We start from the raw sequence: 110,881 nt of genomic DNA, 5'->3' as shown, positions 1-110,881 counted from the left end.
GGCCACCCCGATAGACGGCAAACCGCCGCTGTTCGGCCTGTCCTTCCTGGAAAACCTCTCCGAGATGACCATGCTGCGTCAGGTGGGCCTGTTGGTCGGCCTGGCCGCGAGCGTGGCGATCGGCTTTGCCGTGGTGCTGTGGTCGCAGCAGCCGGACTACCGGCCGCTGTACGGCAGCCTCGCCGGCATGGACGCCAAGCAGGTCATGGACACCCTGGCCTCCGCCGACATTCCCTACACCGTCGAGCCGAACTCCGGCGCCTTGCTGGTCAAGGCCGATGACCTGTCCCGTGCGCGGCTCAAGCTCGCGGCCGCTGGTGTCACTCCCAGCGACGGCAACATCGGTTTCGAGATCCTGGACAAGGAACAGGGTCTGGGCACCAGCCAGTTCATGGAAGCGACCCGCTACCGTCGCGGCCTGGAAGGCGAGCTGGCACGCACCATCTCCAGCCTGAACAACGTCAAGGGCGCACGTGTTCACCTGGCGATCCCGAAAAGCTCCGTGTTCGTGCGCGACGACCGCAAGCCGAGCGCCTCGGTGCTGGTCGAGCTGTATTCCGGCCGCTCCCTGGAGCCGGGCCAGGTGGTGGCCATCGTCAATCTGGTGGCGACCTCCGTTCCTGAGCTGAGCAAGTCGCAGATCACCGTCGTCGACCAGAAGGGCAACCTGCTGTCGGACCAGGCGGAAAACTCCGAAATGACCATGGCCGGCAAGCAGTTCGACTACAGCCGCCGCATGGAAAGCATGCTCACCCAGCGCGTGCACAACATCCTGCAGCCGGTGCTGGGCAACGACCGCTACAAGGCCGAAGTGTCGGCCGACATCGACTTCAGCGCCGTCGAGTCCACCGCCGAACAGTTCAACCCGGATCAGCCGGCGCTGCGCAGCGAGCAGTCGGTCAACGAACAGCGCACCGCCAGCAACGGCCCGCAAGGCGTGCCGGGTGCCCTGAGCAACCAGCCGCCGTCGCCGGCCTCGGCACCGCAGACCACCGGCGGCGCCCAAGCGGCCGCCGGCATGGTGCAGCCGGGCCAGCCATTGGTCGACGCCAACGGCCAGCAGATCATGGATCCGGCCACCGGCCAGCCGATGCTCGCACCGTACCCGGCGGACAAGCGTCAGCAATCCACCAAGAACTTCGAGCTCGACCGTTCCATCAGCCACACCAAGCAGCAGCAGGGTCGCTTGAACCGCCTGTCGGTGTCGGTGGTGGTGGACGATCAGGTCAAGGTCAATCCGGCCAACGGCGAAACCACCCGTGCGCCGTGGAGCGCCGACGAATTGGCGCGCTTCACCCGCCTGGTGCAGGACGCCGTCGGCTTCGACGCCAGCCGCGGCGACAGCGTCAGCGTGATCAACATGCCGTTCTCCGCCGATCGCGGTGAAGTGGTCGCCGACATTCCGTTCTACTCGCAACCGTGGTTCTGGGACATCGTCAAGCAAGTGCTGGGCGTGCTGTTCATCCTGGTGCTGGTGTTCGGCGTGCTGCGTCCGGTGCTCAACAACATCACCGGCGGCGGCAAGAGCAAAGAACTGGCGGCCCTGGGCGACGTGGAGCTGGGCGGCATGGGCGGTCTGGACGGCGAGCTGGCCAACGACCGCGTGAGCCTCGGCGGTCCGCAGAGCATTCTGCTGCCGAGCCCGAGCGAAGGCTATGACGCCCAGTTGAACGCAATCAAGAGTCTGGTGGCAGAAGACCCGGGTCGTGTGGCCCAGGTCGTGAAAGAGTGGATTAACGCAGATGAGTGATAACCGAGCCGCCGTCGCCAAACTGTCCCGGGTCGATAAAGCCGCGATCCTGCTGCTGTCCCTGGGCTCCACCGATGCTGCACAAGTGCTGCGCCACATGGGCCCCAAAGAGGTTCAGCGGGTCGGTGTGGCCATGGCCCAGATGGGCAACGTCCACCGTGAGCAGGTCGAGCAGGTGATGAGCGAGTTCGTCGACATCGTCGGCGACCAGACCAGCCTGGGCGTGGGCTCCGACGACTACGTGCGCAAGATGCTCACCCAGGCCCTGGGCGAGGACAAGGCCAACGGCCTGATCGACCGCATCCTGCTGGGCGGCAACACCAGCGGCCTGGACAGCCTCAAGTGGATGGAGCCGCGCGCCGTCGCCGACGTGATCCGTTACGAACACCCGCAGATCCAGGCGATCGTGGTGGCGTACCTGGATCCGGACCAGGCCGGCGAGGTGCTGGGCAACTTCGACCATAAGGTGCGCCTGGACATCATCCTGCGCGTCTCGTCGCTGAATACCGTGCAACCGGCGGCGCTGAAGGAACTGAACCAGATCCTGGAGAAGCAGTTCTCCGGCAACTCCAACGCTTCGCGCACTACCCTGGGCGGTATCAAGCGTGCGGCGGACATCATGAACTTCCTCGACAGCTCGATCGAAGGCCAGCTCATGGACTCGATCCGCGAGGTCGACGAAGACCTGTCCACGCAGATCGAAGACCTCATGTTCGTGTTCAACAACCTGGCCGACGTCGACGACCGCGGCATCCAGGCGCTGCTGCGCGAAGTGTCTTCCGACGTGCTGGTGCTGGCCCTCAAGGGTTCGGACGAAAGCGTCAAGGAAAAGATCTTCAAGAACATGTCCAAGCGTGCCGCCGAACTGCTGCGCGACGACCTCGAGGCCAAGGGCCCGGTGCGCGTCAGCGACGTGGAGACCGCGCAGAAGGAAATCCTCACCATCGCCCGCCGTATGGCCGAAGCCGGAGAGATCGTGCTCGGCGGCAAGGGCGGCGAGGAAATGATCTAAGCCCATGGACAAGCATGACGACGACGTGACGGATCTGATCCGCGCCCGGGATGTCCGCGGTTTCGATACCTGGGCGCTGCCCAGCTTCGATCCGCCGCCGCCGGAACCTGAGCCGGAGCCGGAGCCTGAACCGCCGGAAATCGAGGAAGTGCCGCTGGAGGAAGTCCAGCCGCTGACCCTGGAAGAGCTCGAAAGCATCCGTCAGGAAGCCTACAACGAGGGCTTCGCCATCGGCGAGAAGGAAGGCTTCCACAGCACGACCCTCAAGGTGCGTCAGGAGGCCGAGGTGGCGTTGGCGGCGAAAGTCGCCAGCCTCGAGCAACTGATGGGCCATCTGTTCGAGCCGATTGCCGAGCAGGACACCCAGATCGAGAAATCGCTGGTCGACCTCGTGCGGCACATCGCCAAACAGGTGATCCAGCGCGAACTGGCCATCGACTCGACGCAGATCGAACGCGTCATGCGCGACGCCCTCAAGCTGCTGCCGCTGGGCGTCGGCAATGTGCGGCTGTACGTCAATCCGCAAGATTTCGCCCAGGTCAAAGCGTTGCGCGAGCGCCACGAAGAGACCTGGCGCATCGTCGAGGACGAGACCTTGCTGCCGGGCGGCTGCCGGGTCGAGACCGATCACAGTCGCATCGACGCCAGCATCGAGACCCGCATCGCCCAGGTCATGGACAAACTGTTCGACCAACTGCACGAGCAGGCCCTGCACCCGGCCGCACCGGACTTGAGCCTGGACCTGCCGGAAGACGCGAAGCCGGCGCCCGCCGCCGAGCCGTCCGCGGACGCCCCCGATGCGCCTTGAACGCACCAGTTTCGCCAAGCGCCTGAGCACCTACGCCGAGGCCACCGAGCTTGCCGGTGCGCCGATCCTCGAAGGGCGCCTGCTGCGCATGGTCGGCCTCACCCTCGAAGCCGAGGGGCTGCGGGCCGCCATGGGCACCCGCTGCATGGTGATCAACGACGACACCTACCATCCGTCCCAGGTCGAAGCCGAAGTCATGGGCTTTTCCGGCAACAAGGTCTTTCTGATGCCGGTCGGCAGCGTGGCCGGCATTGCGCCGGGCGCCCGGGTGGTGCCGCTGGCCGATGCCGGCCGCTTGCCGATGGGCATGAGCATGCTCGGCCGGGTGCTGGACGGCGCCGGTCGCGCGCTGGACGGCAAGGGCGGCATGAAGGCCGAAGACTGGGTGCCGATGGACGGCCCGACGATCAACCCGCTCAACCGCGACCCGATCAGCGTGCCGCTGGACGTGGGCATCCGTTGCATCAACGGAATGCTGACGGTGGGCCGCGGCCAGCGTCTGGGCCTGTTCGCCGGTACCGGCGTCGGTAAGTCGGTGCTGCTGGGCATGATGACCCGCTTCACCGAAGCGGACATCATCGTCGTCGGCCTGATCGGCGAGCGGGGCCGCGAGGTGAAGGAATTCATCGAGCACATCCTCGGCGAAGAAGGCCTCAAGCGTTCGGTGGTGGTGGCGTCCCCGGCGGACGATGCGCCGCTGATGCGCATGCGCGCCGCCATGTATTGCACGCGCATCGCCGAGTATTTCCGCGACAAGGGCAAGAACGTCCTGCTGCTGATGGACTCGCTGACCCGTTTCGCCCAGGCCCAGCGGGAAATCGCCCTGGCCATCGGCGAGCCGCCGGCGACCAAGGGCTATCCGCCGTCGGTGTTCGCCAAGCTGCCGAAGCTGGTGGAGCGCGCCGGCAACGCGGAGAAGGGCGGCGGTTCGATCACGGCGTTCTACACCGTGCTGTCCGAGGGTGACGACCAGCAGGATCCGATCGCCGACTCGGCGCGGGGCGTGCTGGACGGGCATATTGTGCTGTCCCGGCGCCTGGCCGAGGAAGGCCATTACCCGGCCATCGACATCGAAGCCTCGATCAGCCGGGTGATGCCTGCGGTGGTGTCGCCGGAGCACATGACCCGTGCGCAGTACTTCAAGCAACTGTGGTCGCGCTATCAGCAGAGCCGCGACCTGATCAGCGTCGGCGCCTACGTGGCCGGCGGCGACCGCGAGACCGACCTTGCGATTTCGCTGCAGCCGCAAATGGTCAGGTACTTGCGTCAGGGCCTGAACGACAGCATCAGCCTGGGCGAAAGCGAAGCCTACCTCGAAACCCTGTTCGCCCCGGCGGCCGGCGGGTAACCGGTCATGGCCCTGAGTCGAGCCGCGCGCCTGGCGCCGGTGGTGGACATGGCCGAGAAGGCCGAGAAGACCGCCGTGCAGCGCCTGGGCTACTTTCAGGGGCAGGTCAAGGTCGCCGAAAGCAAGCTTGCCGACCTTCAGGCGTTTCGCCTGGACTATTCCGAGCAATGGATCGTGCGGGGCAGCACTGGCGTGACCGGGCAGTGGCTGCTGGGCTTCCAGGGCTTCCTGGCCCAGCTCGACACCGCGGTCGACCAGCAGCGCCAGAGCTTGAACTGGCATCAGAACAACCTGAACAAGGCTCGCGAGACCTGGCAAGAGGCCTTTGCGCGGGTCGAAGGCCTGCGCAAGCTTGTACAGCGCTACCGCGACGAGGCGCAGCGGGCCGAAGACAAGCGCGAGCAGAAGCTCCTGGACGAACTGTCCCAGCGTTTGCCGCGGCACGAGGCCTTTTGACGGGGCGATCGCTGACAGCGGCCGGCGGCATCATGCCTTGCCGCCGCCCCCGGCAAGTGCTAAACCTTGTACAGGTTCGTCAATGACAAGGAAGCCAGCGCATGTCAGTCGTTACAGATCTCTCTCCGGATGGGCAAAAGCTGACGATCTCGATCAAGGGTCGGTTCGATTTCGGTCGCCATCAGGAGTTTCGCGAGTCCTATGAGCGACTCGATAAAAAACCCGATTCCATTGTGGTGGATCTCAAAGAAGCCACGTACCTCGACAGCTCGGCCCTGGGCATGCTGCTGTTGCTGCGCGACCACGCCGGCGGCGATCATTCCGACGTGCGGGTGATCAACAGCAATTCGGACGTGCGCAAGATCCTCGCCATTTCCAATTTCGACAAGTTGTTCGACATCGCTTGACGGCCATGCAGCCGCAGGAGCCGTTGACCATCCTGATCGCCGAGGACAGCGCCGCCGACCGCCTGCTGCTCTCGACCATCGTCCGCCGCCAGGGGCATGAGGTGCTGACCGCCGGCAACGGCGAGGAAGCGCTGGAGGTTTTCCGCCGCGATCATCCGCAACTGGTGCTGATGGACGCGATGATGCCGGTGATGGACGGCTTCGAGGCGGCGCGCCGGATCAAGGCGCTGGCGGGGGAAACCCTGGTGCCGATCATCTTCCTCACGTCGCTCACCGAAAGCGAGGCGCTGGCACGCTGTCTGGATGCCGGTGGCGACGATTTTCTGGCGAAACCCTACAACCCGGTGATCCTCTCCGCCAAAATCAAGGCGATGGATCGCCTGCGACGGCTGCAGGCCACGGTGCTGGAGCAGCGCGACCTGATCGCCCGGCATCACGATTACCTGATCAACGAGCAACGGGTCGCCAAGGCGGTGTTCGACAAGGTCGCCCATTCCGGCTGCCTGAATGCGCCGAACATCCGCTACCTGCAATCTCCCTACGCCCTGTTCAACGGCGACTTGCTGCTGGCGGCGTACACGCCGGCCGGCGACATGCATGTGCTGCTCGGGGATTTCACCGGTCACGGCTTGCCGGCGGCGGTCGGCGCCATGCCGCTGGCTGAGGTGTTCTACGGTATGACCGCCAAGGGCTACGGGCTGGCCGAGACCCTGCGGGAAATGAACGCCAAGCTCAAGCGCATCCTGCCGGTGGACATGTTCTGCTGCGCGACCCTGCTGTGCCTGAGCGCACAGCGCCGTTCGGTGGAGTACTGGAACGGCGGCCTGCCCGACGGCTACCTGCACCGCATCGCCACGGGGGAGCGTACGCCGCTGGCGGCACGGCATCTGCCGTTGGGCGTGCTCAGCCCGCAAGCGTTCGACGACTGCACCGAGGTGCTGCCGATGGCGGTGGGGGACCGGGTGTTCCTGCTCTCCGACGGGGTGATCGACACCTGCGACGCCAATGATCAGTTGTTCGGCGTCGAGCGGCTGCGGCAAGTGTTTGCGGCCAACCGTGAGCCGGACCGGCTCTTCGAGGACATCGAGCAAGCGCTCCAGGCATTCCGTGGCGAGGCCCGGGACGATGTCAGCATGGTCGAGATCAGCCTGCTGGAGGCGGCGCAGGTGCATGCGCCGGTGCCGGTGTACTCCGACAGCGGCCAGTCCTGTCCGCTCGACTGGTCGGCGAGCTTCGAGTTCCGGGGCGCGACACTCAAACGCTTCAACCCGTTGCCCTACCTGCTGCAACTGCTGCTGGAGGTGCACGGGCTGCGGGCGCAGAGCGGGGCGCTGTACAGTGTGCTGGCCGAGCTGTACTCCAATGCCCTGGAGCACGGCGTCCTGGGGCTCGACTCCAGCCTCAAGCGCGATGCCAGCGGGTTTGCGCGTTACTATGAGCTGCGCAACGCCCGGCTCGACGCCCTGCGGGACGGCCATGTGCGGGTGCATTTCGACGTGGTGCCGCAGGGCTCGGGCGGAACCCTGGTGATCCGGGTCGAGGACAGCGGCAACGGGTTCGACGTGGCGCGGGTGATGGACCGGCCCCCGGACGGGATCCGCCTGTCCGGGCGTGGGGTCAGCCTGGTCCGTCAGCTGACGCGCAGCGCCCATTGGTCGGACGACGGCCGCAGTGTCCGCGTGGAGTTTTCCTGGGAGGCTCTGGCATAATCCGCGCATTCTTGATCAAGGAGTGAACAAGTGGCTGACAAACATGTAGATCGCGACGTACTGAACTCGATGGCCGAAGTCATGGAGGCCAGCTATCCGGAATTGCTGGACATCTTCCTGGCGGATTCCGAGAACCGGCTGCGGGAGCTGCAAAAGACCGTCGACGCCGAAGTGCTGTCGGTTGTGGCCCACAGCTTCAAGGGCAGCAGCAGCAACATGGGCGCGACCCGCCTCGCGGAGCTCTGCAGTGAGCTCGAACAGCAGGCCAAGAACAAGAGCCCTGCCGAAATCAGCAAGCTGGTGGCGGACATCAACAGCGAGTTCGCCGATGTGCGCCCCGTCTACGAAGCCGAACGACAGCGTTCCCTGACCCATTGAGCCTGCCGTCCGGCGCTTTTTCGCCCCTGCGGCTAAAGCTGGCCCGGCACTTGCAGTCATCTCGCTCAACTGTACCTACGATCCCAGTGCAGCGGAGACCGTACCATGCCTGCAACCCCCAACATCCTTCTTCAGGCTGCCGCCCAGGCCAAGGCGCAAGCCGCCTCCGCCAAAGCGCCGGCCCTGGCCGCAGAGCCCGGGGACAAGGCCTCCAGCTTCGCCCAAGTGTTTGCCGACCAGGGGCCGGCAAAGGCTTCGGCCGCCAGCGCCGCGCCGGTGAAACCTGCGCGCGACAGCGGCGCGGACAGCGGCGGCAAAAAGGACGTCGGCAAGGATCAGTCTGCCGCTCCCGAACCTGCGGTTGCCGATAGCGGCAAACCCTTGCCCGCCGACAAGCCGGCTTCCGGCGCGACGGACGAGCGCAGCGCCAGCGACGACGATTCGACGCAAACCCCTCAAACGCCTGTGGCGGATGCGCCGCCGGTGGATCCGACGCTGGATCCGGCCCTGGTCGAGGCGGTGCAGCCGCCCGTGACCGTACCGGTCGAGCCTGCGCCCGTAGTGGAGACGCCCGCACCCGCCAAGGCCGAAACCCCGGCGGTGGCGGCGCTGCCGACGCCGGCCCCGGCGCCGATCGCCGACAGCGGTTTCGACCCGGAAGCCGATCCGCTCGACAACCTGCCGGCCGTGCGCCTGGCGATGGAGCAGAGCGGCCACATTTCCGCGTCCAGCCAGCCCAAGGCTGCGCCGACCCCGGCACAGGCTCAGGCCGACGGCGAATTGACTGCCGCGCAGAACTTCGCCGCCGGCATGGCCAACATGCTCGATGTGCAGGCGGACAAGGACAGCACCAGCCAGGGCGGCGAGAAGGCCTTCAGCGGCCTGCTCGACGAGGGTCTCAAGGATCTGAAATCCGCCAGCAGCGACACCCGCGTCGATGATTTCGCCAACCGTCTGGCGGCGCTGACGCAGGCCGCCACGCCGAAGACCGCCAACGCCTTGCCGGTGAACCAGCCGATCGCCATGCACCAGAGCGGCTGGACCGAGGAAGTGGTGAACCGCGTCATGTACCTGTCGAGCGCCAACCTCAAGGCGGCCGACATCCAGCTGCAGCCGGCCGAGCTCGGCCGCCTCGACATCCGGGTGAACATGGTGCCGGACCAGCAGACCCAGGTGACGTTCATGAGCGCTCACCCGAGCGTGCGCGAAGCGCTGGACGGTCAGATGCACCGCCTGCGCGAGATGTTCACCCAGCAGGGGATGGGCCAGGTCGACGTCAATGTGTCCGACCAGAACCGTGGCTGGCAGGGTCAGGAACAGGCGCAGCAGGGGCAGGGCGGTCGCACCAACGCCGCCGGCGGGCGTCTGGATTCGGCCGAAGAAGAGTTGACGCCGGCGACCGTCGCTGAAGCGGCGGCCACGGCCACTCACGTGATCGGCTCCAGCGCCGTCGACTACTACGCCTGACGCAACACCCTGAGACCTGTGGGAGCTGGCTTGCCAGCGATAGCGGCGGCACATTCAAAACCAATGTGTCAGATAAATCGCCATCGCTGGCAAGCCAGCTCCCACAGGGTTTTGCATCGGCTCGCGATTCCCTCTCGTTCTCCCCTCCGACACTTCTGGCATAACACTTGCTCTTGCCTTGCCGTGCGACTGTGAAAACCCGATTAATGACGGATTATTGGCATGGCGAAGAGCGAAGCAGCAGCTGTAAAAGACCCCGCAACCAAAGGCAAACTCAAGCTGATCATCCTGATCGTGGTGGCGCTGCTGCTGGCGATCGGTGCCTCCGTGGGCGCGACCTGGTACTTCATGCACAGCGCGCAGAGCAAGCCTGCCCCGGCGGCCGAAGCGGCTCCGGCGGGCAAGCAGCCGGCGATCTTCGAGCCGATGGCGCCGGCCTTCGTGGCCAACTACAACCAGAACGGCCGTCAGCGCTACATGCAGGTGAGCATCACCATGCTGGCGCGCAACCAGGCGGACCTGGACGCGCTCAAGGTGCACATGCCGGTGATCCGCAACAACCTGGTGATGCTCTTCTCCGGTCAGGACTTCGCCACCCTGGCGACGCCGGTCGGTCAGGAAATGCTGCGTCAGAAGGCCACCGCCAGCGTGCAGGAAGTGGCGCAGAAGGAACTGGGCAAAGTGGTGATCGAACAGTTGCTTTTCACTAATTTCGTATTGCAGTAGGAACACGACATGGCCGTGCAGGATCTGCTGTCCCAGGATGAGATCGACGCGCTGTTGCATGGCGTCGACGACGGTCTGGTACAGACCGATAACGCCGCCGAGCCTGGCAGCGTCAAAAGCTACGACCTGACCAGCCAGGATCGCATCGTCCGCGGACGCATGCCGACCCTGGAGATGATCAACGAGCGTTTTGCCCGCTACACCCGCATCAGCATGTTCAACATGCTGCGCCGTTCGGCGGACGTTGCCGTGGGCGGCGTGCAGGTGATGAAGTTCGGCGAGTACGTACACTCGCTGTACGTGCCGACCAGCCTCAATCTGGTCAAGATCAAACCGTTGCGCGGCACCGCGCTGTTCATCTTGGACGCCAAGCTGGTGTTCAAGCTGGTGGACAACTTCTTCGGCGGCGACGGCCGTCACGCCAAGATCGAGGGGCGTGAGTTCACCCCCACCGAGCTGCGCGTGGTGCGCATGGTGCTGGAGCAGGCCTTCGTCGACCTGAAGGAGGCCTGGCAGGCGATCATGGAAGTCAACTTCGAGTACATCAACTCGGAAGTGAACCCGGCCATGGCCAACATCGTAGGTCCGAGCGAAGCCATCGTGGTGTCCACGTTCCACATCGAACTGGACGGCGGCGGCGGCGACCTGCACGTGACCATGCCGTACTCGATGATCGAACCGGTGCGCGAGATGCTCGACGCCGGCTTCCAGTCGGACCTGGACGACCAGGACGAGCGCTGGGTCAACGCCCTGCGTCAGGACGTGCTCGACGTGGCGGTGCCGATCGGCGCCACCGTCGCCCGCCGCCAGCTGAAGCTGCGCGACATCCTGCACATGCAGCCGGGCGACGTGATCCCGGTCGAGATGCCGGAAGACATGATCATGCGCGCCAACGGCGTGCCGGCCTTCAAGGTCAAGATGGGCTCGCACAAGGGCAACCTCGCGTTGCAAGTGATCGAGCCGATCGAGCGGCGCTGAGCCGCGCCTCCACTCCCTTTTGGTTTTTACCGGTTTTTTTGCCCGCCGAGGACAAATGATGAACGACGATATGAACACCCAGGACGACCAGGCGCTGGCCGACGAGTGGGCTGCGGCCCTGGAAGAGACCGGCGAGGGCGGCCAGGCCGACATCGACGCGCTGCTGGCGGCCGACGCCGGTGTGTCCAGCTCCAACCGTGTGCCGATGGAAGAGTTCGGCAGCCACCCGAAGAACAATGAGCCGGTGTCGCTGGACGGCCCCAACCTGGACGTGATCCTCGACATCCCGGTGTCGATCTCGATGGAAGTGGGCAGCACCGACATCAACATCCGCAACCTGCTGCAGCTCAACCAAGGCTCGGTGATCGAACTGGACCGTCTGGCCGGCGAGCCGCTGGACGTGCTGGTCAACGGCACCCTGATCGCCCACGGCGAGGTGGTGGTGGTCAACGAAAAGTTCGGCATCCGCCTGACCGACGTGATCAGCCCAAGCGAACGCATCAAGAAGCTGCGCTGAGTGAACAAGGCGCTCGGTTTCTTGTTGGCAATGGCGTTGCCGGTCGCGGCGCTGGCGGTCGAGCCGGCGGCGACTGCCGCCACGGCGGCCGCGCCTGCGGTCAGCGGCGGCGTCGCCGGCCAGCTGACGCAACTGGTGCTCGGCCTGCTGCTGGTGCTCGGCCTGATCTTCTTTCTCGCCTGGCTGCTGCGCCGGGTGCAGCAGGCCGGTCCCGCCGGCAAGGGTCAGGTGATCGAGCTGATCGGCTCCCGCGCGCTCGGCCCCCGCGACCGTCTGGTGCTGGTGCAGGTCGGCAACGAGCAGATCCTGCTTGGCCTGAGCCCCGGCACCATCACCGCGCTGCATGTGCTCAAGGAGCCGGTCGACGTGCCGGCCGCCGCCGAAAAGGCCACTCCGGAGTTTGCCCAGCATCTGTTGAAGGTGCTCGGCAAGGATCAGAAGGATAAGAAGTAATGGGTGCGTTGCGCATCGTCTTGACCCTGGCCCTGATGCTGGCCGCGCCGCTGGCGTTTGCCGCCGATCCGCTGTCGATCCCGGCGATCACGCTGGGCACCAACGCCGAGGGCGCACAGGAGTATTCGGTCAGCCTGCAGATCCTGCTGATCATGACGGCGCTGAGCTTCATTCCGGCGTTCGTCATCCTGATGACCAGCTTCACCCGGATCATCATCGTCTTCTCGATCCTGCGTCAGGCCCTGGGCCTGCAGCAGACGCCGTCGAACCAGATCCTCACCGGCATGGCGCTGTTCCTGACCCTGTTCATCATGGCGCCGGTGTTCGACCGGGTGAACAACGACGCGCTGCAGCCTTACCTGGCGGAGAAGTTGACCGCCCAGCAGGCGGTGGAAAAGGCCCAGGTGCCGATCAAGGACTTCATGCTGGCCCAGACCCGCTCCACGGACCTTGAGCTGTTCATGCGCCTGTCCAAGCGCACCGACATCGCGACGCCGGAGCAGGCGCCGCTGACGATCCTGGTGCCGGCCTTCGTGACGTCCGAGCTCAAGACCGCGTTCCAGATCGGCTTCATGATCTTCATCCCGTTCCTGATCATCGACCTGGTGGTCGCGAGCGTGCTGATGGCGATGGGCATGATGATGCTGTCGCCGCTGATCATTTCCCTGCCGTTCAAAATCATGCTGTTCGTGCTGGTCGATGGCTGGGCGCTGATCATCGGCACCCTGGCCAGCAGTTTCGGAGGTGTATCGCCATGACGCCTGAAGTTGCGGTCGACATCTTTCGCGAGGCCCTGTGGCTGACCACCATGATGGTCGCGATCCTGGTGGTGCCGAGCCTGCTGGTGGGGCTTCTGGTGTCGATGTTCCAGGCGGCGACGCAGATCAACGAACAGACGCTCAGCTTCCTGCCGCGCCTGCTGGTGATGCTGGTCACCCTGATCGTCGCCGGGCCTTGGCTGGTGCAGACGTTCATGGAATACATCACTCAGCTGTACAAAAACATTCCGCTGGTCATCGGCTGAGCCATGTCGTCGCTGCTTCAGTTGACGGACACCCAGATCAGCACCTGGGTGGCGACGTTCATGCTGCCGCTGTTTCGCATCGGTTCGATGCTGATGGTGATGCCGGTGTTCGGCACCACCCTCGTGCCCAGGCGCATCCGTCTCTACCTGGCGTTGGCGATCACCGTGGTGATCTCGCCGAACCTGCCGCCGATGCCGGCGGTCAGCCCGCTGGACCTTGGCGGTCTGCTGATGATCGCCGAGCAGATCCTGGTCGGTGCGGTGCTGGGCTTCTCCCTGCAATTGTTCTTTCAGGCGTTCGTGGTGGCGGGGCAGATCGTCGCCATTCAGATGGGCATGGGCTTCGCCTCGATGATCGATCCCACCAACGGCGTGTCGGTGGCGGTGATCGGGCAGTTCTTCACCATGCTGGTGACGTTGCTGTTCCTGGCGATGAACGGCCACCTGGTGGTGTTCGAGGTCCTGACGGAAAGCTTCACCACGCTGCCGGTCGGCGGCGGCCTGATGACCGCCCACTACTGGGAGCTGGCCGGCAAGCTCGGCTGGGTGCTCGGGGCGGCGCTGCTGCTGGTGCTGCCGGCGGTCACGGCGCTGTTGGTGGTCAACATCGCGTTCGGCATCATGACCCGGGCGGCGCCGCAGCTGAACATCTTCTCCATCGGCTTTCCGCTGACCTTGGTGCTCGGCCTGTTCATCGTCTGGGTGGGTCTTGCGGACATTCTCAATCAGTATCAACCGCTGGCCGCCGAGTCCTTGCAGTTGCTGCGCGAACTGGCACGGGCACGCTGAGCCATGGCTGAGAGCGAGAGCGGTCAGGACAAGACAGAAGACCCCACGGAGAAACGCAAGAAGGATTCCCGTGAGAAGGGTGAGATCGCGCGCTCCAAGGAGCTCAACACCCTGGCGATCATGCTCGCCGGCTCCGCCGCGCTGCTGATCTTCGGCGGCATGCTGGCCGAGGACTTGATGGAACTGATGCGGGTGAACTTCACGCTCTCGCGGGAAGTGATCATGGATCAGGGTTCCATGGGTCGGTTCCTGATGAGTTCGGGGCTGATGGCCCTGCTGGCGATCCAGCCGATCATGATCACCTTGCTGCTCGCCGCGCTGCTGGGGCCGATCGCGCTCGGCGGCTGGCTGTTCGCCGCCGGCTCCATGGCGCCCAAGTTCAGCCGGATGAATCCGCTGTCCGGGATCAAGCGCATGTTCTCGGCCAAGTCGGTGGTCGAGCTGCTCAAGGCGCTGGCCAAGTTCCTGATCACCCTGGCGGTGGCGTTGGTGGTGCTGTCCGGCGACGTCGACGACCTGTTGCGCATCGCTCACGAGCCGCTCGAGAAGGCGATCATCCATAGCGTGCTGCTGGTGGGCTGGAGCACCTTGTGGATGGCCTGCGGGCTGATCGTCATTGCGGCGGTGGACGTGCCGGTGCAGATCTGGGAGAGCATCAAGAAGCTCAAGATGACCAAGCAGGAAGTGCGCGACGAGCACAAGGACCAGGAGGGTCGGCCGGAGGTCAAGCAGCGCATCCGCCAGGTGCAGCGCGAGATGTCCCAGCGGCGGATGATGGCGGCCATTCCCCAGGCCGACGTGGTCATCACCAACCCGACCCACTACGCCGTGGCGCTCAAGTACGACGCCGACAAGGGCGGCGCGCCGGTGCTGTTGGCCAAGGGGACTGACTTCCTGGCGTTGAAGATCCGCGAGATCGCCACGGCCAACGAGATCATGCTGCTCGAATCGCCGGCCCTGGCGCGTTCGATCTACCACTCCACCGAACTGGAAGAAGAAATCCCGGGTGGGTTGTACCTGGCGGTCGCCCAGGTGCTGGCCTACGTCTACCAGATTCGCCAGTACCGCGCCGGCAAGGGCAAGCCGCCGGAGCCGCTCAAGGACGACCTGCCGATTCCGCCGGACCTGCGGCGCGATTCCTGAGCCGGCTCTGCGGCGCCTTGACGGGCGCCATCGCCAGCGGGCTGGCGCCCGCGATGGGTGTTCCCCGCAGGACCTTGTGGGAGCGAGCCTGCTCGCGATGGCGGTGGCGTGTTCGGCCTCTGGGTGTCAGGCGGATCGCCATAGGCCGCGGGGCATGCGGAAAATCACCTGATAAACCCTTCTGTTTCAGTCTCGTGCAAAAGTTGGAAGGCTTCTTGCAGTAGCCGCCGTGCGCCCGCTTCGGGCGTCAAAAGTTTGCTTGAAAGGAACGGGGAAAACCGGTGGATCGCTCTCAGTTAATCAACAGTGCCCGCAGCAACCTGTCGGAGCTCAGCCGGGGCAATCTGGGTGTGCCGCTGTTGCTGCTGGTCATGTTGGCGATGATGATGTTGCCGGTGCCGCCGTTCCTGCTGGACGTGTTCTTCACCTTCAACATCGCCCTGTCCATCGTCGTGCTGCTGGTGTGCGTGTACGCCTTGCGGCCGCTGGATTTCGCCGTGTTCCCGACGATCCTGCTGGTGGCGACGCTGCTGCGCCTGGCGCTGAACGTGGCGTCGACGCGGGTGGTGATGCTCCACGGCCAGGACGGCCATGCCGCCGCCGGCAAGGTGATCCAGGCCTTCGGCGAGGTGGTGATCGGCGGCAACTACGTGGTCGGCATCGTGGTGTTCGCCATCTTGATGATCATCAACTTCGTCGTGGTGACCAAGGGTGCCGGGCGGATCTCCGAGGTGAGCGCGCGTTTCACCCTCGATGCGATGCCCGGCAAGCAGATGGCGATCGACGCCGACCTCAACGCCGGCCTGATCGACCAGACCCAGGCCAAGGCCCGCCGGGCGGAAGTGGCCCAGGAGGCGGAGTTCTACGGTTCGATGGACGGTGCCAGCAAGTTCGTGCGCGGCGACGCCATCGCCGGCCTGCTGATCCTGTTCATCAACCTGATCGGCGGCATGGCCGTCGGCATCTTCCAGCACAACATGACCTTCGCCGACGCCGGCAAGGTGTACGCCCTGCTGACCATCGGTGACGGTTTGGTGGCGCAATTGCCATCACTGCTGCTGTCCACCGCCGCTGCGATCATGGTGACCCGTGCCTCGGGCTCCGAAGACATGGGCAAGCAGATCAACCGCCAGATGTTCGCCTCGCCCAAGGCGCTGGCCGTCGCGGCCGGCCTGATGGCCATCATGGGCCTGGTGCCGGGCATGCCGCACTTCTCCTTCCTGACCATGGCGGCCCTGGCGGCCGGCGGCGCCTACCTGTTCTGGAAGAAGCAGAACGTGGCCAAGGTGCAGGCGCTGGAAGAGGTCAAGCGTCAGCAGGAGCTGCTGCCGTCGCCGGCCCGCGCCATGGAGACCAAGGAACTGGGCTGGGACGACGTGACGCCGATCGACATGATCGGCCTGGAAGTCGGCTACCGCCTGATCCCGCTGGTGGACCGCAACCAGGGCGGGCAACTGCTGGCGCGGATCAAGGGCGTGCGCAAGAAGCTTTCCCAGGACCTGGGCTTCCTGATGCCCACCGTGCACATCCGCGACAACCTCGACCTGGCGCCGAGCGCCTACCGCCTGACCCTGATGGGCGTGATCCTCGCCGAGGCGGAGATCTACCCGGAGCGCGAACTGGCGATCAATCCGGGCCAGGTCTACGGCTCGCTCAACGGCATCACCGCCAAAGATCCGGCTTTCGGCCTTGAGGCGGTGTGGATCGAAGTCAGCCAGCGCGCCCAGGCGCAATCGCTCGGCTACACCGTGGTCGACGCCAGCACCGTGGTGGCGACCCACCTGAACCAGATTCTGTACAAGCACTCCAGCGAGCTGATCGGCCACGAGGAAGTGCAGCAACTGATGACCCTGCTGGCCAAGAGCTCGCCGAAACTGGCCGAAGAGCTGGTGCCGGGGGTCGTCACCCTGTCGCAGCTGCTCAAGGTGCTGCAGGCGCTGCTGGCCGAACACGTGCCGGTGCGCGACATCCGCAGCATCGCCGAAGCGATCGCCAACAACGCCGCCAAGAGTCAAGATACCGCCGCGCTGGTGGCGGCCGTGCGGGTCGGCGTATCCCGCGCCATCGTCCAAAGCATTGTAGGCACTGAGTCCGAGCTGCCTGTGATCACCTTGGAACCAAGGTTGGAACAAATTTTGCTCAATAGTCTGCAAAAGGCAGGACAAGGCTCGGAAGAGGGCGTTCTGCTGGAGCCGAGCATGGCCGAGAAGCTGCAGCGCTCGCTGATCGAAGCGGCCCAGCGTCAGGAAATGCAAGGCCAACCGGTGATCCTGCTGGTGGCAGGCCCGGTTCGCGCGATGCTCTCGCGCTTCGGTCGCCTGGCAGTTCCCGGACTGCATGTGCTGGCCTACCAGGAAATTCCGGACAACAAGCAAGTGACCATCGTTGCGACAGTAGGGCCCAACGGCTGAGGTAGTGGTTTATGCAAGTTAAGCGTTTTTTCGCCGCCGATATGCGTCAGGCCATGAAGCTGGTTCGTGATGAGCTGGGCGCTGATGCCGCCATCATCGGCAACCGCCGCATCGCCGGCGGTGTCGAGCTGACTGCGGCGCTGGATTACAAACTGTCGGCGCTGGCCCCGCGCGTGCCGAACATGGAGCTCGAAGACGAGCTGCGCAAGACCCAGTCGCGCATCGTCACCGCCCAGGCCGAGCTGAGCCTGCGCGGCGAAGCCGACGGCAACACCAACCGCCAGCTGTTCGCCGGGCTGCCGTTGACCGCGGGCCTGCCGCTGACCGCCGCCGAACCGCTGTCGGAACCGACCTACGCCGCGCCGGCCCGTCCCGCACCGGCGCCTGCGCCGGCCCCGGCCGGTGTCGATCCGCGCGCCCTCGACTCGATGCGTTCGGAGCTCAACAGCCTGCGCGAGCTGATGGAAGTCCAGCTCGGCACCCTGGCGTGGAACCAGTTGCAGGGCAACCGTCCAGCCCAGGCCAACCTGTACCGCCGACTGCAGCGCATCGGCCTGTCGGGCCCGCTGTCGCGCGACCTGCTGGCGATGATCAGCGACGTCGAGGAGCCGCGTCAGGCATGGCGCATGCTGCTGGCGCACCTGGCCCGGATGATCGGCGTGCCGGAGGTCGAGCCGCTGGAAGAGGGCGGGGTGATCGCCATGGTCGGCCCGGCCGGCATGGGCAAGACCACCACCCTGGCCAAGCTCGCGGCGCGTTACGTGCTCAAGTACGGCGCGCAGAACATCGCGCTGGTGAGCATGGACAGTTTCCGCATCGGCGCCCAGGAACAGCTCAAGACCCTGGGCCGGATCCTCAATGTGTCGGTGACCCACGTCGATCCGGGCCAGTCCCTGGTGCAGGCGCTGGATCCGCTGCTGCGCAAGCGCGTGGTGCTGATCGACACCGCCGGCCTTCAGGCCAGCGATCCGGCGCTGCGCATGCAGCTGGAAAGCCTGGCCGGCCGCGGCATCCGCTCCAAGAACTATCTGGTTCTGGCCACCACCAGCCAGAAACAGGTGCTGACCGCCGCTTATCACAGTTACAAGCGTTGCGGGCTCGCCGGTTGCATCCTGACTAAACTGGATGAGACGGCCAGTCTTGGCGAAGTGCTGAGCCTGGCGATCAGCCACGAACTGCCGGTCGCCTACCTGACCGACGGCCCGCGGATCCCGGATGACCTGCATCTGCCGCGCCGTCACCAACTGGTCAGCCGCGCCGTCAGCGTGCAAATGCAGGAAGAACCCAGCGAAGAAGCCATGGCTGACATGTTCGCTGATATCTACCACAGCCCGACCAAGCAGGTCGGCTGAGGTAATGAACAGTTTTTGTACCTACATCGATGGCCTGCCACGCATTGTTCCGGTTGTGAACGCGCAGCCAGTAATGTGGCCTCCGTCTATGCAAGACAAGGTAAAGAAATAACATGGGCAGCATGCATCCCGTACAGGTGATCGCGGTGACCGGCGGCAAAGGTGGCGTCGGCAAGACTAACGTGTCAGTGAACTTGTCCCTGGCGCTGGCAGAGCTTGGCCGTCGGGTCATGCTGCTGGACGCCGACCTAGGTCTGGCGAACGTCGACGTTCTGCTGGGCCTCACACCCAAACGCACCCTGGCCGACGTGATCGAAGGCCGCTGCGAGCTGCGCGACGTGCTGCTGCAGGGCCCGGGCGGGATCCGCATCGTGCCGGCCGCCTCGGGCACCCAGAGCATGGTGCACCTGAGCCCGGCCCAGCATGCCGGACTGATCCAGGCGTTCAGCGACATCGGCGACAATCTCGACGTGCTGGTGATCGACACCGCTGCGGGTATCGGTGACTCGGTGGTCAGTTTCGTGCGCGCCGCCCAGGAAGTGCTGCTGGTGGTCTGCGACGAGCCGACCTCCATCACCGACGCCTACGCGCTGATCAAGCTGCTCAACCGCGATTACGGCATGAACCGCTTCCGCGTGCTGGCGAACATGGCCCAGAGCCCGCAGGAAGGGCGCAACCTGTTCGCCAAGTTGACCAAGGTCACGGATCGCTTCCTGGACGTCGCCCTACAATACGTCGGCGCGGTGCCTTACGACGAAAGCGTGCGCAAGGCGGTGCAGAAGCAGCGTGCGGTCTATGAAGCCTTTCCGCGTTCCAAGTGCGCCCTGGCCTTCAAGGCGATCGCTCAAAAGGTCGACACCTGGCCGCTGCCCGCCAACCCGCGCGGTCACCTCGAGTTTTTCGTCGAGCGCCTCGTGCAGCAAACGGCAGGGCCTGTGCTATGACCGCCAGCGGTATGAACCTGTACAAGAAGTCGGCGCGTGATGCGCAGTACGAACTGATCGAGCGTTATGCGCCGCTGGTCAAGCGCATCGCCTACCACTTGCTGGCGCGGCTGCCGGCCAGCGTGCAGGTCGAAGACCTGATCCAGGCCGGGATGATCGGCCTGCTCGAAGTCTCGAACAAATACGACGCCAGCAAGGGCGCCAGTTTCGAGACCTACGCGGGCATCCGGATCCGCGGCGCGATGCTTGATGAAGTGCGCAAAGGGGACTGGGCACCGCGCTCGGTTCACCGCAATACCCGCATGGTCAGCGACGCGATTCGCGCGATTGAAGCTAAAACCGGCCGTGACGCTAAAGATCACGAGGTTGCGGCCGAACTCCAATTGAGTCTCGACGATTACTACGGGATTTTGAACGACACCCTGGGCAGCCGGCTGTTCAGTTTCGACGACCTGCTGCAGGACGGCGAACACGAAGGGCTGCATGAGGATGGCGCCAGTGCTCATCTTGAGCCGTCGCGCGATCTGGAAGACGAACGCTTCCAGGCAGCGCTGGCGGACGCGATTGCCAATTTGCCGGAGCGCGAGCGACTGGTGTTGGCGCTGTACTACGACGAGGAACTGAACCTCAAGGAAATCGGTGAGGTCCTTGGCGTCAGCGAATCGCGGGTCAGCCAGTTGCACAGCCAGTGCGCGGCCCGTTTGCGGGGGCGTTTGGGGGAGTGGCGAGCGCGCTGAAGGCAGTGTGGGGACACTGCGAACGAGGCTGGTGCGGTGGTGAGCGGCACCGGTCTCGATCCGTTGTGCTCCAGACAGTCATCGAGAGTGCCTTGCCGGATTGAATGAAATGGCGCGTCCCGTTGCCGGGCGCGTTTAAGACTGCTTGGAGGTCGAATTGAACAAAGACATGAAAATCCTCATCGTTGACGATTTCTCAACGATGCGGCGGATCATCAAGAACCTGCTGCGTGACCTGGGGTTCACCAACACCGCCGAGGCCGACGACGGCAACACCGCGTTGCCGATGCTGGAAAGCGGGCACTTCGATTTTCTGGTCACCGACTGGAACATGCCCGGCATGACCGGCATCGACTTGCTGCGCAAGGTGCGCGCCGACGAGCGCCTCAAGCACCTGCCGGTCCTGATGGTGACGGCGGAAGCCAAGCGTGAGCAGATCATCGAAGCGGCCCAGGCCGGCGTCAACGGCTACGTGGTCAAACCATTCACGGCCCAGGCGCTGAAAGAAAAGATCGAGAAGATTTTCGAACGCATCGGCTGATGAACGCGCGGGGGAGCTATGGAGCATAAAGAGTCTTCACAGGGCGACTTCGAGTCGACGCTGAAAAAACACGCGGTCGAGTTGGTCGACAGCCTTGAAAAGGGCAAGTTCGGCGAGGCCGTGCAACTGATCCATGAGCTCAATCAGACCCGTGACCGCGGCCTGTACCAGGAAGTGGGCAAGCTCACACGCGAGCTGCACAGTGCGATCGTCAATTTCCATATCGATCCGCACATGCCCCAGGCCGAAGAGGTGTCGCAGATCACCGATGCGACCGAGCGTCTCGGTTATGTGGTCAAGCTGACCGAGAGCGCCGCCAACCGCACCATGGATCTGGTGGAGAGCGCAACGCCGGTGGTCAACGCGTTGGCCGACGAAGCCCAGGCGCTGAGCGCCGACTGGGGCCGGTTCATGCGTCGCGAGGTCGGGGCCGAAGAGTTCCGCGAACTGGCCCGCCGGGTCGACGGTTTTCTGGCGCGCAGCAGCGCGGACAGCCGGGCGGTGTCGGGCAACCTGAACGACATCTTGCTGGCCCAGGACTACCAGGATCTGACCGGTCAGGTGATCAAGCGCGTGACCCAACTGGTCACCGAAGTCGAAAGCAATCTGCTCAAGCTCGTGCTCATGGCCAGTCAGGTGGACCGCTTTGCGGGCATCGAACATGACCGTGCGGCGATGCTTGCCGAAAAAGATCCACAAAAACATCTCTCGCAGGGTGAAGGTCCGCAGATTCATGCCGATAAACGAGAAGACGTTGTGTCCGGTCAGGACGATGTGGACGATTTGTTATCCAGCCTTGGATTTTGAGTTTTTTTGGGTTTTTAGACCTAGGAGCACCCCTTAATGAGCTTCGGCGCCGATGAAGAGATCCTTCAGGATTTCCTGGTTGAGGCCGGCGAGATTCTTGAGCAACTGTCCGAACAACTGGTCGAGCTGGAAAGCCGGCCGGACGACGCAGATCTGCTCAACGCAATTTTTCGCGGTTTCCACACTGTAAAAGGGGGCGCCGGCTTCCTTCAGCTCAACGAGCTGGTGGAGTGCTGCCACATCGCCGAAAACGTGTTCGACATCCTGCGCAAGGGTGAGCGTCGCGTTGATGCGGAACTGATGGACGTGGTGCTTGAGGCGCTGGATTCGGTGAACAGCATGTTCGGCGAAGTCCGCGACCGCAGCCCGATCACCGCCGCCACCCCGGAACTGCTGGCGGCCCTGGCCCGCCTGGCCGAGCCGCAGTCGGCCGATGAGGCGCCGGCATCGCCGGTGGCCGAGATGATCGAAGAACTGGTCGTCGAAGACAGTTCGGGCGACATCACCGACAACGAATTCGAACAACTGCTGGACTCGCTGAGCGCCGTCAAGGCCGAAGCCGAGGCCCCGGCGGCTGCCGTTGCGCCTGCGCCTGCGGGTGACGAGGCGGCCAGCGACGAAATCACCGACGCCGAGTTCGAGTCGCTGCTCGACCAGCTGCACGGCAAAGGCCAGTTCGCGCCGGACGCGGTCACCCCGGCGGCCCCCGCTGCGGCGGCCCCGGCGGCGGGCGACAGCTCGGACATCACCGACGACGAATTCGAAGCCTTACTCGACCAGTTGCACGGCAAGGGCAACTTCGCCGTCGAAGCGCTGGAATCGGCGATCGCGTCGGCTCCGGCCCCGGCTGCTGCGGCCCCGGCCGCCGCTGCCGCCGGCAGCGACCTGATCAGCGACCACGAGTTCGAGTCGCTGCTCGACGAGCTGCACGGCAAAGGCAAGTTCACCGACGTCAACACCGGTGCGCCGGTGACGGCGGGCAGCGCGGCTGCGGTTGCCGCGCCGGCTGCCAAGGCCCCGGCCCCGGCAGCGGCACCGAAACCGGCCGCCAAGGCGCCTGAGGCCAAGGCCGAAACGCCGAAGCCGGCTGCTGCCGCCGCGCCTGCGCCGGCCCGTGCCCCGGCCGCTCCGCCGCCGGAAAAGCCGACGAGCGAAGCCGAGACCACCGTGCGGGTCGACACCGCGCGCCTCGACGAGATCATGAACATGGTCGGCGAGCTGGTGCTGGTGCGTAACCGTCTGGTGCGCCTGGGCCTCAACAGCGGCGACGAAGCCATGTCCAAGGCCGTGTCGAACCTCGACGTGGTCACCGCGGACCTGCAGACCGCCGTGATGAAGACCCGGATGCAGCCGATCAAGAAAGTGTTCGGCCGCTTCCCGCGCCTGGTCCGCGACCTGGCGCGCCAGCTCAAGAAAGAGATCAACCTGGAGCTGGTCGGCGAAGAGACCGACCTGGACAAGAACCTCGTCGAGGCGTTGGCCGACCCGTTGGTGCACTTGGTGCGCAACGCAGTCGACCACGGCATCGAGTCGCCGGAAGAGCGCGAAGAGTCGGGCAAGCCCCGCGGCGGCAAGGTGATCCTGGCGGCCGAGCAGGAAGGCGACCACATCCTGCTGTCGATCTCCGACGACGGTAAGGGCATGGACCCGAACGTCCTGCGTTCCATTGCCGTGAAACGCGGCGTGATGGACAAGGATGCGGCGGACCGCCTGAGCGACACCGAGTGCTACAACCTGATCTTCGCCCCGGGCTTCTCGACCAAGACCGAGATCTCCGACGTGTCCGGCCGCGGCGTGGGCATGGACGTGGTGAAGACCAAGATTTCCCAGCTCAACGGTTCGATCAACATCTACTCGACCAAGGGACAGGGCTCGAAGATCGTCATCAAGGTGCCGCTGACCCTGGCGATCATGCCGACCCTGATGGTGATGCTCGGCAACCAGGCGTTCGCGTTCCCGCTGGTGAACGTCAATGAAATCTTCCACCTCGACCTGTCGACCACCAACGTGGTGGACGGCCAGGAAGTGGTGATCGTGCGGGACAAGGCGCTGCCGCTGTTCTACCTCAAGCGCTGGCTGGTCAGCTCCGCGGCTCACGAAGAGCCGCGCGAAGGCCATGTGGTGATCCTTTCGGTGGGCACCCAGCGGATCGGCTTCGTCGTCGATCAACTGGTCGGCCAGGAAGAAGTGGTCATCAAGCCGTTGGGCAAGATGCTTCAAGGGACTCCGGGCATGTCCGGCGCCACCATCACCGGTGACGGCCGCATCGCGCTGATTCTCGATGTTCCGAGCATGCTCAAGCGTTACGCCGCACGGCGTATTTGAATCCGGGGCAGCGGGGCGCCAGCGCCTCGCTGCACCTAATGGAGTGTTTATGGCAGTCAAAGTCCTGGTGGTGGACGATTCGGGTTTTTTCCGCCGCCGCGTCTCGGAAATTCTTTCGGCGGATCCGACCATCCAGGTCGTCGGTACGGCGACCAACGGTAAAGAGGCGATCGAGCAAGCTCAGGCCCTCAAGCCCGATGTGATCACCATGGACTACGAGATGCCGATGATGGACGGCATCACGGCCGTGCGGCACATCATGCAGCGCTGCCCGACCCCGGTGCTGATGTTCTCCTCGCTGACCCATGAAGGCGCCCGGGTGACCCTGGACGCGCTGGATGCCGGCGCGGTGGATTTCCTGCCGAAGAATTTCGAAGACATCTCCCGCAACCCGGAGAAGGTCAAGCAACTGCTGTGCGAGAAGGTGCACAGCATCTCGCGCAGCAACCGGCGTTTCAGCGCCTACAGCGCGCCGGCGCCGGCCGCAGCGCCGACGCCTGCGCCTGCTCCGGCGGCGTCAAGCTTCAGCGGCCACAGCACCAGCGCACCGGCCCGTCCGGCGCCTGCTCCTGCGCCTGCACGCGCACCGGCGGCCAGCGCTTCGTCGCCGGCACCGAAACGCAAGGCCTACAAACTGGTCGCCATCGGCACCTCCACCGGCGGCCCGGTGGCCCTGCAGCGGGTGCTCACCCAGCTGCCGGCCAACTTCCCGGCACCGATCGTGCTGATCCAGCACATGCCGGCGGCGTTCACCAAGGCCTTCGCCGAGCGTCTGGACAAACTGTGCCGCATCAGCGTCAAGGAAGCCGAGGACGGCGACATCCTGCGTCCCGGCCTGGCGCTGCTGGCCCCGGGCGGCAAGCAGATGATGATCGACGGCCGCGGCGCGGTGAAGATCCTGCCGGGCGACGAGCGCCTGAACTACAAGCCGTGCGTGGACATCACGTTCGGTTCCGCCGCCAAGTCCTACAGCGACAAAGTTCTGGCGGTCGTGCTGACCGGCATGGGCGCCGACGGCCGTGAAGGTGCGCGCCTGCTCAAGCAGGGCGGCAGCACCGTCTGGGCCCAGGACGAAGCCAGCTGCGTGATCTACGGCATGCCGATGGCCATCGTCAAGGCTGACCTGGCCGACGCGGTGTACGGTCTGGACGACATCGGCAAGCACATCGTCGAGGCGTGTATCTGATGGATGTTCTAAGCCTTATCGGGATCATCATGGCGTTTGTCGCCATCATCGGCGGCAACTTCCTTGAGGGCGGCCACCTCGGCGCGCTGGCCAACGGGCCGGCGGCGCTGATCGTGCTGGGCGGCACCATCGGCGCCGCGCTGCTGCAGTCGCCGATGAGCGCCTTCAAGCGCGCCATGCAGATCCTGGCGTGGATCTTCTTCCCGCCGCGGGTCGACCTGGCCGGCGGCATCGACCGCGTCGTCAACTGGAGCCTCACCGCACGCAAGGAAGGCCTGCTGGGGCTGGAAGGCGTGGCCGACGCCGAACCCGACGCCTATTCGCGCAAGGGCCTGCAACTGCTGGTCGACGGCGCCGAGCCGGAAGCGATCCGCAGCATCCTGGAGGTGGACTTCTTCACCCAGGAAGCCCGCGACGTCGAGGCGGCCAAGGTGTTCGAAAGCATGGGCGGCTACGCGCCGACCATCGGCATCATCGGTGCGGTGATGGGCCTGATCCACGTGATGGGCAACCTGGCCGATCCGTCGCAGCTGGGCAACGGCATCGCCGTGGCGTTCGTCGCCACCATCTATGGTGTGGCGAGCGCCAACCTGGTGCTGCTGCCGATCGCCGCCAAGCTGAAGTCAATCGCGTTGCGGCAGTCGCGTTATCGCGAAATGTTGTTGGAAGGGATCCTGTCGATCGCCGAAGGTGAAAACCCTCGCTCTATCGAGCTGAAGCTTCAGGGCTTCATGGATTGATGGGGGTAATGGACTATGGCTCGTCGCCGGCAGCATGAAGAACACGTCAACCACGAACGCTGGCTGGTGTCCTACGCGGACTTCATCACCTTGCTGTTCGCGTTCTTCGTGGTCATGTACTCGATCTCTTCGATCAACGAAGGCAAGTACAAGATCATTTCCGAGGCGCTGATCGGGGTCTTCACCGACGCCGACCGCGCGCTCAAGCCCATCCCCATCGGTGAGGAACGCCCCAAGACCGTGACCCCGGCCAAGCCGCTGGTCAAGGATTCGGAGCAGGTCGACGCTGGCATCGCCGGTGCCAGCGACCCTCTGAAAAGCATCGCCGATGACATCAGCGCCGCGTTCGGCGACCTGATCGCCTCCAACCAGATGACCGTGCGCGGCAACGAGCTGTGGGTCGAGATCGAGCTCAACTCCAGCCTGCTGTTCGGCAGCGGCGACGCGATGCCGAGCGATGTGGCGTTCAACATCATCGACAAGGTCGCGGCGATCCTCAAACCGTTCGACAACCCGATCCACGTCGAAGGCTTCACCGACGACCAGCCGATCCGCACCGCCCAGTACCCGACCAACTGGGAGCTGTCCTCGGCGCGTTCGGCCAGCATCGTGCGCATGCTCGCGATGCAGGGCGTGAACCCCGGCCGCATGGCGTCGGTGGGCTACGGCGAATTCCAGCCGGTGGCCAACAACGCCACCGCCGAAGGCCGGGCGAAGAACCGCCGCGTGGTGCTGGTGGTGTCGCGCAACCTGGATGTGCGCCGCAGCCTGACCGGCACCGGCACCGCCCATGCGACGCCGGACGCGGCACTGAAGCGGGCTGGCACACAAACTGCACCGAACCCGGCCAAGACGTCGGGACGCGAGAGTGCCGTCAATTCTCCGTCACCCGCATTAATACGCTGAGCTATGTCTCGGCCGGGCATCCCGGCCGGGTGGAACGATCCGAATGAGAGTCTGGGCAGTCGCCAATCAAAAGGGTGGTGTCGGTAAAACCACTTCCTCCATCGCTTTAGCCGGGTTGCTGGCCGAGGCGGGCAAGCGCGTGGTCGTGGTCGATCTCGACCCCCACGGCTCGATGACCAGCTATTTCGGTTACGATCCCGACAGCCTGGAGCACAGCAACTACGACCTGTTCCTGCACAAGGGCGGCGTGCCGGAAGGCCTGCCGGGCCAACTGCTGCTGTCCACCAGCGACGAGCGCATTTCCCTGTTGCCGTCCAGCACCGCGCTGGCCACCCTGGAGCGCCAGTCGCCGGGGCAGAGCGGCCTGGGCCTGGTGATCGCCAAGAGTCTGGCGCAGCTGTGGCAGGACTTCGACTACGCCATCATCGACAGCCCGCCGCTGCTCGGCGTGCTGATGGTCAACGCCCTGGCCGCCAGTCAGCAACTGGTGATCCCGGTGCAGACCGAACACCTGGCGGTCAAGGGCCTGGAGCGCATGGTCAATACCCTGGCGATGGTCAACCGCTCGCGCAAGCAGGCGCTGCCGTTCAGCATCGTGCCGACCCTGTTCGACCGCCGCACCCAGGCGTCGATGGGCACCTTGCGCATCCTGCGCGACAAATTCCCCGAAGAGATCTGGCAGGGCTACATCCCGGTCGACACCCGCCTGCGCGACGCCAGCCGCGCCGGCGTCACGCCTTCGCAGTTCGACGGCAAGAGCCGCGGCGTGCTGGCCTACCGCGCGCTGCTCAAGCACTTGCTGGCGCAGCAGTCCGTTGCGCAGGTGGCGTGACATGACCCTGACCCGTCCGTCTCTTTTCGATTCGCACCTCACCTGTGGAGCCGGGCTCGCCCGCACAGCAGGCGACGCGGTGCTCCAGTCGGGCGATGTCCGTCGATGAACCGCCCGATCAAGCTCACCACACGCCCGCAGCAGGCGCTGCAGTCCTATCTGGACGGCCTGCTGCAGGACGTTCCCGAGGCGCTTGAGGCGCCGGCCGAAGCGGTGCCGCCGGCGCCGGAAAACGCCGCCCTCGATGAGTTCCAGGCCGCCGTGCTCGAAGAGCAGGCGCGTGACGCCGAGAAGGCCGCCAGCGTTTCGGCGCCCGCGGCCGCCCCGAAAGCCGCCGCGGTGAGCAAGCCGCCGGTCGCGCTGCTGGAGGAGCCGCAGCCGCGCGCGCCGCTCTCGACCCTGGCGCCGCTGTTGCAGACACGCCTCTTGCAGCCGGCGACCCTGCCCGCAGAGCCCGAGCCCGAGCCGGCACCTGCGCCGGCACCGGTGGCGACGCCTGCCGAGCCGACGCTTGTCGCGCCATTGGTCGAAGTGCATCTGCCGCCGAGCAACACACCGCCGCCGACCGACACCGACGGCCGTCCGGCCTGGGCGTCCGAAGCCTTCGAGTGCCTGTTGTTCGACGTCGCGGGCCTGACCCTGGCGGTGCCGCTGGTATGCCTGGGCTCGATCTATTCGCTGGCCGGCCACGACCTGACGCCGCTGTTCGGTCAGCCGGAATGGTTCCTCGGCATCCTGCCGAGCCAGTCCGGGAACCTGAAGGTGCTCGACACCGCGCGCTGGGTCATGCCTGACCGCTACCGCGACGATTTCCGCCAGGGTCTGCAATACGTGATTTCGGTCCAGGGCTACGAATGGGGCCTGGCGGTGCATCAGGTCAGCCGCTCGCTGCGTCTGGACCCGAATGAAATCAAATGGAGAAGTCATCGAGGTCAGCGGCCATGGCTCGCCGGCACGGTGATTGAGCACATGTGTGCACTGCTGGACGTTTCCGCGCTGGCTGAGTTGATCGCCAGTGGCGGGGCAAAACACATGAGCGGCAGCAAGCCACTACACAAACCGGCGTAGCTGCCGACATAACAAGCATGCGACGGCGTTATTGAAATGCCGCCAACCGAACACACACCGCCAGAGGCGGTAATTTGAGGGGTCAGGTATGAGTAATCAGGCGACGAATGCAAAGGGTTCCGAAGATCCGATCCTGCAATGGGTGACCTTCAAGCTCGACAACGAGACCTACGGCATCAACGTGATGCGCGTCCAGGAAGTCCTGCGCTACACCGAAATCGCTCCGGTGCCGGGCGCGCCGAGCTACGTGCTGGGCATCATCAACCTGCGCGGCAACGTGGTGACCGTGATCGACACCCGTCAGCGCTTCGGCCTGATGAGCGGCGAAGTCAGCGACAACACTCGTATCGTCATCATCGAAGCCGACAAGCAAGTCGTCGGCATCCTGGTCGACAGCGTGGCTGAAGTGGTTTACCTGCGCCAGTCGGAGATCGAGACCGCGCCGAACGTCGGCAACGAAGAGTCGGCCAAGTTCATCCAGGGCGTGTGCAACAAGAACAACGAGTTGCTCATCCTGGTCGAGCTGGACAAGATGATGACCGAAGAAGAATGGTCGGAACTGGAGAACATCTGATTGATTCTCGAGGTGGCGGTCATTGTCCTGTTCCTGTTCTGGGCGGGCACGCTGGCGATGTTTCTGGCGTACATCAAGGCGCAGCGGCTGATCGCTGCGCAGCAGGCCCAGGGCGATGCGCTGCGTGACCAGCGCATCAAGGAGCTGGCCAAGCGTGTCGACGATTACCAGAACGGCAACGTGCGCATGGGCGAAGACCTGCACGAGCTGCGCGCGGTGGTCAGTCCCTTGCCGGACAAGATCTCTCAGCTGGAGCAGCGCGACCCGTCCAGCCTGTCGTTCGCCCAGGCGGCGAAACTGGTCGGCATGGGTGCCAGCGTCGATGAACTCACCCAGTCCTGCGGCCTGACCCAGGCCGAGGCGGAGCTGATGAGCAAGCTGCACAGAAGCTGATGCCTGCACTCGGGCAGGCATCGTCATTCACGAACAAGCCCGCTCCCGCGATCAACGCAGGAGCGGGCTTGTTCGTGAAGGCACCCTTGAAAACTCAGTAATCGTCGCCGCGCTCGGTGACGTCCTTCTCGACCCTCGGCGCCTGCGGGTCGAACCCCTGCGGGAACTTGCCCTTCAGGTTCCAGGCAAACGCAATGATCTCCGCGATCGTCAGGTACAGCTCCTGGGGAATGCTGTCGCCCAGCTCCAGCCGCGCCAACAGGCGCACCAGCTCCGGGTTCTCGTAGATCGGCACCTCATAGTCGCGGGCGATGCGCAGGATTTCTTCGGCCAGTTCGTCATCGCCCTTGGCGGTGAGGGTGGGGGCGTGGCTGCCGTCGTACTGGAGGGCGATGGCCTGGCGTGGAGCAGTGGAATCGTTCATGCGGTTTCGTCGACCCAGCGGTGTTCGAGGCGGGTTTGGCTGCCTTGCGGCGGGGTGCCGAGGTGGCAGTCGAGGTCGCCGACGTTGAGCCCGGCATCCAGCAGACGCTGACGCAGTGCGTGCAGTTGGCTTTCGATCAGTTCGGCAGTGTACGGCCGTTCGGCCCACAGCTGGCTCGACAGGCTGCCGCCGGTCAGTTGCGCCTGGACCTGCAGCGGGCCCAGCGGTTCCAGGTCGAAGGCCAGGTCGACGCGCCACAGCGGTTGCTTGCGTTCGCGGTCGTTCTCCCGGCGTTCCTCCGGTTGTTCCTTCTCGGGCGCTTCTTCGCGCTGGAACTTGACCTGCAGCGGCACGATGTCCTGCAGGTTGCGCATCGGGATCTCCAGTTGCCAGGTGCTCAGCAGCCGGCCGTCGTCGGTGAGGCCGGTCTGTTCCAGGCTCGACAGCTGATGGCTCTGCAGGCGGGAGACGGCGGCCGCCGCCAAGCGCAACAGCTGCTCCAGATCGCCTTCGCCCTCCAGGCTTTGCAGCAACCGTTCGGGCAGCGGGAAGCCGCCCGGCACGGGTTTGGCGCTGACCTGGCCGAGGGTGCCCAGCGCGTTGCGCACGAAGCTCGGCAACGCCTGCGCCAGGGTGTTGGCGGCGATGATCGCGTTGAAGCTGGTGCTGCTCGGCAGGCCCGGCGTGAGCTGTGCGATCAACTTGAGCAGATCGCCCTTGAGGTCCGGCGCCAGCGTCGGGTTCTGCCCGGTGAGCAATTTGGCTTCAAGGAATGCGCCGCTGTTGGCCAATGCCTGGGCCAGGCCCCTAGGGGTGCTCAGTTGCTGGGCGTCGGGCAGGCCGGCGAGCAGTTTGCCGACGGCGGCCCGCAGGTCGGCCGAGGTCTGGTCCGTGGCCGGCGGCAGGTTCTGCAGCAGCTTGAGCAGTCCGTCGAGGGAGCCTTGGCGGCTTTGCTGGCTGGCCAGCTGTTGGCTCACCGCCAGTTGTTCCTGGCGGCTGCTCAGGGGCAGGAACTTAAGGGTTTGCGTGTCTTGCACCAGCGCCGACAGCAGCGTGCCGATGCGCAACGGCTGCGGGCTGTCGAGGGTCAGGGTGCTGCCGCGCAGCGCGGTGTTCAGCAGCGTCACCAGCGAGCGGTACACCGTCGGTTGCCCCGGCGCCTGCGGCAGGGCCTGGGCAGTCAGCACCTTGCCTTGCAGCAGTGTGCCGACCGGCAGTTGCGCGGTGTCGATGCGGGTGAGGGCGGCGACGCTGCTGGCGATGGCCTGCTGCACCGTGATGGCCAGGTTGCCCGCCGAGGGCTGCATGACCGCCAGGCTGGTGCCTTGGGGAAACGGCTGGGCGCTGGTGGCCTGTACCGTGGTCTGGCGGCCGCTGTCGAGCGTCACCTTGAGCAGCAGCTCAAAGGTCTGGTCCGCCTGCTTGAGCGACAGCACCTCGGCCCGGGCGCTCTGCCCGGCGGCGATCAGCCCGTCCACCGGCGTCAGCAGCTTGAGCAGCTCGCCGCTGATCACCGGGGGCCGGGCCGTCGCCGGAGGCGTTTGCGGCATCGGGAGAATGTTCATTTCGCCTGTCATACGCGGACACAACCTGAGGAAAATGCGCTCTTTGGAGTAAGGCACGGCATGTATAATGCCGCCCGTCTTTCGCTTCGTTCAAAAAACATTGCAATTGTTTGACGCAGCTCTCTAGATCAGGCCGTCATTGCATCTATGCTGCAACTCTTTAACGGCCGCGCCAGAGCCGACTTGAACCGTATAAGGCCCGTGAACCCTTGACCAGTCCTGTCCTGCAAACCGTTGCCCTCGCGTGCGAGCGAGACCTGCGGCTTCTGTTCGAAAATCTCGATTTGAGACTGGCCAGTGGCGATATGGTGCAGATCAGCGGTCCCAACGGCAGCGGCAAGACCAGCCTGTTGCGCCTGCTCGCCGGCCTGATGCAACCGACCGGCGGTCAGGTGCTGCTCAATGGCCGTCCGCTGGCCGAGCAACGCAGCGAACTGGCGCGCAACCTGCTGTGGATCGGCCATGCCGCCGGCATCAAGGACCTGCTCACGCCGGAAGAGAACCTGGCCTGGCTCTGCGCCCTGCATCGGCCCGCCCCCAAGGAGGCGATCTGGCAGGCCCTGGCGGCGGTCGGATTGCGCGGTTTCGAAGACGTTCCCTGCCATAACCTGTCCGCCGGCCAGCAGCGTCGCGTGGCGCTGGCGCGCCTGTACCTGGACAGCCCGCCGCTGTGGATCCTCGACGAACCCTTCACCGCCCTCGACAAGTCGGGCGTGGCGCAGCTCGAAGCGCACCTGGCCGAGCACTGCGGGCGCGGCGGCCTGGTGGTGCTGACCACCCACCACACGCTGGGCCGGACGCCGGCCGGCTACCGCGACATCGATCTGGGGAATTGGGCGGCATGAGTGTGTTCGGACTGCTGGTCGCCCGCGAATCCCGCCTGCTGTTCCGCCGCCCGGCGGAGCTGGCCAATCCGCTGATTTTCTTCGCCATCGTCATCGCGCTGTTCCCGCTGGCCGTCGGCCCGGAAACACAAGTGTTGCAAAACCTGTCCCCGGGGTTAGTCTGGGTGGCGGCGCTGTTGTCGGTCCTGCTCTCGCTGGACGGGCTTTTCCGCAGCGATTTCGAGGACGGCTCCCTGGAACAGTGGGTCCTTTCGCCGCACCCCCTGCCTCTTCTGGTACTGGCCAAGGTGCTGGCACACTGGCTGTTCTCGGGGCTGGCACTGGTTTTGCTCTCTCCCTTGCTGGCATTGATGCTCGGCCTGCCGACCGCCTGTCTGCCGGTGCTGCTGTTTTCGCTGCTGCTGGGAACGCCGGTGCTGAGCCTGCTCGGTGCGGTGGGCGCGGCGCTGACGGTGGGGTTGAAGCGGGGCGGGCTGCTGCTGGCGCTGCTGATCCTGCCGTTGTACATCCCGGTGCTGATCCTGGGCAGCGGCGCCTTGCAGGCGGCGCTGCAGGGCATGCCGGCGACCGGTTATCTCCTGTGGCTCGGCAGCCTGGCCGCCCTGGCGATCACCCTGACACCCTTTGCAATAGCGGCTGGCCTGAAGATCAGCGTCGGCGAATAATGATGAGGTCTGATCAATATTTGATCAGCAAAGACCCAGGCCCTTCACAGCGAAGGGCACCCGTGATGGAAACAGTATGAACTGGACCTGGTTTCACAAGCTCGGCTCGCCCAAGTGGTTTTACGGCATCAGCAGCAGAATGCTGCCGTGGCTCGGCATTTCGGCGGTGCTGCTGATCGCCGTCGGCGTCGTCTGGGGGCTGGCCTTCGCGCCGCCGGACTATCAGCAAGGCAACAGCTTTCGCATCATCTACATCCACGTGCCCACCGCGATGCTCGCTCAGTCGATCTACGTGATGCTGGCGGTGTGCGGGGTGGTGGGGCTGGTCTGGAAGATGAAGCTGGCCGATGTCGCGCTGCAATGCGCCGCGCCCGTCGGCGCCTGGATGACCGCCGTGGCGCTGGTCACCGGAGCGATCTGGGGCAAGCCGACCTGGGGTTCGTGGTGGGTCTGGGACGCGCGCCTGACCTCCATGCTGATCCTGTTGTTCCTCTATTTCGGCGTCATCGCCCTGGGCAACGCCATCAGCAACCGCGACAGCGCCGCCAAGGCCTGCGCGGTGCTGGCCATCGTCGGCGTGATCAACATCCCGATCATCAAGTACTCGGTGGAGTGGTGGAACACCCTGCACCAGGGCGCGACCTTCACCCTCACCGAAAAGCCGGCGATGCCGGTCGAGATGTGGCTGCCGCTGCTGCTGACGGCACTGGGCTTCTATTGCTTCTTCGGCGCGGTGCTGCTCATGCGCATGCGCCTTGAGGTGCTCAAGCGCGAGGCCCGCGCCAGTTGGGTCAAAGAAGAAGTGCAGCACAGCCTGGAGGCCGCCCGATGAGTTTCGCGTCATTCGGCGATTTCCTCGCCATGGGCCATCACGGCCTGTATGTCTGGTCGGCCTACGGCATCTGCCTGGCGGTGCTGGCCCTCAACGTCGCGGCGCCGATCCTGGCCCGCAAGCGGTATCTGCAACAGGAGGCGCGTCGTCTGCGCCGGGAGAACGGCAAGTGAATCCGCTGCGCAAGAAACGTCTGATCATCATCCTGGCGATCCTGGTCGGGGTCGGCGCCGCCGTCGGCCTGGCCCTGAGCGCCCTGCAGCAGAACATCAACCTGTTCTACACCCCGACCCAGATCGCCAACGGCGAAGCGCCGCACGACACACGCATCCGCGCCGGCGGCATGGTCGAGCAGGGCTCGCTGCAACGTTCCCCGGATTCCCTGGACGTCCGCTTCGTCGTCACCGACTTCAACAAGTCCGTGACCATCACCTACCGCGGCATCCTGCCGGATCTGTTCCGCGAAGGGCAGGGCATCGTCGCCCTCGGCAAGCTCAACGCCGACGGCGTGGTGGTGGCCGATGAGGTGCTGGCCAAGCACGACGAGAAGTACATGCCGCCGGAAGTGACCAAGGCCCTGAAAGACAGCGGCCAGTCGGTGCCGGCACCGGCGAAGGAGGGCTGAACCATGACGTCCGCGATCTTCATACCCGAACTCGGCCACCTGGCCATGATCCTCGCGCTGTGCCTGGCGCTGGTGCAGGCGGTGGTGCCGCTGCTCGGCGCCTGGCGCGGCGACCGCCTGTGGATGGGCCTGGCCCAGCCGGCGGCGTGGGGGCAGTTCGCCTTCCTGGTGTTCGCCTTCGGCTGCCTGACCTACGCGTTCATGACCGACGACTTCTCCGTGGCCTACGTCGCGATGAACTCCAACAGCGCCTTGCCGTGGTACTACAAGTTCAGCGCCGTGTGGGGCGCCCACGAGGGCTCGCTGCTGTTGTGGGCGCTGATCCTCGGCGGCTGGACCTTCGCGGTGTCGGTGTTCTCCCGGCAGTTGCCGCAGGTCATGCTGGCCCGCGTGCTGGCGGTGATGGGCATGATCAGCACAGGCTTCCTGCTGTTCCTGATCATCACCTCCAACCCGTTCTCGCGGATCCTGCCGCAGGTGCCGGCCGACGGCCGCGACCTCAACCCGCTGCTGCAGGACATCGGCCTGATCGTTCACCCGCCGATGCTCTACATGGGCTATGTCGGCTTCTCGGTGGCCTTCGCCTTCGCCATCGCCGCGCTGCTCGGCGGCCGGCTCGATGCGGCGTGGGCGCGCTGGTCGCGGCCGTGGACCATCGTCGCCTGGGCGTTCCTGGGCATCGGCATCACCCTCGGCTCGTGGTGGGCCTACTACGAGCTCGGCTGGGGCGGCTGGTGGTTCTGGGATCCGGTGGAAAACGCCTCGTTCATGCCGTGGCTGGTGGGCACGGCCCTGATCCACTCGCTGGCCGTCACCGAAAAGCGCGGCGTGTTCAAGAGCTGGACGGTGCTGCTGGCCATCGCCGCATTCTCCTTGAGCCTGCTCGGCACCTTCCTCGTGCGTTCCGGCGTGCTGACCTCGGTGCACGCGTTCGCTTCGGATCCGGAGCGCGGCGTGTTCATCCTGATGTTCCTGCTGTTCGTGGTCGGCGGCTCGCTGACGCTGTTCGCGCTGCGCGCGCCAGTGGTCAAGAGCCAGGTCGGCTTCAACCTGTGGTCGCGCGAAACCCTGCTGCTGGGCAACAACCTGATCCTGGTCGTGGCGGCCTCGATGATTCTGCTCGGCACCCTGTATCCGTTGGTGCTCGATGCGTTGAGCGGCGCCAAGCTGTCGGTCGGGCCGCCGTACTTCAACGCGCTGTTCATCCCGCTGATGGCGTTGCTGATGGTGGTGATGGCGGTCGGGGTGATCGTGCGCTGGAAGGACACGCCGGTGAAATGGCTGGCGGGCATGCTGGCCCCGGTGCTGCTGGGCAGCGTCGGCCTGGCGGTGGTGGCCGGCGTGGCCTACGGCGATTTCAATTGGGCGGTGCTGGCCACGTTCCTGCTGGCCGCCTGGGTGCTGCTGGCCAGCGTGCGCGACATTGTCGACAAGACCCGCCACAAGGGCCTGATCAAGGGCTTGCCGAGCCTGACCCGCAGCTATTGGGGCATGCACCTGGCGCACGTGGGCATCGCCGTCTGCGCCCTGGGCGTGGTGCTGTCGAGCCAGAACAGCGCCGAGCGCGACCTGCGCCTGGAACCGGGCGAGTCGATGGAGCTGGCCGGTTACCGGTTCGTCTTCGAAGGCGCCAAGCACTTCGAGGGGCCGAACTTCACGTCCGACAAGGGCACTGTCCGCGTCCTGCGCGACGGCAAGGAAGTCAGCGTGCTGCATCCTGAGAAACGTCTGTACACCGTGCAGAGTTCGATGATGACCGAAGCGGGGATCGACGCCGGTTTCACCCGTGACCTCTATGTCGCCCTGGGCGAGCCGCTGGGCGACGGCGCCTGGGCGGTGCGGGTGCACGTCAAGCCGTTCGTGCGCTGGATCTGGTTCGGCGGGTTGCTGACCGGTCTGGGCGGCGTGCTCGCGGCGCTGGACCGGCGCTACCGGGTCAAAGTCAAAAGCCGGGTGCGCGAAGCGCTGGGCATGGAAGGAGCCGCTGCATGAGACGTTGGTTGATGCTGGTGCCCCTGGCGGTGTTCCTGCTGGTGGCCGTTTTCCTTTACCGCGGCCTGTACCTGGATCCTGCGGAACTGCCGTCGGCGATGATCGGCAAGCCGTTTCCGGAGTTCTCCCTGCCGGCGGTGCAGGGCGACAAGACCCTGACCCGCGCCGACATCCTCGGCAAGCCGGCCCTGGTGAACGTCTGGGGCACGTGGTGCATTTCCTGCCGGGTCGAGCACCCGGTGCTGAACAAACTGGCTGAGCGCGGCGTGGTGATCTACGGCATCAACTACAAGGACACCAACGCCGACGCCCTGAAATGGCTGGCCGAGTTCCACAATCCGTACCGCCTCGACATCCGCGACGACGAAGGCTCCCTGGGCCTGAACCTCGGTGTGTACGGTGCCCCCGAAACCTTCTTCATCGACGCCAAGGGGATCATCCGCGACAAGTTCGTGGGGGTGATCGACGAGCAGGTCTGGCGGGAAAAACTGGCGGCCAAGTACCAGGCGCTGGTCGACGAGGCCACGCCATGAAGCGCTGGATCGCCGCCGCTGTCCTGGGCCTGAGCCTGGCCGGCGTGGCCCATGCGGCCATCGACACCTACCAGTTCGCCAAGGACGCGGATCGCGAGCGCTTTCGCGAACTGACCAAGGAACTGCGTTGCCCCAAGTGCCAGAACCAGGACATCGCCGACTCCAACGCGCCGATCGCCGCCGACCTGCGCAAGGAGATCTTCCGCATGCTTGGCGAGGGCAAGGACAATCAGCAGATCATCGACTTCATGGTCGACCGCTACGGTGATTTCGTCCGCTACAAGCCGGCGCTCAACGCCAAGACCGCGTTGCTGTGGTTCGGCCCTGCCGGGCTGCTGCTCGGCGGCCTGGCGGTGATCGCCGTGATCGTGCGCCGCCGTCGCGGGCAACGCGCCGAGACGCCGTCCTCGCTGTCCGCCGAAGAGCGCCAGCGCCTCGACCAACTGTTGGATAAAAACCAAGAATGATTGATTTCTGGCTCGCCGCAGGGCTGTTGCTTCTGGTCGCCCTGAGTTTTCTGCTGATTCCCGTGCTGCGCGGCCACCGTGCCCAGCGCGAGGAAGACCGCACCGCCCTGAACGTCGCGCTGTACCAGGAACGCGTGGCCGAGCTGCAGGCGCAGCAGGCCGAAGGCGTGCTCGACGCCGCGCAGATGGACAGCGGCCGCGCCGAGGCGGCCCGTGAGCTGCTGGCCGACACCGAAGGCGTGGCGCCGGCGCGGGTTTCCCGTCTGGGCAAGCCGTTGCCGCTGCTGGCGGCCGTACTGGTGCCGGTGCTGGGCCTGGGGCTGTACCTGCATTTCGGCGCCAGCGACAAGGTCGAGCTGACCCGGGAGTTCGCCCAGGCGCCGCAGTCGATGGAAGAGATGACCCGGCGCCTTGAGCGCACGGTGGAGGCGCAACCGGACTCGGCCGAAGGCCTGTACTTCCTCGGCCGCACCTACATGGCCCAGGACCGGCCGGCGGACGCGGCGAAGATGTTCGAGCGCACCGTCAACCTGGCCGGGCGTCAGCCGGAGCTACTGGGCCAATGGGCCCAGGCGCAGTATTTCGCCGACGGCAAGAAATGGTCGGACAAGGTCAAGGCCCTGACCGACGAGGCGCTGAAGGCCGATCCGAAGGAAGTCACCAGCCTCGGCCTGCTGGGCATCGCTGCCTTCGAAGGCGAGCGCTACCAGGAAGCCATCGATTACTGGAACCGTCTGCTGGCGCAACTGCCGCCCCAAGACAAGTCCCGCGAAGCCCTGCAGGGCGGCATCGACCGCGCCACCGAGAAACTGGTGGCCAGCGGCGGCAAGGTCGCCCAGGCACCGGCGCCGAAGGCGGCTGCGCGGCTCAAGGTCAGCGTGGCCCTGGCCAGCGAGCTCAAGGGCAAGGTGCAGCCGGGCGACAGCGTGTTCATCTTCGCCCGCGCCACTTCGGGCCCTCCGGCGCCGTTGGCGGCCAAGCGCCTGACCGTCGCGGACCTGCCGGTGACCGTCGAGCTGGGCGATGCCGACGCGATGATGCCGCAGTTGAAACTGTCGAACTTCCCTGAAGTCCAACTGGTTGCGCGCGTTTCCCGTGCCGGTCAACCGACGGCGGGAGAGTGGGTCGGCCGCAGCCAGCCATTGGCGAGCAGCACCACCGCGCCGCAGACACTGACCATCGACAGCCCGGACAAATAGGCCGGATAACCTCAGGAACGCACCGCCATGAACGCCCTCGCCCGAATCACCATCATCACGTTGGCCATAGGGCTCAGCGCCTGTGCGGTGCAGCAACCTGAACCGACCCGGCTGCCGCCGATCCCGCCGTCGCAACCGGGCCCGAAACCGTCGACGCCGACGACACCGGCCAAGCCGGGCCTTCCCGCGAAGCCTTCGAAACCGGTGCCGCGCACCTCCGCCAGCTTCGCCCCGCCGCCGGGCGGCAACAGCCACTGGGATCAGAAGCTGGGCGTGTATGTCCTCGACGACCAGCCCGACACCTTCTACCGCCAGCGTACCTACTACCGCTGGAACAACGGCTGGAGCCGCTCGATCAGCCCCAACGGCCCGTGGGAAGAGACCAACATCCACGGCGTGCCGGCGGGGTTGGGCAAACAGTACGGGCAATGAACGAAAAACGGCGATCCTTGGATCGCCGTTTTGCTGTCTGGCGGTTGTGCGCGCGCTTTCAGAGCAACGCCCGAAACCCGTTGAGTGCCCCTACCGATCGGGCCAGGCCTTGCCGTTGCAGCAGACTCAGAAACGGTTCGACCTCCATCGGCGGTGTCTTCAGTTGCTGGCGCTGACGTTGGGCGGCTCTGACGACGGCTGACGAATCCAGATGGAACAGGTTCTCGACGAATTCATCCGGGTGTTGCGCCTCGATGCCGAAGCCGGCGAGGTGCGTTTCAGGAAAGTCCTTGAGGTTGAACGTCACGATCACGCCGGCGCCGCAGCGTATGGCGGCCGCCAGCACATGACGGTCATCCCGGTCGGGCAGCGACAGTCCGGTGACGAGATCCTCGTAGCCGTCGACACAGGCATCGGGAACCGCACGATCCATCAGTTCCGATGTGCGATCCAGTTGTTCCATGCTCAGGTCGGTGCGGTTCTTCAGCAGGTTGCGTTTCCATTCGCGGTGAATCTCCTTGGTCCATTTCGCCCGAAAAAGCCCGGAGAGGGCGAGCCACATCAGGAAGTCCCTCAAGGGGGCCGGGTACAAAACACATGCATCGTATACAGCGGTGAAAGAGGAGTGCCTCACTCGTATCCTGTCCTTAACGCCTGTGCCTGCTCCGCGAGAAGCGCCATTGCCTGCTCGCTGGCGGTTTCGCGCCGGGCCTTATAGTCCATCAGATCGGCAAAGCGCACACGTCGGTGCTTGCCGGTTTTGTGGTAGGACAACTCACCGCTTTCCAGCAGCTTTATGAGGTGCGGGCGTGAGACGTTGAGCAGATCGGCGGCTTCCTGCGTGGTCAGTTCGGCGTGCACGGGCACGACCTTCACGGCGTTGCCTTCGGCCAGTGCCGCGAGAATGTCGGCCAGCAAGCGCAATGCCGAGGTGGGCAGTTCGACCCGGTGCGCTTCGTTGTGCTCATCGAAGATCTGGATGTGCTGGGTTTCGTGCCGGGTGGCCAGGTAAGCCGACAGGGCACGCTGGCCCTCCATGGCAGCCCGGACTTCGCGTTCGGCGGGGAGATTGATGGAGGGATGAACGATCATGGACATAGTACTGTTCCAGCATTCTGGGAGATGGATGCCGGAACGTTATTCGAATTAATCGAAAATCGCAATAAACGAAACGTGAAGGTTTCAGCCCTCCGCCGTCAGCGTTTTCTGCACATGGTCAACGAATGCCCGCGCCTTGGCGCTGGCCATTCGGCCTGTCGGGAAGACCGCCCAGAGATCCTGGGGCGGCAGCGTCCAGTCCTGCAGGACCTCCACCACCGCGCCGCTGGCCAGTTCCGGCTCGAACATCCACCAGGAGGCGACGCTCAAGCCCTGATCGGCGAGGACGGCCGCGCGCAAGCCTTCGGCGGCGCTGACCCGCAGGCGTCCGCTCAGGGTGGCAGTCTGCTCTTCGCTGCCCTTTGAAAACGTCCAGGTCGCGCCGCCGCTGCGGTTGTACACGGTGGCCTGGTGCTGCGACAGATCGGCGGGGCAAGTGGGGATGCCGTGTCGGGCAAAGTAGGTCGGGGTTCCCAGCACGACCCGGCGGCAGGAGGCGATCCTGCGTGCCGTCAGGCCGGAGTCGACGAGGTTGCCCATGCGCAGGGCGACGTCGATGCCTTCTTCCATGAGGTTGATGTTGCGGTCGTCCAGCATCAGGTCGACGCTCAACTGCGGGTGCTGGTCGAGAAACATCCCCAGGCGCGGCACCACGTTCATCCGGCCGAACGTCACGGCGGCGCTGACCCGCAGGTTGCCGCTCAGGCCGCTGGCGCTGCCCCGGGCGGCGTTGTCGGCTTCGTCGGCCTCTTCCAGGGTGCGCTTGGCCCGCTCGAAATACGCCAATCCGGCCTCGGTGGGCGTCAGGCCCCGGGTCGAGCGCAGCAGCAGGCGCACGGCAAGCCGCGCCTCAAGCTGGGCGATGGTTTTCGACACGGCGGGCTGGCCGATGTCCAGGCGCCTGGCCGCCGCGGAAAACGACCCGGTTTCCACGACGCAGACGAAGGTTTCCATGGCGGCGAGACGGTCCATCCGATTTTCCCTGCAGGATCGGTATTGATAGGTCGGCAGAAGGTGCCGAGTGTAATCCGGCGTGGCCGCTTGATCACATGTTGCAAAACAACCGAGCGTCGTGGCGGCCAATCCTGTGCTTGAGTAAACATAACTCTGGAGTTATTTTTTATGGGCCGAGCCAAGGAGGCGGTAGGTGCAGAGCAGGCTATTGATCAAGGAGCTGGAGGACGCAGGGTGGGTACTGGATCGTGTCACCGGCAGTCATCACATTTTTACTCATCGCTACAGTCCGTACTCGATTCCCGTCCCGCATCCGAAGAAGGATTTGCCGCTTGGGACGGTCAAGAGCATCAGGCGGCGTGCGGGGCTGTTGAACCCGTCAGCCGGTCAAACAGGAGATCCGTAATGCAATACCCGATCTGCATCGAATGGGGCGACGAAAACACGGCCATCGGCATTCAGATCCCGGATATCCCGGGTGCGGTCACGGCCGGGGACACGTTCGAGGATGCCTACAAGGCGGCTGTTGAGGTTGCGCATCTCATGCTGCAGGAAATGGCGACGGGCGGAGAGTCTGTTCCCATGCCGACCTCGGCGGCCGCCCACCGCAGCAACCCGGAGTTCGCGGGAATGGGCTGGGGCATGCTGGAACTGGATGTTTCGCCTTACATGGGCAAGACCGAAAAGGTCAACGTGACGCTGCCCGGTTATGTGATCCAGCGAATCGACCGGTATGTGCGCGAGCACAACATCAAGAGCCGTTCTTCGTTTCTGGCGGATGCGGCCATGGAGAAGCTGGTTCGCTATTGACTGCCCGGCTGTGCCCTGACTCTAGCCATCGTCAGCAGGCTGGCTCTCGCCCAGGATTCGTTCGTTGCGCAAATTCTGGGTGGGAGCCGCGATACGGCTTCCTCGCGAAGCGCCTGGCGCTTACGCCGTCGCCAACGCCGGCCTCTTCGCCACACTCAGGAACCGCACCAGCGCCAGCAGCGGAAACGCGCTGCCCACGATCACGATCCACAGCCAGCCGCCATGCTCGTACACCGTGCTGGCCACCGACGAGCCGAAGGCGCCGCCGATGAAGATGCTGGTCATGTACAGCGCGTTGAGGCGGCCGCGGCTTTTGGCGTCCAGGGTGTACACCGCGCGCTGGCCGAGCACCATGTTCATCTGCACGCAGAAGTCGAGCACCACGCCGGTGACCGCCAGGCCGATCACGCTGTAGGCCGGGTGGATGAAGGCCGGCAGGAAGCTCAAGGCGGCGAACAGCATGGCCAGCAGCGAGGCGATGCGGGTGTGGCCGGCGTCGGCCAGGCGGCCGCTGATGGGGGCGGCGACGGCGCCGATGGCCCCGACCAGGGCGAAGATCGCGATCTGGCTCTGGGACAGGCCATGATTGCGCGCAAGCTCCAGCGGCACGGCGGTCCAGAACAGGCTGAAGGCGGCGAACATGCAGCCTTGGTAGAACGCACGCTGGCGCAGCACCGGTTGCTGGCGCAGCAGCGTCCACAGCGAGCCGATCAACTGGCCGTAGGAGGCGCTGTGATCCGGCTGGCGCTTGGGCACGGTGAGGGCGAGGACGACGCTGATCGCCGCCATCAGCGCCGCGGCGATCATGAACATCGCGCGCCAGCCGAAGTGGTCGGCCACCACGCTCGACACGGGACGCGCCAGCAGGATGCCCAGCAGCAGGCCGCCCATGATTCCGCCGACGACCCGGCCACGGGATTCCTCCGGCGTCAGGTGCGCGGCCAGCGGGATGAGGATCTGCACCGACACCGAGCTGAAGCCCACCAGCAGCGAAACCAGCAAAAACACGTTGGGCTGCTCGGTGAACGCCGCGCCGAGCAGACTGGCGATGGCCACCACGGTGGTGGCGATCATCAAGCGGCGGTTCTCCAACAGGTCGCCCAGCGGCACCAGGAAGAACAGGCCCAGCGCGTAACCGATCTGGGTCAGCGAGACGATGAAGCTGGCCAGGGTGTCGGTCAGGCCGATGTCCGGTGCGATCAGGCCGATGATCGGCTGGGCGTAGTAGATGTTGGCAACGATGGCGCCGCAGCAGAAAGCGAACAGCAGCACCATGCCTCGGGTCATTGCGTGAGTTGTGGCGGTCATGGGGTTCTCAGGTCCGGCAAATGGGAATGCGGTGAGGCTAAGGGACGCGGCGGGCCGGCGGTAGCGGGCCTGGATCGATATCAGTTATTCCGTTGCGGAATAGGTGGCGTCCCTGGGGATGTCGTCCATCGGCGAACCTTGCGTCCGACCGTTGAGGGCTGATGATACATTCACTTACATCTTGTTCGATAGCATGCTTATGTTGTCGGTGGGTTTTCGAGTTCATGAAGGGAGGATCGCGATGTTTCGACAGTGGATTCGCTGCGGCGCAGCCCTGGCCTTGATCGGCCTGTTCGGTGCCGGCGGCGCGCAGGCCGGCGAGGCGCCGGGCATGCGCATGGGTGTGCGCGGCGAGATCGCCGCCGTCAGCCCCGACACGCTGAGGGTGCACGTCAACAGCGGCGAGAACGTGGTGATCCAGTTGACCAAGGACACCCGGATCCGCGCCGTGACCCTGGCCAACATCGAGGACATCAAGCCCGGCAGCTACATCGGCTCGGCGGCCATTCCCCAGGAAGACGGCACGCTCAAGGCGCTGGAGGTGCATGTGTTTCCGCCGGAGTTGGCCGGCAGCGGCGACGGCCACCGGCCGTTCGACCTGGCCAAGGGCAGCAGCATGACCAACGGCAGCGTCGGCGACCTGGTGGTGAGCAACGGCCGGGTGCTGACCGTCAACTACAAGGGCGGCCAGCAGAAGATTCTGGTGCCGGAGGACGTGCCCATCGTCAACCTGCTGCCGGGCGACCGCAGCCTGCTCAAGGTCGGGGTGAAGATCGTCACCTTCGTGACCCAGAGCGCCGACGGCACGCTGACGGCGCAGTCGATCTCGGCGGGCAAGGACGGCGTGACCCCGCCGATGTGATCTCCAATGAAAAAGGCGACCGTTTGGTCGCCTTTTTCATTGCCGTCGGGGGCTTATTTGTTGGTGTAGATCTGATCGAAGATCCCGCCGTCGTTGAAGTGGGTCTTCTGCACGGTGCGCCAGTCGCCGAAGGTCTTCTCCACCGACAGGAAGTCGACTTTCGGGAAGCGGTCGGTGTACTTGGCCAGCACCGCCGGATCACGCGGACGCAGGTAGTTGGCGGCGGCGATCTCTTGGCCTTCCGGCGACCACAGGTACTTGAGGTAAGCCTCGGCGGCGGCGCGGGAGCCTTTCTTCTCGACCACCTTGTCGACCACCGACACCGGCGGCTCGGCTTCGGCGGAGACGCTCGGGTAGATGACCTCGAACTGGTCGCGGCCGAACTCGCGGGCGATCATTTCCGCCTCGTTCTCGAAGGTCACCAGCACGTCGCCGATCTGGTTGGTCATGAACGTGGTGGTGGCGGCGCGGCCGCCGGTGTCCAGCACGGGGGCCTGCTTGAACAGCTTGCCGACGAAGTCCTTGGCCTTGTTCTCGTCGCCGCCGTTCTTGAGCACATAACCCCAGGCCGAGAGGTAGGTGTAGCGACCGTTGCCCGAGGTCTTCGGGTTGGGCACGATCACCTGCACGCCGTCCTTGAGCAGGTCCGGCCAGTCTTTCAAGGCCTTCGGGTTGCCTTTGCGCACGATGAACACTGTGGCGGAGGTGAACGGCGCGCTGTTGTTCGGCAGGCGCGCGACCCAATCGTTCGGCACCAGTTTGCCGTTGTCCGCCAGGGCGTTGATGTCGGTGGCCATGTTCATGGTGATGACGTCGGCCGGCAGGCCGTCGATGACCGAGCGCGCCTGTTTGCTCGAACCGCCGAACGACATCTGCACGGTGATGTTTTCGTTGTGCTCGGCCTGCCAGTGCTTCTGGAACGCGGTGTTGTAGTCCTTGTAGAAATCGCGCATCACGTCGTAGGAAACGTTCAGCAGGGTCGGTGCGGCCTGGGCGGCGCCAGTGAAGGCGAGGGCGGCGGCGAGAAGTGAGGCGCCAAAGAGTTTTTTCACTGCGCATTCCTTGTTCTGGGGTGTGTTCCGGCCGGGGGCGGGCCATTTGCCAGCGACTATAGCGGCCTGCGCATAGTCGCTTAAAGATTAAAAAGCTCTTTGCTTATTCCATTTTCTTGTACAACGCATTGCCGCAGCGGGAACAGAACGACGCTTCCTGTTCATGGTTGTCCTTGGCGCAGACCGGGCAGGCGTGACGCTTTTGCCCGCCGCGCATGGCGGTGGCCAGTTCCGCCGTGAAGATCCCGGTGGGCACGGCGATGATCGAGTAACCGGTGATCATCACCATCGACGAGATCACCTGGCCCAACGGGGTCTTGGGCACGATGTCGCCGTAACCCACGGTGGTCAGGGTCACGATAGCCCAATAGATGCTCTTGGGAATGCTGGTGAAGCCGCGCTCGGGGCCTTCGACCACATACATCAGGGTGCCGAACACGGTGACCAGGGTGCAGACCGTGAGCAGGAACACCAGAATCTTCTGCTTGCTGCCGCGCAGGGCGTCGAGCAGGTAATGCGCCTGACTCAGGTAATTGCCCAGCTTGAGCACGCGGAAGATGCGCAGCATCCGGATCACCCGGATGATCAGCAGGTACTGTGCATCGGCGTAATACAGCGCGAGGATGCCGGGCACGATCGCCAGCAGGTCCACCAGCCCGTAGAAGCTGAAGGCGTAGCGCAAGGGCCTGGGCGAGCAGTACAGGCGCAGCAGGTACTCGCCCAGGAAGATGACCGTGAAGCCCCACTCGATGTACGCAAGCAAGCTGGCGTAGTTCTGGTGGACGTCGTCGATGCTGTCCAGGATCACCACCACCAGGCTGGCGAGGATGATCAGGAGCAGGGTCTTGTCGAAACGGCGGCCGGCCACCGTGTCGGTCTGGAAAATGATCACGTAGAGGCGGTCGCGCCACGTGGCGTTGCTGTTCATTCAATGCGCTCGGGGAAAAGATCAGCGCAGCCTAGGTTGATTCTCCCCGTGAGCGCAAGGCGCGGCGTTCGCTTCGGTCGCACCGGTCAGGCGGGTGCCGGTGCGCAGCAGCCAGCAGGCGAGGATGAACGGCGCCGTGAGCGGCGCCAGCCCCAGCGCGCCGAACAGCGGCGGCGTCAGCAAGGCCAGGCCGATGCCCGACAGCGGCAGCCACGGTTGCCGGCGCTGGGCGCTGAAGGCGAGGGCGGCCAGCACGGCGTTGTAGCCGCCCAGGCCGAGCAGGGCGGTCTGGCTGTCGTGCTGCAGCAGGCTGGCGCCCAGGCCGATGGCCGACGCCAGCAGGGCCCAACCGAACGCACGGCGGTCGGCGAGCAACAGGCCGGCGGCGATCAAGGCGCCGGCCAGCGGATGGTCGAGGAACATCACCTGGCCGAAGCCGTTGAGCGCCGCGCCGGTCAGGTTGACGGCGTTCGTTTCGGGGGCGGGCGCAGGCGTCGCAGGTTCGGCGAAGGTCAAGGCGATCCAGCCCAGCATCACGAACGGTGCGGTGTAGGCGGGCAGGCATTGCTTGAGGCTCACGCGCTTGAGCCACTGCTGGGTGATCATCGCGCTCAGTCCGCCGGCCGCCAGGATCAGCGGCGGCAACATCGGCGACCAGGGAAAGTACAGGCTCAGCAGCAGGCCGATGAGCACGCCGTTGTAGCTGAACAGGCCGGCCTGGCGATCCGCCTTGGCGTAGTTGCGGCGCTGGGCGGTGAGCAGGCCGGCGACGGCGCCGAGCAGGGCGCCGGCGAACAGCACCGGCGCGGTCAGCAGGATCGCCAGGAGGCACAGCAACCCGCAGAGCGGATGGCGCTGGAGGAAGATCTGGCTGAAGCCGTTGAGCAAGGCCTCGGCCCAGTCGGGGCAGTGGGTGTTGAAATGGTTGGCAGGCATGGCAGTTCTGAAAGTCAGTGAAACCGGGTCGTCCTTGTTGCCGGCAGGCTGGCTCCCACACTGAATCTCTGTTCATTGTCGGTTCTGTGGGCGACACAAAACCGATGTGGGAGCGGGCCTGCCCGCGAAGAGGCCGGTGCAGTCGCTAGATCAACGTCTCGATCCGCAACGAGTTAGTCGATCCCGGTTGGCCAAACGGCACACCGGCGGTGATCAGCAGCGTATCGCCCCGTTCGGCCATGCCTTGAGCCTGGGCGATCTCCAGGGCGGTGGAGCAGACCTCGTCGACCTGGCGCAGCCGGTCGTTGACCACCGAATGGATGCCCCACGCGACGCTCAGGCGCCGGGCGGTCTGCAGGTTCGGCGTCAGGTTGAGGATCGGCGCCTTCGGCCGTTCCCGTGCCGCACGCAGGCTGGAGGCGCCGGATTCGCTGTAGTTGACCAGCACCGCCACCGGCAGCACGTTGCTGATGCGGCGGATGGCGCAACTGATCGCGTCGGACACGGTGGCCTCGGCCTTCGGCCGGCTGACGTCGAGCTGGGTCTGGTAGTCCGGACCGTTCTCCACCTGGCGGATGATCTTGCTCATCATCTGCACGGCTTCGAGCGGGTATTCGCCGGAGGCGGTCTCCGCCGACAGCATCACCGCATCGGCGCCTTCGGCCACGGCGTTGGCCACGTCGGTGACTTCGGCGCGGGTCGGCGCCGGCGAGAAACGCATCGATTCGAGCATCTGCGTGGCCACCACCACCGGTTTGCCGAGCTGGCGGCAGGTGCCGATGATGTTCTTCTGGATCTGCGGCACGCTCTCGGCCGGCACTTCCACGCCCAGGTCGCCGCGGGCCACCATGATCGCGTCGCTCAGCTCGGCGATTTCCCGCAGTTGCTGCACCGCCGAGGGTTTTTCGATCTTCGCCATCAGGAACGCCTTGTCGCCGATCAGCGCCCGGGCTTCGCGGATGTCTTCGGGGCGCTGTACGAACGACAGCGCCACCCAGTCCACGCCCAGTTCCAGGCCGAAGCTCAGGTCGCGGCGGTCCTTGGCCGTCAGCGGGCTGAGGTCGAGCACTGCCTGCGGCACGTTCACCCCTTTGCGGTCCGACAGCTCGCCGCCGTTGAGCACGGTGGTGTCGATGGCGTCGGAGTACTTGGTCACCACGCGCAGGCGCAGCTTGCCGTCATCGAGCAGCAGATCCATGCCCGCTTCCAGCGCGGCGATGATCTCCGGATGGGGCAGGTTGACCCGGCGCTGGTCGCCCGGGGTGGCGTCCAGATCCAACCGGAACGCCTGGCCGCGGTGCAGCTGCACCTTGCCCTCGGCGAACTTGCCGACCCGCAGCTTCGGGCCTTGCAGATCCATCAGGATGCCCAGCGGGTAGTTGAGCTGGCGCTCGACCTCGCGGATCCACTGGTAGCGCTTGGCGTGGTCGGCGTGGTCGCCGTGGCTGAAGTTGAGGCGGAAGATGTTGACGCCGGCCTCCACCAATTCGCGGATGTCGTCGATGCCGTCGACGGCAGGGCCCAGGGTGGCGAGGATTTTGACTTTTTTGTCAGGCGTCATGTTTAGGGCTCTCGAGGATCAGGATGGCGCGGAAGTCGTTGACGTTGGTGCGGGTCGGTTCGGTGACGATCAGCGCATCGAGCGCCTCGAAGTAGCCGTAGCCGTTGTTGTCGTCCAGCTCGTCGCTGGCGCTCAGGCCCAGGGCCGCGGCGCGGGCGTAGCTGTCCGGGGTCATGAGGGCGCCGGCGTTGTCTTCCGAACCGTCGATGCCGTCGGTGTCGCCGGCCAGCGCGTAGACGCCGGGCTGGCCCTTGAGGCTGTCGGTCAGGCTCAGCAGGAACTCGGCGTTGCGCCCGCCGCGGCCGTTGCCGCGCACGGTGACGGTGGTCTCGCCGCCGGAGAGGATCACGCAAGGCGCCGCCAGCGGCTGGCCGTGCTGGATGATCTGGCGGGCGATGCCGGCGTGGACCTTCGCCACCTCGCGGGACTCGCCTTCCAGGTCGCCGAGGATCAGCGGGCTGAAGCCGGCCTGCCGGCATTTCACCGCCGCCGCTTCCAGCGACTGCTGCGGGCGGGCGATCAGTCGGAAATGGCTGCGGGCCAGGCTCGGGTCGCCGGGTTTGACCGTTTCCGACTCGGGGCTCTGCAGCCAGGTGCGCACCGAGGCCGGCACTTCGATGCCGTAGCGCTTGAGGATGGCCAGGGCTTCGGCGGACGTGCTCGGGTCGGCCACGGTGGGGCCGGAGGCGATCACGGTGGCGAGGTCGCCGGGCACGTCGGAAATCGCATAGGTGTAGACGGTGGCCGGCCAGCAAGCCTTGCCGAGGCGGCCGCCCTTGATCGCCGAGAGGTGCTTGCGCACGCAGTTCATCTCGCCGATGGTGGCGCCGGACTTGAGCAAGGCCTTGTTGATCGACTGCTTGTCGGCCAGGGTAATGCCTTCGGCGGGCAGGGCGAGCAGCGCGGAGCCGCCGCCGGACAGCAGGAAGATCACCCGGTCGGCTTCGGTCAGGTCGCTGACCAGGGCCAGCACGCGCTGGGCCACGGCCAGGCCGGCGGCGTCCGGCACCGGGTGCGCGGCTTCGACCACCTCGATTTTTTCGCACGGGGCGCCGTGGCCGTAGCGGGTCACCACCAGGCCCGAGACCTCGCCCTGCCAGCAGCGCTCGACCACCTGGGCCATGGCGGCCGCAGCCTTGCCGGCGCCGATGACGATCACGCGGCCGGTGCGGTCGGCGGGCAGGTGCGCTTCGAGTACGTGTTGCGGATGGGCCGCGTCGATGGCTGTGGCAAACAGCTCGCGCAGCAGTTGTTGCGGATCGACCGACATGACGGGCTCCCGGAATTCTTGTTATTGGACAGAGCGACGCGCATCCCTGTGGGAGCTGGCTTGCCGGCGATTCAGGCGCAGCGGTCGGTCAGACACACCGCGCCGACTCCATCGCCAGCAGGCTGGCTCCCACCGGTTCAGGCAGGGATCACTGCTTGTCGCGGATCGAGAAGTTGGCCATGTGCTCCAGGCCCTTGATCAGCGCCGAATGATCCCAGTTGCTGCCGCCGATGGCCGCGCAGGTGCTGAACACTTGCTGGGCGTTGGCGGTGTTCGGCAGGTTGATCGACAGCTCCTTGGCGCCTTGCAGGGCCAGGTTCAGGTCCTTCTGGTGCAGGCTGATGCGGAAGCCCGGGTCGAAGGTGCCCTTGATCATGCGCTCGCCGTGGACTTCGAGGATCTTGGAGGAGGCGAAGCCGCCCATCAGCGCTTCGCGCACCTTGGCCGGGTCGGCGCCGTTCTTGGAGGCGAACAGCAAGGCTTCGGCCACGGCCTGGATGTTCAGGGCCACGATGATCTGGTTGGCGACCTTGGCGGTCTGGCCGTCGCCGTTGCCGCCGACCAAGGTGATGTTCTTGCCCATGGCCTGGAACAGCGGCAGCGCGCGCTCGAACGCATCGGTCTCGCCGCCGACCATGATGCTCAGGGTCGCGGCCTTGGCGCCGACCTCACCGCCGGACACCGGTGCGTCGAGGTACTGCGCGCCTTTCTCGTTGACCTTGGCGGCGAAGGCCTTGGTGGCGGTCGGCGAGATCGAGCTCATGTCGATGACCACCTTGCCTTTGCCGATGCCGGCCGCGACGCCGTCGGCGCGGAAGAGAACGTCTTCGACCTGCGGGGTGTCCGGCACCATGACGATGATGAATTCGGCTTCCTGGGCCACTTCCTTCGGGTTGGCCAGGGCGACGGCGCCGGCGGCCACCAGGTCGGCGGGGGCGGCGTCGTGGTGCGCCGACAGGAACAGGCTGTGACCGGCTTTCTGCAGGTTCGCCGCCATTGGGTGGCCCATGATGCCGGTGCCGATGAATCCGATTTTAGCCATGAGAAAATCCTCTTGTTGTTCTGATGCTGCAAGGCAGCCTTAGGGACGCAGCCGATTCAGTGTGGGAGCTGGCTTGCCAGCGATGGCGGTGGATCAGGCAACCTGTTTGTCGTGTGTGCTGCCGCCATCGCGGGCAAGCCCGCTCCCACAGGGTTTTGTGGGGTTCGCTCAAATAGCGTTGTGGGTCTTGAGCCAGCCCAGGCCCGCTTCCGTGGTGGTCAGCGGCTTGTACTCGCAACCGACCCAGCCCTGGTAGCCGATGCGGTCCAGGTGTTCGAACAGGAAGCGGTAGTTGATCTCGCCGGTGCCTGGCTCGTGACGGCCGGGGTTGTCCGCCAGCTGAACATGGTTGATCTCGTCCAGGTGCGATTGCAGGGTGCGGGCCAGGTCACCTTCCATGATCTGCATGTGGTAGATGTCGTACTGCAGGAACAGGTTCGCGCTGCCGACCTGCTCGCGGACCGACAGGGCCTGCGCGGTGTTGTTCAGGTAGAAGCCGGGAATGTCGCGGGTGTTGATCGCCTCCATCACCAGCTTGATGCCCGCCGCCTGCAGCTTGTCGGCCGCGTACTTGAGGTTGGCGACGAAGGTCTTTTCCACGGTGGCGTCGTCCACGCCCTGCGGACGGATGCCGGCCAGGCAGTTGACCTGGGTGTTGCCCAGCACCTGGGCGTAGGCGATGGCCAGGTCGACCCCGGCGCGGAACTCTTCGACCCGGTCCGGCAGGCACGCGATGCCGCGCTCGCCCTTGGCCCAGTCGCCGGCCGGCAGGTTGAACAGCACTTGGGTCAGACCGTTGGCGTCGAGCTTGGCCTTGATCTCGGCCGAGCTGAAATCATAGGGGAACAGGTATTCGACACCGCTGAAGCCGGCCTTGGCGGCGGCGTCGAAACGGGCGAGGAAATCCTGTTCGGTGAACAGCATGGACAGGTTGGCTGCGAAACGCGGCATGGTGGTCTCCCTTAAGTATGTGCAGGTCCCCTGTGGGAGCCAGCCTGCTGGCGACAGCGATGGCCCGGACAACATCCATGTCGGATGTGCCGGCCTCATCGCGAGCAGGCTCGCTCCTACCGGGAAAGCGGTCAGCCGTTAATCGAGCAGCGAGATCGCCGTCGGTGCGTCGTTGCCGACCAGCGCCAGGTCTTCGAATTCGTTGACGGCGTTGATCTCGGTGCCCATGGAGATGTTGGTCACACGCTCCAGGATGATCTCGACGATCACCGGCACCTTGAACTCTTCGATCAACTGTTCGGCCTGGCGCAGGGCCGGGGCGATGCCGGCCGGTTCGAACACGCGCAGGGCCTTGCAGCCGAGGCCTTCGGCGACCGCGACGTGGTCGACGCCGTAACCGTTGAGCTCCGGCGCGTTCAGGTTATCGAAGGACAGCTGCACGCAATAGTCCATATCGAACCCGCGCTGGGCCTGACGGATCAGCCCCAGGTACGAGTTGTTCACCACGACGTGGATGTAAGGCAGTTTGAACTGAGCGCCGACCGCCAGCTCCTCGATCATGAACTGGAAGTCATAGTCCCCCGACAGGGCCACGACTTTGCGGTTCGGATCGGCCTTCACCACGCCCAGCGCCGCCGGGATGGTCCAGCCCAACGGGCCGGCCTGGCCGCAGTTGATCCAGTGACGCGGCTTGTAGACGTGCAGGAACTGCGCGCCGGCGATCTGCGACAGGCCGATTGTGCTGACGTAGCAGGTGTCTTTGCCGAACACCTGGTTCATTTCTTCGTACACGCGCTGCGGCTTGACCGGCACGTTGTCGAAGTGGGTCTTGCGCTGCAGGCTGGCCTTGCGCTGCTGGCAATCTTGCAGCCAGGCGCTGCGGTTCTTCAGCTTGCCGGCGGCTTGCCACTCGCGGGCGACTTCGATGAACACGGTCAGCGCGCTGGCGGCGTCGGAGACGATGCCCAGGTCCGGGGTGAACACGCGGCCGATCTGGGTCGGTTCGATGTCGACGTGGATGAACTTGCGGCCTTCGGTATAGACGTCCACCGAACCGGTGTGGCGGTTGGCCCAGCGGTTGCCGATGCCCAGCACGGCGTCGGACTTGAGCATCGTGGCGTTGCCGTAGCGGTGCGAGGTCTGCAGGCCGACCATGCCCACCATCAGCGGGTGGTCGTCCGGGATGGTGCCCCAGCCCATCAGGGTCGGGATCACCGGAATGCCGGTCAGCTCGGCGAATTCCACCAGCAGTTCGCTGGCGTCGGCGTTGATGATGCCGCCGCCGGCCACCAGCAACGGACGCTCGGCCTGGTCGAGCAGGGCCAGGGCCTTCTCGGCCTGCACGCGGGTGGCGCTCGGCTTGAGCAGCGGCAGCGGCTGGTAGGCGTCGATGTCGAATTCGATTTCGGCCATCTGCACGTCGAACGGCAGGTCGATCAGCACCGGGCCCGGACGGCCGGAGCGCATTTCGTAGAAGGCCTTCTGGAACGCGTAAGGCACCTGGCCCGGCTCCAGGACCGTGGTCGCCCACTTGGTCACCGGCTTGACGATGCTGGTGATGTCGACGGCCTGGAAATCTTCCTTGTGCAGGCGGGCGCGTGGCGCTTGCCCGGTGATGCAGAGGATCGGGATCGAGTCGGCGGAGGCGCTGTAGAGGCCGGTGACCATGTCGGTGCCGGCGGGGCCGGAGGTGCCGATGCACACGCCGATGTTGCCGGCCTTGGTGCGGGTGTAGCCCTCGGCCATGTGCGAGGCGCCCTCGACGTGGCGGGCGAGGACGTGATCGATGCCGCCGACTTTTTGCAGGGCGGAATACAGCGGGTTGATCGCCGCGCCCGGAATGCCAAAGGCGGTATCGACCCCTTCGCGGCGCATCACCAGAACGGCGGCTTCGATTGCTCTCATTTTGCTCATGGTTTTGTGCCTCTTTACGTTTTGTAATTGTATACAAGTGGCTTTGCGCAGAGTGTATTCACGGCGAGCGATACAGGTCAATCCATTTTCTCAAGCACCCGTTTCATTCGTCGGAAGCCGATTCTGCTGTGGCTTTTCGTCGCATGTGGCGATTTTCGAGAATTATTGTATACAAATAAATTATTCATTGTGTTCTATTTGTGGCATCGGACTGCGGCACAAGCGCGCAGCCCAACGGCTTTCCCAATAACAAAATGAGGACGGCACCATGAGCGCTTTAACCTTGAAAACCGCAGTCAACCTGGTCAACGAAGCCATCGGCGCAGGGCGGGCGATCTCCGCCGCGCCGCTGACGGTCGCGGTGCTCGACGCCGGCGGCCATCTGGTCACCCTGCAGCGTGAGGACGGCGCAAGCCTGCTGCGCCCGGACATCGCCATCGGCAAGGCCTGGGGCGCCATCGCCCTGGGCAAGGGGTCGCGCCTGCTGGCGCTCGACGCCCAGCAGCGCCCGGCGTTCATCGCCGCGCTCAACAGCATGGGCCAGGGCAGCGTGGTACCCGCGCCGGGCGGCGTGCTGATCCGCGATCAGGCGGGGAACGTGCTGGGTGCGATCGGCATCAGCGGCGATCTGTCGGATGTGGACGAGCAGGTGGCGATCAAGGCGGTCGAGGCGCTGGACCTGCGGGCGGATGCGGGGGTGGTGGCTTGATCGGCGGCGTCTGATCGAAAGTCATCGTCGGCAAGCCAACTCCCACAGGTTTTGTGTCGTTCACAAACCTTGCGTCCAACACAGAAAACTGTGGGAGCTGGCTTGCCAGCGATGGCGGCCTCATTGACACATCCAGACAAAAGACGGGCCTGCAAGTCGGGTCGCCAAGATCTAGCCTTCCGAGGAAGCCATCATAAAGGGGCAACGGATTGCCGGATCTTCCAGCTTCACATCGTCTGCGAACGGGCCGCTATGCCGAGCCCAACCGCATCTACCTGCTGACCGCCAACACACTTGACCGCGAGCCGGTTTTTGCCGATTTCGCCTTGGGCAGATTGGTGGTTCAGCAGTTTCGCCGGGCACAAACGATCGGGATTGCGAGCTCTCTGGCTTGGGTCGTCATGCCAGATCACTTTCATTGGCTGGTGGCGCTGGAAAACTGTTCGCTCAGAAGGCTGATGCGGGAAACCAAGTCATTGGCAACCCGGGAGGTGAATCTTTCCAGCGGTAGAAACGGATCACTTTGGCAGCAGGGCTTTCACGACCGGGCGCTGAGGCGGGAGGAAGATTTGGTGAAGGTGGCGCGGTATGTCGTCGCCAACCCATTGCGGGCAAGGTTGGTGGAGAAGCTTGGCGACTATCCGCTGTGGGATGCCGTTTGGGTTTGAGCTGAGACCGGGTTGCCTCTATCGCTGGCAAGCCAGCTCCCACAGGTTTTGTGTCGTTCACAAACCTTGCGTTCAACACAGAAAACTGTGGGAGCTGCTTTGCCAGCAAATCGGTCGCCGCGACCTGTCAGTCCGGCTCGCACCCCTTGAGCACCAGCCGGATGATCGTCTGCGCCGCCGCTTCATAGTCGGCTTCGTCCAGTTTGTCCTTGCCGGTCACGGCGGAGATCTGCCAGTCGAAGTCGGCGTAGGTCTGGGTCGCGGCCCAGATGCTGAACATCAGGTGGTTGGGGTCGACCGGGGCGATCTGGCCGCGGTCGATCCAGGTCTGGATGCAGTCGATGTTGTGCTTGGCCTGGCCGTTGAGCTGTTCGACCAGGTCGGCGCTCAGGTGTGGGGCGCCGTGCATGATTTCGCTGGCGAACACCTTGGAGGCGAAGGGCAGGTCGCGGGAGATGCGGATCTTGGAGCGGATGTAGCCGCTGAGCACTTCGCTGGGCACGCCGTCCGGGTTGAACGGGGTCGAGGCCTGGAGGATCGGCACGATGATGCTTTCGAGCACCTCGCGGTAGAGGTTTTCCTTGGACTTGAAGTAGTAGTAGACGTTGGGCTTGGGCAGTCCCGCCTTGGCGGCGATGTCGCTGGTTTTGGTCGCCGCGAAGCCCTTGTCGGCGAATTCCTCACTGGCGGCACGCAGGATCAGTTCTTTGTTGCGCTCGCGGATTGTGCTCATAAACCCGGTGGTTCCTTGCCTGTTCTGGCGGTTGCGCATGGTAGCACCGGCCTCGCGCGGCGCTCAACAATGCCCCGTGTGGCCTGCGGTCGCGTATGCTGCGCAGCATTATTCACAAAAGGAAACATGATTCATGGCAGGAAGCAGTCTGCTGGTGCTCATCGATGACATCGCCACCGTGCTGGACGATGTGGCGCTGATGAGCAAGATGGCCGCCAAGAAGACCGCCGGGGTGCTCGGCGATGATCTGGCTCTCAATGCCCAGCAAGTCTCCGGCGTGCGGGCCGAGCGGGAAATCCCCGTGGTGTGGGCGGTGGCCAAGGGGTCGTTCGTCAACAAGCTGATCCTGGTGCCGTCGGCCCTGGCGATCAGTGCGTTCGTGCCGTGGCTGGTGACGCCGCTGCTGATGGTCGGCGGCGCGTACCTGTGTTTCGAGGGTTTCGAGAAACTGGCGCACAAGTTCCTGCACAGCGAGGCCGAGGACGAAGCCGGGCACGCGCAGTTGACGGAGGCCGTGGCCAACCCGGCGACTGACCTGGTGGCCTACGAGAAGGACAAGATCAAGGGCGCGATCCGCACCGACTTCATCCTTTCGGCGGAAATCATCGCCATCACCCTCGGCACCGTCGCCGACGCCTCGCTGACCCAGCAGGTGATCGTGATGTCGGGCATCGCCGTGGTCATGACCGTGGGCGTTTACGGCCTGGTGGCCGGCATCGTCAAGCTCGACGACCTGGGCCTGTGGCTGACCCAGAAGCCTGCGCAGATGGCCAAGACCGTCGGCAACGGCATCCTGCGCGCGGCGCCGTACATGATGAAGGGCTTGTCGGTGGTCGGTACGGCGGCGATGTTCCTGGTCGGCGGCGGCATCCTGACCCACGGCGTGCCGGCGGTGCATCACTGGATCGAAAGCGTGGGCGCGGCGGCTGGCGGCGCCGGGTTCGCGGTGCCGCTGCTGTTGAACGGCGCAGCGGGGATCGTCGCGGGCGCGGTGGTGCTGGCGGCGGTCTCGGTGGTGGGCAAGCTCTGGCGGGCGATCAAGGGGTGATCGCATGACCTCTGTGGGGCCGGTCTGCCGGCGATGGCGGTGTGTCAGTCCGGGCCTGGGTGAATGACATGGCCTCATCGCCAGCAGGCTGGCTCCTACAGGGTTGAGTGACATGAAAAAGGGCCATCCGATGCGCGTCGGATGGCCCTTTTTCGTTGCCGCCGAGGTTACTCGGCGATCTGCAGCTTGCGCGATTCGGTGTACACGTAGCGCACCTTCTCGTACTCGAACGGCGAGTTCATCTGGCCGTAGCGGAAGCGGGTCTGGTAGCGCTTGTCGACGGCGCGCAACGCCCAGATTTCCGGGTGGTTTTCGCTGACCTGGGAGACGTTGAGGAAGTTGATCGCCGACTCCGCGCTGAAGTCCACCGCCAGGCCGGCGGTGTCGCGCAGGTTCGACGGGCCGAGGATCGGCAGCACGAAATAGGCGCCGCCCGGTACGCCGTAGAAGCCCAGGGTCTGGCCGAAGTCTTCGCTCTGGCGCTGCAGGCCCATGGCGGTGGCCGGATCCCACAGGCCGGCGATGCCGATGGTGGTGTTGAGCAGCAGGCGGGCGGTGATCTCCATCGAGCGCTTGCCCTTGAACTGCAGCAGGCTGTTCATCAGGTTCGGCACATCGCCCAGGTTGTTGAAGAAGTTGCTGACGCCGGTGCGCACGAAACCCGGCGTGATGTAGCGGTAACCGTCGACCACCGGCAGGAACACCCATTGGTCGAAACGGTAGTTGAAGTGGTAGACCCGGCGGTTCCATTCCTCCAGCGGGTCGTAGACGTTCAGCGCGCTGAGCGTCGAGCGCTCGAACTCGCGCTGATCCAGGCCGGGGTTGAACTTGAGTTTCGACAGCGGCTCCTTGAAGCCGTCGCTGTCGACCACCACCGGTGCGTTGGCCTTGCTGTTGTCGGCCTGGGCCATGCCTGCGCAGAGGAGCGCTGCGGTCAGCAGAAGATATTTAGCCACGGAAGAACTCCAGCATGGCGTCGCTGTTGACGCGGTAGTTAAGGTTGCCGCAATGGCCGCCCAGCGGGTAAACGGTCAGGCGGTCGCCGAAGGTCCTGCGCAGGAACCCGAGGTCGCCGGGGCCGAGGATCACGTCGTCGGCGTTGTGCATCACGGCGATTTTCGGGCTGTCGTGCAGGTAGTCCTTGAGCGCGTAGAGGCTGACCTGGTCGATCAGCTGCAGCACGCTGCCGCCGTCGGTGCGGGCGCGCCACATCGGGATCACCTGTTCGGTGATGTAGCAGTCGAAGTCGCATTGCAGCGCACGCTTAAGGAACGGCGTCAGGCTGGTGCCCTCGGTGATGGGGAACTTCGGCGGGGTGATCAGGCCGCGACGGTTGATCAGGTCGGAGGTGAACGCGATGTCCGCCGCCGAGAAGCGGAACGAGGTGCCGATCAGCATCGCCATCTGCTCGTTGCTCAGGTGCTGCTTGGACTGCTGGAAGTCGTAGAGCAGGGCATCGTTGAGGTCGATGTAGCCCTTCTGCTGGAAGTAGCGGGTCAGCTTGCCCAGCACCAGCTCATAGAAGGTGGTGCTGTTGTTGATGCCCTTGACCTCGGTCTGCACCAGTTTGTCGAGGTTGGTCACCGAGGTGTAGAGGTTGACCGGCGGGTTGAGCAGCAGGACCTTCTTGAAATTGAAGCTGCGCCGGGTCTCGTCCAGGTGGGCGACGAAGGCCGCGTCCAGCGCACCGAGGCTGTAGCCGCTCAGGAAGTAGTCGGTGACCGGCACTTTCGGGTTCTGCGCCCGCACGGCCTGCATCACCCGGTACATGTCCTCGGCGTCTTCCTTGGTCACGCCGGGCGTGGCGAAGCGCGAGGCGGCGCTCATGAAGTCGAAGCTGGTCGGCGACGACAGCTGCACCACGTGGTAGCCGGCCTTGTAGTAGAGCTTCTTGAGGTACTCGTTGAGGGTGCTGTCGTAGCGCGCGCCGGTGCCGGCGATCAGGAAGATCAGCGGGGCGGCCTTGTCCTGGGTGGCGATGCGGTAGGTGAGTTTCTTCACCGGCCAGAAGTTGTCCGGCAGGATGAATTCGCGTTCGGGGCGCAGGGTGACGCTGCGGTCGGACTGGCGGATGTCGTCGTCCGACGGCAGGTCCGGGCGCAGATCCGGCGGGGTGGTGGCGATGGTCGCTTCGAACGGGTTGGTCAAGGGGTAGCCATAGCTGGCGGCGTCGATTTCCGCCGCCGGCGCGGACGCACTCAGGATAAGGCCGCCTAACAGGGCGGCGAAGCGCAAGGAACGGAGCATGACTGGATCCCTTAAAAGGAAGGTGCCGAAAGAGGTTCGCAGGCTATGACCACTGGATTTGCGTCAAAGTGCCACGCTGTGCGACCCAGCGGACGGAATTCGGGGTAATGGTAGCCGGACGATACACGCGGGGCGGACGGGAAGGCCAGTTAAGTGTTGTTAGTCCTTGCATAAGATGGCCGGCGGATTAAGCTGGCCGCCGGTTTTTTGTTGATTGGAGTGTTCCATGTCCCGCCGCCTGCCGGTGCTGTCGCTGCTCGTTCTGCTGCCGTTGTGGTTCGCCGCCAGTTACGCCGCGCGTTACGGCTTCATGGAGGACGGGCAGTGGGTCGGCATCTGTGCCGATGAGGCGAGCCGTTGGGAGTGCCAGGTGCGCTCGAGCCTGGGCCTGCTGATTCACTTCAAGGCGCTGGGCTGGGCGGCTGTCGCGACGGCGGTGGCCGGCTTCGTCCTGCCGGGACGGGCAGGGTGGTGGCTGGCGGTGCTGGCGCTGGCGTTCGGGCTGCCGGCGCTGGCGCTGTACAACACGACGCTGGCGGTGTTCGCGGTGGTGATCGCCGGGCTGCGGCTGGTCCGGGAGCCCCGCAGCGCCTGACGTGCCCGGCCAGGCGGCGCCCTGCTGGCGCCATCGCCAGCAGGCTGGCTCCCGCAAGGATTGTCGTGGGAATCTCGATCCAGTGTAGGAGCGAGCCTGCTCGCGATGAGGTCGTTGAAGGCGGCGAAGCTCAGCCCTGGCGAACCCGCAGGCACCGCCACAAGGCAACGACCATCAACCCGCTGACCAGCGCCCAGCCCCAGGCCTGCTGGTTCTGCAGCCCTTCACGGAACAGCTGCGGCGCGATACCGGCACCGACGATGAAGGTGAGCAGGGCGATTTCGCGACGCGGCACACGCACCGGGCGGCACAGGTACACCAGCGCCGGTACCACGAACGCGGCGCTGGGGAAGCTGCGGTAGCGCGGGTCGAACACCAGCTCCAGCATCATCACCGCCGCCGCGAAACCGGCGGCCGCCACCAGCCATCCGGCGCGGCGCTCCAATGCGTCGAACCAACGCCCGCGCCAGCCATCACGGGCACTCAGGCTCAGCGCGGCGTGGGCGAGGACCAGCAGGTTCAGCCCGGCCAGCAAGCCGGCCCACAGCCATTCGCCGGCAAACCGTGCCGTCACCTGCGCCAGGTCGCCCCAAGCGCCGATGGCGCAGGCCGCCAGCGCCCCCAGCAACGGCAGCACCAGCGCCGCCCGGGTGCTGCGCACGCGCCCGCCCAGGAACAGCGTACCCAGGAACATCAGCCCGCCCGCCGCCAGCCAGTGCTTCCAGTACGGCACGTTGGTCACCGGCCCCTCCAGCACGCCCTTGTCCTGGCGATCGGCATCGAACAGCCCCCAGTAACCGCCCACCGCGCCTTCGCTCGCGCGCTTCCACGGCTGGTCGAAGGCTTCGATCAGGTTGTAGCGCCAGCCTTCCTTTTCGGCCATCGCGACAAAGCCGCGGATGAACTTGGCCTCGTTGACCCGGCTCGGCACGGCGGTCTCGCGCTGGCGACCCTCGCTCGGCCAACCGGTCTCGCCGATGAGCACGTCCTTGGGCGCGAACTGGTTGCCGAACACCTGGCGTACGTCTGCCACGTGCTGCAAGGCGGCGTCGATGTTCGACGGCTCGTCCTCCCAGTACGGCAGCAAATGGATGGTGAGGAAATCCACCGCCGGCGCGATTTCCGGGTGCTTGAGCCAGAACTCCCAGACATCGGCGTAGGTCACCGGTTGCTTGACCTGGCCTTTCACCTTGTTGATCAGCCGCGCGAGCTGGGCCCCGGTGACTTCCTTGCGCAGCAGCGCTTCGTTGCCGACGATCACCGCGCTGACCACGTCGGGGTTGGCGTTGGCCGAGGCGATCAGCAGGTCGACTTCCTTTTCGGTGTCCACCGGGTTGCTGTTGACCCAGGCGCCGATCATCAGCTTCAGGCCGTGCTTGCGCGCCAGTGCCGGCAGGGCTTCGAGGCCGGTCATGGAATAGGTGCGGATGCACTGGAAGCGGGTGGCGAGCAGGGCGAGGTCGGCGTCCATGCGCTCCGGGCGCAGCTTGAACGGCACGTCGAACGGCGACTGATCCTTGTCGAACGGCGTGTAGGACGCGCATTGCAGCTTGTGGGTCGCGCTGGCGGCGTCCGGCAGGACGGCCGGTTTGCCCAGGCCGTACCAGAAGCCGCACAGGGCGAGCAGGCCGAGCAGGCAGGCGCATAGATAAGGAAGGATCGGGAAACGGGACGTCGCGGACATGGTCGGGCCGGGTGGCTGCAAAGCGACGCATCTTACCTGCATTCGGGCCCGGGTTGCAGGTTGCGGGGCTCTGGCATGCAAGGTTCGGGCGGTTTGCACGAGACGTTTTTGCGGCGCCGGGTTAATGGCCTTCTGATGTCGTTTCTCGTTGCGTCGAGGTCGCTGGCAGAGCAGGTCGTGCGGGGCGCCGGGTTGATGATCGAAGCCGTCAGTGCTCCGCTGATGTTCGAACGAGTTTGCGGTCAGGCGTGATGGGGGCGCCGTGCACCATAACAATACGTTGACGCCGTCCGGCATCCGTCGGACGCAGCATTTCGGGGAAGTAACGATGAAAATGCGACGACTTTTAGCCGCAGGTGCCGCCCTGGCGCTTGCGATGGGCTCCACTTTCGCCAGCGCTGAAAAACAGACACTGAACATCGGTTACGTTGACGGCTGGTCCGACAGCGTCGCGACCACCCACGTGGCCGCCGAAGTGATCAAGCAGAAACTCGGCTACGACGTGAAGCTGCAAGCCGTCGCCACCGGGATCATGTGGCAGGGTGTCGCCACCGGTAAACTCGACGCCATGCTCTCGGCCTGGCTGCCGGTGACCCACGGCGAATACTGGGCCAAGAACAAGGATCTGGTCGTCGACTACGGCCCCAACTTCAAGGACGCGAAGATCGGCCTGATCGTGCCGGAGTACGTGAAGGCCCAGTCCATCGAAGACCTGAAGACCGACGACAGCTTCAAGAAGCGCATCGTCGGCATCGACGCCGGCTCAGGCGTGATGCTCAAGACCGACCAGGCCATCAAGGACTACGGCCTGACCGGCTATCAGCTCAAGGCCAGTTCCGGCGCCGGCATGATCGCCGAGCTGACCCGTGCCGAGAAGAAGAACGAATCCATCGCCGTGACCGGCTGGGTGCCGCACTGGATGTTCGCCAAGTGGAAGCTGCGCTTCCTCGAAGATCCGAAAGGCGTGTACGGCGCGGCGGAGACCGTGAACAGCATCGGCAGCAAAGAACTGGACGCCAAGGCGCCGGAAGTCGCCAAGTTCCTGAAGAATTTCCAGTGGGCGTCGAAGGACGAGATCGGCCAGGTCATGCTGGCGATCCAGGACGGCGCCAAGCCTGAGGCGGCGGCCAAGGACTGGGTGGCCAAGCATCCGGAGCGTGTGGCCGACTGGACTAAGTAACCTCAATACCGCACACCCTGTGGGAGCGGGCTTGCCCGCGATAGCGTTCTGTCGGTTGACTGATCAGTCGGCTGACACGACGCCATCGCGGGCAAGCCCGCTCCCACAGTTTTTTGTGTGTGCTCAAAAATGGCAAAAGTGTCATGGGCATCTACTACTAAGGTCGTCTGGAAGCTCTCCCGCAGCCGCATACAGTGGATATGTTCCAAAAATAAAAATCTGTGCTGCGAGGATAACAACAATGAACGACAGCATTTACCTCTCGATTCAGAACAGCCCGCGCTTCAAGGAGCTGGTGAAGAAAAGGGAACGGTTCGCCTGGATACTCTCGGCGATCATGCTAGGGCTCTACTCCGGCTTCATCCTGCTCATCGCCTACGGTCCGCAGGTGCTCGGCGCCAAGGTCAGCGCCGGCTCGTCCATCACCTGGGGCATCCCCATCGGCGTGGGGCTGATCGTCTCGGCCTTCATCCTGACCGGCATCTACGTGCGTCGCGCCAACGGCGAGTTCGACGACCTGAACAACGCGATCCTCAAGGAGGCTCAGCAATGATCCGGCGTCTACTGGCTCTTCTGAGCATCTCTGCATTCGCGCCGGCCGTCTGGGCCGCCGACGCCCTGACCGGCGAAGTCCACAAGCAACCGCTGAACGTCTCCGCGATCGTCATGTTCGTGGTGTTCGTCGGCGCGACCCTGTGCATCACCTACTGGGCATCGAAGCGCAACAAGTCGGCGGCCGACTACTATGCCGCCGGCGGCAAGATCACCGGTTTCCAGAACGGCCTGGCGATTGCCGGGGACTACATGTCGGCGGCGTCCTTCCTGGGGATTTCCGCGCTGGTGTTCACTTCCGGCTACGACGGCCTGATCTACTCGATCGGCTTTCTGGTGGGCTGGCCGATCATCCTGTTCCTGATCGCCGAGCGCCTGCGCAACCTGGGCAAGTACACCTTTGCCGACGTGGCGTCCTACCGCCTGGGTCAGACCCAGATCCGCACGTTGTCGGCCTGCGGTTCGCTGGTGGTGGTGGCGTTCTACCTGATCGCGCAGATGGTCGGCGCCGGCAAGCTGATCCAACTGCTGTTCGGCCTCGACTACCACGTCGCGGTGATCCTGGTCGGTATCCTGATGTGCCTGTACGTGCTGTTCGGCGGCATGCTGGCGACCACCTGGGTGCAGATCATCAAGGCGGTGCTGCTGCTGTCCGGCGCCTCGTTCATGGCGCTGATGGTGATGAAGTACGTCAACTTCGACTTCAACACCCTGTTCTCCGAGGCGGTGAAGGTCCACGCCAAGGGTGAGGCGATCATGAGCCCGGGCGGCCTGGTGAAGGATCCGATCTCGGCGTTCTCCCTCGGCCTGGCGCTGATGTTCGGCACCGCCGGCCTGCCGCACATCCTGATGCGCTTCTTCACCGTGAGCGACGCCAAGGAAGCGCGCAAGAGCGTGCTGTACGCCACCGGTTTCATCGGCTACTTCTACATCCTGACCTTCATCATCGGTTTCGGCGCGATCCTTCTGGTCAGCACCAACCCGGCGTTCAAGGACGCGGCGGGCGCGCTGCTCGGTGGCAACAACATGGCGGCGGTGCACCTGGCCAATGCCGTGGGCGGCAGCGTGTTCCTGGGCTTCATCTCGGCGGTGGCGTTCGCGACCATCCTGGCGGTGGTGGCGGGCCTGACCCTGGCCGGCGCCTCGGCGGTGTCCCATGACCTGTACGCCAGCGTGATCAAGAAGGGCAAGGCCAACGAGAAGGACGAGATCCGCGTCTCGAAGATCACCACCGTGACGCTGGGCATCCTGGCCATCGGCCTGGGCATCCTGTTCGAAAGCCAGAACATCGCGTTCATGGTCGGCCTGGCGTTCTCCATCGCGGCCAGCTGCAACTTCCCGGTGCTGCTGCTTTCGATGTACTGGAAGCGCCTCACCACCCGCGGCGCCATGATCGGCGGCTGGCTGGGCCTGGTCAGCGCGGTGGGCCTGATGATCCTCGGCCCGACCATCTGGGTGCAGATCCTGCACAACGAGAAGGCGATCTTCCCGTACGAATACCCGGCGCTGTTCTCGATGATCATCGCGTTCATCGGCATCTGGTTCTTCTCGGTCACCGACAAGTCGGCCGCCGCAGAGAACGAGCGTGCGCTGTTCTTCCCGCAGTTCGTGCGTTCGCAGACCGGTCTGGGGGCGAGCGGGGCGGTGTCGCACTGACGGCTGCCGCAAGCTACAAGCCTTGAGCTGCAAGTGAAATGCCCCGGTCGAGAGATCGGGGCATTTTTTTGCTGCTGGGAAAGGGCGGAGGGCTTGATGGCTGTGGGGGATGTGCCGGCCTCATCGCCAGCAGGCTGGCTCCCACAGGGTTTTGTGGTGTTGTGCAGCGTTCGTGTGCGCCTTGGGCCTTTGTGGGAGCCAGCCTGCTGGCGATAGCGCTGGTAAGGCCAGGCCCGGAAAACAAAACGGCCCCCATTCTCATGGGGGCCGTTTCGGGTGCTGCCTAAGACGTTATCGCAAGACAGGTCTTATTTGCGGTCTTCCAGCTTGGTGATGTCACGCGACTCGTAGCCGGTGTACAGCTGGCGCGGACGGCCGATCTTGTACGGGCTGGAGAGCATTTCCTTCCAGTGGGAGATCCAGCCGACGGTGCGGGCCAGGGCGAAGATCACGGTGAACATGCTGGTCGGAATGCCGATCGCCTTGAGGATGATCCCCGAGTAGAAGTCGACGTTCGGGTACAGCGAGCGCTCGATGAAGTACGGATCGGTCAGGGCGATCTCTTCCAGGCGCATGGCCAGCTCGAGTTGCGGATCGTTCTGGATGCCCAGTTCTTTCAGCACTTCGTCGCAGGTCTGCTTCATCACGGTGGCGCGCGGGTCGCGGTTCTTGTAGACGCGGTGACCGAAGCCCATCAGCTTGAACGGATCGTTCTTGTCCTTGGCCTTGGCGATGAACTTGTCGATGTTCGACACGTCGCCGATCTCATCGAGCATGGTCAGCACGGCTTCGTTCGCACCGCCGTGGGCAGGGCCCCACAGCGCGGCGATGCCGGCGGCGATGCAGGCGAACGGGTTGGCGCCCGAGGAGCCGGCCAGACGCACGGTGGAGGTCGAGGCGTTCTGCTCGTGGTCGGCGTGGAGGATGAAGATCCGGTCCATGGCCTTGGCAAGCACCGGGCTGATCGGTTTGATCTCGCACGGGGTGTTGAACATCATGTGCAGGAAGTTCTCCGCGTACGACAGGTCGTTGCGCGGGTACATCATCGGCTGGCCCATGGAGTACTTGTAGACCATCGCGGCCAGGGTCGGCATCTTGGCGACCAGGCGGATCGCGGAGATTTCGCGATGCTGCGGGTTATTGATGTCCAAGGAGTCGTGGTAGAAGGCGGAGAGGGCGCCGACCACGCCGCACATGACGGCCATCGGGTGGGCGTCGCGGCGGAAGCCGTTGAAGAAGGTCTTCAGCTGCTCGTGAACCATGGTGTGGTTCTTGACGGTGCCGACGAACTGGGCCTTCTGTTCTGCGGTCGGCAGTTCGCCGTTGAGCAGCAGGTAGCAGGTTTCCAGGTAGTCCGACTTTTCGGCCAGCTGTTCGATCGGGTAGCCGCGGTGCAGCAGGATGCCGTTGTCGCCGTCGATATAGGTGATCTTCGATTCGCACGAGGCGGTCGACATGAAGCCTGGGTCGAACGTGAAGCGGCCCGTGGCCGTCAGGCCCCGAACATCGATAACATCGGGACCAACGGTGCCGGTTAAAATGGGCAGCTCGACGGGGGCTGCGCCCTCGATGATCAACTGCGCTTTTTTGTCAGCCATGTGGCCTCCTATTTATGCTTGAAATCATCAGACAGACCCCCCACGCAGGGCCCGCACCACTATAGTGAGATAAATTCGAATGTCAATTTGCCTAAAGTCTTGCTCCAGAAGGCTTTAAGCAGACTTTTTCCTCGAAATTGCCTGCCATTTACGCCTTTTATGGGCGTTGTGCAATCCGCTATTGGGGGTAGGTGATTGCGTTGTCATTAGTAGCCTAACTGTCTATACTCGGCGACCGACCGCCAAGGGCTTTTGGGCTTGCTTTCATTGGGGGTCGCATCCCTGGGTGGTGGTTACCTGACCAGTGCACTCCCCAACAACTTTGCCCTGATTGTTAGGGGCTCTTCAGTGTGAAAAAAAAGCCGTGAAAAGCCAACGACCTGTAAACCTAGACCTAAGGACCATCAAACTCCCCATCACCGGCGTTACGTCGTTCCTTCACCGTGTTTCCGGCATCATCCTCTTCCTGGGCCTCGGCATCATGCTTTACGCATTGGGCAAGTCCTTGGGTTCCGAGGAAGGATATGTCGAAGTGAAGGCATGCTTGACCAGCCCGCTGGCCAAGTTCGTAGCATGGGGCCTCCTGTCCGCTCTGCTGTATCACCTGGTTGCCGGTGTGCGCCACTTGATCATGGACATGGGCATCGGTGAGACGCTGGAAGGCGGCCGCCTGGGCTCGAAACTCATCATCGCCGTTTCCGTGGTGCTGATCGTTCTGGCAGGAGTTTGGATATGGTAACCAGCGTTACGAATCTTTCGCGTTCGGGCCTCTATGACTGGATGGCACAGCGTGTGTCTGCGGTCGTTCTCGCGGCTTATTTCATTTTTCTGATCGGCTACCTCGCCGCGAACCCCGGCATCGGCTATGAGCAATGGCACGGTCTGTTCGCCCACAATGCGATGCGTATCTTCAGTCTCCTGGCCCTCGTTGCCCTCGGCGCCCACGCCTGGGTCGGCATGTGGACCATCGCGACCGACTACCTGACGCCGATGGCGCTGGGCAAGTCCGCGACTGCAGTGCGTTTCCTTTTCCAGGCGGTATGCGGCGTCGCGATGTTCGCTTACTTCGTCTGGGGTGTGCAGATTCTCTGGGGTATCTGATTCATGGCTAACATTCCAACGATTTCTTTCGACGCCATCATCATTGGCGGCGGCGGCGCCGGCATGCGCGCTGCGCTGCAACTGGCGCAAGGCGGTCACAAGACTGCCGTGATCACCAAGGTCTTCCCGACCCGTTCGCACACCGTGTCCGCCCAGGGCGGCATCACCTGCGCCATCGCTTCGGCCGACCCGAACGACGACTGGCGCTGGCACATGTACGACACCGTCAAGGGCTCCGACTACATCGGTGACCAGGACGCCATCGAATACATGTGTCAGGAAGGCCCTGCCGCCGTGTTCGAGCTGGACCACATGGGTCTGCCGTTCTCCCGCACCGAGACCGGCCGCATCTACCAGCGTCCGTTCGGCGGTCAGTCCAAGGACTACGGCAAGGGCGGGCAGGCTGCCCGTACCTGCGCCGCGTCCGACCGTACCGGCCACGCGCTGCTGCACACCCTCTATCAGGGCAACCTGAAAGCCGGCACCACGTTCCTGAACGAGTACTACGCTGTCGATCTGGTGAAGAACCAGGAAGGCGAGTTCGTCGGCGTGATCGCCATCTGCATCGAGACCGGCGAAACCACCTACATCCGTTCGAAAGCCACCGTGCTGGCGACCGGCGGTGCAGGCCGCATCTACGCTTCGACCACCAACGCCCTGATCAACACCGGTGACGGCGTGGGCATGGCCCTGCGTGCCGGCGTGCCGGTGCAGGACATCGAAATGTGGCAGTTCCACCCGACCGGCATCGCCGGCGCCGGCGTACTGGTCACCGAAGGCTGCCGCGGTGAGGGTGGTTACCTCATCAACAAGCACGGCGAGCGTTTCATGGAGCGCTACGCTCCGAACGCCAAAGACCTGGCCGGTCGCGACGTGGTTGCCCGTTCGATGGTCAAAGAGATCATCGCCGGCAACGGTTGCGGTCCGAACGGCGACCACGTGATGCTCAAGCTCGACCACCTGGGCGAGGAAGTGCTGCACAGCCGTCTGCCAGGCATCTGCGAACTGTCGAAGACCTTCGCCCACGTTGACCCGGTCGTCGCTCCGGTTCCGGTCGTTCCGACCTGCCACTACATGATGGGCGGCGTTGCCACCAACATCCATGGCCAGGCGATCACCCAGGACGCCGACGGCACGGACAAGATCATTCCTGGTCTGTTCGCTGTGGGTGAAGTGGCTTGCGTATCGGTTCACGGCGCCAACCGTCTGGGCGGCAACTCGCTGCTCGACCTGGTGGTGTTCGGCCGCGCTGCCGGCCTGCACCTGGAGAAGGCGCTGACCGACGGCATCGAATACGACGACGCCACCGAGGCCGACATCGAAGCCGCGCTGGCCCGTCTGAACGCGCTGAACAACCGCACCGACGGCGAAGACGTCGCCACCCTGCGTCGCGAGCTGCAAAGCTGCATGCAGAACTACTTCGGCGTGTTCCGCACCGGCGAATACATGCAGAAGGGCATCGCTCAGCTCGCCGAGCTGCGCAAGCGCATCGCCAACGTGAAGATCAACGATAAGTCGCAGGCGTTCAACACTGCACGTATCGAAGCGCTGGAGCTGCAGAACCTGCTGGAAGTGGCCGAAGCCACCGCCATCGCTGCAGAAGTGCGCAAAGAGTCCCGCGGCGCCCACGCCCGTGAAGACTACGAAGACCGTGACGACGAAAACTGGCTGTGCCACACCCTGTACTTCCCGGGTGAGAAACGTGTCGCCAAGCGTGCCGTGAACTTCTCGCCGAAGACTGTTCCGACTTTCGAACCTAAAGTCCGGACTTATTAAGGGTGACCGCCATGTTGAAAGTCAGTGTTTATCGTTACAACCCTGATCAGGACGCTGCGCCGTTCATGCAGGAATTCCAGGTCGATACCGGTGGCAAGGACCTGATGGTGCTGGACGTGCTGGCCCTGATCAAAGAGCAGGACGAGGGTTTCTCCTACCGTCGCTCCTGCCGTGAAGGCGTCTGCGGCTCCGACGGCATGAACATCAACGGCAAGAACGGCCTGGCGTGCATCACGCCGCTGTCCGCCGTGGTGAAAGGCAACAAGCTGGTCATTCGTCCGCTGCCGGGTTTGCCGGTCATCCGTGACCTGGTCGTCGATATGAGCATCTTCTACAAGCAATACGAGAAGGTGAAGCCATTCCTGCAGAACGACACGCCGGCTCCGGCCATCGAGCGTCTGCAGTCGCCTGAAGAGCGTGAAAAGCTGGACGGACTGTACGAGTGCATCCTGTGCGCCTGCTGCTCGACCTCCTGCCCGTCCTTCTGGTGGAACCCGGACAAGTTCCTGGGCCCGGCCGCCCTGCTGCAAGCGTACCGCTTCCTGGCAGACAGCCGCGACACCAAGACCTCCGAGCGTCTGGCTTCGCTCGATGACCCGTTCAGCGTCTTCCGCTGCCGGGGCATCATGAACTGCGTCAACGTATGTCCGAAAGGCCTGAACCCGACTAAGGCCATCGGTCACATCCGTAACATGCTGCTCTCGAGCGGCGTGTGATTCAGCTGCTGTACCCGCCGCTGTAAAAAGCGGCACCGCTGTACCCGTAGAAGGTCTCGGCGCGGGCTTCAACCCGCGCCCTGGCTATAACCAGAGCAACAGCCAAAAGCTGCGGCTCTTATTTTTGAAGAAATGAGACAAGCAGGGGCATCCGGGCTGGTACCCGGACTATCAGTGTGATCCTAAGTGGCTTGTTTTGGTCGCTGCATTCGGACTTCTGCAAGCTTGCTCGGTGTCGACGCCGATGGTGTTCCCCTAACCGAGGGTGACCAAGCATGCAAGAAAGCGTGATGCAGCGCATGTGGAACAGCGCCTACCTTTCAGGTGGAAACGCTGCCTATGTGGAAGAGCTTTATGAGCTCTACCTGCACGACCCTAACGCTGTGCCAGAAGAGTGGCGCACCTACTTTCAGAAGCTGCCAGCCGACGGCAGCTCTGCCACCGATGTTTCGCACTCCACGATTCGCGATCATTTCGTGCTGCTGGCAAAGAACCAGCGCCGCGCCCAGCCGGTTTCCGCCGGCAGCGTGAGCAGTGAGCACGAGAAGAAGCAAGTTGAAGTGCTGCGATTGATCCAGGCCTACCGTATGCGTGGCCACCAGGCAGCCCAGCTTGACCCGCTGGGGCTGTGGCAGCGTCCTGCACCGGCAGACCTGTCGATCAATCACTACGGCTTGACCAATGCCGATCTTGATACGACCTTCCGTGCCGGCGACCTGTTCATCGGCAAGGAGGAGGCGAGCCTACGCGAAATTCACGAAGCGTTGCAGCAGACATATTGCCGCACCATCGGCGCTGAATTCACGCACATCACCGATTCCGAGCAGCGCCAGTGGTTCCAGCAGCGTCTGGAAAGCGTACGCGGCCGTCCGACCTATTCCGCCGACATCAAGAGCCACCTGCTCGAGCGCGTCACCGCCGGCGAAGGCCTGGAGAAGTACCTGGGCACCAAGTACCCGGGCACCAAGCGTTTCGGTCTGGAAGGCGGCGAAAGCCTGATCCCGATGCTCGACGAGCTGATCCAGCGCTCCGGTTCCTACGGCACCAAGGAAGTCGTGATCGGCATGGCCCACCGCGGCCGCCTGAACGTGCTGGTCAACACCTTCGGCAAGAACCCGCGCGAGCTGTTCGACGAGTTCGAAGGCAAGAAGAAGGTCGAGCTGGGCTCCGGCGACGTGAAGTACCACCAGGGCTTCTCGTCCAACGTGATGACCTCCGGTGGCGAAGTCCACCTGGCGATGGCGTTCAACCCGTCCCACCTGGAAATCGTTTCCCCGGTGGTCGAGGGTTCCGTACGCGCCCGTCAGGACCGCCGCAACGACCCGACCGGCGAGAAGGTACTGCCGATCTCCATCCACGGTGACGCTGCGTTCGCAGGTCAGGGCGTGGTCATGGAAACCTTCCAGATGTCGCAGACCCGCGGTTTCAAGACCGGCGGCACCGTGCACATCGTGATCAACAACCAGGTCGGCTTCACCATCAGCAACCCGCTGGACTCGCGTTCCACCGAGTACGCCACCGACGTTGCGAAGATGATCCAGGCGCCGATTCTTCACGTGAACGGCGACGATCCGGAAGCCGTGCTGTTCGTGACCCAGCTGGCCATCGACTACCGCATGCAGTTCAAGCGCGACGTGGTGATCGACCTGGTCTGCTACCGTCGCCGCGGCCACAACGAAGCCGACGAGCCGAGCGGCACCCAGCCTCTGATGTATCAGCAGATCACCAAGCAGCGCACCACCCGTGAGCTGTACGCTGATCGCCTGACCCAGAGCGGTGTGCTCGACGCCGAGCGCGTCCAGGCCAAGGTCGACGAGTACCGCAACGCGCTGGACAACGGCCTGCACGTGGTGAAGTCGCTGGTCAAGGAGCCGAACAAAGAGCTGTTCGTCGACTGGCGTCCGTACCTGGGCCACGCCTGGACCGCGCGTCACGACACCCGCTTCGATCTGAAGACCCTGCAGGAACTGTCCGCCAAGCTGCTGGAGATCCCGGAAGGCTTCGTGGTTCAGCGTCAGGTCGCCAAGATCTACGAAGACCGTCAGAAGATGCAAGCCGGCGGCCTGCCGATCAACTGGGGCTACGCCGAAACCATGGCGTACGCGACCCTGGCGTTCGAAGGTCACCCGATCCGCATGACTGGTCAGGACATCGGCCGCGGCACGTTCTCGCACCGCCACGCCGTCCTGCACAACCAGAAGGATGCCGGCACCTACGTTCCGCTCAAGCATCTGTTCGAAGGTCAGCCGCGTTTCGAGCTGTACGACTCGTTCCTGTCGGAAGAGGCCGTGCTGGCGTTCGAATACGGCTACTCGACCACCACGCCGAACGCGCTGGTGATATGGGAAGCCCAGTTCGGCGACTTCGCCAACGGTGCGCAGGTCGTGATCGACCAGTTCATCACCAGCGGCGAGCACAAGTGGGGCCGCCTGTGCGGTCTGACCATGCTGCTGCCGCACGGCTACGAAGGCCAGGGCCCCGAGCACTCCTCGGCACGCCTTGAGCGTTACCTGCAGCTGTGCGCCGAGCACAACATCCAGGTGTGCATGCCGACCACCCCGGCCCAGATCTACCACCTCCTGCGTCGCCAGGTGATCCGTCCGCTGCGCAAGCCGCTGGTGGTCCTGACGCCGAAGTCGCTGCTGCGCCACAAGTTGGCCATCTCGACTCTGGAAGATCTGGCCGAAGGCTCGTTCCAGACCGTTATCCCGGAAATCGATGCACTGGACCCGAAAAAGGTCGAGCGCGTTGTCCTGTGCAGCGGCAAGGTCTATTACGACCTGCTGGAAAAACGCCGTGCCGAAGGTCGTGAAGATATCGCCATCGTGCGTATCGAGCAGCTGTACCCGTTCCCTGAGGACGACCTGAAGGAAGTCCTGGCGCCTTACACCAACGTGAAACACGCCGTTTGGTGTCAGGAAGAGCCTATGAACCAGGGCGCCTGGTACTGCAGCCAGCACCACCTGCGTCGCAGCGTCGGCAACCTCAACAAGTCTCTCGTACTCGAGTACGCGGGCCGTGAGGCATCTGCCGCACCTGCATGCGGTTACGCATCGATGCACGCCGAGCAGCAGGAACAACTGCTGCAAGACGCGTTTACCGTTTAACGCCTTCGCGCACCTGAAACCGAATTTAAGGAACCACAGACAATGGCTATCGAGATCAAAGCCCCCACTTTCCCGGAATCGGTCGCCGACGGCACCGTTGCTACCTGGCACAAGCAACCGGGCGACGCCGTCAAGCGTGACGAACTGATCGTCGACATCGAGACCGACAAGGTCGTGCTGGAAGTGCTGGCCACCGCCGACGGCGTGCTGGGCGCAATCGTCAAGAACGAAGGCGACACCGTTCTGTCCGACGAAGTGCTGGGCTCCATCGTTGAAGGCGGCGCTGCCGCCGCCGCTCCTGCTGCCGCTGCTGCTCCGGCCGCCGCTGCCGCTGCCCCGGCTGCCGCCGACGGCGAAGACGACCCGATCGCTGCACCGGCCGCACGCAAGCTGGCTGAAGAGAACGGCATCAACATCGCTTCCGTTGCCGGCACCGGCAAGGGCGGTCGCGTGACCAAGGAAGACGTGGTGGCTGCCGTTGCCGCCAAGAAGGCCGCTCCGGCCGCCGCACCTGCCAAGGCTGCCGCACCTGCCGCCGCCGCTCCGGTGTTCGCTGCCGGCGACCGCGTCGAGAAGCGCGTTCCGATGACCCGCCTGCGTGCCAAGGTCGCCGAGCGTCTGGTCGAAGCCCAGTCGAACATGGCGATGCTGACCACCTTCAACGAAGTCGACATGACCGAAGTCATGGCCCTGCGTTCGAAGTACAAGGATCTGTTCGAGAAGTCCCACAACGGCGTGCGCCTGGGCTTCATGTCGTTCTTCGTGAAAGCCGCCACCGAAGCCCTGAAGCGCTTCCCGGCCGTGAACGCGTCGATCGACGGTTCGGACATCGTCTACCACGGTTATGCCGACATCGGTGTCGCCGTTTCCAGCGACCGTGGCCTGGTGGTGCCGGTCCTGCGCAACGCCGAACTGATGAGCCTGGCTGAAATCGAAGGCGGCATCGCCACCTTCGGCAAGAAAGCCCGTGACGGCAAACTGTCGATGGAAGAGATGACCGGCGGTACCTTCACCATCACCAACGGTGGTACCTTCGGTTCGATGATGTCGACCCCGATCGTCAACCCGCCGCAGGCCGCGATCCTGGGCATGCACAACATCATCCAGCGTCCTATGGCCGTCAACGGTCAGGTCGTGATCCGTCCGATGATGTACCTGGCGCTGTCCTACGATCACCGTCTGATCGATGGCAAAGAAGCTGTGACCTTCCTGGTGACCATCAAGAACCTGCTGGAAGATCCGGCTCGTCTGTTGCTGGATATCTGATAGAAGCAGTCACGCGCTGCAGGCTTCAGGCTGCGAGAAAACGCAGCTTGGCTTGCGGCGCGCGGCTTGAAGCTTTTCGCTCAAGAGGATTTTTTGAATGTCGCAGAAATTTGACGTAGTAGTGATCGGCGCGGGCCCTGGCGGCTACGTGGCTGCCATCAAGGCCGCACAGCTGGGCCTCACCACTGCCTGCATCGAGAAGTACACCGATGGCGAAGGCAAGCTGGCCCTGGGCGGCACCTGCCTGAACGTAGGCTGCATTCCTTCCAAGGCGCTGCTGGACAGCTCCTGGAAATACAAGGAAGCGAAAGAGAGCTTCAACGTCCACGGCATCTCCACCGGCGAAGTCAAGATGGACGTCGCCGCGATGGTCGGCCGCAAGGCCGGCATCGTCAAGAACCTGACCGGCGGTGTTGCCACCCTGTTCAAGGCCAACGGCGTCACTTCGATCCAGGGCCACGGCAAACTGCTGGCCGGCAAGAAAGTCGAAGTCACCAAGCCTGACGGTTCGGTGGAAGTCATCGAAGCCGAGAACGTGATCCTGGCTTCCGGCTCCCGTCCGATCGACATTCCGCCGGCTCCGGTCGACCAGAAAGTCATCGTCGACTCCACCGGCGCCCTGGAATTCCAGACCGTGCCTAAGCGTCTGGGCGTGATCGGCGCCGGCGTGATCGGCCTGGAACTGGGTTCGGTCTGGTCGCGTCTGGGTGCTGAAGTCACCGTCCTGGAAGCCCTGGACACCTTCCTGATGGCCGCGGACACCGCCGTTTCCAAGGAAGCGCTGAAGACCCTGACCAAGCAGGGCCTGGACATCAAGCTGGGCGCCCGCGTGACCGGCTCCAAAGTGACCGGCGACGAAGTCGTCGTGAACTACACCGACGCCAACGGCGAACAGTCCATCACCTTCGACAAGCTGATCGTAGCCGTCGGTCGCCGTCCGGTGACCACCGATCTGCTGGCCGCCGACAGCGGCGTGACCATCGACGAGCGTGGCTTCATCTTCGTTGACGACCACTGCGCGACCAGCGTGCCGGGCGTTTACGCCATCGGCGACGTGGTTCGTGGCATGATGCTGGCGCACAAGGCGTCGGAAGAGGGCATCATGGTCGTCGAGCGCATCAAGGGCCACAAGGCTCAGATGAACTATGACCTGATCCCTTCGGTTATTTATACTCACCCGGAAATCGCGTGGGTCGGCAAGACCGAACAGGCCTTGAAAGCCGAAGGCGTTGAAGTTAACGTCGGCACCTTCCCGTTCGCGGCCTCCGGCCGTGCCATGGCGGCCAACGACACCGGCGGTTTCGTCAAGGTCATCGCCGACGCCAAGACCGACCGCGTCCTGGGCGTGCACGTGATCGGCCCGAGCGCTGCCGAACTGGTTCAGCAGGGCGCGATCGGCATGGAATTCGGCACCAGCGCTGAAGACCTGGGCATGATGGTATTCTCCCATCCGACCCTGTCCGAAGCCTTGCACGAAGCTGCTTTGGCCGTGAATGGCGGCGCCATCCACGTGGCCAACCGCAAGAAGCGTTAAGACACAATAAGAAACCACGGCGGTATCGGCCCGTCGTGAGCCTTGCGTGCAAGACTCACCGCGGAATGTCCGCTGGACGCAGTCTTGCGTAGCTGCACCGGGTATCCGGAAAGGCTGCGCAAGCAGCAGTCACAGGTGGCGCGGCACTCATAAAGAGCGCAGCGCCGAATGCGCAGTACCTAACGAAGACGGTAAAAAGCATGAATCTTCACGAGTATCAGGGTAAGCAGCTGTTCGCTGAGTACGGCCTGCCAGTATCCAAAGGCTACGCGGTAGACACCCCGGAAGAAGCGGCAGAAGCTTGCGACAAGATCGGCGGCAACGAGTGGGTCGTCAAAGCCCAGGTTCACGCCGGTGGTCGCGGTAAAGCGGGCGGCGTCAAGCTGGTTCGCAGCAAAGAAGACGCCAAGGCCTTCGCACAGCAGTGGCTGGGCAAGCGTCTGGTGACCTACCAGACTGACGCCAACGGTCAGCCGGTCACCAAGATCCTGGTTGAATCGTGCACTGATATCGCTAAAGAGCTGTACCTGGGCGCTGTCGTTGACCGTTCGAGCCGCCGCATCGTGTTCATGGCTTCCACCGAAGGTGGCGTGGACATCGAGAAGATCGCTCACGACACTCCAGAAAAAATCCTGAAGGCCACCATCGATCCGCTGGTCGGCGCTCAGCCGTTCCAAGGCCGCGAGCTGGCGTTCCAGCTGGGTCTGGAAGGCAAGCAAGTTGCCCAGTTCGCCAAGATCTTCACCGGTCTGGCCAAGCTGTTCAAGGATCACGACCTGGCCCTGCTGGAAGTGAACCCGCTGGTGATCAAGGCCGACGGCGACCTGCACTGCCTGGACGCCAAGATCAACATCGACGCCAACGCAATGTACCGTCAGCCTAAGCTGAAGACCTTCCACGATCCGTCGCAAGACGATCCGCGCGAAGCGCACGCCGCCAAGTTCGAACTGAACTACGTGGCCCTGGAAGGCAACATCGGCTGCATGGTCAACGGTGCCGGCCTGGCCATGGGTACCATGGACATCGTCAACCTGCACGGCGGCAAGCCAGCCAACTTCCTCGACGTAGGTGGCGGCGCGACCAAAGAGCGCGTGACCGAAGCGTTCAAGATCATCCTGTCCGACAGCAACGTCGCTGCAGTGCTGGTCAACATCTTCGGCGGCATCGTTCGCTGCGACATGATCGCCGAAGGCATCATCGGCGCCGTGAAAGAAGTCGGCGTGAAAATCCCGGTTGTTGTTCGTCTTGAAGGCAACAACGCTGAACTGGGCGCTAAAGTACTGGCAGAAAGCGGTTTGAACATCATCGCTGCTACCAGCCTGACCGACGCTGCTCAACAAGTCGTTAAAGCTGCGGAGGGCAAGTAATGAGCGTCCTGATCAATAAAGACACCAAAGTAATCTGCCAGGGCTTCACCGGCGCGCAGGGTACTTTCCACTCCGAACAAGCCATTGCCTACGGCACCAAGATGGTTGGCGGCGTGACTCCAGGCAAAGGTGGCACCACTCACCTGAACCTGCCTGTGTTCAACACCGTGAAAGAAGCTGTAGAAGCCACCGGCGCCACCGCCAGCGTGATCTACGTTCCGGCTCCTTTCTGCAAGGACTCGATCCTGGAAGCGGCTTTCGGCGGCATCAAGCTGATCGTCTGCATCACCGAAGGCATTCCTACCCTGGACATGCTGGACGCTAAAGTTAAGTGCGACGAGCTGGGTGTTACCCTGATCGGCCCTAACTGCCCAGGCGTGATCACTCCGGGCGAGTGCAAGATCGGCATCATGCCTGGTCACATCCACTTGCCAGGCAAGGTCGGTATCGTTTCCCGTTCCGGCACCCTGACCTACGAAGCTGTGAAGCAGACCACCGACGCCGGTTTCGGCCAGTCGACCTGCGTCGGCATCGGCGGTGACCCGATCCCGGGCTCCAACTTCATCGACATCCTGAAGTTGTTCCAGGAAGACCCGAAGACCGAGGCGATCGTGATGATCGGCGAGATCGGCGGTTCGGCTGAAGAAGAAGCGGCTGCCTACATCAAGGCCAACGTGACCAAGCCGGTTGTTTCCTACATCGCTGGTGTGACTGCTCCTCCGGGCAAGCGCATGGGCCATGCTGGCGCAATCATCTCCGGCGGCAAAGGCACTGCAGACGAGAAATTCGCTGCGCTGCAAGACGCAGGCGTGAAAACCGTGCGTTCGCTGGCGGACATCGGCAAGGCCCTGGCCGAGCTGACTGGCTGGGAAGTGAAGAAGTAAGCTTCGGCTGACCTTCTAGCTCCAGCAAACAAAGGCCACCTTCGGGTGGCCTTTGTCGTTGTGGGGATCCGGATCGACTCTGGGGCCTGAGAAGACGCCGGTTGGGCGCATTTCAATTCGTCAGCGTGATGGCGATTTATAAGCATCTGTCCAATTACATGCAAAAACGCGACACAGAAACGTCGCGTATCGGATAGTTCGCCCTCAAACAGTGCGTTTGTCAGACAAATTCGTTAGGCTAGCAGCCATTTTTGCGTCTGCCGCCCACAAGGCATGCAACGCGCTAAACGGGTCAGTCTCATACGGACTGACAGCATTTCCCTCACCCAACAGGGAAATCCCTCTCTAAATTCCGATTCAGTAGTGTGGTATTTCCTTGATGAAAGTTTTGAAAGGCCAGGACATTCTGGCACTTGGCTTCATGACATTTGCCCTGTTCGTCGGGGCCGGCAACATCATTTTCCCGCCTATCGTCGGCCTGCAGTCCGGCCCCAACGTCTGGATGGCGGCGCTGGGCTTCCTGATCACGGCAGTCGGCCTGCCGGTGATCACCGTCGTGGCGCTGGCCAAGGTCGGCGGGGCGATGGATTCCTTGAGCAGCCCGATCGGCAAGATCGCCGGCGGACTGCTGGCGGCGGCCTGCTACCTGGCGGTGGGCCCGCTGTTCGCGACCCCGCGCACCGCGACCGTGTCCTTTGAAGTGGGCCTGGCGCCGTTGACCGGCGAGAGCCCGCTGGCGCTGTTCCTCTACAGCTCCGTCTACTTCCTGCTGGTGTTCTTCATTTCGCTCTATCCGGGCCGCCTGCTGGACACCGTGGGGCGCTTCCTGGCGCCGCTGAAGATCATCGCCCTGGCGGTGCTCGGCATCGCCGCGTTCGCGCTGCCGGCCGGCGACATCGGCCAGGCGACGCCTGAATACGTCGCGGCGCCGTTCTCCCAAGGGTTCATCAACGGTTACCTGACCATGGATACCCTCGGCGCGCTGGTGTTCGGCATCGTCATCGTCAATGCGATCCGTTCGCGCGGCGTCGAGTCGCCGGCGCTGATCACCCGCTACGCGGTGATCGCCGGTCTGATCGCCGGCGTCGGTTTGGCGCTGGTGTACGTCAGTCTGTTCCGCCTCGGCTCCGGCAGCCATGAAGTCGCGGTTGGCGCGACCAACGGCGCGGCGGTGCTGCATGCCTATGTGCAACACACCTTCGGTTCGCTGGGCAGCGGCTTCCTCGCGGTGCTGATCTCCCTGGCGTGCCTGGTGACCGCCGTGGGCCTGACCTGCGCCTGCGCCGAGTACTTCAGCCGCGTCGTGCCGCTGTCCTACAAGACCCTGGTGATTATCCTGGCGGCGTTCTCGCTGCTGGTGTCCAACCTGGGCCTGACCAAGCTGATCGCGTTCTCGATCCCGGTGCTGACCGCCATCTACCCGCCGTGCATCGTGCTGGTGGCCCTGAGCTTCTGCAAAGATTTCTGGCATGAGCACGGCCGCATCCTGGGTCCTGTGATGCTGGTGTCGTTCCTGTTCGGCACCATCGACGCGCTCAAGGGCGCCGGCCTGGCCGACTGGATGCCGTCGCAGCTGGCGCACCTGCCGCTGAGCGAGCAAGGCCTGGCGTGGCTGGTGCCGTGCGTGATGACGCTGGTGGTCGCCGTGGTGTGCGACCGTCTGCTGGGCAAGCGCAGCGAAGCGATCGCCTGACGCTGACCGGCCCGCCAAAAGCGGGCCTTGAGCGATTCAACAGAAATGCCCCGCATCAAAAGATGCGGGGCATTTTTTATGGGCGTGAGGCCGTGTCTTTTTCCTTGAGCTAACGTCGAAGCACTGCAACGCATTCCTGCGGGAACCTGCCGGCAGGCCGGCTCCCGCCGGAAACCGGTACTGCGCTCATACTCCACAGGGAATTGCATGTCGTTCATCCAAGCCAACCTGATCCACCTGCTCGCCGCGCTCTGGTTCGTCATCTGCTGGGGCGGCTATACCCGCTACGCCACCTGGAAGGGCCGCGACACCGCGTGCCTGGCCAGCGTCCTGCACCTTTACCGCGAAGACTGGATGCGCCGCATGCTGCTGCGTGACAACCGCATCGCCGACGCCAGCGTGATCGGCAACCTGGAGCGCAACGCGTCGTTCTTCGCCTCCAGCACCCTGATCATCTTGGCCGGCATCCTCACCGTGCTCGGCGCGTCCGAGCGTGCGGTGTCGCTGTTGGCGGACATCCCGATGGTGCAGCAGGCGTCCCAGGGCATGTCGGAAATCAAGCTGCTGTGCCTGGCGCTGGTGTTCGTCTATGCCTTCTTCACCTTCAGCTGGTGCATGCGCCAGTACAACTTCGCCGCGGTGCTGGTCGGCTCGGCGCCGATGATCGGCGAGCGGCAGGTGTCGGAGCAGGAGCGCAAGGCGTTCGCCTCGCGGGCGGCGCGGGTGATTTCGATGGCGGCGAACCAGTTCAACTTCGGGCTGCGCTCTTACTACTTCGGCATGAGCATGCTGGCCTGGTTCGTCAGCCCATGGCTGTTCATGTTGATGAGCGCCGGTGTGGTGCTGGTGCTGTATCGCCGGGAGTTTCACTCGGACGTCCTCGACGTGATGGTCTATACCCCTACAGAGGCACCATCGCCCGAGGCAACCAAAGAGGCCGCTTGATGAGTATTCCGTTCTGGTGTGTGTTTATCAGTGCGCTGCTGATTTATGTGGCGCGCATGCCGGTGGCCAAGGCCATGAAGGAGCAGGGCGGCTACGACAACCACCAGCCGCGCCGTCAGCAGGCGCAGCTGACCGGGTTCGGCGCCCGGGCGCTGGCGGCCCACCAGAACAGCATCGAGGCGTTCATGCTGTTTGCGGTGGGGGTGCTGATGGCGCACACCACGCAAACGGCCGGATGGCTGATCGATACGCTGGCGATCGTCTTCGTGATCGCCCGAGTGGTTTACTTGTTGTGTTATTGGGCCGATCTGGCCTGGCAGCGCAGTCTGGTCTGGGTGATCGGTTTAGTGTGTTCCTTGTTGCTGATGATCAGTCCGACATTCAGGACAGTTTTGCTCTAACAAGGCACTTCGGCGTATGGCCGGAACATGACAGGCAAAAGAAAACCCGCACTTGGCGGGTTTTCTTTATTGCGGCGAAGAGCAGGTCATTGCTTCTTGGCGGCTTCGTCTGCGGCGGCTGCGTTCGATTCAGCCTGATCTTTGGCGGCTTCGGCGTTTTCTTTTGCCGCTTCGTTCACTTTATCCTGAGCTTCATTCATTTTCTGCTGAGCTTGTTCAGCGTGTTGGTTGGCATCTTGAGCTTTGTCCTCGGATTTTTTATCGCAGGCGGCGAGACCGAGGGAAGCGGTCAACATCAAGGCAATAGCTAAAGTCTTACGCATGGGGTGTTTCTCCTGGTGGAAAAGAACTACTGGCCTTAAGAACGCGCTGCCCAAGGTTAAGTTCCTCATTTCCCACAGATATATAAGTTTGTTATGAGAAGGAACTTTTCCTGTTCTTTCCAATACTGGCGACAGGCACTGACGAGAGCATTTATCCATGGGCGAAAACCCCGTTTTCGAGCGAGCGACAAGATTTCTCTCGGCCCTGCGCCACTGCCAGGTATTGGGGCTGCGCGTGCACAGCGCCGACAGCGAAGGCCTGACCGTGCTCTTGCCGTACAGCGCAAGCATCGTCGGCAACCCGCAGACCGGCGTCATCCATGGCGGTGCCCTGACATCGCTGATGGACACCGCGTGCGGCATGGCCACGCTGTGCGTGCTCCCGGAATTCGAAGTGTGTCCGACCCTCGACCTGCGGATCGACTACATGCACGCCGCGCAGCCGCACAAGGATGTCTATGGTTTTGCGCAATGCTACCGGGTCACCACGGACGTGATCTTCGCCCGGGGCTTCGCCTACCAGGACGACCCGCAGCAGCCGATCGCCCACGTCGTCGGCACGTTCATGCGCATGGGCAAGGGGCTCAAGGGCACCCAGGGCTTCGGCGGCAAGATCAAGGGGGAGGGGCAATGAGCGACCTCAAGCAACAACTGGAGCAGGCCCACGCGCAGGGCGACTACGCGCCCTTGCTGAAGCTGATCCCGTATGCCGGGCTGATCGGCATCGAATGTTCCCGGGTCGGCGACGAACTGCTGTTCCGGCTGCCGGCCAACAAGGACAACATCGGCAACCCGCTGCTGCCGGCGATCCACGGCGGGGTGATCGCCGGGTTCATGGAACTGGCCGCGGCCCTGCACCTGCTGATTTTCACCGGGGCGCCCGGCGTGCCGAAGATCATCGACTTCTCGCTCGACTATCTGCGCGCCGGGCAGTTTCGCGACACCTGGGCCAAATGTCAGGTCTGCCGCCAGGGCCGGCGGGTGGCGAACGTAGCCGTCACGGCCTGGCAGACCACCGAAGGCGAACCGATCGCCACGGCCCGCGCACACTTCAAGATCGATGACCCCTTGAAATCCTGACGCGCGTCCCCAACTCAGAGAACAACCCGCCGCCGACCGGCAAGGTCGCGGCCAATGCCATCTGATTGGAGTTTGATGACCATGAGTGTGGAAACTCAAAAGGAAACCCTGGGCTTCCAGACCGAGGTAAAGCAGCTGCTGCACCTCATGATCCATTCGCTGTATTCCAACAAGGAAATCTTCCTGCGCGAATTGATCTCGAACGCCTCCGACGCCGTGGACAAGCTGCGCTTCGAAGCGCTGGCCAAGCCTGAGCTGCTCGAAGGCGACGCCGACCTGAAAATCCGTGTGAGCTTCGACAAGGACGCCAAGACCGTCACCCTCGAAGACAACGGCATCGGCATGAACCGCGACGACGTGATCACCCACCTGGGCACCATCGCCAAGTCGGGCACCGCCGATTTCATGAAGAACCTCACCGGCGACCAGAAGAAGGACTCGCACCTGATCGGTCAGTTCGGCGTCGGTTTCTACTCGGCGTTCATCGTCGCCGACAAGGTCGACGTGTACAGCCGCCGTGCCGGCACCGCCGCCAGCGAAGGCGTGCACTGGTCGTCGAAGGGCGAGGGTGACTTCGAAGTCGCCACCCTCGACAAGGCCGAGCGCGGCACCCGCATCGTCCTGCACCTGAAGTCCGGTGAAGACGAGTTCGCCGACGGCTGGCGCCTGCGCAACATCATCAAGAAGTACTCCGACCACATCGCGCTGCCGATCGAGCTGCCGAAAGAGGCTGCCGCCGCCGAAGGCGAAGAGAAGCCGGCGCTGGAGTGGGAAACCGTCAACCGCGCGAGCGCCCTGTGGACCCGTCCCCGTACCGAGATCAAGGACGAGGAATACCAGGAGTTCTACAAGCACATCGCCCACGACTTCGAAAACCCGCTGAGCTGGAGCCACAACAAGGTCGAAGGCAAGCTGGAATACAGCTCGCTGCTGTACGTGCCGGCCCGCGCGCCGTTCGACCTGTACCAGCGTGAAGCGCCGAAGGGCCTGAAGCTGTACGTCCAGCGCGTGTTCGTGATGGATCAGGCCGAATCGTTCCTGCCGCTGTACCTGCGCTTCATCAAGGGCGTGGTCGACTCCAACGACCTGTCGCTGAACGTGTCGCGGGAAATCCTGCAGAAAGACCCGATCATCGATTCGATGAAGTCCGCGCTGACCAAGCGCGTGCTGGACATGCTGGAGAAACTGGCGAAGAACGAGCCTGAGCAATACAAAGGCTTCTGGAAGAACTTCGGTCAGGTCATGAAAGAAGGCCCGGCCGAAGACTTCGCCAACAAGGAAAAGATCGCCGGCCTGCTGCGCTTCGCTTCGACCAACGGCGACGACGAGCAGATCGTCGGCCTGGCCGACTACCTGGCCCGTGCCAAGGAAGGTCAGGACAAGATCTACTACCTCACCGGCGAGTCCTACGCGCAGGTCAAGAACAGCCCGCACCTGGAAGTCTTCCGCAAGAAAGGCATCGAAGTGCTGCTGCTGACCGACCGCATCGACGAGTGGCTGATGAGCTACCTCAGCGAATTCGACGGCAAGGGCTTCGTCGACGTGGCTCGGGGTGACCTGGACCTGGGCAGCCTGGACTCGGAAGAGGACAAGAAGGCCGCGGAAGAAGTCGCCAAGTCGAAGGAAGGCCTGGTCGAGCGCCTCAAGACCGCCCTGGGCGAGTCCGTGGCCGAAGTCCGCGTTTCCCACCGCCTGACCGATTCGCCGGCGATCCTGGCCATCGGCGAACAGGACCTGGGCCTGCAGATGCGCCAGATCCTCGAGGCGAGCGGGCAGAAGGTGCCGGATTCCAAGCCGATCTTCGAATTCAACCCGAACCACCCGTTGATCGAGAAGCTCGACAGCGAGGCCAGCGAGGAACGTTTCGGCGACCTGTCGCACATCCTCTTCGACCAGGCGGCCCTGGCCGCCGGCGACAGCCTGAAAGACCCGGCCGCCTACGTGCGCCGTCTGAACAAGCTGCTGGTCGAGCTGTCGGCTTGACCCCAACCTGAATAAACCCGCTTCGGCGGGTTTTTTCATTCCGGCGTTTAATCATCAGGAGTCAGAAATGAGCCAAATCACTGTGCGTTCCGTGGTCTATCAGATTGACGGCCAGGCCTATGAAGGCCGGTTGGCGTTCGACGCAGAACACAAGGGCACCCGTCCGGGCCTGTTGATGGCACCGAACTGGATGGGTGTCAGTGCCGGGGCCGAAGAGATCGCCAAGTCAGTGGCGGCCAAGGGCTATGTGGTGCTGATCGCCGACGTGTACGGGCAGGCCGTGCGTCCGCAGAACGCCGATCAGGCGGGCGCGGCGATGATGCCGCTGAAGAACGACCGGGCCTTGCTGCGCAAGCGTCTGCAGGTGGCCTTCGAACAATTGCAGAAGCAGGGCGAGGCGGCGGTGGACACCGCGAAGCTGGCGGTGTTCGGCTTCTGCTTCGGCGGTTGCTGCGCCCTGGACCTGGCCCGCACCGGCGCGCCGGTGAAGGCGGCGGTGTCGTTCCACGGCACACTGGATTCGCCGAACCCGGCGGACGCGAACAACATCAAGGGCTCGGTGCTGGTGCTGCACGGGGCGTCCGACCCGCTGGTGCCGAAGGAGCAGTTGCCGGCGTTCGAGGAGGAGATGAACGCGGCGGGCGTGGACTGGCAGTTGCTCAGCTATGGCGGCGCGGTGCACTCGTTCACCGACCCGCACGCCAATGTGCCGGGCAAGATGATGTACGACGCGAAGACCGCTGCGCGGGCGTTCAAGTCGATGCATGACTTGCTGGACGAAGTGTTCAAGGCCTGACCTGGCCTTCAAAACCGGTAGACCGGCTTTCGCAGGGAATTGCAGGTTCGCATCGCAAAGTACTGTGGGAGCCAGCCTGCTGGCGATGAGGCCAGTACCGTCGATGCTTCGGCGCCTGTCCCACCGCCATCGCCGGCAGGCCGGCTCCCCCAGGGGCCTTGCCTGCAAGCGCTCAAGACCTACGGCAATTCGATCCGCTCGGTTTCCCCCTGCACCGTCGGCCAATCCCCGGCCGCCCACTTGCGCCGTGCCTCGTCGATCGCCGCCGGATCGCTGGCGACGAAGTTCCAGTTGATCCGCCGAGGCCCGTCCAGCGATGCGCCGCCGAACAGCACGGCATGGGTGTCGCTGTCGGCGAACAGGCTCATTTCCTCGCCGGGCGGCAGCACCGCCAAGGCATGGGGCTCCAGACTCTCGCCATTGAGCTGCACATCGCCGCTCAACACGTACACCGCCCGCTCTTCGTGTTCGGTGGGGATCAGCAGCGTGGTCGCGGTCTGCATCTTCAGTTCCGCGTACAGCGTCGGCGACAGCACCGGCACCGGCGATTCAAGGCAGAAGCCTGAGCCGGCGATCATGCGGATCTGCACGCCCAGGCTGTCGCTGACCGGCAGCGTCGCCGCCGGGTGATGGCTGTAGTGCCCCGGCCCGTGTTCGTGGTGCTTGGGCGACGCCAGCCAGATCTGCAGGCCATGCATCTTGAAGCTTTGCTCCCACAGCGGCGCAGGCGTGCGCTCGACATGGGCGATGGCGCTGCCGGCGGTCATCCAGCTGACGTCGCCGGCGCTGACCACCTGATCGGAACCCAGGCTGTCCTTGTGCTGGATCTGGCCTTCAAACAGATAGGTGAGGGTCGACAGGCCGATGTGCGGATGCTGGCGGATGTTCATGCCTTTGCCGGCCGGGTAGACGGTCTCGAGCATGTGGTCGAAAAACACGAAAGGCCCGACGCTGCGGCATTTGGCCGACGGCAGCGGGCGCAGGATCGGCTGCCCTTCGACGTCTTCGGCGCGCGGGCGGATGATCAGCGGTTGCTTGTCCATGGTGCGTTCCAGGCTGGGCGGGTGACGCGAGGAGCATAACCCGCCGCGCACCCGGGAGGATCATTGGCTGTCGAAGCCTTGCGGCGCGTGGGTTTCGATGCTGACTTCGCTGGTGGTCATCAGTTTGTGGATCGGGCAGCGGTCGGCGACCCGCAGCAGTTCCTCGCGCTGGGCATCGGTGAGCACGCCCTTGAGGGTGAGGGTGACATGCAGGGCGTACTTGCCTTTCTGCTCCTGGCTGTTGTCGCGTTTGACTTCGACGCCGACGCCGGTCAGCGGAATGTCCTTTTTCTTGGCGTACAGCTTCAGGGTCAGGGCCTTGCAGGCGCCGAGGGCGGCGTCGAAGTAATCGTGCGGCTCGGGAGCGGAGCCTTCGCCGCCGACGCTTGCGGGCGCATCGGTGAACAATTCGTGGTCATCGATCTGGACGGTGTGGCGAAAACCTTCGGCGGAGACGGTATTGACGGTGACAGTCATGGGAACCTCGCAAGCGGTGGGAAAAGCCATTCGATCAAAAAGAACCTCGCAGGTATAGAACATGTGTGCTGAGTCGGCGTTCCACTTTATTGTCGTCGCGTAAGTTGGCGACGACATCGCATGAACCTTCCTATAGTGAACGTGCGGCGAACGGCGCTGAAGTCCGGGTAACCGTCGCTGAATCGTTCATGCCGAGGGTTCGAAGTATCAAGGCCTTTTGATATCACTTTTTCGTCTTACGCAAATTTCCGCCGGGCCGATACCTTCTAAAGCAGCCAGCTGCAGGGTTGATGCAGCGCTTTTGGAAGGAACCAGAGCAATGAGTATCCGTAGCCTCAATATCGCCCCTCGGGCCGGCCTCGGTTTCGGGGTGCTGGCGCTGATGGTGTTTGCGCTCGGGGCGTTCGCCCTGCTGCAGATGTCGAACATGCGCGCCCAGTCCGACGAGGTCGACAACAATTGGCTGCCCAGCGTGATGGCGGTCGGCGAGATGAGCCAGGACATGCTGCGCCTGCGGGCGCTGACCATGCGTCTGCTGCTCAACCGCGACCCGCAGGCGCTGGCGCAGAACGTCGCCAAGCTCAACGAGCTGCGCGGCGTGCTGAGCGAAGCCCAGCAGCGCTACGACGCCTTGATCGTCCTGCGGGAGGAGCGGGCGCTGTTCGACCGGTTCAAGGTCGCCGAGCACAAGTACCTGGAGTTCCAGGCGCAGGTGATGGCGCTGTCCGCCCAGGACAGGGTGGAAGAGGCGGCGGCCATCCTCAATGGCCAGATGAGCCCGTTGGCGGACGACATCGCCGTCACCCTCAGGGAACTGGTCGAGCTGAACAAGCACAACGCCAACCTCGCCACCGAGGCGGCGCGGCTGGTGTTCATCAATTCACGGGTGTGGGTCGGCGTGATGATCGGCATCACCGCGCTGATCACCGTTGCGCTCGCGCTGTTGCTGACCCGCAGTATCGTGCTGCCGCTCTCGCAATCGCTGAACGTCGCGGAGGTGGTGGCCGGGGGCGACCTGACCGGCGACATCAGCGTGTCCGGCAAGGACGAGCCGGCACGGCTGCTGCACGCGCTGCGCAGCATGCAGCACAGCCTGCGCGATACGATCCGGCGCATCTCCGAATCCTCCAGTCAGCTGGCGTCGGCCTCGGAAGAATTGAGTTGCGTGACCGAAGACGCCACCCGCGGCCTGCATCAGCAAAGCCTGGAGATCGAGCAGGCCGCCACGGCGGTGAACCAGATGACGGCGGCCGTCGAGGAGGTGGCCAGCAACGCCGTGGCCACGTCCGAGGCGTCGCGGGAGTCCGACCGGATCGCCCAGCACGGCCGCGAGCAGGTGCAACAGACGGTGTCCTCCATCGAATCCCTGGCCGAGGACGTCACGGCCAATGCGACACAGGTCGAAGACCTGGCCCAGCAGGTCTACAGCATCAGCAAGGTGCTGGATGTGATCCGCTCGATCGCCGAGCAGACCAACCTGCTGGCGCTGAACGCGGCCATCGAGGCAGCCCGCGCAGGCGATGCCGGGCGCGGTTTCGCGGTGGTGGCGGATGAGGTGCGGGCGCTGGCCCATCGCACCCAGCAGTCGACCCAGGAGATCGAGCAGATGATCGGCGGCATTCAGCAGGGCACGGATGCGGCGGTCAGTTCGATGCAGCAAAGCAACCTGCGCGCCCGCTCGACCCTGGAGCTGGCCAAGGCCGCCGGCACGGCGCTGGAGGAGATCGCCTCGGCGTTCGCCCGGATCAACGAGCGCAATCTGGTGATCGCCAGCGCGTCGGAGCAGCAGGCGGCGGTGGCGCGGGAGGTCGACCGCAACCTGATGAACATCCGCGACCTGGCGATGCAGACCTCGGCCGGGGCCAACCAGACCAGTGCCGCCAGTCAGGAGCTGTCGCGGCTGGCGGTGGACCTGAACAACATGGTGGCCAAGTTCTCGGTGTGATTCGCCAGGCCCGGCGGGAGCAAGCGCCCTCGCCACAGGTGGAACGCCAGGCAAAGAAAAGCCCCGCATTTGCGGGGCTTTGCGATGGTGCGGCGGGTCAGCTGCCTTTGACGGTCTTGCCGTTGACGGTGCCGTCCTGGAGCATGATGTTGTACTCCTTGCCGTCGGTTTCGACCTGTTGCAGGCGAACCAGCAGGTAATCCCAGTCCTTGGCGAACCAGAGCACGGTGATGCGCTTGCTCTGCGTCGGATCGCGCACGCGTTCGACCTTGATCGCATCGATCTGGCCGGCCTTGGTCTCGACCTTCTCCGAGCCCAACACGCGGAAATCGTAGGTGTCGACTTCGCCGCCGTCGACCACCTGATAACTCATGGTCTTCTTGCCGGCGGCCACGTCATGCTGCAGCGCCAGCTGGTAGGTCGACTTGTCGACCATGCCGCGGTTCAGCGGGATCTTCACCGCGTCGCCACGATCGGTGCCGGTGACGAGCTTGTTGGCCCAGTCGAAGTCCAGGTCAGCCTTTTTCGCCTTGCCCAACCCGCCGCGCTCGAAGTGGTAGGACTGAGGCAGCAGCGTGTCCTTGTCCAGGGTCAGGGTGCTTTCCTCGGACAGGCTGGCGATCATCATCGACGCCTTGAAGCTGAGTTTCCAGGCGCCGTTGGCTTCCTTGGTCAGGCTGCGTTCGGCGGTGCCGCTCATGGGCAACTGCTTCCAGTCGGCGGTGTAGCTGGCGGAGAACGGTTGAAGGTCTGCAGCCTGCGCGAAAGGCAGGGCGAGCAGGGCGCAAGCGAAGAGCAGGGCGCGACGCATAGAATCTCCTAGTTTCGAATCAAGTGGCCGGTGGCCGCGAGTGCCTGGCCATCCAGTAAAGCACCTTGTTCGCCAAGGGCCAGCCGTCCTTCGGCAAACCAGCGCACGGCCATCGGGTAGATCAGGTGTTCCTGAACGTGGATCCGCTGCGCCAGGCTCTGCGGCGAATCGTGCAACTCTACCGGTATCACTGCCTGTACGACCAGAGGCCCGCCATCGAGTTCCTCGGTGACGAAGTGCACGGAGCAGCCGTGTTCGGCGTCGCCGGCCTCCAGCGCGCGCTGATGGGTGTGCAGCCCCTTGTACTTGGGCAGCAGCGACGGATGGATGTTGAGCAGGCGACCCTGGTAGTGGCGCACGAACCCCGCGCTGAGGATGCGCATGAAGCCGGCCAGCACCACGAGTCCGGGATTGAATTCGTCGATCAGTTCGATCAGGGCGGCATCGAAGGCTTCGCGGCCTTCGAAGGCCTTGTGGTCCAGGGAGCGGGTTTCGATGCCCGCGTCCCTGGCGCGTTGCAGGCCGTAGGCGTCGGCGCGGTTGGAGATCACCGCAGCGATGCGAACCGGGCTGTCGCCGGTCCGCGTGCTGTCGATCAGGGCCTGCAAGTTACTGCCGGTGCCGGACAGCAGCACCACGACATCACAGGTGCTCGGCATCAGTGAGCCTTGAGGTTCTTCAGTTCGACCTGGGCGGCGCCTTCGGCGGCCGCGGCGATCTGGCCGATGACCCAAGGCTGCTCGCCGGCTTCGCGCAGGACGTTCAGGGCCGACTCGACGTGTTCCTGGGCCACGCAGATCACCATGCCCACGCCGCAGTTCAGCACGCGGTGCATTTCGGTCTCGTCGACGTTGCCTTTCTCTTGCAGCCAGTCGAACACCGCAGGGCGGGTCCAGCTCGCCACGTCGACCACGGCCTGGGCGCCTTTTGGCAGTACGCGCGGGATGTTGTCCAGCAGGCCGCCGCCGGTGATGTGGGCCATGGCCTTGACGGCGCCGGTGTCCTTGATCAGCTTGAGCAGCGGTTTGACGTAGATGCGGGTCGGGGCCATCAGCAGGTCGGTCAGCGGTTTGCCGTCGAGCTGGGTGTTTTCGATGTCGGCGCCGGACACTTCGATGATCTTGCGGATCAGCGAGTAGCCGTTGGAGTGCGGGCCGGAGGACGGCAGGGCGATCAGGGCGTCGCCGGTGGCGACCTTCGAGCCGTCGATGATTTCCGACTTTTCCACCACGCCGACGCAGAAGCCGGCCAGGTCGTAGTCTTCGCCTTCGTACATGCCCGGCATTTCAGCGGTTTCGCCGCCGACCAGGGAGCAGCCGGACAGTTCGCAGCCGGCGCCGATGCCGGTCACCACCTGGGCGGCGGTGTCGACGTTGAGCTTGCCGGTGGCGTAGTAGTCGAGGAAGAACAGCGGCTCGGCGCCGCACACCACCAGGTCGTTGACGCACATGGCGACCAGGTCGATGCCGATGCTGTCGTGCTTGTTCAGGTTCAGCGCCAGGCGCAGCTTGGTGCCGACGCCGTCGGTGCCGGAAACCAGCACGGGCTGCTTGTAGCCGGCCGGGATTTCGCAGAGGGCGCCGAAGCCGCCCAGGCCTCCCATGACTTCCGGGCGCGCCGTGCGCTTGGCGACGCTCTTGATGCGTTCGACCAATGCTTCACCGGCGTCGATGTCTACACCGGCGTCCTTGTAGCTCAGGGAGGGTTGCTTGCTCATGATCCAGGCCTTTGTAAGGGAGGGATTTCTGGGTAACGACCGATTTCTGCGGGACACCGAAACCGGTGGGGCGGATGCCTCACGCGTCATTCGGGTGGCCCGGCGGTTGCCGGTCTGCGAAGGCGCGCGATTTTATCAGGCTTGAGGGGCAGCGGCCATCCTCGCGCCGACGGGCAGGGGCATATCGCCTGAAAAAAATTGCAATTGAATGGTCGGTGAGCGCGCCGCTGCCTGTATAAGGGAACCGTCTATCGTTAGGGCTGTGCAAAAACTTACCGCCAGCGTGTGAATGTTTTGCGGCGGCCTGTGGTCACAGGCTTGCTCTGGCCGGTTCACGCGGCCTGTTCCAGCCGCTCTTGTCGACGGGAATTCTCCATGCGTCTTTGCAAATTGCTGTTTGTGGGCTGTCTGTCTCTGGTCAGCCTGGCGAGTCACGCCGAAAACCTCAAAGGCCTGTATCAGGTGCGCGAGCCGGTCAACGGTCAGGCGCCCGAGGAGCGCGACCGCGCCACGCAGGCGGCGCTGGACACCCTCGTGCTGCGCCTGACGGGGGATCCGAAGGCGCCGCAGAATCCGGGGCTGGCGGCGATCCGCAAGGATCCGCAGCAGATCATCAGCCAGTACGGTTTCGATGCCGGCCCGCCGGAGGTGCTGAAAGTCGATTTCGACCCGGGCACCACCGAGCAGGCGTTGCGCCGTGCGGGGCTTTCGTTGTGGGGCGCCAACCGTCCTTCGATCCTGGGCTGGTGGCTGAACGATTCCGCTGAAGGTTCGAGCCTGGTGGGCGACGGCCAGACCAGTGCCGCGCCGTTGCGCCGGGCGGCCCAGCACCGTGGCCTGCCGCTGCGCTTGCCGCTGGCGGACCTGAGCGAACAGCTGGTGGCCACCGCGCCGACCCTGGAGGGCACCGACCCGGCGCCGTTGCGCGGCGCATCGGAGCGCTACGGCGCCGACGCCTTGCTGGCGGTGCATGCCCGCGAGGAGGGCGGCCAGTGGCAAGCCAAATGGCACCTGTGGCTCGGCGACCAAAAGGAGGCGGGCAGCGTGCAGGGCGCCGATCAGGCGGCGGTGGCCGATGCGGTCATGCTGGCGGTCGCCGGGCGGCTGGCGCCGCGCTTCGTCGCAAAACCGGGAGCCGCCGGGCAACAGACCGTGGATGTGCAGGGCATGAACCTTGAGCATTACGCCGCCCTGATGCGCTTGCTCGAACCGTTTGGCGTGCGTCTGCAGAGCGTCGATGCCGATCGCATCGTGTACCGGGTCAACGGCAGCGCCGATCAGTTGCGTGCGCAACTGGCGCTGGCGAAGCTGCAGGAGCTGCCGGCCGAGGCGCCGGCGCCTGCCGCGGTTCCCCAGCCGACGGCGCCGGGCGCGGCGCCCGTTCCGGCGGCGACCCCGGCGGCTCCGGCCCTGCGGTTTCGTTGGTAAGTCGTTCTTTCCTATATAAAAGCAATGGAGTTTTACATGGCCGATACGCGGCGTTGGTTCTGGTTGGGCGGGGTGGCCCTGTTGTGTGCGTTCGTCTGGTTGCTGCACCCCATCCTCACGCCGTTCCTGGTGGCGTTGCTGCTCGCGTACCTGTTCGACCCGCTGGTGGACCGCCTGGAGCGGATCGGGCTGTCCCGCACCTGGGGCGTGATCGCGGTGTTCGCGCTCTTTACCCTGATCGTGACCACGCTGTTGCTGGTGTTGGTGCCGATGCTGGCCCGGCAGTTGCTGCGACTGTACGAGCTGGCGCCGCAGATGCTCGACTGGCTGCAGCACACCGCGTTGCCGTGGGCCCAGGCGAAGCTGGGGCTGGCGGAAGGGTTCTGGAAGTTCGACAAGGTCAAGGCGGCGATCAGCGAGCACGTCGGGCAGACCACCGACATCGTCGGTGCGGTGCTGACGCAGGCGACGGCGTCGAGTCTGGCGTTGATCGGCTGGCTGGCGAACCTGGTGCTGATTCCGGTGGTGAGCTTCTACCTGCTGCGGGACTGGGACGTGATGATGGCCAAGATCCGCAGCCTGCTGCCCCGAGACCGGGAGGAGCGCATGGTGGCGCTGGCTGGCGAGTGTCACGAGGTGCTGGGCGCGTTCGTGCGCGGTCAGTTGCTGGTGATGGTGGCGTTGGGCGTGATCTACGCGGCGGGCCTGATGATCGTCGGCCTGGAGTTGGGCCTGTTGATCGGCCTGATTGCGGGGCTGGCGGCGATCGTGCCGTACATGGGCTTCGTGATCGGCATCGGTTCGGCGCTGATCGCCGGGCTGTTCCAGTTCGGCGGCGATCTGTATCCGATGATCGGCATCGTTGCGGTGTTCATGGTCGGCCAGGCGCTGGAGGGGATGGTGCTGACGCCGCTGCTGGTGGGCGACCGGATCGGCCTGCATCCGGTGGCGGTGATTTTTGCGATCCTGGCCGGCGGCGAGTTGTTCGGCTTCACCGGCGTGCTCCTGGCGTTGCCGGTGGCGGCGGTGATCATGGTGCTGGTGCGGCATGTCCATGACCTGTACAAGGACTCCGAGATCTACAGCGGCGTGGACGAGCCTGAATTGTGACGCAGGCGGCGGGGTGCCCGGCGGATCGCCGGGTTGGCCCGGCTCATGCAGGCGCAGCCGCCAGAGAAACTGCCATGAAACCAAGGTGTTAACGCAAACCTTTGATTTTGCTTGGGGTCTGTCGGATTGTGCGCTCCGCTTCACGGGTATAAACTTCGCACACTTTACACAGAGGTCACTAATGGTTCCCCGGGAACCGTTCAGTCAGCATGAAACCGATTCAGCTGCCCCTAGGTGTGCGTCTGCGTGACGATGCCACCTTCATCAACTACTATCCAGGCGCCAATGCCGCTGCACTCGGCTATGTCGAGCGCCTCTGCGAAGCCGACGCCGGTTGGACCGAAAGCCTGATCTATCTGTGGGGCAAGCACGGGGTAGGGCGTACGCATCTGTTGCAGGCCGCCTGCCTGCGTTTCGAGCAGATGGGGGAGCCGGCGGTCTACCTGCCGCTGGCGGAGCTGATGGATCGCGGCATCGAAATTCTCGACCACCTTGAGCAGTACGAACTGGTTTGCCTGGACGACCTGCAAGCGGTGGCGGGCAAGGCGGACTGGGAAGAGGCGTTGTTTCACCTGTTCAACCGCCTGCGCGACAGTGGCCGGCGCCTGCTGATCGCCGCTTCGACCTCGCCTCGCGAACTGCCGGTGAAGCTGGCCGACCTGAAATCCCGCCTGACCCTGGCGCTGGTGTTCCAGATGCGCCCCCTTTCCGATGAAGACAAGCTGCGGGCGTTGCAACTGCGCGCATCCCGTCGCGGCCTGCACCTGACCGACGAAGTCGGCCATTTCATCCTGACCCGGGGCACCCGCAGCATGAGCGCGCTGTTCGATCTGCTCGAACAGCTCGACCAGGCTTCGCTGCAGGCCCAACGCAAGCTGACGATCCCTTTCCTGAAAGAAACCCTGGGCTGGTGAAAGCCTTCAAGGCTGCGGCTTTTAGCCGGGGTCGGCAGATTTCAGGCGCCAGAAAACCCGCTTTCCTGAGCGCTGCTCAGGCTGCGTATCGATTCAAATAGGCTTAAGCGCTTAGATGTAAACGAGAAACCGGGAAGTCACAAAAAGATCGATTGAATTTGCAAATGAGGCCGATAGCGGGCATAGTCTCGGCTTCTTTACAACTTCAGCCACGGTCGTGCCCATGCTAAAGCGCTTCGCACCCCTCGTGCCTCTCGCACTCGTCACCCTGCTGTTCGGTTGCGCTGCTCATTCACCTGTTCAAGAGCAGCAACAGCAGTACAAGAATTCCGCTACCGCCCAGTCTTCCGTCATTTACCAGGAAGAGCTGGACACCGAAAAGGAACTGGCCGACTTCAACGGCAAGAAGCCTTATCAGCTGCCGGTCCTGGCCGACAGCATCCTTGAGCGCGGCATGTCCCTGATCGGTACCCGTTACCGTTTCGGCGGCACCTCCGAAGCCGGCTTCGATTGCAGCGGTTTCATCGGCTACCTCTTCCGCGAAGAGGCCGGCATGAACCTGCCCCGTTCCACCCGTGAAATGATCAATGTGGATGCCCCGCAAGTCTCGCGCGGCAACCTCGAACCGGGCGACCTGCTGTTCTTCGCCACCAACGGCCGTCGCGGTCGTGTGAGCCACGCGGGCATCTACCTGGGCGACAACCAGTTCATCCACTCCAGCAGCCGCCGCAGCGGCGGTGTGCGCATCGACAGCCTGGGTGACAGCTACTGGAGCAAGTCCTTCATCGAGGCCAAGCGCGCCTTGGCGATGGCGCCGACCGTGGTCACCGCCCGCAAGTGATGCCTTCCTTGTCGCCACGTCCGTGGCGACAAACGGTCGCGGTCAGTCAGTAGACGTAAACTTTACAAGGTGAAGTTAAAGTCTTACTTGAAGTTTGCCGCGTAGCCGCTAGAATTCTGATCTACTTTGATGGCAAACCGCCTGCGTCCCGACGCAGGCGGTTTTGTTTTCTGTCGAATCGGCAGTGAAAGCCGCAGCCAGATCAGGATGTTCTGCTTATGACGATGTCGGCCCGCCTCGCCTTGATGATGTTCGCAGCGCTGCTCAGCGGCTGCGCCAGTCGCACACCGCCACCCGCGCCGGTGGTGCGCGCGCCGATCGTGTTCGGCTCCTCCCAAAGCTTTTCTCCGGCTGCCGAAGACGTGCTGTTCCGCGCGCTCGGCCTGGTCGGCACGCCCTATCGCTGGGGCGGCAATACACCGGACTCGGGCTTCGATTGCAGCGGTCTGATCGGCTTCGTCTACCGCGACGCCGCCGGCATCACCTTGCCGCGCTCCACGCGGGAGATGATCGTGATGCAGGCGCCGAACGTCGGGAAGGAAGGGCTGCAGACCGGCGACCTGATTTTCTTCGCCACCAACGGCGGCTCCCAGGTCAGCCATGCCGGGATCTATGTCGGGGAAGGGCGCTTCGTCCATGCGCCGGCCACCGGCGGCACCGTGAAGCTGGACAGCCTGTCCAAGGCCTATTGGCAGAAGGCGTACCTGAGCGCCAAGCGCGTCCTGCAGCCGGAGCACCTGGCGCACAACCCTTAGTCGTCAAGACAACCTGTAGGAGCGAGCCTGCTCGCTCCTACAGTGGTTTTTGGGGTGGCCTCAGGGGATCACTGAGCTGCAGACACCCGCCACACCTTGTTCCCCACGTCGTCGGCCACCAGCAGCCCGCCTTGCCGGTCGACCGCCACGCCCACCGGCCGGCCCATGGCGTTCTCGTCCTTGTCGAGGAATCCGGTCAGCACATCCACCGGCGTGCCGTTCGGCTTGCCGTTCGCGAACGGCACGAAGATCACCTTGTAGCCGCTGAGGGGCTTGCGGTTCCACGAGCCGTGCTGGCCGATGAACGCGCCTTCCTTGAACGCCGCCGGCAGGCGGTTGCCTTCGGCGAAGGCCAGGCCCAGCGAGGCGGTGTGCGGGCCGACGGCGTAGTCCGGGGCGATGGCCTTGGCCACCAGGTCCGGGTTCTGCGGCTGCACGCGCACATCGACGTGTTGGCCGTAGTAGCTGAACGGCCAGCCATAGAAGCCGCCGTCCTTGACCGAGGTGATGTAGTCCGGCACCAGGTCGCTGCCGATCTCGTCGCGCTCGTTGACGGCCGTCCACAGGGCGCCGGTCCGTGGTTCCCAGGCCAGGCCGTTGGGGTTGCGGATGCCGGAGGCGAAGATGCGATGGTTGCCGGTGGCGCGGTCCACCTCCCAAATGGCTGCCCGGCCTTGTTCCTGATCCAGACCGTTTTCGCCGACGTTGCTGTTCGAACCCACGGTGACGTAGAGCTTGCTGCCGTCCTGGCTGGCGATGACGTTCTTCGTCCAATGGTGGTTCAGCGTGCCGCCGGGCAGGTCCGCGACCTTGATCGGTTGCGACTTGATGTCGGTCGCGCCCGGTTCGTAGTGAAAGCGCAGCAGGCGATCGGTGTCGGCGACATACAGGTCGTTGCCGACCAGGGTCATGCCGAACGGTGAGTTGAGGTTTTGCAGGAATACCGTGCGGGTTTCCGCCACGCCGTCATGATCGGCGTCACGCAGCAGGGTGATGCGGTTAGCGCTCGGCACGCCGGCGCCGGCACGGCCCATGACCTTTTTGGTGATCCAGCCTTTCAGGCCGCTGCTGTCATCGGGTTTGGGCGGGGCGTTGGTCTCCGCCACCAACACGTCGCCGTTGGGCAGCACGTAGAGCCAGCGTGGGTGGTCGAGGTTGTCGGCGAACGCCGCCACTTGGGTGCCTGCCGCCGGCGTCGGTTTGGCGCCGCTCGGCCAGCCCACCGCCGGAGCGATGTTCACCGTCGGGATCAGGGTCTTGTTCGGTTCGGGCAGTTTGGGCGACGGGCCGGTGCCGTCGGAGACTTGCAGGCTTGAGGTTTCGCCGCAGGCAGCGAGGCCTGCGGCAACCGCGATGACGAAAACGAACGGGGGCTTGCGCATTGCTTGTCTTCCCTATGAATGCATTCCCAATCATAGAGGCATGGGCGACCCCGATGGTTCAAGCGCTCAGCCGCGCGCCTCCTTGAACAGCACGGCGATGCCCGGATGGTAGTTGCCCGCTTCGCTGCGCAATTTGCGGTAGGCGTAAGGGAAGTACCAGGCCACGGCGCAGGTGTGTTCCTTCTGCAGGTCGTCGACCATGTCCTGCAGTTCTTCGGGGCTGGCGCTGTGCTGGGCCTTTTGCGGCGAGACGAACAGGCAGCCGAGCTTGAGGTCGCTGGCGTAGCTGATGCGCTTGGCGTCGCTGGTGATGTCGTGCAGTGCCTGGGTCAGGTTGAGGCTGTTGACCCGAGGCCAGCGCTGGGTGGCCTGGATGAAGGCGCGGTCGTCGGTGCCGGCCAGGAACAGGTCGGCGCGGGCGTTGCGTTCGCCGTCCTCGTTCTGCTTGCGGGTGGCGGTGTCGCGCAGCGTCACCAGCTCGGCCATCCACGCGGCGGCGGAGAGCAGGCCCAGATTGGCCTTTTCGTCGTGCCAATAGGGGGTGTCGTTGTCGCCGCGCACGGCGTTGTAGCGGTCGATACAGTCAAACCAGCGTTCCAGCACCGGGCGCAGGAATTCCAGCCGCGGATTGCTGATGATCATGCCTTGCATGGTGCTCTCCCTTGTTATTGTGATGTGCTCTCTGCAGTCAAAAAGCATGGCTCTTTGATATCACTCATGGCAGTGTGGCACAAGATTGGCGTCAGTTAATTGATCGGCGGCATTTTTTCGTCGCCGCAGCCCCGCTTCATTTGACGCTCCACCCCCAACCCTCTAACCTTCGCGGCTTGTTTCAGGTGCTCTGTGGCGGCTGTCGACAGAGTGAAACAGGGAAGCCGGTGAGGGTCGCATGTCCATAGTGGAGCGACCGCGATCCCGGCGCTGCCCCCGCAACGGTAGATGAGTGAAAGCTGTGCCTGATGCCACTGCGTCCGACGACGCGGGAAGGCGCGCAGCCTGGCCTTGCGCCGCTCATGAGCCCGGAGACCGGCCTGATCCATCCAACGGCATCACGGTGGGCGATGCCAGGCTTGTCGCCGTCTATTCTTGTGCCCGCCCGCCGTTACCCAGCCTCAACGGAGAGCTCCCCCATGACTGATACCACCGAGCGTGACGAGCGCCACCTGGCGCGCATGCAGCGCAAAAAAGCCGTGATCGACGAACGCATCGCCAATTCGCCGAACGAGTGCGGCCTGCTGCTGGTGCTCACCGGCAACGGCAAAGGCAAGAGCAGCTCGGCGTTCGGCATGCTCGCCCGCGCCATGGGCCACGGCATGCAGTGCGGCGTGGTGCAGTTCATCAAGGGCCGCAACAGCACCGGTGAGGAACTGTTCTTGCGCCGCTTCCCCGAGCAGGTGCGTTTTCACGTGATGGGCGAAGGCTTCACCTGGGAGACCCAGGACCGTCAGCGCGACATCGCCGCCGCCGAAGCCGCGTGGGAAGTCTCCCGTCAGTTGCTGCGCGATCCGTCCATCGGGCTGGTGGTGCTCGACGAACTGAACATTGCCCTCAAGCACGGCTACCTCGACCTCGATCAGGTGCTCAGCGACTTGCAGGCCCGTCCGCCGATGCAGCACGTGGTGGTCACGGGGCGCGCGGCCAAGCCGGAAATGATCGAGATGGCCGACACCGTCACCGAAATGGGCATGGTCAAGCACGCCTTCCAGGCCGGCATCAAAGCCCAGAAAGGCGTCGAACTTTGAATCAGCCTCGTCACTGCCCGGCGGTGCTGATCGCCGCGCCGGCCTCGGGCCAGGGCAAGACCACCGTCACCGCCGCGCTGGCCCGCCTGCACCGCAATCACGGGCGCAAGGTGCGGGTGTTCAAGTGCGGCCCGGACTTTCTCGATCCGATGATCCTCGAGCGCGCCAGCGGTGCGCCGGTCTATCAGTTGGACATGTGGATGGTCGGCGAGCAGGAAAGCCGCCGCCTGCTGTGGGAAGCCGCCGCCGAAGCCGACCTGATCCTGATCGAAGGCGTGATGGGCCTGTTCGACGGCACGCCGTCCAGCGCCGACCTGGCGCGGCATTTCGGCGTGCCGGTGCTCGGCGTGATCGACGGCACCGCCATGGCCCAGACCTTCGGTGCGCTGGCCCTGGGCCTGGCGCGCTATCAGCCGGACCTGCCGTTCGCCGGGGTGCTGGCCAACCGCGTCGGCACCGTGCGCCATGCGCAACTGCTGGAAGGCAGCCTCACCGAAGGCCTGCGCTGGTACGGCGCGCTGTCCCGGGAAACCGGGATCGAGCTGCCGAGCCGTCACCTCGGCCTGGTGCAGGCCAGCGAGCTCAATGACCTGGACTTGCGCCTCGACGCCGCTGCGCAGGCCCTGGCGGACAGCTGCGAGGTCGCGCTGCCGCCGCCGGTCGAATTTGCCGCCCCCGAGCCGCTGGAGGTCGAACCCCTGCTGCAAGGCGTGCGGATCGCCGTCGCCCGGGACGAGGCGTTTGCCTTCACCTACGGCGCCAGCCTCGATCTGCTGCGGGCGATGGGGGCCGAGCTGCGCTTCTTCTCGCCGATCCGCGATGCGGCGCTGCCGGATGCCGACAGCCTCTATCTGCCGGGCGGCTACCCCGAACTGCACCATGAGGCGCTGGCGCAGAACACGCCGATGCTGGCGGCGATCCGCGCCCATCATGCCGCCGGCAAACCGTTGCTCGCCGAATGCGGCGGCATGCTCTATCTGCTCGATTCGCTGACCGACGTCAGCGGCACCCGTGCCGAACTGGCCGGCCTGCTCAGCGGCGATGCGGTGATGCAGAAGCGTCTGGCGGCGCTGGCCCTGCAGGCCGTCGACCTGCCGGAAGGCACGCTGCGCGGCCACACCTACCACCATTCCCTGACCACCACCGGGCTTGCGCCCATCGCTCGCGGCCAAAGCCCCAACGGCGGGCGCGGTGCCGAGGCGGTGTACCGGGAAGGGCGGATGACCGCGTCCTACGTGCACTTTTACTTCCCGTCCAATCCGTCGGCGATCGCCGCGTTGCTGGCGCCCGACCGCCAGGCCGCGGCCGTCCCGGACGAGCCGCGATCCGCAGTGGGAGCGAGCCTGCTCGTGCAGCGGCCATGAGCGACAACGCCTACACCCCGGCCGAACGCGACGCCGTCTACCGCGCCATCGCCGAGCGCCGCGACATGCGCCACTTCACGGGTGGCACGGTCGAGCCCGAACTGCTGCGCCGCCTGCTGGAGGCCGCCCATCAGGCGCCCAGCGTCGGCCTGATGCAGCCGTGGCGCTTCATCCGCATCAGCGACCGCACGTTGCGTGGCCGGATCCAGGCGCTGGTGGAAGAGGAGCGGGTGCGCACCGCCGAAGCCCTGGGCGAGCGCAGCGACGAGTTCATGAAGCTCAAGGTCGAAGGCATCGGCGACTGCGCCGAAGTGCTGGTGGCCGCGTTGGGGGATGACCGCGAGCGGCACATCTTCGGCCGCCGCACGCTGCCGGAAATGGACCTGGCGTCGCTGTCCTGTGCGATCCAGAACCTGTGGCTGGCCGCCCGCGCCGAAGGCCTGGGCATGGGCTGGGTGTCGCTGTTCGAGCCCCAGGCCCTGGCCGACCTGCTCAACCTGCCGGCGGGGGCCAAGCCGTTGGCGGTGCTGTGCCTGGGGCCGGTCAAGACATTCTATCCGGCGCCGATGCTGGTGCTCGAAGGGTGGGCGCAGGCGCGTCCGCTCGATGAGCTGCTGTACGAAAACCAATGGGGAGTGAATCAATGAGTGTGGCGTTGTTGAGTGTCGCCGCCGTGGCGCTGGATGCGCTGCTGGGTGAACCGAAGCGCTGGCATCCGCTGGTGGCGTTCGGCCGTTTCGCCGGGCGCGTCGAACAACGCTTCAATGCCGCAGGCCGCGGCTGGCGCAGCCATGGCGTGACCGCGTGGGTGATCGTGGTGCTGCCGTTGACCCTGCTGGCCACGGCACTGTCGTGGGCGCCTTACGTGGGCTGGATCGTGGAGATCCTCGCGCTGTATTGCGCCCTCGGCATGCGCAGCCTCGGCGAGCACGTCGAGCCGGTGGCCAAGGCCTTGCGCAGCGATGACCTGGAGGAGGCGCGCAAGCGCGTGGGGTATCTGGTCAGCCGCCAGACCAGCGAGCTGGACAGCACCGCCGTCGCCCGCGCCGCCACCGAATCGGTGCTGGAGAACGGCAGCGATGCCGTGTTCGCCGCGCTGTTCTGGTTTGCTGTGGCCGGCGCGCCGGGGGTGGTGCTCTATCGCTTGAGCAACACCCTCGACGCGATGTGGGGCTACCGCAACGAACGCTTCGAGCGCTTTGGCTGGGCGGCGGCGAAAATCGACGATGTGCTCAACTACATTCCCGCGCGGTTGGTGGCGTTGACCTACGCGCTGCTGGGCAAGACCCGGTTGGCCCTCAAGTGCTGGCGCACCCAGGGGCCGAAGTGGGACAGCCCCAACGCCGGCCCCGTCATGGCCGCCGGCGCCGGTGCGCTGGGCGTGGAGCTGGGCGGCCCTGCGGTCTATCACGGCGAACTGCACGAGCGCCCGCAGTTGGGCGAGGGCGTGCCGGCGGATGCCGATTCCATCGACCGTGGCTGGCAATTGTTGCAGCGCGGGGTATGGTTGTGGCTGCTGATCCTTTGCGTGGGGGCTGAATTCTATGCTTGAGCACGGCGGCCGGTTGCGCAGGGCGGCGATCGAGTACGGCATCGCCGAGCCGGAGTGGCTCGACCTGTCCACCGGCCTTGCGCCGTGGCCGTTTGCGGTGCCGGACATTCCGCTGCGGGCCTGGGCCCGGTTGCCGGAAACCGACGACGGCCTGGAGCAGGCCGCCTGCGATTACTACGGCGCCGCGCACGTGCTGCCGGTGGCCGGCTCGCAGATGGCCATCCAGTTGCTGCCGCGCCTGCGCCGGGCCGGCAAGGTCGGCGTGCTGTCGCCTTGCTACGCCGAGCACGCCGAAGCCTGGCGCCGCAGCGGCTACATCGTGCGGGAGGTGCTGGAGCAGGAAGTCGATTTCTTTCTCGACAGCCTCGATGTGCTGGTGGTGGTCAACCCGAACAACCCCACCGGGTTGAGCCTGACCCCGGCGCGCTTGCTCGACTGGCACGCCAGGCTGGCCCAGCGGGGCGGCTGGCTGGTGGTCGATGAAGCGTTCATGGACAACACCCCCCAGCTGAGCCTGGCGCCCCATGCCCATCAGGTCGGCCTGATCGTGCTGCGCTCGTTCGGCAAGTTCTTCGGCCTCGCCGGGGTGCGGCTGGGGTTTGTGCTGGCCGAGCGCAAGCTGCTCAGGCTGTTGGCCGAACAGGTCGGCCCGTGGGCGGTCAGCGGCCCGACCCGGGTGCTGGGCCAGGCGTGCCTGCTGGACACCGAAGGCCACACCCGTCAGCGCATCCGCAGCGACGAGGCCAGCGAACGGTTGGCCGCGCTGCTGGAGCGCTACGGCTTCAGGCCGCAGGGCGGTTGTGCCCTGTTCCAGTGGCTGATCACCGAACAGGCGGCCGCGCTGCATGAGTTCATGGCCCGGCGCGGCATCCTGCTGCGCCTCTTCACCCACAACAGCAGCCTGCGATTCGGACTGCCCGCCGACGCCGCCGACGAGGCGCGGCTCGAACAGGCGTTGCAGGCGTTCGCCAAGGATCGCCCCATGGATACACCGGCATGACCACGCTCATGGTGCAAGGCACCACTTCCGATGCCGGCAAAAGCACGCTGGTGACCGCGCTGTGCCGCTGGGCGACCCGCCAGGGCGTGGCGGTGGTGCCGTTCAAGCCGCAGAACATGGCGCTCAACAGCGCAGTGACCGCCGACGGCGGCGAGATCGGCCGCGCCCAGGCGGTGCAGGCGCAGGCTTCGAACCTTGAGCCGCACACTGACATGAACCCGGTGCTGCTCAAGCCCAACAGCGACACCGGCGCCCAGGTGATCATCCACGGGCGCGCCGTCACCACCATGAATGCCGTGGCCTACCACGACTACAAAGCCATCGCGATGCAAGCGGTGCTGGCCTCCCACGAACGGCTCAGCGCTGCGTATCCGCTGGTGATGGTCGAAGGCGCCGGCTCTCCGGCGGAGATCAACCTGCGGGCCGGCGACATCGCCAACATGGGCTTCGCCGAGGCGGTGGACTGCCCGGTGCTGCTGATCGCCGACATCAACCGCGGCGGCGTGTTCGCCCACCTGGTCGGCACGCTGGAGCTGCTCTCGCCCAGCGAGCAGGCGCGGGTCAAGGGCTTCATCATCAACCGCTTCAGGGGCGACCTGGCCTTGCTGCAGCCGGGCCTTGACTGGCTGGAGCAGCGCACCGGCAAACCGGTGGTCGGCGTGTTGCCCTACGTGATGGACCTGCACCTGGAAGCCGAAGACGGCATCGACCGGCGCCAGGCCGACAAGGCCGAACAGGTGCTGAAAGTGGTGGTGCCGGTGTTGCCGCGGATCAGCAACCACACCGATTTCGATCCGCTGCGCCTGCATCCGCAGGTGGATCTGCAATTCATCGGCCCCGGCCAGGCGATCCCGCCGGCGGATCTGATCATCCTGCCGGGCTCGAAGAGCGTGCGCAGCGACCTGGCTTATCTGCGTGCCAACGGCTGGGAAGCGGCTATCTGTCGGCACCTGCGTTACGGCGGCAAACTCCTGGGCATCTGCGGCGGCCTGCAGATGCTCGGCGAGCAGGTGCATGATCCGCTGGGCCTGGAAGGCGCGCCGGGCTCCAGCGCCGGGCTGGGGTTGCTGGCGTTCGAGACGCAACTCGAAGCCCAGAAGCAGTTGCGCAATGTCCGTGGACGCCTGGCGCTGGAAGACGCCGAGGTCAGCGGCTACGAGATCCATGCCGGCGTGACGACGGGGCCGGCCCTGGAACAGGCCGCCGTGCACCTGGACGATGGCCGTTGCGACGGCGCGCAAAGTGCCGACGGGCAGGTGTTCGGCACCTACCTGCACGGCCTGTTCGAGTCGCCGGCGGCCAGTGCGGCGCTGCTGCGCTGGGCGGGCCTGTGCGAGGTGCAGGCGGTGGATTACCACGGCTTGCGCGAGCGGGACATCGAACGGCTGGCGGACCTGGTGGACAAGCATCTGGATACCGCGTTGTTGCGCCAGCTCTGTGGGATCTGATTCGCCCGTGCCGGGCCTTTCGCGGGTGAGCCTGCAAAAGGCCCGGTTGCCTCACCGTACATTGTTCAGGATGTCCTCATGCTCCAACTGATCCTCGGCGGCGCCCGCTCCGGCAAAAGCCGCCTGGCGGAAAAACTCGCCACCGACAGCGGCCTGGCCGTCACCTACATCGCCACCAGCCAACCGCTGGACGGTGAAATGAGCGAGCGGGTGGCCCATCACCGCGCCCGCCGTCCCGCCGAATGGGGCCTGATCGAAGAGCCGCTGGCGCTGGCCCGCGTGCTGCGCGAGAACGCCGGCGCCGCGCGCTGCCTGCTGGTGGACTGCCTCACGCTGTGGCTCACCAACCTTTTGATGCTCGACGACGCCGAACGCCTGGCCGCCGAGCGCGAAGCCCTGCTGGACTGCCTGGCGACGTTGCCGGGCGACATCGTTTTTGTCAGCAACGAGACCGGAATGGGTGTCGTGCCGCTGGGCGAATTGACTCGCCGCTATGTCGATGAAGCCGGTTGGCTGCATCAAGCCCTGGCCGAACGTTGTCAGCGTGTGGTGCTGACGGTCGCCGGCCTGCCCCTGACTCTGAAAGGACCTGCCCTATGACCCAAGCCTGGTGGTGCGCCCCGTGCCGACCCGTGAATGCCGACACCGTTGCCGAGGCGGCGGCGCGACAACAGCAACTGACCAAGCCCGCCGGTTCCCTCGGCCGTCTCGAAGCGGTGGCGGTGCAGCTGGCCGGGCTGCAGGGGCAGGTCAAGCCGTGCCTCGACCGGTTGTGGATCGCGATCTTCGCCGGTGACCACGGGGTGGTGGCCGAAGGGGTTTCCGCCTATCCGCAGGAGGTCACCGGGCAGATGCTGCTGAACTTCGTCAGCGGCGGTGCGGCGATCAGCGTGCTGGCACGAAGGCTCGATGCGCAGTTGGAAGTAGTGGACCTGGGGACGGTGACGCCGGCCCTGGAGCTGCCGGGCGTGCGTCATTTGAACTTGGGTCCAGGCACCGCGAACTTTGTCGAAACTTCGGCGATCACCCGTGCCCAGGGCGAGCAGGCCTTGCAGGCCGGCCGCGACAGTGTGCTGCGGGCCAAAGCCGCAGGGACGCAACTGTTCATCGGCGGCGAAATGGGCATCGGCAACACCACGGCGGCCAGTGCGCTGGCCTGCGCCTTGCTCGATTGCCCGGTGGCGCACCTGACCGGGCCCGGCACCGGGTTGAACGCCGAGGGCGTCAGCCACAAGGCGCAGGTGATCGAGCGGGCGTTGGCCTTGCACAAGGCTCAGCGCGGCGATGCGTTGCAGACCTTGTTCAACCTGGGCGGCTTTGAGATCGCCGCGCTCGTCGGTGCGTACCTGGCGTGTGCCCAGGAAGGCGTCGCGGTGCTGGTGGACGGTTTCATCTGCACCGTCGCCGCGCTGGTCGCCGTCCGTGTGAACCCGGCCTGCCGCGAGTGGCTGCTGTTCGGTCATCGCGGCGCCGAGCCGGGCCACCGGCATGTGCTGGAAGCCCTTCAGGCCGAACCGCTGCTGGAACTCGGCCTTCGTCTGGGCGAGGGCAGCGGTGCCGCGCTGGCGGTGCCGTTGCTGCGCCTGGCTTGCGACCTGCACGGGCAGATGGCGACGTTCGCCGAAGCGGCTGTGGCGGATCGCCCCGCATGACCTTGCGTCTGGATCTGCTGCGCCACGGTGAAACCGAGCTGGGCGGCGGCTTGCGCGGCAGCCTGGATGACGCGCTGACCGACAAGGGCTGGGCGCAGATGCGCGCGGCGGTGGTCGGGCGCGGGCCGTGGGATCGCCTGGTGAGCTCGCCGTTGCAGCGCTGCGCGCGGTTCGCGCAAGAGCTGCGTGGGCAACTGGATCTGCCGCTGACGTTGGACGGGGCTGTGCAGGAACTGCACTTCGGCGCCTGGGAAGGGCAGAGCGCCGCAGCCCTGATGGAAACCGATGCCCAGGCGCTGGAGCGGTTCTGGGCCGATCCGTACGCATTCACGCCGCCGCAGGGCGAGCCGGTGAGCGATTTTTCGGCGCGGGTGCTGGCGGCGGTGGCGCGGTTGCAGGCGGCCCACGCCGGCGAGCGGCTGCTGCTGGTCACCCATGGCGGCGTCATGCGCTTGCTGCTGGCCAGGGCCCGTGGCTTGCCGCGTGAACAACTGCTTACCGTCGAGGTCGGTCATGGCGGCTTGTTTTCGTTGATCGTCGAGGCCGACGGATCGCTTCGGGAAGTGGACTGACATGCTGCCGTTCTGGATCGCCCTGCAATTCCTCAGCAGCCTGCCGGTGCGCTTGCCGGGCATGCCGGCGCCTCAGGCGCTGGGCCGTTCGCTGCTGTTCTATCCGTTGGTGGGCTTGCTGTTCGGCGTGATCCTGTGGGCGCTGGACCTGGCGCTGGCCGGTGCGCCGCCGCTGTTGCACGGTGCGTTGCTGCTGACGGCGTGGGTGCTGCTCAGCGGCGCCTTGCACCTCGACGGGCTGGCGGACAGCGCCGACGCCTGGCTGGGCGGTTTCGGCGACCGGGAGCGCACGCTGACGATCATGAAGGATCCGCGCAGCGGGCCCATCGCCGTGGTGACGCTGGTGCTGGTGTTGCTGCTCAAGTTCGCTGCGCTGCTGGCGGTGATCGGGCAGGAGCAGGGCTTGGTGCTGATCATCGTCCCGCTGATCGGGCGTGCTGCGTTGCTGGGGCTGTTTCTGACCACGCCTTATGTGCGTGCCGGCGGCCTGGGTCAGGCGTTGGCCGATTACCTGCCGCGCAGGGCCGGGTGGTGGGTGTTGGCGGCCTGCGCGCTGGCGTGCGTGGCAGTGGCCGGGCTTGAGGGCGCTGTGGCGCTGCTGGTGGCGGTCGGGGTGTTCGTCTGGGTGCGGCGCTTGATGGTGCGGCGGCTGGGCGGCACCACGGGCGATACGGCCGGGGCGTTGCTGGAATTGACGGAGATGGCGGTGCTGGTGGGGTTGGCGCTGGCCTGAAGCCTCCGCACCGGATCGATCGGCCCCTTCGCGGCCATCGGAAATGTTGTTGAACAAAACCACATGTAACTTGATTTAACAGAGTCGCGGGTATATACACGCATCATGCTTCCTTCCCAATGTTTGTGCACCAACCTGCGTCGCGCCGCCCGTGGCGTCAGCAGGCATTACGACGGCGCCCTCGACGGCTTCGGGATCAACGTTGCCCAGTATTCTCTGCTCTGCAACCTGCAGCGGCTGGATCAACCGAGCATCTCCGAACTGGCCGAGGCCATGGGCCTGGACCGCAGCACCCTGGGCCGCAACCTGCGGGTGCTGGAGGGCGAGGGCCTGGTGGCGCTCACCGAGGGCGAAGACATGCGCAACCGTATCGTCAAGCTCACCGACACCGGTGCGCAGCGGCTGGCGGCGGCGCTGCCGGCCTGGGAAGCGGCGCAGCAGCGGTTGATCGACCGACTGGGCGCCGAGAAGCGTGAAACCTTGCTGAGACTGCTGGACGAACTGGCGTGACGCCGGTTTTTCCGACTTTAAGCGGGTATATACCCGTGACTGGAGAACAACAATGAGTTCGATGTGGCGTGCGTGCGGTTGGGTGTTGCTGGGGAGTGCGCTGATTCTGGCGTTGTCGTTGGGCGTGCGGCATGGCTTCGGCCTGTTCCTGTCGCCGATGAGCGCCCAGTTCGGCTGGGGACGTGAGGTGTTCGCCTTCGCCATCGCCTTGCAGAACCTGATCTGGGGCCTGGCGCAACCGTTCACCGGTGCGCTGGCCGACCGCTTCGGTGCGGCGAAGGTGGTGCTGGTCGGCGGCGTGCTCTACGCGGTCGGTCTGGTGTGCATGGGGCTGTCCGACTCGGCGCTGAGCCTGTCGCTGAGCGCGGGGCTGCTGATCGGCATCGGCCTGTCCGGCACCTCGTTCTCGGTGATCCTCGGCGTGGTCGGCCGGGCCGTGCCGCCGGAAAAACGCAGCATGGGCATGGGCATCGCCAGTGCCGCAGGCTCTTTCGGCCAGTTCGCCATGCTGCCCGGCACCCTCGGGCTGATCGGCTGGCTGGGCTGGTCGGCGGCCTTGCTGGCGCTGGGCCTGCTGGTGGCGATGATCGTGCCGCTGGTGGCCATGCTCAAGGACAAGCCGCTGCCGGTTCACGGCCATGAGCAGACGCTGTCCGAAGCCCTGCGCGAAGCCTGTTCGCACTCTGGGTTCTGGTTGCTGGCGTTCGGCTTCTTCGTCTGCGGTTTCCAGGTGGTGTTCATCGGTGTGCACCTGCCGGCCTACCTGGTGGATCAGCATTTGCCGGCCACCGTCGGCACCACGGTGCTGGCGCTGATCGGCTTGTTCAACATCTTCGGCACTTACACCGCCGGTTGGCTCGGCGGGCGCATGTCCAAGCCGCGCCTGCTCACCGTGCTCTATCTGTTGCGCGCGGTGGTGATCGTGCTGTTCCTGTGGCTGCCGGTCACCACCACGTCGGCCTACCTGTTCGGCATGGCGATGGGCTTCCTGTGGCTGTCGACGGTGCCGTTGACCAACGGTACGGTGGCGACCTTGTTCGGCGTGCGCAACCTGTCCATGCTGGGCGGCATCGTGTTCCTGTTCCATCAGCTCGGCTCGTTCCTAGGCGGCTGGCTGGGCGGGGTGGTGTATGACCGTACCGGGAGCTATGACTTGATCTGGCAGGTGGCGATCCTCTTGAGTCTGCTGGCGGCGGCCCTGAACTGGCCGGTGCGCGAGCGCCCTGTGGCGCGCCTGCAAGCGGGCATGAGCGCCGCATGAAGCGCCTGTGGCCGCAGGTCGCCATCATCGCGCTCGGCGCCGCGCTGCTGGCGCTGGTGTGGTGGGGCTGGCTGCGGGGCGGCCTGGCGCTGATGCAGCTGGGCATGAGCGTCTGCTAGCGCTTGCGGGGAGGCTTGGTGGGCGAGTAACGTCGGGGTCTGACGACTGCCCGAGGAAGCCCGACATGCTGATGCGCTGGTGTGCTGTTCCTGCGTTGCTGATGGCGTTGACCGGAGTGGTTCGGGCGGCGGACTGCCCGGACCTGCTGCAAGGCTCCTTGCCCAAGCTGCGGGCCAAGGAGTCCATCGACCTGTGCCAACGCTATGCCGACAAACCGCTGGTGGTGATCAACACCGCCAGCTTTTGCGGGTTTGCCCCGCAGTTCGAAGGCCTTGAAGCCCTCAATCAACGCTACAAGGCGCAGGGCCTGGAGATGCTCGGCGTGCCGTCCAACGACTTCAAGCAGGAGTCCAAGGACAGCGCCGAGACCGCCAAGGTCTGCTACGCCAACTACGGCGTGACCTTCACCATGACCGAACCGCAGAAGGTTCGCGGCGACGGCGCCACCCACCTGTTCCAGGTGCTGGCCAAGCAGAGCAGTGCGCCGAAGTGGAATTTCTACAAGTACGTCGTCGACCGCCAGGGCAAGGTGATCGCCAATTTCTCCAGCCTGACCAAGCCGGATGATCCTGAGTTCCTGGCGGCGATCGAGAAGGCGATTGCGTCCAAGCCGCTTGGGCAGTGAGCTGCGGCTGCGCCCTGACTGACGCCATCGCCAGCAGGCTGGCTCCTGGAGTTTCGGGTGAATGCGGGGGGGCTGTGGTCACCGCAGAACCCTGTGGGAGATTCTATGGTTGAGGCAAAGCCCTCAGCCTGCTTTTGGTTCATATTCGCTTTGCCCTTTGAGCAGGGCGAATACGATCCGGGCCAGTTTGC

The 110,881-nt window shown here is 64.6% G+C and carries 114 protein-coding genes, 1 pseudogene and 1 riboswitch (1 of these 116 cut by a window edge); of the genes and pseudogenes, 88 read left to right on the top strand and 27 right to left on the bottom strand.

Features of this window, described 5'->3' with window-relative positions:
• The 31 genes from fliF to CAG41_RS17705 all read left to right on the top strand — a co-directional run.
• Positions 1-1,750, top strand: the 3' portion of a protein-coding gene (gene fliF, locus CAG41_RS17855) for a flagellar basal-body MS-ring/collar protein FliF (protein ID WP_085577813.1). The gene continues 35 nt to the left of window position 1, outside the view; 1,750 of the gene's 1,785 nt are visible here — the last part of the coding sequence; its start codon lies off the left edge, out of view; the stop codon is at positions 1,748-1,750.
• Complete coding sequence (gene fliG / locus CAG41_RS17850; RefSeq protein ID WP_085577812.1) at positions 1,743-2,762, top strand: flagellar motor switch protein FliG; 1,020 nt, start codon at positions 1,743-1,745, stop codon at positions 2,760-2,762. The genes fliF and fliG overlap by 8 nt, the downstream gene beginning before the upstream one ends.
• Positions 2,763-2,766: 4 nt before the next feature.
• Positions 2,767-3,570, top strand: a complete 804-nt coding sequence (gene fliH, locus CAG41_RS17845) for a flagellar assembly protein FliH (RefSeq protein WP_085577811.1) — start codon at positions 2,767-2,769, stop codon at positions 3,568-3,570.
• Complete coding sequence (gene fliI / locus CAG41_RS17840) at positions 3,560-4,918, top strand: flagellar protein export ATPase FliI (RefSeq protein ID WP_085577810.1); 1,359 nt, start codon at positions 3,560-3,562, stop codon at positions 4,916-4,918. Before fliH ends, fliI begins: the two co-directional genes overlap by 11 nt.
• A 6-nt stretch (positions 4,919-4,924) precedes the next feature.
• Positions 4,925-5,374 carry a flagellar export protein FliJ gene (gene fliJ, locus CAG41_RS17835; protein WP_085577809.1) on the top strand — a complete coding sequence of 150 codons (450 nt, stop codon included), beginning with the start codon at positions 4,925-4,927 and terminating at the stop codon, positions 5,372-5,374.
• A gap of 101 nt (positions 5,375-5,475) precedes the next feature.
• The gene (locus CAG41_RS17830) at positions 5,476-5,781 is read left to right on the top strand and encodes an STAS domain-containing protein (protein ID WP_085577808.1); all 306 of its coding nucleotides are present in this window, start codon (positions 5,476-5,478) and stop codon (positions 5,779-5,781) included.
• A 5-nt stretch (positions 5,782-5,786) separates the two neighbouring features.
• Complete coding sequence (locus CAG41_RS17825) at positions 5,787-7,490, top strand: fused response regulator/phosphatase (protein WP_085577807.1); 1,704 nt, start codon at positions 5,787-5,789, stop codon at positions 7,488-7,490.
• Between the two features lie 30 nt (positions 7,491-7,520).
• Complete coding sequence (locus CAG41_RS17820) at positions 7,521-7,868, top strand: Hpt domain-containing protein (protein ID WP_085577806.1); 348 nt, start codon at positions 7,521-7,523, stop codon at positions 7,866-7,868.
• Between the two features lie 105 nt (positions 7,869-7,973).
• Positions 7,974-9,335 carry a flagellar hook-length control protein FliK gene (locus CAG41_RS17815; protein ID WP_085656689.1) on the top strand — a complete coding sequence of 454 codons (1,362 nt, stop codon included), beginning with the start codon at positions 7,974-7,976 and terminating at the stop codon, positions 9,333-9,335.
• Between the two features lie 222 nt (positions 9,336-9,557).
• Positions 9,558-10,061, top strand: coding sequence for a flagellar basal body-associated protein FliL (fliL, locus tag CAG41_RS17810; protein WP_085577804.1), 504 nt, complete (start codon positions 9,558-9,560; stop codon positions 10,059-10,061).
• 9 nt (positions 10,062-10,070) lie between these two features.
• Positions 10,071-11,039 carry a flagellar motor switch protein FliM gene (gene fliM / locus CAG41_RS17805; protein WP_085577803.1) on the top strand — a complete coding sequence of 323 codons (969 nt, stop codon included), beginning with the start codon at positions 10,071-10,073 and terminating at the stop codon, positions 11,037-11,039.
• Positions 11,040-11,097: 58 nt separating this feature from the next.
• Positions 11,098-11,556, top strand: coding sequence for a flagellar motor switch protein FliN (gene fliN / locus CAG41_RS17800; RefSeq protein WP_085577802.1), 459 nt, complete (start codon positions 11,098-11,100; stop codon positions 11,554-11,556).
• Positions 11,557-12,009 carry a flagellar biosynthetic protein FliO gene (fliO, locus tag CAG41_RS17795; protein ID WP_085577801.1) on the top strand — a complete coding sequence of 151 codons (453 nt, stop codon included), beginning with the start codon at positions 11,557-11,559 and terminating at the stop codon, positions 12,007-12,009.
• Positions 12,009-12,767, top strand: a complete 759-nt coding sequence (gene fliP, locus CAG41_RS17790; RefSeq protein ID WP_085631148.1) for a flagellar type III secretion system pore protein FliP — start codon at positions 12,009-12,011, stop codon at positions 12,765-12,767. Before fliO ends, fliP begins: the two co-directional genes overlap by 1 nt.
• Entirely contained in the window at positions 12,764-13,033 is a 270-nt protein-coding gene (gene fliQ / locus CAG41_RS17785) for a flagellar biosynthesis protein FliQ (RefSeq protein WP_085577799.1), read from the top strand. Before fliP ends, fliQ begins: the two co-directional genes overlap by 4 nt.
• A gap of 3 nt (positions 13,034-13,036) precedes the next feature.
• A complete protein-coding gene (gene fliR / locus CAG41_RS17780) occupies positions 13,037-13,822 on the top strand; it encodes a flagellar biosynthetic protein FliR (RefSeq protein WP_085631150.1) in 786 nt (261 codons plus the stop codon).
• 3 nt (positions 13,823-13,825) lie between these two features.
• Positions 13,826-14,965, top strand: coding sequence for a flagellar biosynthesis protein FlhB (gene flhB / locus CAG41_RS17775; protein ID WP_085577797.1), 1,140 nt, complete (start codon positions 13,826-13,828; stop codon positions 14,963-14,965).
• Positions 14,966-15,246: 281 nt separating this feature from the next.
• The gene (gene flhA / locus CAG41_RS17770; RefSeq protein ID WP_085577796.1) at positions 15,247-17,376 is read left to right on the top strand and encodes a flagellar biosynthesis protein FlhA; all 2,130 of its coding nucleotides are present in this window, start codon (positions 15,247-15,249) and stop codon (positions 17,374-17,376) included.
• Positions 17,377-17,387: 11 nt separating this feature from the next.
• The gene (gene flhF / locus CAG41_RS17765) at positions 17,388-18,728 is read left to right on the top strand and encodes a flagellar biosynthesis protein FlhF (RefSeq protein ID WP_085577795.1); all 1,341 of its coding nucleotides are present in this window, start codon (positions 17,388-17,390) and stop codon (positions 18,726-18,728) included.
• Positions 18,729-18,841: 113 nt separating this feature from the next.
• Positions 18,842-19,672, top strand: coding sequence for a flagellar synthesis regulator FleN (gene fleN, locus CAG41_RS17760; RefSeq protein WP_003222917.1), 831 nt, complete (start codon positions 18,842-18,844; stop codon positions 19,670-19,672).
• Positions 19,669-20,409 (top strand): RNA polymerase sigma factor FliA, encoded by a 741-nt coding sequence (fliA, locus tag CAG41_RS17755; RefSeq protein WP_085577794.1) that lies wholly within the window; start codon positions 19,669-19,671, stop codon positions 20,407-20,409. The genes fleN and fliA overlap by 4 nt, the downstream gene beginning before the upstream one ends.
• Positions 20,410-20,578: 169 nt before the next feature.
• Positions 20,579-20,950: a chemotaxis response regulator CheY gene (locus tag CAG41_RS17750; protein ID WP_085577793.1), complete on the top strand. Its 372-nt coding sequence runs from the start codon at positions 20,579-20,581 to the stop codon at positions 20,948-20,950.
• An 18-nt stretch (positions 20,951-20,968) separates the two neighbouring features.
• A complete protein-coding gene (locus CAG41_RS17745) occupies positions 20,969-21,757 on the top strand; it encodes a protein phosphatase CheZ (protein WP_085577792.1) in 789 nt (262 codons plus the stop codon).
• A 36-nt stretch (positions 21,758-21,793) separates the two neighbouring features.
• Positions 21,794-24,082: a chemotaxis protein CheA gene (locus CAG41_RS17740; RefSeq protein ID WP_085707266.1), complete on the top strand. Its 2,289-nt coding sequence runs from the start codon at positions 21,794-21,796 to the stop codon at positions 24,080-24,082.
• Positions 24,083-24,131: 49 nt separating this feature from the next.
• Entirely contained in the window at positions 24,132-25,268 is a 1,137-nt protein-coding gene (locus tag CAG41_RS17735) for a chemotaxis response regulator protein-glutamate methylesterase (protein ID WP_085577790.1), read from the top strand.
• Complete coding sequence (locus CAG41_RS17730) at positions 25,268-26,008, top strand: flagellar motor protein (protein WP_085577789.1); 741 nt, start codon at positions 25,268-25,270, stop codon at positions 26,006-26,008. The genes CAG41_RS17735 and CAG41_RS17730 overlap by 1 nt, the downstream gene beginning before the upstream one ends.
• A gap of 15 nt (positions 26,009-26,023) precedes the next feature.
• Positions 26,024-26,914 carry a flagellar motor protein MotD gene (gene motD, locus CAG41_RS17725; RefSeq protein WP_085577788.1) on the top strand — a complete coding sequence of 297 codons (891 nt, stop codon included), beginning with the start codon at positions 26,024-26,026 and terminating at the stop codon, positions 26,912-26,914.
• A 43-nt stretch (positions 26,915-26,957) separates the two neighbouring features.
• Positions 26,958-27,746, top strand: coding sequence for a ParA family protein (locus CAG41_RS17720; protein ID WP_085577787.1), 789 nt, complete (start codon positions 26,958-26,960; stop codon positions 27,744-27,746).
• A gap of 105 nt (positions 27,747-27,851) precedes the next feature.
• Positions 27,852-28,814 (top strand): CheW domain-containing protein, encoded by a 963-nt coding sequence (locus CAG41_RS17715; protein WP_085694612.1) that lies wholly within the window; start codon positions 27,852-27,854, stop codon positions 28,812-28,814.
• Between the two features lie 88 nt (positions 28,815-28,902).
• The gene (locus CAG41_RS17710; RefSeq protein ID WP_085577785.1) at positions 28,903-29,388 is read left to right on the top strand and encodes a chemotaxis protein CheW; all 486 of its coding nucleotides are present in this window, start codon (positions 28,903-28,905) and stop codon (positions 29,386-29,388) included.
• Positions 29,389-29,781 carry a DUF2802 domain-containing protein gene (locus tag CAG41_RS17705; RefSeq protein ID WP_085577784.1) on the top strand — a complete coding sequence of 131 codons (393 nt, stop codon included), beginning with the start codon at positions 29,389-29,391 and terminating at the stop codon, positions 29,779-29,781. It abuts the gene before it with no gap.
• A 94-nt stretch (positions 29,782-29,875) separates the two neighbouring features.
• Here CAG41_RS17705 and CAG41_RS17700 read toward each other — a convergent pair whose 3' ends face one another.
• Together CAG41_RS17700 and CAG41_RS17695 are read right to left on the bottom strand one after the other, a co-directional pair.
• Entirely contained in the window at positions 29,876-30,205 is a 330-nt protein-coding gene (locus CAG41_RS17700) for an EscU/YscU/HrcU family type III secretion system export apparatus switch protein (protein WP_085577783.1), read from the bottom strand.
• A complete protein-coding gene (locus CAG41_RS17695; protein ID WP_085577782.1) occupies positions 30,202-31,782 on the bottom strand; it encodes a flagellar hook-length control protein FliK in 1,581 nt (526 codons plus the stop codon). The genes CAG41_RS17700 and CAG41_RS17695 overlap by 4 nt, the downstream gene beginning before the upstream one ends.
• Positions 31,783-31,979: 197 nt before the next feature.
• Here CAG41_RS17695 and ccmA point away from each other — a divergent pair, with 197 nt between their 5' ends.
• The 10 genes from ccmA (at position 31,980) to CAG41_RS17645 (ending at position 39,360) form a co-directional block, all read left to right on the top strand.
• Entirely contained in the window at positions 31,980-32,615 is a 636-nt protein-coding gene (ccmA, locus tag CAG41_RS17690; RefSeq protein WP_085577781.1) for a cytochrome c biogenesis heme-transporting ATPase CcmA, read from the top strand.
• Positions 32,612-33,280 carry a heme exporter protein CcmB gene (gene ccmB, locus CAG41_RS17685; protein WP_085577887.1) on the top strand — a complete coding sequence of 223 codons (669 nt, stop codon included), beginning with the start codon at positions 32,612-32,614 and terminating at the stop codon, positions 33,278-33,280. Before ccmA ends, ccmB begins: the two co-directional genes overlap by 4 nt.
• Before the next feature lie 76 nt (positions 33,281-33,356).
• Positions 33,357-34,112, top strand: a complete 756-nt coding sequence (locus CAG41_RS17680; RefSeq protein WP_085577780.1) for a heme ABC transporter permease — start codon at positions 33,357-33,359, stop codon at positions 34,110-34,112.
• The gene (gene ccmD / locus CAG41_RS17675) at positions 34,109-34,285 is read left to right on the top strand and encodes a heme exporter protein CcmD (protein ID WP_008055370.1); all 177 of its coding nucleotides are present in this window, start codon (positions 34,109-34,111) and stop codon (positions 34,283-34,285) included. The genes CAG41_RS17680 and ccmD overlap by 4 nt, the downstream gene beginning before the upstream one ends.
• Positions 34,282-34,737: a cytochrome c maturation protein CcmE gene (gene ccmE, locus CAG41_RS17670; protein WP_085577779.1), complete on the top strand. Its 456-nt coding sequence runs from the start codon at positions 34,282-34,284 to the stop codon at positions 34,735-34,737. The genes ccmD and ccmE overlap by 4 nt, the downstream gene beginning before the upstream one ends.
• 3 nt (positions 34,738-34,740) lie before the next feature.
• Positions 34,741-36,729 carry a heme lyase CcmF/NrfE family subunit gene (locus tag CAG41_RS17665; protein WP_085640266.1) on the top strand — a complete coding sequence of 663 codons (1,989 nt, stop codon included), beginning with the start codon at positions 34,741-34,743 and terminating at the stop codon, positions 36,727-36,729.
• Positions 36,726-37,262, top strand: coding sequence for a DsbE family thiol:disulfide interchange protein (locus tag CAG41_RS17660; protein ID WP_085577777.1), 537 nt, complete (start codon positions 36,726-36,728; stop codon positions 37,260-37,262). Before CAG41_RS17665 ends, CAG41_RS17660 begins: the two co-directional genes overlap by 4 nt.
• Complete coding sequence (locus CAG41_RS17655) at positions 37,259-37,729, top strand: cytochrome c-type biogenesis protein (protein ID WP_085577776.1); 471 nt, start codon at positions 37,259-37,261, stop codon at positions 37,727-37,729. The genes CAG41_RS17660 and CAG41_RS17655 overlap by 4 nt, the downstream gene beginning before the upstream one ends.
• Positions 37,726-38,928 carry a c-type cytochrome biogenesis protein CcmI gene (gene ccmI, locus CAG41_RS17650; protein ID WP_085707265.1) on the top strand — a complete coding sequence of 401 codons (1,203 nt, stop codon included), beginning with the start codon at positions 37,726-37,728 and terminating at the stop codon, positions 38,926-38,928. Before CAG41_RS17655 ends, ccmI begins: the two co-directional genes overlap by 4 nt.
• Positions 38,929-38,955: 27 nt before the next feature.
• Positions 38,956-39,360: a hypothetical protein gene (locus CAG41_RS17645; protein WP_085707264.1), complete on the top strand. Its 405-nt coding sequence runs from the start codon at positions 38,956-38,958 to the stop codon at positions 39,358-39,360.
• Between the two features lie 58 nt (positions 39,361-39,418).
• Here the strand turns inward: CAG41_RS17645 and CAG41_RS17640 are convergent, their stop codons facing one another.
• From CAG41_RS17640 to CAG41_RS17630, 3 genes are all read right to left on the bottom strand, one after another.
• A complete protein-coding gene (locus CAG41_RS17640) occupies positions 39,419-39,994 on the bottom strand; it encodes a PIN domain-containing protein (protein ID WP_085577773.1) in 576 nt (191 codons plus the stop codon).
• Positions 39,991-40,458 (bottom strand): helix-turn-helix domain-containing protein, encoded by a 468-nt coding sequence (locus CAG41_RS17635; RefSeq protein WP_085707263.1) that lies wholly within the window; start codon positions 40,456-40,458, stop codon positions 39,991-39,993. The genes CAG41_RS17640 and CAG41_RS17635 overlap by 4 nt, the downstream gene beginning before the upstream one ends.
• Before the next feature lie 84 nt (positions 40,459-40,542).
• Positions 40,543-41,430: a LysR family transcriptional regulator gene (locus CAG41_RS17630; RefSeq protein ID WP_085577771.1), complete on the bottom strand. Its 888-nt coding sequence runs from the start codon at positions 41,428-41,430 to the stop codon at positions 40,543-40,545.
• A gap of 175 nt (positions 41,431-41,605) precedes the next feature.
• On the opposite strand from CAG41_RS17630, the gene CAG41_RS17625 reads away from it, so the two are divergent.
• Positions 41,606-41,818 (top strand): type II toxin-antitoxin system HicA family toxin, encoded by a 213-nt coding sequence (locus tag CAG41_RS17625; protein ID WP_085577770.1) that lies wholly within the window; start codon positions 41,606-41,608, stop codon positions 41,816-41,818.
• The gene (locus CAG41_RS17620; RefSeq protein ID WP_085577769.1) at positions 41,818-42,222 is read left to right on the top strand and encodes a type II toxin-antitoxin system HicB family antitoxin; all 405 of its coding nucleotides are present in this window, start codon (positions 41,818-41,820) and stop codon (positions 42,220-42,222) included. The genes CAG41_RS17625 and CAG41_RS17620 overlap by 1 nt, the downstream gene beginning before the upstream one ends.
• 120 nt (positions 42,223-42,342) lie before the next feature.
• On the opposite strand, the gene CAG41_RS17615 is transcribed toward CAG41_RS17620, so the two are convergent.
• The gene (locus CAG41_RS17615; protein WP_085577768.1) at positions 42,343-43,530 is read right to left on the bottom strand and encodes an MFS transporter; all 1,188 of its coding nucleotides are present in this window, start codon (positions 43,528-43,530) and stop codon (positions 42,343-42,345) included.
• 241 nt (positions 43,531-43,771) lie between these two features.
• On the opposite strand from CAG41_RS17615, the gene CAG41_RS17610 reads away from it, so the two are divergent.
• Positions 43,772-44,392 (top strand): DUF5666 domain-containing protein, encoded by a 621-nt coding sequence (locus CAG41_RS17610; protein WP_085577767.1) that lies wholly within the window; start codon positions 43,772-43,774, stop codon positions 44,390-44,392.
• 53 nt (positions 44,393-44,445) lie between these two features.
• Here the strand turns inward: CAG41_RS17610 and CAG41_RS17605 are convergent, their stop codons facing one another.
• The 8 genes from CAG41_RS17605 to gcl all read right to left on the bottom strand — a co-directional run bounded on the left by CAG41_RS17605 (position 44,446) and on the right by gcl (position 54,046).
• Positions 44,446-45,444: a sulfate ABC transporter substrate-binding protein gene (locus CAG41_RS17605; RefSeq protein ID WP_085577766.1), complete on the bottom strand. Its 999-nt coding sequence runs from the start codon at positions 45,442-45,444 to the stop codon at positions 44,446-44,448.
• A 103-nt stretch (positions 45,445-45,547) separates the two neighbouring features.
• Entirely contained in the window at positions 45,548-46,372 is an 825-nt protein-coding gene (locus tag CAG41_RS17600; RefSeq protein ID WP_085631168.1) for an ion transporter, read from the bottom strand.
• 21 nt (positions 46,373-46,393) lie between these two features.
• Positions 46,394-47,308 carry an urea transporter gene (locus CAG41_RS17595; RefSeq protein ID WP_085707262.1) on the bottom strand — a complete coding sequence of 305 codons (915 nt, stop codon included), beginning with the start codon at positions 47,306-47,308 and terminating at the stop codon, positions 46,394-46,396.
• A 145-nt stretch (positions 47,309-47,453) separates the two neighbouring features.
• A complete protein-coding gene (gene pyk, locus CAG41_RS17590) occupies positions 47,454-48,869 on the bottom strand; it encodes a pyruvate kinase (protein ID WP_085577763.1) in 1,416 nt (471 codons plus the stop codon).
• Positions 48,859-50,139 carry a glycerate kinase gene (locus tag CAG41_RS17585; RefSeq protein ID WP_085577762.1) on the bottom strand — a complete coding sequence of 427 codons (1,281 nt, stop codon included), beginning with the start codon at positions 50,137-50,139 and terminating at the stop codon, positions 48,859-48,861. The genes pyk and CAG41_RS17585 overlap by 11 nt, the downstream gene beginning before the upstream one ends.
• A 148-nt stretch (positions 50,140-50,287) precedes the next feature.
• Positions 50,288-51,181 (bottom strand): 2-hydroxy-3-oxopropionate reductase, encoded by an 894-nt coding sequence (locus CAG41_RS17580; RefSeq protein WP_085640250.1) that lies wholly within the window; start codon positions 51,179-51,181, stop codon positions 50,288-50,290.
• A gap of 168 nt (positions 51,182-51,349) precedes the next feature.
• Complete coding sequence (gene hyi, locus CAG41_RS17575; protein ID WP_085631172.1) at positions 51,350-52,132, bottom strand: hydroxypyruvate isomerase; 783 nt, start codon at positions 52,130-52,132, stop codon at positions 51,350-51,352.
• Between the two features lie 138 nt (positions 52,133-52,270).
• Positions 52,271-54,046 (bottom strand): glyoxylate carboligase, encoded by a 1,776-nt coding sequence (gene gcl, locus CAG41_RS17570; RefSeq protein WP_085577759.1) that lies wholly within the window; start codon positions 54,044-54,046, stop codon positions 52,271-52,273.
• A gap of 268 nt (positions 54,047-54,314) precedes the next feature.
• Between gcl and CAG41_RS17565 the strand changes: the two genes are divergently transcribed.
• On the top strand, positions 54,315-54,755 hold the full coding sequence (locus tag CAG41_RS17565; protein ID WP_085577758.1) for a heme-binding protein: 441 nt from the start codon (positions 54,315-54,317) through the stop codon (positions 54,753-54,755).
• Positions 54,756-54,964: 209 nt separating this feature from the next.
• The gene (locus CAG41_RS17560; RefSeq protein WP_085577757.1) at positions 54,965-55,423 is read left to right on the top strand and encodes a transposase; all 459 of its coding nucleotides are present in this window, start codon (positions 54,965-54,967) and stop codon (positions 55,421-55,423) included.
• 127 nt (positions 55,424-55,550) lie between these two features.
• Here the strand turns inward: CAG41_RS17560 and CAG41_RS17555 are convergent, their stop codons facing one another.
• Positions 55,551-56,156 carry a TetR/AcrR family transcriptional regulator gene (locus CAG41_RS17555; protein WP_085577756.1) on the bottom strand — a complete coding sequence of 202 codons (606 nt, stop codon included), beginning with the start codon at positions 56,154-56,156 and terminating at the stop codon, positions 55,551-55,553.
• Between the two features lie 133 nt (positions 56,157-56,289).
• On the opposite strand from CAG41_RS17555, the gene CAG41_RS17550 reads away from it, so the two are divergent.
• Positions 56,290-57,204, top strand: coding sequence for a DUF808 domain-containing protein (locus CAG41_RS17550; RefSeq protein ID WP_085707261.1), 915 nt, complete (start codon positions 56,290-56,292; stop codon positions 57,202-57,204).
• 167 nt (positions 57,205-57,371) lie between these two features.
• On the opposite strand, the gene CAG41_RS17545 is transcribed toward CAG41_RS17550, so the two are convergent.
• Both CAG41_RS17545 and CAG41_RS17540 read right to left on the bottom strand, forming a co-directional pair.
• Entirely contained in the window at positions 57,372-58,160 is a 789-nt protein-coding gene (locus CAG41_RS17545) for a VacJ family lipoprotein (RefSeq protein ID WP_085577754.1), read from the bottom strand.
• A complete protein-coding gene (locus CAG41_RS17540) occupies positions 58,153-59,451 on the bottom strand; it encodes a serine/threonine protein kinase (RefSeq protein WP_085577753.1) in 1,299 nt (432 codons plus the stop codon). Before CAG41_RS17540 ends, CAG41_RS17545 begins: the two co-directional genes overlap by 8 nt.
• A gap of 226 nt (positions 59,452-59,677) precedes the next feature.
• Here CAG41_RS17540 and CAG41_RS17535 point away from each other — a divergent pair, with 226 nt between their 5' ends.
• Positions 59,678-60,046 carry a hypothetical protein gene (locus CAG41_RS17535; protein WP_085577752.1) on the top strand — a complete coding sequence of 123 codons (369 nt, stop codon included), beginning with the start codon at positions 59,678-59,680 and terminating at the stop codon, positions 60,044-60,046.
• 130 nt (positions 60,047-60,176) lie between these two features.
• Here CAG41_RS17535 and CAG41_RS17530 read toward each other — a convergent pair whose 3' ends face one another.
• Positions 60,177-61,772: a glycosyl hydrolase family 17 protein gene (locus CAG41_RS17530; RefSeq protein WP_085577751.1), complete on the bottom strand. Its 1,596-nt coding sequence runs from the start codon at positions 61,770-61,772 to the stop codon at positions 60,177-60,179.
• 286 nt (positions 61,773-62,058) lie between these two features.
• Between CAG41_RS17530 and CAG41_RS17520 the strand changes: the two genes are divergently transcribed.
• The 3 genes from CAG41_RS17520 to CAG41_RS17510 all read left to right on the top strand — a co-directional run bounded on the left by CAG41_RS17520 (position 62,059) and on the right by CAG41_RS17510 (position 65,118).
• Positions 62,059-62,910 carry a glycine betaine ABC transporter substrate-binding protein gene (locus CAG41_RS17520; protein WP_085577750.1) on the top strand — a complete coding sequence of 284 codons (852 nt, stop codon included), beginning with the start codon at positions 62,059-62,061 and terminating at the stop codon, positions 62,908-62,910.
• A gap of 241 nt (positions 62,911-63,151) precedes the next feature.
• Entirely contained in the window at positions 63,152-63,463 is a 312-nt protein-coding gene (locus CAG41_RS17515; RefSeq protein ID WP_085577749.1) for a DUF485 domain-containing protein, read from the top strand.
• Positions 63,460-65,118 carry a cation acetate symporter gene (locus CAG41_RS17510; RefSeq protein ID WP_085631178.1) on the top strand — a complete coding sequence of 553 codons (1,659 nt, stop codon included), beginning with the start codon at positions 63,460-63,462 and terminating at the stop codon, positions 65,116-65,118. The genes CAG41_RS17515 and CAG41_RS17510 overlap by 4 nt, the downstream gene beginning before the upstream one ends.
• A gap of 308 nt (positions 65,119-65,426) precedes the next feature.
• Here CAG41_RS17510 and gltA read toward each other — a convergent pair whose 3' ends face one another.
• Positions 65,427-66,716, bottom strand: coding sequence for a citrate synthase (gltA, locus tag CAG41_RS17505; RefSeq protein WP_007959044.1), 1,290 nt, complete (start codon positions 66,714-66,716; stop codon positions 65,427-65,429).
• A 364-nt stretch (positions 66,717-67,080) separates the two neighbouring features.
• On the opposite strand from gltA, the gene sdhC reads away from it, so the two are divergent.
• From sdhC to CAG41_RS17445, 12 genes are all read left to right on the top strand, one after another.
• Positions 67,081-67,455, top strand: a complete 375-nt coding sequence (sdhC, locus tag CAG41_RS17500; RefSeq protein WP_011333113.1) for a succinate dehydrogenase, cytochrome b556 subunit — start codon at positions 67,081-67,083, stop codon at positions 67,453-67,455.
• Positions 67,449-67,817 carry a succinate dehydrogenase, hydrophobic membrane anchor protein gene (gene sdhD / locus CAG41_RS17495; protein ID WP_055137329.1) on the top strand — a complete coding sequence of 123 codons (369 nt, stop codon included), beginning with the start codon at positions 67,449-67,451 and terminating at the stop codon, positions 67,815-67,817. Before sdhC ends, sdhD begins: the two co-directional genes overlap by 7 nt.
• A 3-nt stretch (positions 67,818-67,820) precedes the next feature.
• Complete coding sequence (gene sdhA / locus CAG41_RS17490; RefSeq protein ID WP_085577747.1) at positions 67,821-69,593, top strand: succinate dehydrogenase flavoprotein subunit; 1,773 nt, start codon at positions 67,821-67,823, stop codon at positions 69,591-69,593.
• A gap of 11 nt (positions 69,594-69,604) precedes the next feature.
• Positions 69,605-70,309 carry a succinate dehydrogenase iron-sulfur subunit gene (locus CAG41_RS17485; RefSeq protein ID WP_065260469.1) on the top strand — a complete coding sequence of 235 codons (705 nt, stop codon included), beginning with the start codon at positions 69,605-69,607 and terminating at the stop codon, positions 70,307-70,309.
• 275 nt (positions 70,310-70,584) lie between these two features.
• The gene (locus CAG41_RS17480) at positions 70,585-73,416 is read left to right on the top strand and encodes a 2-oxoglutarate dehydrogenase E1 component (protein ID WP_085577746.1); all 2,832 of its coding nucleotides are present in this window, start codon (positions 70,585-70,587) and stop codon (positions 73,414-73,416) included.
• 42 nt (positions 73,417-73,458) lie between these two features.
• Positions 73,459-74,682 carry a 2-oxoglutarate dehydrogenase complex dihydrolipoyllysine-residue succinyltransferase gene (gene odhB / locus CAG41_RS17475; protein ID WP_085577745.1) on the top strand — a complete coding sequence of 408 codons (1,224 nt, stop codon included), beginning with the start codon at positions 73,459-73,461 and terminating at the stop codon, positions 74,680-74,682.
• 97 nt (positions 74,683-74,779) lie between these two features.
• On the top strand, positions 74,780-76,216 hold the full coding sequence (gene lpdA, locus CAG41_RS17470) for a dihydrolipoyl dehydrogenase (protein WP_085577744.1): 1,437 nt from the start codon (positions 74,780-74,782) through the stop codon (positions 76,214-76,216).
• A gap of 200 nt (positions 76,217-76,416) precedes the next feature.
• Positions 76,417-77,583: an ADP-forming succinate--CoA ligase subunit beta gene (gene sucC / locus CAG41_RS17465; protein ID WP_085577743.1), complete on the top strand. Its 1,167-nt coding sequence runs from the start codon at positions 76,417-76,419 to the stop codon at positions 77,581-77,583.
• Entirely contained in the window at positions 77,583-78,467 is an 885-nt protein-coding gene (sucD, locus tag CAG41_RS17460) for a succinate--CoA ligase subunit alpha (RefSeq protein WP_011333119.1), read from the top strand. The genes sucC and sucD overlap by 1 nt, the downstream gene beginning before the upstream one ends.
• A gap of 379 nt (positions 78,468-78,846) precedes the next feature.
• Complete coding sequence (brnQ, locus tag CAG41_RS17455) at positions 78,847-80,160, top strand: branched-chain amino acid transport system II carrier protein (RefSeq protein WP_085631181.1); 1,314 nt, start codon at positions 78,847-78,849, stop codon at positions 80,158-80,160.
• A gap of 207 nt (positions 80,161-80,367) precedes the next feature.
• On the top strand, positions 80,368-81,105 hold the full coding sequence (locus CAG41_RS17450) for a DUF599 domain-containing protein (protein WP_085577741.1): 738 nt from the start codon (positions 80,368-80,370) through the stop codon (positions 81,103-81,105).
• On the top strand, positions 81,105-81,506 hold the full coding sequence (locus tag CAG41_RS17445) for an MAPEG family protein (protein WP_085640238.1): 402 nt from the start codon (positions 81,105-81,107) through the stop codon (positions 81,504-81,506). The genes CAG41_RS17450 and CAG41_RS17445 overlap by 1 nt, the downstream gene beginning before the upstream one ends.
• Positions 81,507-81,592: 86 nt before the next feature.
• Here CAG41_RS17445 and CAG41_RS17440 read toward each other — a convergent pair whose 3' ends face one another.
• Entirely contained in the window at positions 81,593-81,829 is a 237-nt protein-coding gene (locus CAG41_RS17440) for a hypothetical protein (RefSeq protein WP_065260459.1), read from the bottom strand.
• Positions 81,830-81,986: 157 nt separating this feature from the next.
• On the opposite strand from CAG41_RS17440, the gene CAG41_RS17435 reads away from it, so the two are divergent.
• The 4 genes from CAG41_RS17435 to CAG41_RS17420 all read left to right on the top strand — a co-directional run bounded on the left by CAG41_RS17435 (position 81,987) and on the right by CAG41_RS17420 (position 85,688).
• Positions 81,987-82,463 carry a PaaI family thioesterase gene (locus CAG41_RS17435; protein ID WP_085656702.1) on the top strand — a complete coding sequence of 159 codons (477 nt, stop codon included), beginning with the start codon at positions 81,987-81,989 and terminating at the stop codon, positions 82,461-82,463.
• A complete protein-coding gene (locus CAG41_RS17430) occupies positions 82,460-82,909 on the top strand; it encodes a PaaI family thioesterase (RefSeq protein ID WP_085577738.1) in 450 nt (149 codons plus the stop codon). Before CAG41_RS17435 ends, CAG41_RS17430 begins: the two co-directional genes overlap by 4 nt.
• Positions 82,910-82,990: 81 nt before the next feature.
• Positions 82,991-84,892 (top strand): molecular chaperone HtpG, encoded by a 1,902-nt coding sequence (htpG, locus tag CAG41_RS17425; protein ID WP_085577886.1) that lies wholly within the window; start codon positions 82,991-82,993, stop codon positions 84,890-84,892.
• Positions 84,893-84,959: 67 nt separating this feature from the next.
• Positions 84,960-85,688 carry a dienelactone hydrolase family protein gene (locus tag CAG41_RS17420; RefSeq protein ID WP_085577737.1) on the top strand — a complete coding sequence of 243 codons (729 nt, stop codon included), beginning with the start codon at positions 84,960-84,962 and terminating at the stop codon, positions 85,686-85,688.
• Between the two features lie 179 nt (positions 85,689-85,867).
• Here CAG41_RS17420 and CAG41_RS17415 read toward each other — a convergent pair whose 3' ends face one another.
• Positions 85,868-86,731: a pirin family protein gene (locus CAG41_RS17415; RefSeq protein ID WP_085631183.1), complete on the bottom strand. Its 864-nt coding sequence runs from the start codon at positions 86,729-86,731 to the stop codon at positions 85,868-85,870.
• 60 nt (positions 86,732-86,791) lie between these two features.
• Positions 86,792-87,208: an OsmC family protein gene (locus CAG41_RS17410; RefSeq protein WP_085577735.1), complete on the bottom strand. Its 417-nt coding sequence runs from the start codon at positions 87,206-87,208 to the stop codon at positions 86,792-86,794.
• A gap of 319 nt (positions 87,209-87,527) precedes the next feature.
• On the opposite strand from CAG41_RS17410, the pseudogene CAG41_RS29195 reads away from it, so the two are divergent.
• Both CAG41_RS29195 and CAG41_RS29190 read left to right on the top strand, forming a co-directional pair.
• A pseudogene (locus CAG41_RS29195) lies at positions 87,528-88,250 on the top strand (MCP four helix bundle domain-containing protein); the annotation flags it as partial.
• Between the two features lie 39 nt (positions 88,251-88,289).
• Positions 88,290-89,153 carry a methyl-accepting chemotaxis protein gene (locus CAG41_RS29190; RefSeq protein ID WP_371857688.1) on the top strand — a complete coding sequence of 288 codons (864 nt, stop codon included), beginning with the start codon at positions 88,290-88,292 and terminating at the stop codon, positions 89,151-89,153.
• 97 nt (positions 89,154-89,250) lie between these two features.
• On the opposite strand, the gene CAG41_RS17400 is transcribed toward CAG41_RS29190, so the two are convergent.
• From CAG41_RS17400 to purM, 3 genes are read right to left on the bottom strand one after another with little or no spacing between them, the layout of a single operon-like run.
• Positions 89,251-89,964, bottom strand: coding sequence for a DUF3108 domain-containing protein (locus CAG41_RS17400; protein WP_085577733.1), 714 nt, complete (start codon positions 89,962-89,964; stop codon positions 89,251-89,253).
• A gap of 8 nt (positions 89,965-89,972) precedes the next feature.
• Positions 89,973-90,623: a phosphoribosylglycinamide formyltransferase gene (gene purN, locus CAG41_RS17395; RefSeq protein ID WP_085707259.1), complete on the bottom strand. Its 651-nt coding sequence runs from the start codon at positions 90,621-90,623 to the stop codon at positions 89,973-89,975.
• Positions 90,623-91,681: a phosphoribosylformylglycinamidine cyclo-ligase gene (purM, locus tag CAG41_RS17390; protein WP_085577731.1), complete on the bottom strand. Its 1,059-nt coding sequence runs from the start codon at positions 91,679-91,681 to the stop codon at positions 90,623-90,625. The genes purN and purM overlap by 1 nt, the downstream gene beginning before the upstream one ends.
• Positions 91,682-92,056: 375 nt before the next feature.
• On the opposite strand from purM, the gene CAG41_RS17385 reads away from it, so the two are divergent.
• The 5 genes from CAG41_RS17385 (at position 92,057) to CAG41_RS17365 (ending at position 96,729) form a co-directional block, all read left to right on the top strand.
• Positions 92,057-93,109, top strand: coding sequence for a DUF2066 domain-containing protein (locus tag CAG41_RS17385; protein WP_085577730.1), 1,053 nt, complete (start codon positions 92,057-92,059; stop codon positions 93,107-93,109).
• 36 nt (positions 93,110-93,145) lie between these two features.
• Complete coding sequence (locus tag CAG41_RS17380) at positions 93,146-94,219, top strand: AI-2E family transporter (RefSeq protein ID WP_085577729.1); 1,074 nt, start codon at positions 93,146-93,148, stop codon at positions 94,217-94,219.
• A 209-nt stretch (positions 94,220-94,428) separates the two neighbouring features.
• On the top strand, positions 94,429-95,133 hold the full coding sequence (hda, locus tag CAG41_RS17375; protein WP_085577728.1) for a DnaA regulatory inactivator Hda: 705 nt from the start codon (positions 94,429-94,431) through the stop codon (positions 95,131-95,133).
• 223 nt (positions 95,134-95,356) lie between these two features.
• The gene (locus CAG41_RS17370; protein ID WP_085577727.1) at positions 95,357-95,974 is read left to right on the top strand and encodes a C40 family peptidase; all 618 of its coding nucleotides are present in this window, start codon (positions 95,357-95,359) and stop codon (positions 95,972-95,974) included.
• A 218-nt stretch (positions 95,975-96,192) separates the two neighbouring features.
• The gene (locus tag CAG41_RS17365) at positions 96,193-96,729 is read left to right on the top strand and encodes a C40 family peptidase (protein WP_085640220.1); all 537 of its coding nucleotides are present in this window, start codon (positions 96,193-96,195) and stop codon (positions 96,727-96,729) included.
• A gap of 68 nt (positions 96,730-96,797) precedes the next feature.
• Here CAG41_RS17365 and CAG41_RS17360 read toward each other — a convergent pair whose 3' ends face one another.
• Positions 96,798-98,111: a sorbosone dehydrogenase family protein gene (locus tag CAG41_RS17360; protein ID WP_085707258.1), complete on the bottom strand. Its 1,314-nt coding sequence runs from the start codon at positions 98,109-98,111 to the stop codon at positions 96,798-96,800.
• A 66-nt stretch (positions 98,112-98,177) separates the two neighbouring features.
• The gene (locus tag CAG41_RS17355) at positions 98,178-98,762 is read right to left on the bottom strand and encodes a hypothetical protein (RefSeq protein WP_085577724.1); all 585 of its coding nucleotides are present in this window, start codon (positions 98,760-98,762) and stop codon (positions 98,178-98,180) included.
• A gap of 166 nt (positions 98,763-98,928) precedes the next feature.
• A riboswitch (cobalamin riboswitch) is annotated at positions 98,929-99,161 on the top strand.
• 80 nt (positions 99,162-99,241) lie between these two features.
• Here CAG41_RS17355 and cobO point away from each other — a divergent pair.
• The 14 genes from cobO to CAG41_RS17290 all read left to right on the top strand — a co-directional run bounded on the left by cobO (position 99,242) and on the right by CAG41_RS17290 (position 110,690).
• Entirely contained in the window at positions 99,242-99,853 is a 612-nt protein-coding gene (gene cobO, locus CAG41_RS17350) for a cob(I)yrinic acid a,c-diamide adenosyltransferase (RefSeq protein WP_085577723.1), read from the top strand.
• The gene (locus tag CAG41_RS17345; RefSeq protein ID WP_085707257.1) at positions 99,850-101,217 is read left to right on the top strand and encodes a cobyrinate a,c-diamide synthase; all 1,368 of its coding nucleotides are present in this window, start codon (positions 99,850-99,852) and stop codon (positions 101,215-101,217) included. The genes cobO and CAG41_RS17345 overlap by 4 nt, the downstream gene beginning before the upstream one ends.
• The gene (gene bluB, locus CAG41_RS17340; protein ID WP_085631189.1) at positions 101,214-101,864 is read left to right on the top strand and encodes a 5,6-dimethylbenzimidazole synthase; all 651 of its coding nucleotides are present in this window, start codon (positions 101,214-101,216) and stop codon (positions 101,862-101,864) included. The genes CAG41_RS17345 and bluB overlap by 4 nt, the downstream gene beginning before the upstream one ends.
• Positions 101,861-102,769: an adenosylcobinamide-phosphate synthase CbiB gene (gene cbiB / locus CAG41_RS17335; RefSeq protein ID WP_085707256.1), complete on the top strand. Its 909-nt coding sequence runs from the start codon at positions 101,861-101,863 to the stop codon at positions 102,767-102,769. Before bluB ends, cbiB begins: the two co-directional genes overlap by 4 nt.
• Complete coding sequence (gene cobD, locus CAG41_RS17330; protein WP_085631191.1) at positions 102,762-103,769, top strand: threonine-phosphate decarboxylase CobD; 1,008 nt, start codon at positions 102,762-102,764, stop codon at positions 103,767-103,769. The genes cbiB and cobD overlap by 8 nt, the downstream gene beginning before the upstream one ends.
• Positions 103,766-105,217: a cobyric acid synthase gene (locus CAG41_RS17325; protein WP_085631193.1), complete on the top strand. Its 1,452-nt coding sequence runs from the start codon at positions 103,766-103,768 to the stop codon at positions 105,215-105,217. The genes cobD and CAG41_RS17325 overlap by 4 nt, the downstream gene beginning before the upstream one ends.
• A gap of 78 nt (positions 105,218-105,295) precedes the next feature.
• A complete protein-coding gene (gene cobU, locus CAG41_RS17320; RefSeq protein ID WP_085640207.1) occupies positions 105,296-105,817 on the top strand; it encodes a bifunctional adenosylcobinamide kinase/adenosylcobinamide-phosphate guanylyltransferase in 522 nt (173 codons plus the stop codon).
• Positions 105,814-106,869 (top strand): nicotinate-nucleotide--dimethylbenzimidazole phosphoribosyltransferase, encoded by a 1,056-nt coding sequence (gene cobT / locus CAG41_RS17315; protein ID WP_085631197.1) that lies wholly within the window; start codon positions 105,814-105,816, stop codon positions 106,867-106,869. Before cobU ends, cobT begins: the two co-directional genes overlap by 4 nt.
• A complete protein-coding gene (cobC, locus tag CAG41_RS17310) occupies positions 106,866-107,441 on the top strand; it encodes an alpha-ribazole phosphatase family protein (protein ID WP_085577715.1) in 576 nt (191 codons plus the stop codon). Before cobT ends, cobC begins: the two co-directional genes overlap by 4 nt.
• Position 107,442: 1 nt before the next feature.
• Positions 107,443-108,174, top strand: a complete 732-nt coding sequence (locus CAG41_RS17305; RefSeq protein WP_085707255.1) for an adenosylcobinamide-GDP ribazoletransferase — start codon at positions 107,443-107,445, stop codon at positions 108,172-108,174.
• A gap of 105 nt (positions 108,175-108,279) precedes the next feature.
• Positions 108,280-108,684: a MarR family winged helix-turn-helix transcriptional regulator gene (locus CAG41_RS17300; RefSeq protein ID WP_085577713.1), complete on the top strand. Its 405-nt coding sequence runs from the start codon at positions 108,280-108,282 to the stop codon at positions 108,682-108,684.
• Between the two features lie 61 nt (positions 108,685-108,745).
• Positions 108,746-109,945, top strand: a complete 1,200-nt coding sequence (locus CAG41_RS17295; RefSeq protein WP_170930047.1) for an MFS transporter — start codon at positions 108,746-108,748, stop codon at positions 109,943-109,945.
• Positions 109,942-110,064: a hypothetical protein gene (locus CAG41_RS28865; protein ID WP_256575694.1), complete on the top strand. Its 123-nt coding sequence runs from the start codon at positions 109,942-109,944 to the stop codon at positions 110,062-110,064. The genes CAG41_RS17295 and CAG41_RS28865 overlap by 4 nt, the downstream gene beginning before the upstream one ends.
• 65 nt (positions 110,065-110,129) lie before the next feature.
• The gene (locus tag CAG41_RS17290) at positions 110,130-110,690 is read left to right on the top strand and encodes a glutathione peroxidase (RefSeq protein WP_085656326.1); all 561 of its coding nucleotides are present in this window, start codon (positions 110,130-110,132) and stop codon (positions 110,688-110,690) included.
• Positions 110,691-110,881 lie beyond the last annotated feature (191 nt).

This window comes from Pseudomonas sp. B35(2017) (genome assembly GCF_002113645.1).
Lineage (GTDB): Bacteria > Pseudomonadota > Gammaproteobacteria > Pseudomonadales > Pseudomonadaceae > Aquipseudomonas > Aquipseudomonas ekonensis.
Note: the sequence above shows the minus strand (reverse complement) of the source record. Positions and strands in the feature narration are given on the sequence as shown.

Excerpts from the sequence above, each read along its gene's own strand:
- fliG (WP_085577812.1), top strand. The coding sequence starts at position 1,743 with ATGAGTGATAACCGAGCCGCCGTCGCCAAACTGTCCCGGGTCGATAAA.
- fliH (WP_085577811.1), top strand. The coding sequence starts at position 2,767 with ATGGACAAGCATGACGACGACGTGACGGATCTGATCCGCGCCCGGGAT.
- fliI (WP_085577810.1), top strand. The coding sequence starts at position 3,560 with ATGCGCCTTGAACGCACCAGTTTCGCCAAGCGCCTGAGCACCTACGCC.
- fliJ (WP_085577809.1), top strand. The coding sequence starts at position 4,925 with ATGGCCCTGAGTCGAGCCGCGCGCCTGGCGCCGGTGGTGGACATGGCC.
- CAG41_RS17830 (WP_085577808.1), top strand. The coding sequence starts at position 5,476 with ATGTCAGTCGTTACAGATCTCTCTCCGGATGGGCAAAAGCTGACGATC.
- CAG41_RS17825 (WP_085577807.1), top strand. The coding sequence starts at position 5,787 with ATGCAGCCGCAGGAGCCGTTGACCATCCTGATCGCCGAGGACAGCGCC.
- CAG41_RS17815 (WP_085656689.1), top strand. The coding sequence starts at position 7,974 with ATGCCTGCAACCCCCAACATCCTTCTTCAGGCTGCCGCCCAGGCCAAG.
- fliL (WP_085577804.1), top strand. The coding sequence starts at position 9,558 with ATGGCGAAGAGCGAAGCAGCAGCTGTAAAAGACCCCGCAACCAAAGGC.
- fliM (WP_085577803.1), top strand. The coding sequence starts at position 10,071 with ATGGCCGTGCAGGATCTGCTGTCCCAGGATGAGATCGACGCGCTGTTG.
- fliN (WP_085577802.1), top strand. The coding sequence starts at position 11,098 with ATGAACGACGATATGAACACCCAGGACGACCAGGCGCTGGCCGACGAG.
- fliP (WP_085631148.1), top strand. The coding sequence starts at position 12,009 with ATGGGTGCGTTGCGCATCGTCTTGACCCTGGCCCTGATGCTGGCCGCG.
- fliQ (WP_085577799.1), top strand. The coding sequence starts at position 12,764 with ATGACGCCTGAAGTTGCGGTCGACATCTTTCGCGAGGCCCTGTGGCTG.
- fliR (WP_085631150.1), top strand. The coding sequence starts at position 13,037 with ATGTCGTCGCTGCTTCAGTTGACGGACACCCAGATCAGCACCTGGGTG.
- flhB (WP_085577797.1), top strand. The coding sequence starts at position 13,826 with ATGGCTGAGAGCGAGAGCGGTCAGGACAAGACAGAAGACCCCACGGAG.
- flhF (WP_085577795.1), top strand. The coding sequence starts at position 17,388 with ATGCAAGTTAAGCGTTTTTTCGCCGCCGATATGCGTCAGGCCATGAAG.
- fleN (WP_003222917.1), top strand. The coding sequence starts at position 18,842 with ATGGGCAGCATGCATCCCGTACAGGTGATCGCGGTGACCGGCGGCAAA.
- fliA (WP_085577794.1), top strand. The coding sequence starts at position 19,669 with ATGACCGCCAGCGGTATGAACCTGTACAAGAAGTCGGCGCGTGATGCG.
- CAG41_RS17750 (WP_085577793.1), top strand. The coding sequence starts at position 20,579 with ATGAAAATCCTCATCGTTGACGATTTCTCAACGATGCGGCGGATCATC.
- CAG41_RS17745 (WP_085577792.1), top strand. The coding sequence starts at position 20,969 with ATGGAGCATAAAGAGTCTTCACAGGGCGACTTCGAGTCGACGCTGAAA.
- CAG41_RS17740 (WP_085707266.1), top strand. The coding sequence starts at position 21,794 with ATGAGCTTCGGCGCCGATGAAGAGATCCTTCAGGATTTCCTGGTTGAG.
- CAG41_RS17735 (WP_085577790.1), top strand. The coding sequence starts at position 24,132 with ATGGCAGTCAAAGTCCTGGTGGTGGACGATTCGGGTTTTTTCCGCCGC.
- CAG41_RS17730 (WP_085577789.1), top strand. The coding sequence starts at position 25,268 with ATGGATGTTCTAAGCCTTATCGGGATCATCATGGCGTTTGTCGCCATC.
- motD (WP_085577788.1), top strand. The coding sequence starts at position 26,024 with ATGGCTCGTCGCCGGCAGCATGAAGAACACGTCAACCACGAACGCTGG.
- CAG41_RS17720 (WP_085577787.1), top strand. The coding sequence starts at position 26,958 with ATGAGAGTCTGGGCAGTCGCCAATCAAAAGGGTGGTGTCGGTAAAACC.
- CAG41_RS17715 (WP_085694612.1), top strand. The coding sequence starts at position 27,852 with ATGAACCGCCCGATCAAGCTCACCACACGCCCGCAGCAGGCGCTGCAG.
- CAG41_RS17710 (WP_085577785.1), top strand. The coding sequence starts at position 28,903 with ATGAGTAATCAGGCGACGAATGCAAAGGGTTCCGAAGATCCGATCCTG.
- CAG41_RS17700 (WP_085577783.1), bottom strand. The coding sequence starts at position 30,205 with ATGAACGATTCCACTGCTCCACGCCAGGCCATCGCCCTCCAGTACGAC.
- CAG41_RS17695 (WP_085577782.1), bottom strand. The coding sequence starts at position 31,782 with ATGACAGGCGAAATGAACATTCTCCCGATGCCGCAAACGCCTCCGGCG.
- ccmB (WP_085577887.1), top strand. The coding sequence starts at position 32,612 with ATGAGTGTGTTCGGACTGCTGGTCGCCCGCGAATCCCGCCTGCTGTTC.
- CAG41_RS17680 (WP_085577780.1), top strand. The coding sequence starts at position 33,357 with ATGAACTGGACCTGGTTTCACAAGCTCGGCTCGCCCAAGTGGTTTTAC.
- ccmD (WP_008055370.1), top strand. The coding sequence starts at position 34,109 with ATGAGTTTCGCGTCATTCGGCGATTTCCTCGCCATGGGCCATCACGGC.
- CAG41_RS17665 (WP_085640266.1), top strand. The coding sequence starts at position 34,741 with ATGACGTCCGCGATCTTCATACCCGAACTCGGCCACCTGGCCATGATC.
- CAG41_RS17660 (WP_085577777.1), top strand. The coding sequence starts at position 36,726 with ATGAGACGTTGGTTGATGCTGGTGCCCCTGGCGGTGTTCCTGCTGGTG.
- CAG41_RS17655 (WP_085577776.1), top strand. The coding sequence starts at position 37,259 with ATGAAGCGCTGGATCGCCGCCGCTGTCCTGGGCCTGAGCCTGGCCGGC.
- ccmI (WP_085707265.1), top strand. The coding sequence starts at position 37,726 with ATGATTGATTTCTGGCTCGCCGCAGGGCTGTTGCTTCTGGTCGCCCTG.
- CAG41_RS17645 (WP_085707264.1), top strand. The coding sequence starts at position 38,956 with ATGAACGCCCTCGCCCGAATCACCATCATCACGTTGGCCATAGGGCTC.
- CAG41_RS17635 (WP_085707263.1), bottom strand. The coding sequence starts at position 40,458 with ATGTCCATGATCGTTCATCCCTCCATCAATCTCCCCGCCGAACGCGAA.
- CAG41_RS17630 (WP_085577771.1), bottom strand. The coding sequence starts at position 41,430 with ATGGACCGTCTCGCCGCCATGGAAACCTTCGTCTGCGTCGTGGAAACC.
- CAG41_RS17620 (WP_085577769.1), top strand. The coding sequence starts at position 41,818 with ATGCAATACCCGATCTGCATCGAATGGGGCGACGAAAACACGGCCATC.
- CAG41_RS17615 (WP_085577768.1), bottom strand. The coding sequence starts at position 43,530 with ATGACCGCCACAACTCACGCAATGACCCGAGGCATGGTGCTGCTGTTC.
- CAG41_RS17610 (WP_085577767.1), top strand. The coding sequence starts at position 43,772 with ATGTTTCGACAGTGGATTCGCTGCGGCGCAGCCCTGGCCTTGATCGGC.
- CAG41_RS17600 (WP_085631168.1), bottom strand. The coding sequence starts at position 46,372 with ATGAACAGCAACGCCACGTGGCGCGACCGCCTCTACGTGATCATTTTC.
- CAG41_RS17595 (WP_085707262.1), bottom strand. The coding sequence starts at position 47,308 with ATGCCTGCCAACCATTTCAACACCCACTGCCCCGACTGGGCCGAGGCC.
- pyk (WP_085577763.1), bottom strand. The coding sequence starts at position 48,869 with ATGACGCCTGACAAAAAAGTCAAAATCCTCGCCACCCTGGGCCCTGCC.
- CAG41_RS17585 (WP_085577762.1), bottom strand. The coding sequence starts at position 50,139 with ATGTCGGTCGATCCGCAACAACTGCTGCGCGAGCTGTTTGCCACAGCC.
- CAG41_RS17580 (WP_085640250.1), bottom strand. The coding sequence starts at position 51,181 with ATGGCTAAAATCGGATTCATCGGCACCGGCATCATGGGCCACCCAATG.
- hyi (WP_085631172.1), bottom strand. The coding sequence starts at position 52,132 with ATGCCGCGTTTCGCAGCCAACCTGTCCATGCTGTTCACCGAACAGGAT.
- gcl (WP_085577759.1), bottom strand. The coding sequence starts at position 54,046 with ATGAGCAAAATGAGAGCAATCGAAGCCGCCGTTCTGGTGATGCGCCGC.
- CAG41_RS17565 (WP_085577758.1), top strand. The coding sequence starts at position 54,315 with ATGAGCGCTTTAACCTTGAAAACCGCAGTCAACCTGGTCAACGAAGCC.
- CAG41_RS17555 (WP_085577756.1), bottom strand. The coding sequence starts at position 56,156 with ATGAGCACAATCCGCGAGCGCAACAAAGAACTGATCCTGCGTGCCGCC.
- CAG41_RS17550 (WP_085707261.1), top strand. The coding sequence starts at position 56,290 with ATGGCAGGAAGCAGTCTGCTGGTGCTCATCGATGACATCGCCACCGTG.
- CAG41_RS17540 (WP_085577753.1), bottom strand. The coding sequence starts at position 59,451 with ATGCTCCGTTCCTTGCGCTTCGCCGCCCTGTTAGGCGGCCTTATCCTG.
- CAG41_RS17535 (WP_085577752.1), top strand. The coding sequence starts at position 59,678 with ATGTCCCGCCGCCTGCCGGTGCTGTCGCTGCTCGTTCTGCTGCCGTTG.
- CAG41_RS17530 (WP_085577751.1), bottom strand. The coding sequence starts at position 61,772 with ATGCAGGTAAGATGCGTCGCTTTGCAGCCACCCGGCCCGACCATGTCC.
- CAG41_RS17520 (WP_085577750.1), top strand. The coding sequence starts at position 62,059 with ATGAAAATGCGACGACTTTTAGCCGCAGGTGCCGCCCTGGCGCTTGCG.
- CAG41_RS17515 (WP_085577749.1), top strand. The coding sequence starts at position 63,152 with ATGAACGACAGCATTTACCTCTCGATTCAGAACAGCCCGCGCTTCAAG.
- CAG41_RS17510 (WP_085631178.1), top strand. The coding sequence starts at position 63,460 with ATGATCCGGCGTCTACTGGCTCTTCTGAGCATCTCTGCATTCGCGCCG.
- gltA (WP_007959044.1), bottom strand. The coding sequence starts at position 66,716 with ATGGCTGACAAAAAAGCGCAGTTGATCATCGAGGGCGCAGCCCCCGTC.
- sdhD (WP_055137329.1), top strand. The coding sequence starts at position 67,449 with ATGGTAACCAGCGTTACGAATCTTTCGCGTTCGGGCCTCTATGACTGG.
- sdhA (WP_085577747.1), top strand. The coding sequence starts at position 67,821 with ATGGCTAACATTCCAACGATTTCTTTCGACGCCATCATCATTGGCGGC.
- CAG41_RS17485 (WP_065260469.1), top strand. The coding sequence starts at position 69,605 with ATGTTGAAAGTCAGTGTTTATCGTTACAACCCTGATCAGGACGCTGCG.
- CAG41_RS17480 (WP_085577746.1), top strand. The coding sequence starts at position 70,585 with ATGCAAGAAAGCGTGATGCAGCGCATGTGGAACAGCGCCTACCTTTCA.
- odhB (WP_085577745.1), top strand. The coding sequence starts at position 73,459 with ATGGCTATCGAGATCAAAGCCCCCACTTTCCCGGAATCGGTCGCCGAC.
- lpdA (WP_085577744.1), top strand. The coding sequence starts at position 74,780 with ATGTCGCAGAAATTTGACGTAGTAGTGATCGGCGCGGGCCCTGGCGGC.
- sucC (WP_085577743.1), top strand. The coding sequence starts at position 76,417 with ATGAATCTTCACGAGTATCAGGGTAAGCAGCTGTTCGCTGAGTACGGC.
- sucD (WP_011333119.1), top strand. The coding sequence starts at position 77,583 with ATGAGCGTCCTGATCAATAAAGACACCAAAGTAATCTGCCAGGGCTTC.
- brnQ (WP_085631181.1), top strand. The coding sequence starts at position 78,847 with ATGAAAGTTTTGAAAGGCCAGGACATTCTGGCACTTGGCTTCATGACA.
- CAG41_RS17450 (WP_085577741.1), top strand. The coding sequence starts at position 80,368 with ATGTCGTTCATCCAAGCCAACCTGATCCACCTGCTCGCCGCGCTCTGG.
- CAG41_RS17445 (WP_085640238.1), top strand. The coding sequence starts at position 81,105 with ATGAGTATTCCGTTCTGGTGTGTGTTTATCAGTGCGCTGCTGATTTAT.
- CAG41_RS17440 (WP_065260459.1), bottom strand. The coding sequence starts at position 81,829 with ATGCGTAAGACTTTAGCTATTGCCTTGATGTTGACCGCTTCCCTCGGT.
- CAG41_RS17435 (WP_085656702.1), top strand. The coding sequence starts at position 81,987 with ATGGGCGAAAACCCCGTTTTCGAGCGAGCGACAAGATTTCTCTCGGCC.
- CAG41_RS17430 (WP_085577738.1), top strand. The coding sequence starts at position 82,460 with ATGAGCGACCTCAAGCAACAACTGGAGCAGGCCCACGCGCAGGGCGAC.
- htpG (WP_085577886.1), top strand. The coding sequence starts at position 82,991 with ATGAGTGTGGAAACTCAAAAGGAAACCCTGGGCTTCCAGACCGAGGTA.
- CAG41_RS17420 (WP_085577737.1), top strand. The coding sequence starts at position 84,960 with ATGAGCCAAATCACTGTGCGTTCCGTGGTCTATCAGATTGACGGCCAG.
- CAG41_RS17415 (WP_085631183.1), bottom strand. The coding sequence starts at position 86,731 with ATGGACAAGCAACCGCTGATCATCCGCCCGCGCGCCGAAGACGTCGAA.
- CAG41_RS17410 (WP_085577735.1), bottom strand. The coding sequence starts at position 87,208 with ATGACTGTCACCGTCAATACCGTCTCCGCCGAAGGTTTTCGCCACACC.
- CAG41_RS29190 (WP_371857688.1), top strand. The coding sequence starts at position 88,290 with ATGCAGCACAGCCTGCGCGATACGATCCGGCGCATCTCCGAATCCTCC.
- CAG41_RS17400 (WP_085577733.1), bottom strand. The coding sequence starts at position 89,964 with ATGCGTCGCGCCCTGCTCTTCGCTTGCGCCCTGCTCGCCCTGCCTTTC.
- purN (WP_085707259.1), bottom strand. The coding sequence starts at position 90,623 with ATGCCGAGCACCTGTGATGTCGTGGTGCTGCTGTCCGGCACCGGCAGT.
- purM (WP_085577731.1), bottom strand. The coding sequence starts at position 91,681 with ATGAGCAAGCAACCCTCCCTGAGCTACAAGGACGCCGGTGTAGACATC.
- CAG41_RS17385 (WP_085577730.1), top strand. The coding sequence starts at position 92,057 with ATGCGTCTTTGCAAATTGCTGTTTGTGGGCTGTCTGTCTCTGGTCAGC.
- CAG41_RS17380 (WP_085577729.1), top strand. The coding sequence starts at position 93,146 with ATGGCCGATACGCGGCGTTGGTTCTGGTTGGGCGGGGTGGCCCTGTTG.
- hda (WP_085577728.1), top strand. The coding sequence starts at position 94,429 with ATGAAACCGATTCAGCTGCCCCTAGGTGTGCGTCTGCGTGACGATGCC.
- CAG41_RS17370 (WP_085577727.1), top strand. The coding sequence starts at position 95,357 with ATGCTAAAGCGCTTCGCACCCCTCGTGCCTCTCGCACTCGTCACCCTG.
- CAG41_RS17365 (WP_085640220.1), top strand. The coding sequence starts at position 96,193 with ATGACGATGTCGGCCCGCCTCGCCTTGATGATGTTCGCAGCGCTGCTC.
- CAG41_RS17360 (WP_085707258.1), bottom strand. The coding sequence starts at position 98,111 with ATGCGCAAGCCCCCGTTCGTTTTCGTCATCGCGGTTGCCGCAGGCCTC.
- CAG41_RS17355 (WP_085577724.1), bottom strand. The coding sequence starts at position 98,762 with ATGCAAGGCATGATCATCAGCAATCCGCGGCTGGAATTCCTGCGCCCG.
- cobO (WP_085577723.1), top strand. The coding sequence starts at position 99,242 with ATGACTGATACCACCGAGCGTGACGAGCGCCACCTGGCGCGCATGCAG.
- bluB (WP_085631189.1), top strand. The coding sequence starts at position 101,214 with ATGAGCGACAACGCCTACACCCCGGCCGAACGCGACGCCGTCTACCGC.
- cbiB (WP_085707256.1), top strand. The coding sequence starts at position 101,861 with ATGAGTGTGGCGTTGTTGAGTGTCGCCGCCGTGGCGCTGGATGCGCTG.
- cobD (WP_085631191.1), top strand. The coding sequence starts at position 102,762 with ATGCTTGAGCACGGCGGCCGGTTGCGCAGGGCGGCGATCGAGTACGGC.
- CAG41_RS17325 (WP_085631193.1), top strand. The coding sequence starts at position 103,766 with ATGACCACGCTCATGGTGCAAGGCACCACTTCCGATGCCGGCAAAAGC.
- cobU (WP_085640207.1), top strand. The coding sequence starts at position 105,296 with ATGCTCCAACTGATCCTCGGCGGCGCCCGCTCCGGCAAAAGCCGCCTG.
- cobT (WP_085631197.1), top strand. The coding sequence starts at position 105,814 with ATGACCCAAGCCTGGTGGTGCGCCCCGTGCCGACCCGTGAATGCCGAC.
- cobC (WP_085577715.1), top strand. The coding sequence starts at position 106,866 with ATGACCTTGCGTCTGGATCTGCTGCGCCACGGTGAAACCGAGCTGGGC.
- CAG41_RS17305 (WP_085707255.1), top strand. The coding sequence starts at position 107,443 with ATGCTGCCGTTCTGGATCGCCCTGCAATTCCTCAGCAGCCTGCCGGTG.
- CAG41_RS17300 (WP_085577713.1), top strand. The coding sequence starts at position 108,280 with ATGCTTCCTTCCCAATGTTTGTGCACCAACCTGCGTCGCGCCGCCCGT.
- CAG41_RS17295 (WP_170930047.1), top strand. The coding sequence starts at position 108,746 with ATGTGGCGTGCGTGCGGTTGGGTGTTGCTGGGGAGTGCGCTGATTCTG.
- CAG41_RS28865 (WP_256575694.1), top strand. The coding sequence starts at position 109,942 with ATGAAGCGCCTGTGGCCGCAGGTCGCCATCATCGCGCTCGGCGCCGCG.
- CAG41_RS17290 (WP_085656326.1), top strand. The coding sequence starts at position 110,130 with ATGCTGATGCGCTGGTGTGCTGTTCCTGCGTTGCTGATGGCGTTGACC.